Below are 112421 nucleotides of genomic sequence, written 5' to 3'. Positions count from 1 at the left end.
ATCGGCATAGCGGCCTGCGCGCTGCATCAGCTCGGGCGATGCGTCGGGAATGGTCTTGAGGTGAATGTAGCCGCGAAAGTCGTGCTCCTCGCGCAGTACGCGGGCCACCTCCACCACCTGCTCCATGGTGTAGTCGGGGCTCTGGATGATGCCGCTGGAGAGGAACAGCCCCTCAATGCAATTGCGGCGGTAAAAGTCCAGCGTGAGCTGCACCACCTCATCGACCGTGAAGCGCGCCCGGGGCACGTTGCTGGTCACGCGGTTCACGCAGTACAGGCAGTCGTACTGGCAGAAGTTGGTGAGCAGAATCTTGAGTAGCGAGATGCAGCGCCCGTCTGGCGCGTAGCTGTGGCAGATGCCCATGCCCTCGGTCGAGCCCATGCCGCGCCCGCCCACCGAGTTGCGTGGCGCAGCGCCGCTCGACGCACACGATGCGTCGTACTTGGCGGCGTCGGCCAGGATGGCGAGTTTGGACTGTAAATTCACTGTATGAATTTACAGTAATTTGAATGCCTGACGCCAGCTTGGGGAAAATTCAGGAGCACTAACTGCTCCTGAATTGATAGCTGCTTGCGCTTATTGGATAAGTGCTAGAAACTAAAAATGCTTGAAATCGCCGAGGTCAGACCGCTTCCAATGCCATCACCGCCGTAGCCGTGTTCGAAATCGGGATGTGGTAGTTGCTGTGCACCCGCCGCACGCCCGCGCTGGCGGTGGCGAGGGTACCGCGCATCGCCAGCCACATCAGCAGCTCCACGCCCTGCGTACCGGTCTTTTCCACCAGCTCGTGCACGCTGAACTGCGTGGCCCATTCGGGGTTGGTGGTCAGGCTTTCGATGAACTGCAGGTCAAACGCCTTGTTGATAAAGCCCGCGCGCTCGCCGTCGAGCTGGTGGCTGAGGCCGCCCGAGGCAATCACCGCCACCTTCTTGTTGCTGTCCCAGCTCTGGATCGCCTGGCCCACGGCCTTGCCCAGCGCGTAGCAACGCTTGGCCGACGGCAACGGGAACTGCACGGTGTTGATGCACACCGGCACCACCGTCACGGGGCAATCGCCCTCGGGCCAGAAGAGCTTGAGCGGCAGCGTGCAGGCGTGGTCCACCAGCATCTCCTGGCAGGTGGTCACGTCAAACTCCTGGTCGATCAACGTGTTGATGAGGTGCCAGGACAAGTCCACCTCGCCCGGGAAGGGCGGCAGCGTGGGGATGCCCCACCCTTCATCGGCGTTGTTGTATTCGGCCGCCGCGCCCACGGCAAAGGTGGGCATCTTGTCGAGGAAGAAGTTCAGGCCGTGGTCGTTGTAGAACATCACCACCACGTCTGGCTTCTTCTCGCCCAGCCACTGGCGGATGGGCGGAAAGCCGTCAAAGAAGGGCTTCCAGTAAGGCTCGTTCTGCAGGCCCTTGTGGATGGCGTTGCCGATGGCTGGGATGTGCGAGGTGCCGAGGCCGCCGATGAGTTGTGCCATGTCATTTTCCTGATGAAGGTTGTTTTGGCGTGCGTTGTTCAGGCGGCGCCGGGCCGCCCCAAGCCGCCTGAGGCCCCCCTGGGGGGGCAGCGAACCACACGCAGTGGGGAGCGTGGGGGCTTAGTCTTTTCCTGCTGCGACCAGCATCGCCTTGAATTCGTCCTTGGTCATGCCCGTCTGCTGCGCGCCGATGTCCTGCATGTCCAGCTTGAAGATGCCCGCAAACTTGGCCAGGTAATAGGCGTTGCCGCCCGCAGCAATCAGCTGCAGCACGTTCTTGGCACGGATGGCGGCGGCCTGCTGTTCGTTCAGGCCGTACTTGCGCATGTACGCCTCTTCGTCGGCCACAAAGGCCTTGCGGTTGGCCTCGTCGTTGAACGAGAAGCACATCTTGTTCAGCGCATAGCCCTTGCGGGCCTGGTCGCCATCGAACGGCGTGGTGCCGGGGATCGGGGGCAGCTTGGAAGGCATGAAAGTCTCCGGGTCTTGATGTAAGTCAGCCCCGAGTGTCGTGACGCCATTGCCAAAGATGAAGGGGGTAAAGATCATCGAATGCATGAGCAAATTCGATGGATCAGGCCTGGACGGACACCTGCTCAAGCTGCTGCTGGCGGTGCTGGAAACAGGCAGCATCACGGCGGCTGCCGACCGCCTGGGCGTCACCCAATCGGCCGTGAGCCACTTGCTCGACAAACTGCGCGCCATCACCGGCGACCCGCTGTTTGTGAAGCGCGGGCGCGGCATCGTGCCCACCGCACGGGCCGAGGCGCTGGCCCAGCCCGCGCGCGACATGCTGCACCAGATGCAGCTGTTTGCCCAAGGGGCCGCGTTTGACCCAGCCGCCTGGCAGACCGAGCTGACGATTGCAGCCAACGACTTCCAGCGTGACTTGCTGCTGCCCGCGCTGGCAGCCCGCCTGCGCGACGCGGCGCCAGGCGTCACGCTGCGCATCGTGCCCAGCGGGGCGCCCAGCGCTGAATTGCTGCGGTCCGATGCATGCCAGCTCGTCATCAGCCCCCGCCCGCCGGACGGTACCGACATCGTGCAAAAGCGTTTGTTTGAAGACCAGTACCGCGTCTTCTACGACGCCAGCGTGCGCAGTGCTCCGGTTACCGAGGCTGACTACCTGGCCGCGGACCACGCCACCGTGGCCTACGAAGCGCACCGGGGGCTAGACCTGGACCGCCAGCTGCTGGCCCGTGGCGTGCGCCGCCGTTTTGCCGTGCGCGTGCCGGGCTTTGCGGCGCTACCGGCGTTTGTGCGCGGCACGGCGCTGCTCACCACCGCGCCTTCTTTGCTGGCCCGCACGGCGCTGGCAGGCTTGGCCAGTGCGCCTGTACCGGTGGTGTGCCCGGCCATGCCGATGTACCTGATCTGGCATGCGCGCTACCAGCAGGATGCGGCGCATCGGTGGCTGAGGGCGGAGGTGGAAGGTGTGGTCAGCCCCGTGCTTTCAAGGGATACCGCAAGGGGGCCGTAGCCGACTATGCGGCGCCCATCTTGTCGGCCAGCACGGCGGCAAGATGTTGCTTGGCTTCTTCTAGCTGGGCCTTGTCGGCGTCATGCACGTTGCGGAAGAACGCGGCGCAATCGGCCGATCCCGCTGCTTCCGCGTCTTTGATGTACTGGTCGTAGGCCATCAAAGCCTGTGCCTTGTTCTGTACCAGCGTGACCCAGTCGTAAGCCAGGTTGCTCAGTGGGTGTGCATCGGTTGAGTTTTCTTGCATCAGGATTCTCCGGGTAGATAGTCGTTGCACGTTAAAACCCGCGCTAGCTGACTGTTTGCAGACTGAACCGATACGCGCCGCAGGACTGCACCTACGTGCTGCCGGACAGGGCGCCCGTGTCTATCCGGATCGAGCCCTGTCCCTGCGCAGCGCCCCCTTCAACAACCGCGTCGCCCGGTCCCTCAGCCCCACAGGCTTGCCCGGCCGCACCGGGTTCTTTCGTGCCTCCACGCACGCTGCCAGAAAATCATTCAGGATCGCCGTGTCGTCCAGCGTGTCCGAGCCCTTTTTGTGGAACTCCGGGTGCCACTGGGTGGCCGCGATGTAGCCGCGCCCCGGTGCGGGCTTGAGGCGGATGGCCTCGGGCACGCCGTCGGGTTCGCTCAGGGCTTCCACCTCAAACTCCGGTGCCACGCGTTTGATGCCCTGGTGGTGGATGCTGTTGACCCGTGCACGCGGCAGGTCGGGGTAGAGCTGGGAAAGGCGCGAACCCGGCACGATCTGGATGTCGTGAAAGTGCTGGTCGTAGGTGGTGGCGTTGCGGTGCTGCAATGCGCCGGGGTGCTGGGTTTCAATGTCCTGGTACAGCGCGCCGCCAAAGGCCACGTTGATGAGCTGCAGACCCCGGCATACGCCAAAGATGGGCTTGCCCACTTCGGCAAAGGCCTTGACCAGCGCCAGGTCGTAGATGTCGCGCACGCGGTCGCCAATCCATTCCTCGCGCAGGGGCTCTTCGCCATAGTTGCCGGGCCATACATCTGCGCCGCCGTGCATCACCACGGCATCCAGCCACTCGGCGTAGTGCTGCAGCGTCACGTCGCCACGCGCCGTCTCGCCGGTGGGGCAGGGCACCATCACCACGATGGCGCCGGACGACATGATCCAGTGCGCGATGGATTGCTCTACGTACTGCAGCGTCTTGTTGGTGAAGAGGGGGCGGGTCGGGTCAGCGTGTTGAAAGCAGGCGGACAGGCCGATCTTGAGGCGGGGAGAGTCGGGCATGGGCAGCGAGGGGGTGCGCTGGCGGTGGGTGCGCACAGGCCAGTGCTTTTTGTAGCACTGCGCTGCCCGGCTGTCTGTAGGAGAGTATCTGCAGTGCGGGGCTTCTGCGCACTGTGGCTGAGAGCGGCTCACAAAACTCTTCTGGCGTCGTTGCCGCGTCTTGTCGTACTACGCGTACTGCCTGCGACGCAGCGCCTAGCCAGAACCGCTACGCTGAGTTTTGTGAGCCGCTCTTAGTGATGTCAGGCAAAAGTGCCTGCAGAGCTCATCCATAAAGCGCAGCAAGCTATCAAAAGCAGAGCATTTCTCAGGCGGTGGTCATCTCGGGCCGCAGTGCTGATGCCGGTTGTGGTGCCGATGCAGGTTGCGCTTCCGGCGCCGCAGCCGCGCGCGCCACAGGTGTCTGTGCGCAGAGCACGCCATGCAGTTGCACCACCTGCCCCACCATGATGAGGGCAGGGGGTTGGACCTTCTCAGCCACGGCCAGGGCGGGTAGCGTGGCCAGGGTGGCGGCCAGGCAGCGTTCGTGGGGCAGGGTGGCGTTTTCCACCACGGCGGCAGGTGTATCGGCAGGCAGCCCGTGGGCGATGAGCTGGCTGCAGATGGCGGGCAGGGCGCCTACGCCCATGTAAATCACCACCGTCTGGCGCGGGCGGGCCAGCAGTTCCCAGTCCAGGCCCACGGTGCGGTCTTCGCGCAGATGGCCGGTGGCAAACACCAGGGTGCAGGCGTGGTCGCGGTGCGTCAGCGGTATGCCCATCGAGGCCCCGGCGCCCTGCGCCGCAGTGATGCCGGGCACCACGTCAAACGGAATCCCGGCCTGGGCCAGGGCCTGCACCTCTTCGCCGCCGCGCCCAAAGATGTAGCCGTCGCCCCCCTTGAGCCGCACCAGGCTGCGGCCACTGCGGGCCAGCCGCACCATCAGCGCAATGATTTCCTCCTGCGGCAGCGTGTGGCGGGACGATTCCTTGCCCACGTAAATGCGCTCGGCGCTGGGGGCAATGCAGTCCAGCACCGCCGGGCCAACCAGGTGGTCGTACAGCACCAGACTGGCGTTTTGCAGCATGCGGTGCGCCTTGCGGGTGAGCAGGTCCGGATCGCCCGGGCCTGCGCCCACCAGCGTGACATGGCCCGGTGGCAGGCTGGGGCGGGGTGCCGTGCAGGCCGCAGGGGCGGCGGTGCCGGTCGCATCGTTCATCGGGCTCATCGTGGTTCTCGTTGTGGGATGGGAACAGGCCACATGTTTAAACGCAATGCCCGGCCCGACCTTGACTTAGTGCAAGGACGGCGCTTCCAACCCGCGACACGATGCACCCATGCCTCCTGTGCTGTTCCCTGTGTTGCGCTGGCTTTCCCCTGTCCGATCCGGCTTTCAGCCGCAGGTGGATGAGGCTGTGCGCTCCGTGGGCACGGGTGCCGCTTCGGCCGTGCGGGCGGTGTGCGCCATCGCGCTGGCTGCCGTGGCATGTGCCGCTGCAGCGCAAGGCGCGAGCGCACCTTTTACCGTTCCGTCTCTGCAACGCCAGAGCGCGCTGGTGCGCATGGTGCGGCAGGACTGTGGCTCGTGCCACGGCATGCGGCTGACGGGCGGGCTGGGGCCCGCGCTTACGCCGCAGGCGCTGGAGGGCAAGCCGCTGCTGTCCATGGCGTCCACCATTTACGGTGGCCGCCCGGGCACGCCCATGCCGGGCTGGAGCGCCATGCTCACGTTGGATGAGGCGCACTGGGTAGCCCGGCAGCTGGCCACGGGCTTTCCTGAAGAACCTGCAAGAACTGCCCCATGAAGTCCCTGTTTAATCCCCTGTTCGATCGCTCCAGCCGTTCGGCTGCTTCCGCTGCTACTGCTCATCCAGACTTGACTGGCACCCGACGCGGCTGGCTGGCGTTGATGGCCGCATCTCCGCTGTGGGCCAGCGGCTGCGCTGCAGTGGCGCAGCAGGCCGACACCCATGGCGGAGCCGCCGGCGACATGCGGGGCACGGGCGATCTGGGCGTGGTGATTCAGCGGGCGCGGGGAGCCATCACCGTCGTCAACACCAGCCACCGCGCCCTGCTGGGCGAAGTGGCGGGGCTGGGGGATTTGTCGCATGCCTCGGTGGTGTTCTCGCGGGATGGACGCGATGCCTATGTGTTCGGGCGTGACGGCGGTTTGACGCAGGTGGACTTGCTGCGCGAGCGCATCGTGCGGCGGGTGATGCAGGCGGGCAATTCCATCGGGGGTGCCATCAGTGCCGATGGCACCATGGTGGCCGCGCAAAACTACGTGCCCGGCGGGGTGAAGGTGTTTGATGCCAAAACGCTGGACCTGCTGGCCGACCTGCCCGCCACCTACGGAAACGGGCGGCGCTCGCGGGTGGTGGGCCTGGTAGACCTGCCCCAGCGCCGCTTTGCCTACAGCCTGTTTGACGCCGGGGCCATCTGCATTGCCGACTGTGCCGACCCGGCAAACCCCCGCGTGCACACGCTGGAAGGCATAGGCCGCCAGCCCTACGACGCGCTGGTCACCCCCGACGGGCGCTACTACATTGCAGGCCTGTTTGGCGAGGATGGGCTCGCCATGGTGGACCTGTGGGAGCCCCAACCCGTGGCGCGTCGCATTCTGGCGGGCTATGGCCGGGGGCAGCAACCGCTGCCCGTGTACAAGATGCCCCACTTGCGCGGCTGGGCCGTGGCAGGGCGGCATGCCTACCTGCCCGCCATAGGCCGCCACGAGGTGCTGGTGGTAGACACCGCCACCTGGCAGGAGGTGGGCCGCATCCCGGTGGCAGGCCAGCCCGTGTTTGTGATGGCCCGGCCGGATGGCCGTCAGGTGTGGGTGAACTTTGCCGTGCCCGACTATGACCAGGTGCAGGTCATCGACACCCCCAGCCAGCGCGTAGTGGACACGCTGCGCCCCGGCAGGGCCGTGCTGCACATGGAGTTCACCCCACGCGGCGAAGCGGTGTGGATCAGCTGCCGTGACGACCACCTTGTGCGCATCATCGACACCGCCACACGCCAGACGCTGGCAACCCTGGCCGTGGATGCGCCCAGCGGCATCTTCTTCACGGCGCGGGCGCAGCGCATGGGGTTCTGACCATGGCCCCCCACACTGCCACAGCGGGTGAATGCAGGGCGGCCGATGGCGATGATGCAGGCCTGAGCGCGGCCCAGCGCCTGGCCCTGCTCAACGTCTGGCAACGCGGGTTTCCGCTGTGCGATGAGCCGTTTGCTGCCGTGGGTGCCACCCTGGGCCTGTCGGGCTTGCAGGTGCTGCAGGCCTACCGCCAATGTGCCCGTGACGGCGTGCTCAGCCGCATTGGGGCCGTGTTTGCGCCCGGCAGCGGCGGTGCGTCCACCCTGGCTGCCATGGCTGTGCCCACCGACCGGCTGGAGGCCGTGGCCGCCATCGTGTCTGCCCACCCGGGCGTCAACCACAACTACGAGCGCGAGAACGCCCGCAACCTCTGGTTTGTGATGACGGGAGCGAGCACCGTACAGGTGGAACAGTCGATTGCCTTGCTGGAGGCCGACACCGGCCTGCCCGTGCTGCGCCTGCCCATGCTGCGGCCCTATCGCATTGATCTGGCATTCGATCTGGCCTTTGACCGGGCCACCGGTCCGGCGCAGGGGCTTACCCCGCAGATGCGCCACGGCATGGCCTCTGCCAGTGTGTGTACCACGCCCATGCTGGCAGCGGAAGACTGGCCGCTGGCCGCACTGGCCGAGCAGGGCCTGCCCCTGGTGAAGCAACCCTATGCCCACTGGGCGCGGCGGCTGGCCTGCACCCCTGCGCAAGTGCAGACCACCCTGGAGCAATGGCTGCACCAAGGCGTGCTCAAACGCTTTGGCGTGGTGGTGCGCCACCACGAGCTGGGCATTGCCGCCAATGCCATGACGGTGCTGGATGTGCCGGATGCCGATGTGGACGCCGCAGGCCGCGCCCTGGCGGCGCAGCCCGGGGTCACGCTCGCCTATCGCCGTGCTCGCGCCACGGGTTGGCCTTACAACCTGTACTGCATGGTGCACGGTGCCCATCGCTCTGCCGTGCTGCAGGTGCTGCAACGCGCGCTGGAGCACAGCGGCCTGGCGGGCGTGCCGCGTGAGGTGCTGTTCTCGCGCCGCCGCTTCAAGCAGACCGGTGCGCGGCGCTTTGCGGCTGCTGCGCCACAGGCCCAGGACGAAGGGGTGGCCGATGCCATCGGTTGAAGACCTGCGGCTCATGGCCTATCTGCACGGCGGCTTTCCGCTGGTGGATGAACCCTATGCCGCAGTAGCCCAGGCGCTGGGCACGACCGAGCAGGACGTGCTGCAGCGCCTGCAGCGCTTACTGAATGAGGGCTACCTCACCCGTTTTGGCCCGCTGTTCCAGATCGAACGCGCAGGCGGGCAGTTTGTGCTGGCGGCGCTGTCCGCCCCCGAGGCGCAGTGGGATGGCGTGGCCGCGCAGGTGAACGCCCTGCCCGAGGTGGCCCACAACTACCGGCGTGAGCACGCGCTGAACATGTGGTTTGTGGTGGCTGCCGAGTCGCCCGCGCTGGCCCGCCAGGTGCTGCAGCGCATTGAAGACACCACGGGCCTGAAGGTGCACGCCTTTCCCAAGGAGCGCGAATACCGCGTGGAGCTGCGCCTGCCGCTGCTGCCACCGGGCGTGACACTGCCCCCGCCGCTGGAGGTGCCCCATGGCGCTGGATGCGTTTGACCGGGCGCTGATCGCCGCCACGCAGGCGGGCCTACCCCTCGTGGCCCGGCCGTACGACGCAGTGGGCGCAGCCCTGGGCGTGAGCGGCGAGCGCGTGCGCCAGCGCCTGGGCGAGATGCTGGAGACGGGGCTGATCCGCCGCGTGGGCGCGGTGCCTCACCACTACAAGCTGGGCTTTACCGCCAACGGCATGAGCGTGTGGGATGTTGCGGATGCCGAGGTGGACGCCCTGGCACGCCAGGTGGCCCTGCTGCCGGGGGTGAGCCACTGCTACCTGCGCCCGCGCAGCCTACCTGTGTGGCCTTACAACCTGTTTGCCATGCTGCATGGGCGCAGCCGCGACGAGGTGAGCGAGCAGGCCACCCACATTGCCCAATTGCTGGGGGCGCATTGCCGTCAGCACGACATCCTCTATTCCAGCGCAGTGCTCAAGAAGACAGGCCTGCGCCTGAAGGAAGACTGAAGGACGACTGAACATGTTTCGCATCAGCCAATACATGCGCGAGCTGGCCCGCGCCGAGGCCGAAGGGCAGTACCCCAGCGTGCGCGAGCGCAGGGCTGCGGGCCCCGTAGTCATCTGGAATCTGATTCGCCGCTGCAACCTCACCTGCAAACACTGCTATGCCTTGTCGGCCGACCACGACTACGCGGGCGAACTGAGCACCCACGAGGTGTTCACGGTGATGGACGACCTGCGCGGCTATGGCGTGCCGGTGCTGATCCTCTCGGGCGGTGAGCCGCTGATGCGCCCGGACCTGTTCGACATTGCGGCGCGTGCGCGGGCCATGGGCTTTTATGTGGGCCTGTCGACCAACGGCACGCTCATTGACGAGCCCATGGCCGACCGGGTGGCCGCCGCAGGCTTTGACTACGTGGGCATCAGCCTCGATGGCCTCAAGCCCACGCACGACAAGTTCCGCCGTCTGGACGGTGCGTTTGACCGCAGCCTGGCCGCCGTGCGCCACCTGGGCGAGCGGGGCGTGAAGGTGGGCCTGCGCTTCACGATGACCTCGATGAACGCGCACGACCTGCCCGCCTTGCTGGCCCTGATGCGCGAAGAGGGCGCGCAGAAGTTCTACTTCTCGCACCTCAACTACGCCGGGCGGGGCAACATCCACCGGGGCAAGGACGCGCACTTCACGGCCACGCGCGAGGCGCTGGATTTGCTGTTTGAGCGCGCCTGGCAGGCTGCGCGGGACGAGCGAGGTGAGGACTACGTGACCGGCAACAACGATGCCGATGGTGCCTACCTGTTGCAGTGGGTGCAGCAGCGCATGCCGCGCTGGCACGCCGATCTGCGTGCGCGCCTGCAGGCCTGGGGCGGCAACGCCAGCGGTGTGAATGTGGCCAACATCGACAACCTGGGCCATGTACACCCCGACACCATGTGGTGGCACCACGACCTGGGCAGCGTGCGCGAGCGGCCTTTTTCTGCCATCTGGGCTGACACCAGTGACCCGCTGATGGCAGGCCTCAAGGCCCAGCCCCGGCCGGTGCAAGGGCGCTGCGCTGCGTGCCAGTATTTCAGCCTGTGCGGCGGCAACACGCGGGTGCGTGCGCAGCAGCTCACGGGCAATGCCTGGGCGCCTGACCCCGGCTGCTACCTGACGGACGAGGAAACAGGCACCGAGTATCTGGCCGTGGCCGAACCGGTGACCCAGCATCCAGTGCACTTCATGGAGGTGAGCCATGCGCAGTGATCACGGCCTGACCCTCACCGTGCACGGGCTGGCTGTGCTGTCCTTGTGCGCCGCAGGCCTGCTGGCTGCCTCGGGCGCAGCACTTGCGGAGACTTCTGCACCTGCCACGGCAGCAGCGGCCGCCGTACCCGCACCTGTACCCGCGCCTTTACTCGCACCCGTACCCGCTGCCCCGGCCTTGTACCAGCAGCACTGCGCCGTGTGCCACGCACCGCAGCGCACGGGCGCCATGGGCCCGGCGCTGCTGCCAGAGAGCCTGGAACGCGTGCGCCCGGCGGAGGTGTTGCGCGTCATCAGCCAGGGCCGCCCCGCTACGCAGATGCCTGCGTTTGCCGCCACGCTGAGCAGTGCGGAAATCCAGGCGCTGGCGCAGTGGGTGCGCAGCCCCGCGCCCGTCGCGCCCACCTGGGGCGATGAGGACATCCGCACATCCCGCGTGGTCACTCCCGTGCCTGCCGATGAGCCCGCCAAGCCGGTGTGGTCTGCCGACCCCATGAACCTGTTCGTGGTGGTGGAAGGGGGCGACCACCATGTGTCGGTGCTCGATGGTGACAAGCTGGAAGTCATCACCCGCTTTGCCAGCCGCTACGCGCTGCACGGTGGCCCCAAGTTCACGCCCGATGGGCGCTATGTGTTCTTTGGCTCGCGCGATGGCTGGATCACCAAGTACGACCTGTGGCGCCTGCGCGTGGTGGCCGAGGTGCGTGCGGGCTTGAATATGCGCAACGTGGCCGTGAGCGGCGACGGCCGCTGGGTGATGGCCGCCAACTACCTGCCGCGTAACGTGGTGCTGTTCGATGCCGACCTGAACCTGGTGCGCAACTACCCCGCCACCACGCTCGACGGCAAGCAGGCATCGCGCGTGTCGGCGGTGTATGACGCCACGCCGCGCCGCAGCTTTGTGGTGGCCCTCAAGGACGTGCCCGAGCTGTGGGAGATTTCGTACGACCCAGCCGCTGCCCCCATCCACGACGGCTATGTGCACGACTACCGCATGGGCGAATCCATTGCCAAGCCGGGCTTTCAGGGCGTGCGGCGCACTGCGCTGGAGGAGCCGTTGGACGACTTCTTCTTTGACCAGACCTATACCTACGTGCTGGGTGCCACGCGCCCACGGCAGGCCGATGGCGCTGTCGCATCCGGCAAAGCCGATGCCCCCGCACCCGCTGCGGTGGCCCCGGGTGCCACCGCCCAGGTGGTGAACCTGGACATCCGTCGCAAGGTGGCCGACCTGCCCATTGCCGGTATGCCGCACCTGGGCTCGGGCATCACCTTTGGCTGGAACGGCACCACGGTACTGGCCAGCCCCAACTTGCAAGGCGGCGCCATCGACGTGGTGGACATGAAGACCTGGAAGCCGGTGCGCACCATTGCCACGCCAGGGCCGGGCTTCTTCATGCGCAGCCACGAAAAGACACCCTACGCCTGGACCGACTCGATGATGAGCCCGGCCGCCAAGGACACGCTCACCATCATCGACAAGCGCACGCTGGAGGTGGTGACCCAGGTGCGCGAGCCGGGCAAGACGCTGGCGCACATCGAGTTCACCAAGGACGGCCGCTACGCCCTGGCCAGCGTGTGGGAGATGGACGGCGCCGTGGTGGTGTACGACGCGCAGACCTTCAAGGAAGTCAAGCGCCTGCCCATGAGCAAGCCCGTGGGCAAGTACAACGTGTGGAACAAGATTTCGCGCAGCGAAGGGACGTCGCACTGAAGCGGCGAACAACACTCGGCGAAGTGTTCCTTGCCAACAAAGTCAGATACAGCCAAGCGGGTGAGTTAGAGCGGTGGTGATCTGTCGCTGAGAGAGTCTGAGGCAGCGCGAAGGTTCGCTTCAGGCTCATGTGCAACGCGTTCGCGAATGGGTACTATCGGCTAGAAGCCCACATTCAGAATGCCTCCTTGTACAAAGCAGTACGGGACAATCGTTAACTGGAAACTACTATGAGATTTCTTCGCAGTTTCACGTTGCTCGCGATGTTTACGCTCGCCAGTTCTGCGTGCGTTGCTCAGATGGTCGGCGTAGTCATCACCCCTGATGGCTATGAAGTCGGAGGCGTCAAGTGGAAGCTTGCGACACCTGCAGTGGATGAGGTCGTGCGCCAAGGCCCGACGCGGGTTTTGATCTTGGTCTGCACCCATACACCGCCTGCCAAAATCATTCAGTTCCAAACAGAGCTGGAAGCTCGGTACAAAGCCCCAGTGCAACTCGCCAGCTGGGAAAAAGCATGCCCCGACAAAGGCTCGCAAGTACGCCATTGGGATAACCGGGAGCGCTCCCAGGCGGGTTAGCCAAAGACTACTTCCATAGGTTTTTTTGCCCGCGGTGCTGTAGGTAAACGCCCGATATTCAAAGATACCTACTTCCGCTTTGGACCCTTAACCGCCGTTCAGAAGAGCCACCCGGAAGCTGCCTTTGATTTGCTGCACGTTGTTGTTGGAAATCCCGATGTCTGCCTACGACAAGCTATAGTTTGCCGAGCTGACGCGTGCCGGGTTTCACAGAATTTTTATATGGGGACGTTTGATCAGGTCGTCCCTTGCAAACCTATGCTGCAAGCAATCCCAAGGAGAAATCAGTGTCCAGAAGATCCCGCACCGTCCGGTTTATCCTGCAGGTTTTGCGGGATTCATCACGTTAGGCTGCTGAGATGAGTATCGGAGCCAGGATCGACGAGTGCATGAACAAGCTCTCAATCGGCGATGCCGAGAACGCATTCATACAGCTGGCGATTGCTATTGATGGCACTGCGAAGCGTCTGTACCCAAGCAAGAGAACAACAGACCGATGTAAAAGCTTTCTAAGGGACAACTTGCCATTTGTCCTTTGGTCTTTGACCAATGGCACACCGTCTCAAAGCAAGGATCTGACATTCGAGTTCAGCGGATCTAGTCATCCCAACCAAAGCACGAAATTTGAAGATCTGGTTTACAGCATCATCCGGTGTGCCTTGCTGCATGAAGGCGAGATGCCGAAGAAGGTCGAATTCGTCTCTGAGCCTTACATCGGGATGCTCGGCGGCCGAATGCAATTTCCAATCGCCTTAATTGGATCGCTACTACTCGCAGTCATCGCAAGTCCCGTCAATGCACGAGAAAATGTCTCAGCATCAACGTCTTTCACGTTTGGAAAGACAAGGGTCTACCTCTCTGAGTTCATCGGAGATCTGGAGAGAACAAAAGCCTCGATTCGCCTTGGCTTTCAATACGATGTCGAAAAGCTGCTTTCAGACTTCAATACACAGAGGGGTCATTCGCCAGCAGCCTAACCCTTCCATCGAGTGGACTCGCCCCGGCAAGCCGGGTCGATACTCTCATATCAAATGTTGAGCGTCCGCTTTAATCTGCTGCCACAGACTGCTCCTGACCGATAGTGCGCGTTCGCCGTAGATTCGTGGATGACGGTAACCGCTGCAGAGTGTTTCTACCACCGAGCCATGTGCCTCGGACGCTATTGCCCGTGAACACGAAGCGGTGATGGCTGGGCGCTGCGTCGCAGGCAGTACGCGCCGTACGACCAAACGCAGCAACGACGCCTGAAGCGTTTTGTTAGCCGCTTTAAAGCGGCCTACACCGCCTCTCTGGCGCCGCCGTTCCCTCTTGGCGCACTTGCCGATGCGGCCCGGGCCGGCTCACAAATCCAGCACCAGCACCTTGCTGCGCGCGCGCGAGCAGCAGGGCAGGAACTGCTCGTTGCAGGCGCGTTCTTCTTCGGTCAGGTACATGTCGCGGTGGTCCACCTCGCCTTCGAGCACGCGGGTGATGCAGGTGCCGCACACGCCTTGCTCGCAGGCGGTCATGATGTCCACGCCGTGCTCGCGCAGGGCGTGCACCACCGAGGTGTCTGCCGCAATGGTGTAGGTCTTGCCCGTGCTGGCCAGGCGCACTTCAAAGGGCTGGTCGCCCGAGGTGTCCTGTGCGGGCGCACCGAAGTATTCCAGGTGGATGTGGTCCTCAGGCCAAGCCAGGTTTTTGGCGGTGTTGACCACGTATTCAATGAAACCCGCCGGGCCGCACACATACAGGCGCGTGCCTGCGGGCGCATCGGCCAGCAGGGCCAGGGCGTCCAGCTTGTGGCCTTCGCTGTCGGTGTAGAAGTGCACATTCGCCGCCATGGGCGATGCGGCCAGCTCATTGGCAAAGGCCGTGCGCTCGGGCGAGCGGGTGCAGTAGTGCAGTGCATAGCTGGCCCCGGTGCGTTGCAGCCGGTCGGCCATGCACATCAGGGGCGTGACGCCAATGCCACCCGCCACCAGCAGGGTGTGTGGCGCGGGGTGCAGGGCAAACAGGTTGCGCGGTGTGCTGATGGTGATGAGGTCGCCCTCGTGCACGGCATCGTGCATGCCCACCGATCCGCCGCGCGATGCGGCGTCGCGCAGCACGGCAATGCGGTAGCGGTGCTGTTCGTGTGATGCGTTGCACAGCGAGTACTGCCGCACCATGCCGCCCGCACTGGCAGGCAGGTGCACGTCGATGTGCGAGCCTGCGCTGAAGGGCGGCAGCTGCTCGCCCTCGGGCCGCGCCAGTTCAAAGCTGGCAATGCCTTCGGCTTCTGTCTGTTTGCGCACCACGCGCACTTGCAGGGTTTCCTGGGCGGTCATGCAGCTTCCTTGTGGGCAGGGGCGGGGGCTTTTTCAGCGGCCAGCAGCCGGTCGATGATGCGGCGCGACTGTACACCGCCTGAGTCGATGTTGAGCATGAGCAGTTTGCGGTCGGGGTAGCGCAGCAGGTTTTCTTGCTGCAACTCCAGCATCTCCTGGTCTTCGGCAAAGATCTTGCCCTGGCCGTCGCGGATCTGGGCGGTGAGCGAAGGGTCTTGCGGCTTGAAGTTGCGCGCCATGCCCCAGAAGTAGTGGATGGATGTTTCGGTTTCGGGTGTGATGAAGTCCACCACGATGCTGGAGGCCTTCTTGTCCGGCGGGGCGTTGTAGCCGCCGTTGCCTGCCAGGGCCACGCCCACCTCGATCAGCACGTGGCTGGGGGGTGTGAAGTGGCAGATCTGCCAGCGGTCCACCGGCTGGTCGTCGGGCAGGCCGTTCATGCGCAGGGCCATCTTCCAGAAGGGTGGGGCCTCGATGCCTTCCATGAAGCGGCTGGTGATGACCTCGTCGCCTTCCACGCGGGTCTTGCAGGGCACCTCGTCAATTTCCTTTTGGCCGATGCTGGTGGAGTGCACATAAGTCTCATGCGTCAGGTCCATCAGGTTGTCGATCATCAGGCGGTAGTCGCAGGCAATGTGGTACAGCCCGCCGCCGTAGGCCCACTCGGGGTTGTCGGCCCATTCCAGGTGGTGGATTTGGGCGGGGTCGGCCAGTGCGGCATCACCCGTCCATACCCAGATGAAGCCATAGCGCTCCACCACCGGAAAGCTGCGCGCACGCGGAAACGCCTGCACCCGCTGGCCGGGCATGGAGACCGACTTGCCCTCGCAATCCACCCGCAGGCCGTGGTAGCCGCATTGCAGGTGCCCGTCGCACACCTTGCCCAGCGACAGCGGTGCGCCCCGGTGGGGGCAGAAGTCATCCAGCGCCGCGACCTGGCCGGGCGCGGGCCGGTAGAACACGATTTTTTCGCCGCAGATGGTGCGGCCCAGGGGCTTGTCGGCAATCTCGTCGGGCGTGCAGGCCACGTACCAGGCGTTCTTGGGGAACATGGGTTTGTCTCCTTGTGGGTGTTTGTTGTGATGTCTCTGGGGATGCAATGCCCCAGCGAGCCGGTGGAGCCATTGTGCAAATACAGGCTGCGTTTGTATACATAAAACGGCTGTCTGACTGGTATCTCGTTTTGTTATCGCACATAACTACTTGTTTTTATTATGGTTTGCAAACTATAGATGGCTGATGGGGTGAATCCTGTATACAGTGGCGGGTGGTAGGCTGTATACAGCGCAGCGTCCTCCGTGTTGCCTTCTTTTTTGTATGACCGTTCCAGAACTCGCCCCTTCGTCCTCGGCCTCCCCTGCAGACCCCGGTGCCTCGCAGGCGGTGCGGGCGCAGTTGCGCCTGCGTGAAATGATCCTGGCGGGTGATTTGCCCGGCGGCGCGCGCATTGCCGAGCTGGCGCTGGTGGACCTGCTGGGCGTGTCGCGCACCCCCATACGCGAAGCGCTGCTGCGGCTGGAGCAGGAAGGCCTGTTGACCTGCCTGCCCAGCGGCGGCTACGCGGTGCGCACGTTTTCAGAGGCTGATGTGGCCGATGCCATTGAGCTGCGCGGCACCATGGAGGGCCTGTGCGCCCGGCTGGCCGCCGAGCGAGGGGTGGATGCCGCCCTGCTGGACCAGGCCCATGCCTGCCTGGACGACATTGACCAGGTGCTGCAGCCCCCCGCGCTGGACGACGAGGGCTTTGCCCGCTACGTGGAGCTGAATGCCCGCTTTCACCACCTGCTGGCGCGCATGGCGGGCGATGGCCTGATGGCGCGTGAGCTGGAGCGCATCAAAAGCCTGCCCTTTGCCTCGCCCTCGGCCTTTGTGGTGGTGCAGACCCATTCCAGCGCGGCGCGCGACATGCTGGTGGTGGCGCAAGACCAGCACCGCCAGGTGATCGACGCCACCACCCGCCGCGAAGGCGCGCGCGCCGAGGCGCTGATGCGCGAGCACTCCCGCATCACCCGCCGCAACCTGCTGGCCGCCGTGCAGAACCCGCAGCTGGAAGGGCTGCCTGGCGTGGGGTTGATCCGTGGGCGGGTTGTCAGCGCTGGTAGTTGAGGCGGTATTTGCTATTGAATCAATAGCTGCCTGCGCAATGACTACGGGTGCTGCGCGCTGAAAAGCCGCTGATTTTTGTGCGGCTACCCCTTCATGGCTTTCTGCCGCAGCGGTCACGTTCAGGCTACACGGCTCCAGTTTTATGACACGAAATGCGGTCTAGCGCCCGCTCAATAAGCGCAGACAGCTATCAAAATGTGAGTGAATTGGAGAGCGGCTGGCGTGAGCTTGCGCTGACTTCTCCAGCCCGCCCCCAGCCCACCCTCGTCGGATATTGCATTTGGCGATAACTCAAAGTGGGCGGGGCGGCTTGTGGGCTCCGGGCAGCTCGGGCCACACTGTCAACTATTCATTGCCCAACGAAAAACACCATGGAGACACGCTATTCCGGGCCATCCGTGCCCGCTTCCGTTGCCCCAATTTCCGGCATCCAGCTTTCCCCCATCTCCCGGCGCGCCTGTCTGGGCGGGTTGGCGGGTGCCGTTGCCGGGGCTCTGGCCAGCGGGCAGCCCGCATGGGCGCAGGCAGCGTTTCCGGCCCGGCCCCTGCGCATCGTGGTGCCCAATGCAGCGGGCGGCGCGGCCGACATCACGGCCCGCACGGTGGCGCAGCAGATGGCGGGCCCGCTGGGCCAGAGCATCGTCATCGAGAACAAACCCAGCGCAGGGGGCGTGGTGGCGGGCGACCTGGTGGCACGCGCCGAGCCCGATGGCCACACCCTGCTGCTGGTGAGCAGCGGTACCGCCGTGAGTGCCGCGCTGTTCCAGTCCCTGCCGTTTGACACCCTCAAGGCCTTCACCCCCGTGTCGCTGCTGGCCACGTTTGACCTGGCGCTGGTCGTGCGCGAGGGCGGGCGCTTCAAGACGCTGGCCGATCTGCTGGCCTACGGCAAAGCCAACCCCGGCAAGCTCAACCTGGGCACCCCCCAGCTGGGCACAACCCAGCACCTGGCGGCAGAGCTGTTCAAGGTGACGGCGGGGCTCGATGCGCAGACCGTGCCCTTCAACGGCACCCCGGCTGTCATCACGGCCCTGCGCGGCGGCGAGGTGGATGCGATGGTGGACATCCTGGGCGGGCTCATGCCGCAGATCAGCTCCAAGGCATTGCGTCCCCTGGCCGTGCTGGGCGCGCAGCGCGCACCCCAGCTGCCCGATGTGCCCGCCGTGCGCGAAAGCGGCGGGGTGTTCACGGGCTTCAACGTCACATCCTGGAACGGCCTGGCCGTGCCCGCCCGCACACCGACGGCGGTGGTCGATCGCCTCTCGCGCGAGGTGAATGCTGCCCTGGCGCAGCCAGAGGTGAAAAGGCGCCTGCAAGACCTCAACCTCAACCCCCAGGGCAGCACACCGGCCCAGGCGGCAGAGCATCTGGCGGCGGATATCCGGCGCTGGAGCGACGTCATCACCCGCGCCCGCATTCCGCGCCAGTAACCCATCGCCCTCGGCCACCGTGCCGCCTCATCCCGTTGCGCCCGTCTCGCCCCGTCCTGCCTCTCCGGATTCACTGAATGCTCCACATCCTGGCCATCACCGGGCCGCTATACCTGATCATTGCCCTGGGCTACACCGTCACCCGCGCAGGGCTGTTTGCCCGCGCCGACATGCGGGTGTTTGGCAAATTCGTCATGCATCTGGCGCTGCCCGCCATGCTGTTCAATGCCCTGTCGCAGCGCCCGGTGCGCGAGGTGCTCAACCTGCACTACATGGGCGCCTATGCGCTGGCCAGCGGCATGGTGCTGGCTCTGGGCTTTGCCTGGACGCGCTGGGTGGCGCGCCGCAGCATGAGCTTCAGCAGCATGGTGGCGATGGGCATGGGCTGCCCCAACAGTGGCTTCGTCGGCTACCCGGTGCTGCTATTGGTGCTGGGCGCACCCGTGGCCAGCGTGAGTCTGGCGCTGAACATGGTGGTGGAGAACCTGCTGCTCATCCCGGTGTTGCTGGCGCTGGCCGACCTGGGCGAGCCCGGTGAACAAGGCCGCAACGCCTGGCACCGCGTGGTGTGGCAAAGCCTGCAGGGCCTGGCGCGCAACCCCATGCTGTGGGGTGTGGTGGCGGGCCTGGCGGCGTCGTGGCTGGGGCTGAGCGTGCCCGAGCCTGTGTCGCGCACGCTGCAGCTGGTGGCGCAGGCCAGCGGCGCGCTGTCGTTGCTGGTCATTGGCGGCAGCCTGGTGGGGCTGCACACGCAGGGCACCTTGCGCACGGTGGCGCAGATCAGTGTGGGCAAGCTGGTGCTGCACCCGCTTGCCATGCTGCTGGTGTTGACCTGGCTGGTGCCGGTGCCCGACCCGGCGTTGCACCGCGCAGCCCTGCTGAGCTGCGCCATGCCCATGCTGGGCATCTACGCCATCCTGTCGCAGCGCCACGGGCACGAGGGCGTCAGCTCTGCCGCCCTGCTGGTGACCACGGTGGCGTCTTTCTTCACGCTGAGCACCTTGCTGTGGCTGTTGAACCCGGTGTGAGCTGTGGGGCGGTGTGCCGCTCAGCGCGGCTGGAACACGCTGACAGCCGTCTGCCGTATCAGGTCCAGCGCCGCCTTTTGCACCTGGGTGGAGGGGCGCTGCAGGCTGGTGGCCAGCGATACCGGAATGCGCAGTGGGGGCGTGCCGATGGCCTGCGCGGTGTAGGCCGACGGCCGGGGTGAGTTCAGCAGGGCATTGCGCGACAGCACGGCGCAGCCCGCGCCATCGGCCACCAGGTCCAGAATGGCCGAGACGCCGTCGATCTCCAGCGCCACCTCCGGGTGGCAGCCAATCTGGGCCATTTCAGACTCCACATGCATGCGGATGGCGTTGGGCCGCGAGGGGATGACCAGCGGCAGCCGGGCCACTTCGCTCAGCGGGATCGGGCCTGGGGGCGGGTCTTCTTGCAGGCCGGGCGGGCGGGCGCGCACCAACACCAAGTCTTCGTCCAGCAGGTGGGCCACGTCCATGTCGCGCGAGGCCTGGGCGTTGTACAGCACCACAATATCCAGGTGGCCGCTGTGCAGCCCCTCCAGCAGGGCCCCCGACAGCCCTTCGCTGATGGACAGGCGGGCCTCGGGCAACTGCTGGCGGAAGGCCCGGGTCAGGGGCACGGTCATCACCCGGGCCACGCTGTTGGGCAGGCCAATGGCGACGCGCCCGGCCAGCGCACCGCGCACCCGGCCCAGCTCTTCACGCGCGCGCTCCACCTGGTGCAGGATGCCGCGGCCATGCTCCAGCAGCACCTTGCCCGCCTCGGTGGGGGTGGCCCCCCGGCCGTTGCGCACCAGCAGGTTCTGGCGCAGCTCCACTTCCAGCAAGCGCACCTGCCGGCTCAGCGCGGGCTGGGCAATGTTGAGCACCACCGACGCCCGCGTGAAGCTGCCCAGCTCTGCCACGCGCACGAAGTATTCGATCTGTTTCAGGTCCATGGGCAAGGTTTTCGATGGAAAGACGTCGAAATTTTGAATAGCTACCGCTGTGCAATCTCACAATGATATATCTGGTAGTGGCGCAGCCCGCTTTTCCCGCCCGGAGGCCTTGACCACAATCAGGTCGTTATCACCCGACCGCAGGTGAGCAGGCAAGTGAGATGAGCCACTGGGGGCACCCCGGGGCGTTGAGAAAGCTGCAGGAGACACATGAGCACCGCACCACAGACCGAAATCAAGGGCATCTCGTCCATGGCCACCCGCCAGGTGCTGGCCGAATTGGTAGAGCTGTACGGCCGCCAATGCGCCGACCGGGTCACCATCGAATCCGTAGGCGGTGTGGACGCCGCCAAGCGCGTGCAGGCGGGTGAAGTGTTTGACGTGGTCATCCTGGCATCGGACGCCATTGGCAAGCTGGCCGCTTCCGGCCATGTGGTGCCAGCCAGCCAGGTGGATCTGGTGCACTCTGGCGTGGCGGTGGCTGTGCGTGCGGGTGCGCCGGTGCCCGACATCAGCTCGGAAGACGCCGTGCGCCGCGCCGTGCTGGCCGCGCGCAGCCTGAGCTATTCCACCGGCCCCAGCGGCGTGGCGCTGGCCAAACTGTTTGAGCGCTGGGGCATTGCGCAAGAGATTGCCCCCCGCATCGTGCAGGCCCCGCCCGGTGTGCCCGTGGGCACGTTGGTGGCCCGGGGCGAGGTGGAGCTGGGCTTTCAGCAGCTCAGCGAGTTGCTCCACGTTTCCGGCATCACCCTGGTGGGCCCGCTGCCGCCCGCCATCCAGATCACCACCACCTTCTCGGGCGCCATTGCCGCCAACGCCCGCCAGCCGGGCGCAGCGCGTGCGCTGCTGGCCTTCATGGCATCGCCCGAAGCGGCTGCCGCCAAGCGCCGCCAAGGTATGGACCCTGCGTAGAGCGCGCTCCTCACCGCGCCTGTGTACGCACCGCATTCACCGAATCACAAAATCCAAGGAGCCAAAACCATGAGCCTCATCATCGACTGCCACGGCCACTACACCACGGCCCCCAAGGCGCTGGAGAACTGGCGCAATGCGCAGATCGCCGGCATCAAAGACCCCGCAGCCATGCCCAAAGTGGCCGACCTGAAGATCAGCGACGACGAGCTGCGCGAGTCCATCGAGACCAACCAGCTCAAGCTGATGAAAGAGCGCGGCAGCGACATCACCCTGTTCAGCCCCCGCGCCAGCTTCATGGCCCACCACATTGGCGACTTCAACGTCTCCAGCACCTGGGCGGCCATCTGCAACGAGCTGTGCTTTCGCGTTTCGCAACTCTTCCCTGACAACTTCGTGCCCGTGGCCATGCTGCCGCAGTCGCCCGGTGTTGATCCCGCCACTTGCATCCCCGAGCTGGAAAAGTGCGTGAAGGAATACGGCGCAGTGGGCATCAACCTGAACCCCGATCCCTCCGGCGGCCACTGGACCAGCCCGCCGCTGACCGACAAGCACTGGTACCCCATCTACGAAAAGATGGTGGAGTACGACCTGCCCGCCATGATCCACGTGAGCACCAGCTGCAACGCGTGCTTCCACACCACCGGCGCGCACTACCTCAATGCCGACACCACGGCCTTCATGCAGCTCATTCAGGGCGATCTGTTCAAGGACTTCCCCACGCTCAAGTTCCTGATTCCGCACGGCGGCGGCGCGGTGCCTTACCACTGGGGCCGTTTCCGGGGTCTCGCGCAAGAGATGAAGAAGCCGCTGCTGGACGAGCACCTGATGAACAACGTGTTCTTTGACACCTGCGTGTACCACCAGCCTGGCATCGATCTGCTCAACACCGTCATCCCGGTGAAGAACGTGCTGTTTGCCAGCGAGATGATTGGCGCGGTGCGCGGCATCGACCCCACCACCGGCCACTACTACGACGACACCAAGCGCTACATCGAGGCCAGCAAGATCCTGAGTGCCGAAGACAAGCACCAGATCTACGAGGGCAACACGCGTCGCGTGTTCTCGCGCCTGGACGCGCACCTGCGCCGCCAGGGCCGCTGATCTCTCCGCCTTTTTTTCAACCCTCCAAGACTTCATAACAACAGGAGACAAAACCATGCCGATTCCCGGCCAGGACATGGACGTCCAGACCTTCTTCAACCGCAACCGCTTCTCGGGCATGCAGTGGCTCACCTTTGCCCTGTGCTTCCTGGTGGTGTTGCTGGACGGCTTTGACACCGCAGCCATCGGGTACATCGCGCCCTCGCTCATCAAGGAGTGGGGCGTGACCAAGCCTGCGCTGGCCCCCGTGCTCAGCGCGGCCCTGTTTGGCCTGGCCGCAGGCGCGCTGCTGGCAGGCCCGCTGGCCGACCGGCTGGGCCGCAAGCGGGTGCTGACGGGTTCGGTGCTGCTGTTTGGCGTGGCCTGCCTGGTCTCCGCCTACAGCCGTGACCTGACGGAGCTGAGCGTGCTGCGCTTCATCACCGGTGTGGGCCTGGGTGCTGCCATGCCCACCGCCGTGACGCTGACCAGCGAGTACTGCCCCGAGCAGCGCCGCTCGCTGCTCACCAATGCCATGTTCTGCGGCTTTCCGCTGGGGGCGGCCTTTGGTGGCTTTCTGGCGTCGTGGATGATTCCCCACTGGGGCTGGCGCAGCGTGCTGGAGCTGGGTGGCTACGTGCCCCTGGCGCTGGGTGTGCTGATGCTGGTGCTGCTGCCTGAATCGGTGCGCTACCTCATTGCCCGCAATGCCCCCGTGGAGCGCGTGCAGTCCATCCTGCGCCGCGTGTCCGCATCGGCCGACCAGGTGCGCCGCTTTGTGCTGAGCGAGACGCGCCCCGACTCCGGCGCGCGCAGCGGCCTGGGCGTGGTGTTCTCGCCCGAGTACCGGGTGGGCACGCTCATGCTGTGGGTGGGTTACTTCATGGGGCTGGTGGTGTTTTATGCCCTCATCAACTGGATGCCGGTGCTGTTTGCCGAAGCGGGCCTGGCACCGCAGAACGCCACGCTGATTTCCGCACTATTCCCGCTGGGCGGTGTTGGCGCAGTCTTCTTTGGCTGGCTGATGGACCGCTTCAACGCCAACCGCATCATCGCGCTGGGCTATGCGCTCACGGCCGTGTCCATCTACGCCATTGGCCAAGCGGCAGGCAATGTGGGCACGCTGGTGGTGGTGGTCTTTGTGGCGGGCACCATCATGAACACGGCGCAGTCGTCCATGCCCGCGCTGGCCGCGGCTTTCTACCCCACCAGTGGCCGTGCCACGGGCGTGTCGTGGATGCTGGGCGTGGGCCGCCTGGGCGGCATTGCTGGCTCGTTCCTGGTGGCGCAGCTGTCGGCCATGCACCTGGGCTTCAGCCAGATTTTTGCCGTGGTGGCCATTCCCGGCCTGATCGCCATGGTGGCACTGCTCGTCAAGCAGGCCTCGCACCCTGACGACGGCGGTGGCCCTTCCATCCGTGGCGGGGTGTCTGCGCACTGAGCGCGTCGCCTTCGCAAACTTTCATTTTCAGGAGCATCTGACATGTACGAACTTGGCGTTGTCTACCGCAACATCACCCGCGCTGACCGCGCAGCCGCAGATGGCTTGGGCGCTTTGGGCTCGGCCACCGTGCACGAGGCCATGGGCCGCGTGGGCTTGCTCAAGCCCTACATGCGCCCCATCCAGACGGGCGTGCAGGTCAGCGGCACGGCCGTCACGGTGCTGCTGCACCCTGGCGACAACTGGATGATGCATGTGGTGGCCGAGCAGATCCAGCCCGGCGACATCGTGGTGGCAGCCATCACCGCAGAGTGCACTGACGGCTACTTTGGCGACCTGCTGGCCACATCGTTCCAGGCACGCGGCGCGCGGGCACTCATCATCGATGCGGGCGTGCGCGATGTGCGCACCCTCAACGAGATGAACTTCCCCGTGTGGAGCAAGTGCATCTCCAGCAAGGGCTGCATCAAGGAAACCCTGGGCTCGGTGAACATTCCCGTGGTGTGCGCAGGCATGCTGGTCACGCCCGGCGATGTGATCGTGGCGGACGATGACGGCGTGGTGTGCGTGCCCGCGGCCCGCGCCGTGCAAACCCTGGAAGCGGCGCAAAAGCGCGAGAGCTTTGAGGGCGAAAAGCGCGCCAAGCTGGCCAGCGGGGTGCTGGGGCTTGATATGTACAAGATGCGCGAGCCGCTGGAGAAAAAGGGCCTGCGCTACATCGACTGAACCGGCTGAATTGACGCAGCCAATGGCATGGAAGGTATCGGGAGTATTGAACGAAGGCCCACAGAGGCTTGATAAAAAGGGGCTTGCAGCGCAATAAAAACAAGCGCAGCAAGCTATCAATTTAATAGTAAACCTTGGACCATTACGGAGACAACCATGGCATCTTTCCACCACATGACACGACGCACCGCCGCCCTGGCACTGGGCCTGGCCGCTACCTTGGGGTTGGCACCCCAGTGGGCGGCTGCGCAGCAGTTCCCGACCAAGCCTGTGCGCATCATCACCCCCTTCCCGGTGGGTGGCGGCCCTGACGGCGTGGCCCGCATCGTGGCCGACAAGCTCTCCAAGTCCTGGGGGCAGTCGGTGGTGGTGGAAAACCGTCCCGGTGGCAATGGCTTCATTGCCATCGATGCCTTCAAGCGGGGCGCCAAGGATGGCCATGACCTGATCGTGCTCGACAACGTGCACCTGGCCGCCTACCCCAGCCTGTTCAAGAAGCTGCCTTACGACCCCGCGAAGGACTTTGACCCGCTGCTGCCGCTGTTCAAGGCCTACTTCTTCTTCACCGTGGGTGCAGACAGCAAGTACAAGACCGTGGGCGACATCATTGCTGACGCCAAGGCCAACCCCGGCAAGCTCAACTACGGCTCGTGGTCCATCGGCAACCCCGTGCACCTGGGCTCTGAGCTGCTGGAGAGTATGACCGGCACCCAGATGGAGCATGTGGTGTTCAAGGAAACGACACAGCTCTACACCTCGGTCTCCACGGGCGACCTGTCTTTTGCGCTGGGCACTGCCGCCACGGCAGGACCGCTGCAGCGCGCGGGCAAGCTGCGCTTCCTGGCCGTGACAGGCCCGCAGCGCGTGGCCTCGTATGCCGATGTGCCCACGGTGGGCGAATCCGGTGGACCCAAGGACTTCGAGGTGACCGGCTGGAACGCCATCGCCGTGCCACCCGGCCTGCCTGCAGCCGTGACCGACAAGATCCGCAAGGACATTGCCGATGCCCTGGCCTCGCCCGAGGTGCTGGAGAAGTACAAGAGCTTTGGCTACGAGCCCTTCCCCATTTCGCGTGACCAGTTTGCCCAGTTCATCCAGAGCGAAAGCCGTCGTTTTGGTGACGTGATCCGCAAAGCCAACGTTTCGCTGGATTGAGCGAACGCCCCGATCACCGACACCACGCCAGGAGCACGCCGCATGACCTCACGCCTTCCTTCTGCCCCCCAGGCCAGCCGCCGCGCTTGGCTGACCACAGCGGCCGCCCTTGCGGCGACTGCTGCTGCACCCCATGCGCTGGCGCAGCCGGCCTACCCGGCACGCCCCATCCGCATCGTGGTGGGCTACGCCGCAGGGGGCGCGGTCGATGCGGTGGCCCGCGCCGTCGGGCAGGCGCTGTCCCAAAGCCTGGGCCAGCCGGTGATCGTGGACAACAAGCCCGGCGCGGGCACCAACATTGCCGTGAAGTCCGTCATCGCTGCCGAGGCAGATGGCTACACCCTGATGATGGCGGCCAATGCGTTGGCGGCCAACATGTCGCTGTACCAGCCCATGCCTTTCGATGCCGAGAAAGACCTGGTTGCCATCTCGCTGGTGGGCCGCGTGCCCGTGGTGCTGGCGGCGGGGGCCAATGCGGGCATCGGGTCGCTGAAAGCCCTGCTGCAGGCGGCCAAGGCCAAGCCCGGCGTGCTGGCCTATGCATCGCCGGGCAACGGCTCCACGCCGCACATGGCCATTGAATTCTTCGAGCGCGAGGCCGGTATCCAGCTGCAGCATGTGCCCTACCGTGGCGGCGCTGCAGCGCTGACGGATGTGATCGGCGGCCAGGTGCCGCTGGTCGCCGTCAATGCGCTGGAGGTGCAGCCGCACGTCAAGAGCGGCAAGCTCAAGGTGCTGGCGGCACTCAGCGCCAACCGGACTTCCATCTTTCCGGACGTTCCGACGATTGCAGAGTCCGGCTTCCCCGGCTTTGAAGCGGCGGTGTGGTACGGCCTGGTGGCCCCTGCAGCCACCCCCAAGGCCATCGTGGCCCGCCTGCATGACGAAGTGCAAAAGGCCCTGCAGACCAAGGAAGTGCGCGAGCGCATGACCGCCGTAGGCGGCGAGGTGCTGCCCGGCAGCGCAGACCAGTTCACGCAGTTGATCCGCAGTGAGCGGCGGCGCTACGAAAAGCTGGTGCGCGAGGCCAACATCAAGCCCGATTGATTGGAGACACCGCATGTTCAGCCATCCTTCCTTTGAATCGCGCAGGCGCACTTTGCTGTCCTGGCTGCTGCCCGCCGCTCTGGCCGGGGCTTGCAGCCTGGCCTGGGGGCAGAACGCCAGCGACTGGCCCACCAAGCCCGTGCGCCTGATTTCGCCTTACCCCACTGGTGGTGCGCCCGACGCCATGGCCCGTGTGCTGGCCGAGAAGCTCTCCAAAAAGTGGGGGAAGCCTGTGGTGGTGGACAACCGCCCTGGCGGCAATGGCTTCATTGCTATCGACGCCTTCAAGCGCGGTGCCAGGGATGGGCATGACCTGATCCAGCTGGACAGCGTGCATATCGCTGCCTACCCCTACATGTTCAAGAAGCTGCCCTATGACCCTGCGAAAGACTTCCAGGTCATTGCGCCCATCTTCAAAAGCTTCATGTACTTCGTGGTGCCCACGAGCAGCAAGTACCAGACCATTGCCGACGTGATTGCCGATGCAAAGGCCAACCCCGGCAAGCTGGACTACGGCTCGTGGTCCATCGGTAACCCGGTGCACCTGGGCATGGAAGAGCTGGCGCAGATTGCAGGCCTGAAGCTGCAGCATGTGCTTTTCAAGGAGACCACCCAGCTCTACACCTCGGTGGCCAATGGGGATCTGCCCTTCACCATGGGCACGGCAGGCACGGCGGGGCCCTTGATCAAGGCGGGCAAGCTCAGGCCCATTGCGGTGGCGGCACCGTACCGCCTGCCCGCGTTTCCGGATGTGCCCACCGTGGCCGAGTCGGGCGGCCCCAAGGCTCCGTATGAGGTCAGCGGCTGGAACGTGGTGGCGGGCCCCAAGGAGCTGAACGCCGCCATCAGCGAAAAGATCCGCGCCGACGTGGCCGAGGCCATGGCCGGTGCCGATGTGAAAGAGCGCTTCATCAACTTTGGCTACGAGTCGCTGGTGCTGAACAAGGCCCAGCTGGCGGACTTCATCAAGTCAGAGTCGGCGCGCCATGAAAACATCATCCGGCGCGCCCGGATTGAACTGGAATAACTTTTCTTGAGAGTGATGCATGTCCAAACCCACTTCAGGTGACTTCACCAAAACCCCCGGCTGGCTGGATTGGTACACCGGCCCCACCAAGCCCCGCTTTCAGCTGCCCGCAGGCGCGGTGGATGCCCACTGCCATGTGTTTGGCCCCGGCGCGGAGTTTCCGTACGCACCTGAGCGCAAGTACACGCCCTGCGATGCCAGCAAGCACGAGCTGTTTGCGCTGCGCGACCACCTGGGCTTTGCCCGCAATGTGATCGTGCAGGCCACCTGCCACGGCGCAGACAACCGCGCCATGGTGGATGCGTGCCTGGCAAGCGGCGGCAAGGCGCGTGGCGTGGCCACGGTCAAGCGCACCGTGACCGACGAAGAACTGCAGGCCCTGCACGCTGCGGGCGTGCGCGGTGTGCGCTTCAACTTCGTCAAGCGCCTGGTGGACTTCACGCCCAAGGACGAGCTGATGGAGATTGCCGGTCGCATCGCCAAGCTGGGCTGGCATGTGGTGATCTACTTTGAGGCGGTAGACCTGCCCGAGCTGTGGGACTTCTTCACCAGCCTGCCCACCACCGTGGTGGTGGACCACATGGGCCGCCCGGACGTGAGCAAGGGCGTGGACAGTGATGAGTTCGCGCTGTTCCTCAAGTTCATGCGCGAGCACAAGAACGTGTGGAGCAAGGTGAGCTGCCCCGAGCGCCTCTCCGTGACCGGCCCCAAGGCCCTGAACGGCGAACAGGCTGCGTACCAGGACGTGGTGCCCTTTGCGCGCCGCGTGGTGCAGGAGTTTCCTGACCGCGTGCTGTGGGGCACCGACTGGCCGCACCCCAACCTCAAGGACCACATGCCCGACGACGGTTTGTTGGTGGACTTCATCCCGCACATTGCGCCCACGGCAGAACTGCAGCAGAAGCTGCTCGTCACCAACCCCATGAAGCTTTACTGGCCCGAGGAGGTCTGAGATGGCACTCGACAAACCCTACCAGGACGTGCCCGGCACCATCATCTTTGATGCCGAGCAAAGCCGCAAAGGCTACTGGCTCAACCAGTTCTGCATGAGCCTGATGAAGGCCGAGAACCGCGAACGCTTCAAGGCCAATGAGCGTGCCTATCTGGACGAGTGGGCGATGACCGAAGAGCAGAAGCAGGCCGTGCTGGCCCGCGACCTGAACTGGTGCATGCGCACTGGCGGCAACATCTACTTTTTGGCCAAGATCGGTGCGACCGATGGCAAGAGCTTCCAGCAAATGGCGGGCTCCATGACCGGCATGACCGAAGAGGAATACCGCGCCATGATGATCTCCGGCGGACGCAGTGCCGAAGGCAACCGCTACATCGGCGAAGACGGCGATGCGCAGGCGCACCGCCAGCCGCAAGGCAAGGCCGGGCAGGCCAAGAAAGACTGAACACCATGGCACGCATTACCGCATCCGTTTACACATCGCATGTCCCCGCCATTGGCGCGGCCATGGACCTGGGCAAGACACAGGAAGACTACTGGAAGCCGCTGTTCGCGGGCTACGACTTTTCCAAACAATGGATGAAGGACAACAAGCCCGATGTCATCTTCCTCGTCTACAACGACCACGCCACGGCCTTCAGCCTGGACTTGATTCCCACCTTTGCCATCGGCACCGCAGCGCAGTACCAGCCCGCCGACGAAGGCTGGGGCCCCCGCCCTGTGCCCGTGGTGCAAGGCCACCCCGAGCTGGCCAGCCACATCGCACAAAGCGTGATCCAGCAGGACTTTGACCTCACCATCGTCAACAAGATGGATGTGGACCACGGCCTGACGGTGCCGCTGTCGCTGATGTGCGGCGAGCAGCATCCGCAGACCGGTGCCTGGCCCTGTCCGGTGATTCCGTTTGCGGTGAACGTGGTGCAGTACCCCGTGCCCAGTGGCCGCCGCTGCTTCCAGCTCGGCCAGGCCATCCGCCGCGCGGTGGAGAGCTTTGACGAAGACCTGAACGTGCACATCTGGGGCACCGGGGGCATGAGCCACCAGCTGCAGGGCGCACGCGCAGGCCTCATCAACCGCGAATGGGACAACGCCTGGCTCGACAAGCTCATCGCCGACCCCGCAGGCTGCGCCGACACCCCGCATATCGACTACGTGCGCGAAGCAGGCAGCGAGGGCATCGAGCTGGTGATGTGGCTCATCGCCCGGGGTGCCATGGCCGATGTGGCCGGTGGCCCCGCCCCCAAGGTGGCGCACCGCTTCTACCATGTGCCCGCGTCGAACACCGCCGTGGGCCATCTGATTCTTGAGAACACGTAAAAGGAAATAGACCATGACCATCAAAGTCGCACTCGCAGGCGCAGGTGCCTTCGGCATCAAGCACCTGGACGGCATCAAGAACATTCCCGATGTGGAAGTCGTCTCCCTCATCAGCCGTGACCTGGCCAAGACCCAGGAAGTGGCCGACAAATACGGCATCAAGCATGTCACTACCGACTTGGCCGACAGCCTGGCCATCAAGGAAGTGGACGCCGTAATCCTGTGCACGCCCACGCAGATGCACGCCAGCCAGTCCATCGCCTGCATGGAAGCGGGCAAGCACGTGCAGGTGGAAATCCCGCTGTGCGACATCCTGAGCGAAGGCCAGGCCGTGGTGAACCTGCAAAAGCAGACGGGCCTGGTGGCCATGTGCGGCCACACGCGCCGCTTCAACCCCAGCCACCAGTTCGTGCACAAGAAAATCAAGGCGGGCGAGTTCAACATCCAGCAGATGGATGTGCAGACCTACTTCTTCCGCCGCACCAATATGAACGCGCTGGGCCAGCCCCGCAGCTGGACGGACCACCTGCTGTGGCACCACGCCGCCCACACGGTGGACCTGTTCGCCTACCAGGCCGGTAGCCCCATCGTCAAAGCCAACGCCATCCAGGGCCCCATCCACAAGGATCTGGGCATTGCCATGGACATGAGCATCCAGCTCAAGGCTGCCAACGGAGCGATCTGCACACTGAGCCTGAGCTTCAACAACGACGGCCCGCTGGGCACGTTCTTCCGCTACATCGGCGACACCGCCACCTACATCGCCCGCTACGACGATCTGGTGAACGGCAAGGAAGAGAAGATCGATGTGAGCAAGGTCGATGTGTCGATGAACGGCATCGAGCTGCAAGACCGCGAGTTCTTCGCCGCCATCCGCGAAGGCCGCGAGCCCAACGCCAGCGTGGCGCAGGTGCTGCCTTGCTACCAGGTGCTGCACGATCTGGAGCTGCAGCTCAACGCTGGTTGATTCCAGGCTTCAAGCCAACTAGGCTGCTAGCGCTTATTCCATAAGCGCTAGCAGCTATTCTTTTTGTAGTGTGCGCTGGCGGTGTTCAATCCGCCAGCAAAGCTGCGAATGTGACTCTCAAGCACCCGCCACGCGCTGCCCCGGCGCAATGGTGGGTGGTGCGGCATTCAGCGTCTCGATGGCAAAGCCCGCCGCCGCTTTGTAGCGGGCCATGAAGCCCTCACGTTCCTCACGTGGCAACACGTCGTCGATGTGGTCGAACACACCGCCGCAGCGCTCGTCCACCAGCCCCAGCAGGCCAAACGGGCCAGATCCCCGGTTGCGCAGCACCAGCGCGGATATGTCCTTGCACAGCTTGTCGTCGTAGGCGCGCAGCGCCTGCGGGCCCACGCCGTGCGCCACCAGTTGTGCCCCCAGCACGCGGGCATCCACAATGGCCTGGCTGGCTCCGTTGGAGCCCACGGGGTACATCACATGCGCTGCATCGCCCAGCAGCGCCACGCGTCCGTCCACCCAGGTGGGCACGGGGTCGCGGTCGATCATGGGGTACTCAAACACATCCTTGGCACCGCGCAGCATGGCGGGCACGTCCATCCAGCTGTAGTTCCAGCCTTCAAAGTGGTGGATGAAATCTTCCAGCGCCACGCGCCGGTTCCAGTCGCCGTGTTGCCAGCCGCCCTGGTTGTCTACCGTGATTTCGGCAATCCAGTTGATGGTGGCCAGGCCGGTGGACGGGTCGGGTGGCGTGATGGGATAAAACACCACGCGGTGTCGCAGCGAGCCCAGGCCCACAAACGATGCCCCCGTGCGCACCGGCACCCCCGGCGTAGTGCCCCGCCACATGATGGCCCCGCCCCACTGGATGGGTGGCTGCGTGGGGTGCATCTGCGCCCGCACGGCCGAGTGCAGGCCATCGGCGGCAATCAGCAGCGAACCCGCCACCTCGCGCCGCTCACCATCGCGTGTCTCGACGATGGCAGTGACACCATCGGCATCCTGCCGGTAGCCCACCACGCGCTGTCCCAGCTGCACAGCGCTATCGCCCAGCCGCTCTTTCACGGCGTGGTACAGCATCATCTGCAGCTGCCCCCGGTGCACGGCGTACTGCGGCCAGCGGTAGCCCGCATCCAGCCCGCGCGGCTCGGCATACACCTCGTTGCCGTTGCGGCCCACCAGCGCCCATTCACGCGCCTGCAGGCCAATGGTGTCCAGCACCTCGTTGCCAAAGCCCAGGTCATGCAACTCGCGCACGGCATTGGGCTGCAGGTTGATGCCCACGCCCAGTGGCTGCAGCTCTGGCACTGTTTCAAAAACGATGCAGGGCACACCGATCTGGTGCAGGGTGAGGGCGGTGGCCATGCCACCGATACCGCCACCAGCAATCAGCACGGGGCGGGGGGAGGAGGTGTGGGAGGGGGTGTTGCCAGACATGGGGGGATTGTCCATGCAATGGCGGGTGGGGCTTGGCGCAGCGGTCACGCTAGCGAATGGGGAGTGGCTTAGCGAGGCGGTCTAGAGCTTGGGGATAGCAAGCTTGACCAACTCTGCCGTTCGTTCCACTTCGCTCGCTGTTTTGAGTCGCACTTCGCCAACAGTCCCTTTGAACAGGTTCTTACGCCCAAACCCGACCCACTCCGCAGGCTGCCCACTTGCCGTAAGCTCACACCATGCAACAAAGAAATCTTGGACCATTCTCCGTCTCGGCCATTGGCCTGGGCTGCATGAACCTCTCGCACGCCTACGGCGCGCCTGTGAGCGCCGAGCAGGGCGAGCGTGTGCTGCTGGCAGCGCTGGATGCGGGCGTGACGCTGTTCGATACCGCCACGCTGTATGGCTTTGGGGCCAACGAGACGCTGGTAGGCCGTGTGATGAAGCCGCACCGCCACCGCTTCACGCTGGCCAGCAAGTGCGGCATGCAGGGCGTGGATGTGAATGGCGATGGCAAGCTGGTGCGCGTGATTGACGGCCGCCCGGCCACGTTGCGCCAGACCTGCGAGGACAGCCTGCGCCGCCTGCAGACCGATGTCATTGACCTGTACTACCTGCACCGCTGGGACAAGAGCGTGCCGATTGAAGACAGCGTGGGCGCGCTGGCCGACCTGGTGCGCGCGGGCAAGATTCGCAGCATCGGCTTGTCGGAAGTGTCTGCAGCCACGCTGCGCCGGGCCCATGCCGTGCACCCGATTGCGGCCCTGCAGACGGAGTATTCGCTGTGGACGCGCAACCCCGAGATTGCGGTGCTGCAGGCATGCCGGGAACTGGGTGTGGCGTTTGTGGCATTCAGCCCCGTAGGCCGCGGCTTTTTGTGTGGGGACTTGACGGATGTGAGCACGCTCGATGCCAAGGACATTCGCCGGGCCATGCCCCGGTTTGCGCCCGAAGCGTATGCCGCCAACCTGCGGCTGCTGGATGGCTACCGTGCCATTGCTGCAGAGGTGGGGTGCACGCCCGCTCAGCTGGCGCTGGCCTGGCTGCTGCACAAGGGGCAGGACATCATTCCCATTCCGGGCACGACCAGCGTGGAGCATCTGCACGATGACCTGGGCGCTGTGGATGTGCAGCTCAGCAGTGCTGTGATGCAGCGGCTGGAGGCACTGATCAACGACCGCACGGTGGTGGGCAACCGCTACAACCCCCAAAACGCCAGCGAGGTGGATACCGAGGCGTTTGCACAGGGGAATTGAAAACCTGTTCCGTCCGCGTCTGACCTTGCCTGCGCGGCACCGCGCAGAGTGAGGATCCCGTTCAAAAAACGTTGAGCTTGCCGCGGGTGGGTTCACCCATCCCCATGGTTGCCACTGTCTGAAGACTTGGCGTCAGTTCCCGCTTGCGTGAGGGGATGTCGTTGAGTTCATCGGCAATGCGTGGCCCGCAGACCCACCGCACCGGCGCACGTCCGCTTGAAGTATGGGCGATGTCTTACGGCCCAGCCCCAGTCTCTGTGTCAGAGTCCTAGGGATGACCTGCATAACTCCCTGCGGTCTGTGATAACGCGGTCTCGGGCAGTCCGCTGCGTTGCTTTTCTTGCCAATAGCTCGGCTATTGGCTGCCAAAAGACGCCTTGCGGCCCCTCCCGATCCGCACTACCACCGCCTCGCGAGGGTTATGCAGGACATCCCTGGCACCCGTTGCTCATCCGGCAAGCGGGTTCCTTCGCTGCCTTGGCGGTCTGACTGGCGCGTTGACGCCTTGTCATCGCCCAGCGGTTGAACCTTGCTTACGACCGCAACCTGCAGGCATAGGCCTGTTGTGGCCTACATACCTTCCCCCCTTACGAAGAGGAGCGCTGCTGCATGATCTCATCCCCGTTCATGGACTGGATCCAGGAAACCACCTTCGCTGGCGTGCCGTTGTGGAGTCTTTTGGTTGCGGCGACCGTGGCGGTCGTCACCTTTGTGGCCATCATGACTTTGCTACATCTGCTGACGGGCCGCGCCAGGACATGGGCTACCCAGACCCAAAGCTTGGTGGCACTCGCTGTGGTGGATGTGCTGGAAGGCACCAGCCGCGCGCTGGTACTGGTGCTGGCTGTGCTCGTCGGGCTGGGCATGTTGCAACTGCCCCCTCGCTGGGAGAGCCGCGTGGCGCAGCTGTGGTTTGTGGCGGTAGCGCTGCAGATGGGGCTGTGGGGCATGCGTGCGATTGGCATTGGTGTGCAGCGTTATCTTGCGCGCCACACCTCCAAGGGCATGACGCAGGTGAGTGCGTCGGCCACGCTCATGTCGTGGGGCCTGCGAACGCTGCTGTGGAGCATCATTGCCCTCGCTGTGCTCTCCAACTTGGGTGTAAACATCACGGCCTTTGTGGCGAGCCTGGGTGTGGGTGGCATTGCCGTGGCGCTGGCGGTGCAGAACATTCTGGGTGACCTGTTTGCCTCGCTGGCGATTGCGGTGGACAAGCCTTTTGAGGTGGGCGACTTTGTGGTGGTGGGCAATATCGCGGGCACCGTGCAGATGATCGGGCTCAAGACCACCCGCATCCTCAGCCTGCAAGGTGAGCAGGTGGTGATGTCCAACACCGACATCCTCAAGCAGATCATCAGCAACTACCGCCCCATGCGCGAGCGCCGGATTGTGTTCGGCTTCAAGGTGCGCTACGACACCCCGCCCGAGAAACTGGAGGCGATTCCTGGCATCGTGAAAAGCCTGGTGAGTGCGCAGAAGGCGCTGCGCTTTGACCGCGCCCACTTCAAGGGGTTTGGCGACAGCGCGCTGGAGTTTGAGGTGGTCTACATCGTGCAAGGCCCGGACTATGGCCTTTACATGGACATGCAGCAGGCCATCAACCTTGGGTTGATGCGTGAACTGGCGGCATTGGGGGTGGAGTTTGCCTTCCCCACACGCACGGTGCACGTGGCATCGCTGCCGAGCGCTGATGCCTTGGCGACGGGGGAGTTGCTGCCTGGTGTGGCAGCGCATTGAAAGACCGCCTGGAGCAGCCTGTGGCTGGGCTGCTCATGCTCATCGGTGCGTTGGGCGGAAGTCGCTAATCGCTGCGACCTGGATAAGTGCGACTGTCGATTCCGATCTGTTCTGCAGAGGCGACCATCATCCCAGACGAGAAAGCAGGTACATGCTGACATGCTGGGGCCACTCTGTCAGTCCTGCCTCCCACAAGACCCAGACTAGCGTGGTCAGGAAATAAGCCCCGAAGATGCCCAAAACCAGCGGATGGCTCCGCAGCAGCAGAACACCGGTCAATACCCAGGCAAGTCCTCCGGCCATGTAGTACCAGGAGCCTCCCTGAAGCAGGAACCAGCCCCCAGCCACTGCAAGCCCCATGCCCATAAACACCAAAAAACAGCCAACGGTGCAAGTGGCGCGGGAAGCGAAAAGAGGGTGCACGGGAGCTCCTTGGAATCAATGGGTCGGCGGGCAGTCTCCTGCCTTCGCTTGACTGGCCCTGTGGGGGCTTCAGTACGCACTGGGACGGATCGGGTGCCGTGCTGACGTGACATCGATCAGTCTGAAGCACCCAACTGTCTGGCGGTTGATCCTATGCAGCCTCTCTGTTACATCTTGTAGGAACTGGATGACATCGTCCGTAGGCCGCTTTCCTGATGGGGGAATCCCTGGCTAAGCGAAGGCTTGAGGGCTGAGACCGGGCAAAAAAAAGCCAACCTCCTTGCGGGGGTTGGCTGAACGGGTAGTTGTCTTCCTAGCGCTTCTTCAACTTTTGTATTTCTCTCATCATTCCTGGATGGAATGCGGCAGGGTCACTTGGCAACCACGCGCACCATTTCCAGGCACTTGTTGGAGTAGCCCCATTCGTTGTCGTACCAGCTCACGACCTTGACGAAGGTGCCGTCCAGTGCAATGCCGGCGTCGGCATCGAAAATGGAGGTGCGGGTGTCGCCACGGAAGTCAGTGGCCACTACTTTGTCCTCAGTGTAACCGAGGATGCCCTTGAGCGCGCCTTCGGACTGGGCCTTCATCTCGGCCTTGATTTCGTCGTAGGTTGCAGCCTTCTCCAGCTCGACGGTCAGGTCCACCACGGACACGTCAGAGGTGGGCACGCGGAACGACATGCCGGTCAGCTTCTTGTTCAGGGCAGGAATCACCACGCCCACAGCCTTGGCAGCGCCTGTGGAGCTGGGGATGATGTTTTCCAGAATGCCGCGGCCACCGCGCCAGTCTTTGTTGGATGGGCCGTCCACGGTCTTCTGTGTGGCAGTGGCTGCGTGCACGGTGGTCATCAGGCCGCGCTTGATGCCCCACTTGTCGTGCAGCACCTTGGCCACAGGAGCCAGGCAGTTGGTGGTGCAAGATGCGTTGGAGATGATGGCCTGGCCAGCGTAGGTGTTGTGGTTCACACCAAACACGAACATGGGCGTGTCGTCCTTGGAAGGGGCCGACAGGATGACCTTCTTGGCACCGGCGTCCAGATGCTTCTGGGCCGACACCTTGTCGAGGAACAGACCGGTCGATTCGATGACGATATCGGCACCCACTTCGTTCCACTTCAGGTTGGCGGGATCGCGCTCCTGCGTCAGGCGGATCTTCTTGCCGTTGACGATCAGTGTGTTGCCTTCCACCGCCACGGTGCCATCAAAGCGGCCGTGCACCGAGTCGTACTGCAGCATGTACGCCAGGTAGTCAGGCTCCAGCAGATCGTTGATGCCCACAACTTCGATGTCGCTGAAGTTCTGGATGGCCGAGCGCAGCACGTTGCGGCCGATACGGCCGAAACCGTTGATACCAATCTTGATCGTCATAGCTTGTAGTCTCTCCAAAGTTGATTTCAAAATCCAAAGCAAAAGGGGCTCCGCATTGCTGCGGCGCCCCTTACTGACTCACTTGCGCTTGAGAGCGGTCAGCACGGTGGCTGCCACGTTCTCTTCGGTGAAGCCGAAGTGCTTGAACAGCACGGGCGCGGGGGCCGATTCGCCGTAGGTGTCAATGCCCACCACGGCAGCGCAGCCGTACTTCCACCAGAAGTCGGTCACGCCCATTTCCACCGCAACGCGGGGCAGGCCTGCGGGCAGCACAGCCTTCTTGTACTTCACGTCTTCACGGTCGAACGTGGTGGTGCTGGGCATGGAGACCACGCGCACTGGCACCTTCTTGTCGGCCAGCAGGCGCTGGGCCTTCAGGGCCAGCTGCACTTCGGAGCCGGTGGCGATGATGACGGCCACGGCCTTCTTCTTCAGGCCCACGTCGGCAGGCTCGCTTAGCACGTAGGCGCCGCGCGAGATGTCGCCCAGGTCCCGCTTGGGGGCGTAGGGCAGGTTCTGGCGCGACAGGGCCAGCACCGTGGGCTTATTGCGGTTGGACAGGGCCACGCTCCAGGCCACGGCGGTTTCTGCCGTATCGGCAGGACGCCACACGTCCAGGCCGGGGATCAGGCGCAGGCTCGACACATGCTCGATGGACTGGTGGGTGGGGCCGTCTTCGCCCAGACCGATGGAGTCGTGCGTGAAGACATGGATCACGCGCTGCTTCATCAGCGCAGCCATGCGGATGGCGTTGCGGCTGTAGTCGCTGAAGGTGAGGAAGGTGCCGCCGTAGGGGATGAAACCACCGTGCAGCGCCACTCCGTTCATGATCGCAGCCATGCCGAATTCGCGCACGCCGTAGTTGATGTGGCGGCCACCGATCTTCTTGCCGTCTTCGGCTTCGGTCTGCACCACGGCGCCTTGCTGGTCAAAGCGCAGGTTGGGCGTGCTCTTGGTGTTGGTGAGGTTGGAGCCTGTCAGGTCGGCAGAGCCGCCCAGCAGTTCGGGCAGGGCGGCGGTGAAGGCTTCCAGCGCCAGCTGGCTGGCCTTGCGGCTGGCCACGGTTTCCGCCTTGGTGTGGGCGGCCACCACGGTGTCCACAGCCACCTGGGCAAAGTGCGCAGGCAGGTCGCCCTTCATCCGGCGCGTGAAGTCTGCAGCCAGCTCTGGGAAGGCTTTGGCGTAAGCGGCAAAGCGCTCGTTCCAGGCTGCTTCAGCGCTTTGGCCGCTGACCTTGGCGTCCCAGCCTGCGTACACATCTTCAGGGATGACGAAAGGTTCGCTCGTCCAGCCCAGCACTTCGCGGGTGAGTTTGATCTCGTCGGCACCCAGGGGCTCGCCATGGGCCTTGGAGGTGTTGGCGCGGTTGGGGCTGCCCTTGCCGATGTGCGTCTTGCAGATGATGAGCGATGGGCGCTCGGTCTGGTTCTTGGCCTCGGCAATCGCGGCAGCTACCTTGTCGGCGTCGTGGCCGTCGATGGGGCCAATCACGTTCCAGCCGGCCGAGACAAAGCGCAGGGCGGTGTTGTCGGCAAACCAGGGGGCCACTTGGCCGTCGATGGAGATGCCGTTGTCGTCGTACAGCGCGATCAGCTTGTTCAGCTTCCAGGCGCCTGCCAGCGAAATCGCTTCCTGGCTGATGCCTTCCATCAGGCAACCGTCGCCCAGGAAGGCGTAGGTGTGGTGGTCCACGATGGCATGGCCTTCGCGGTTGAACTCGGCGGCCAGCAGCTTTTCGGCCAGCGCAAAGCCCACGGCGTTGGTGATGCCCTGGCCCAGCGGGCCGGTGGTGGTTTCGACGCCGGGGGTGATGCCCACTTCGGGGTGGCCGGCCGTCTTGCTGTGCAGCTGGCGGAAGTTCTTCAGCTCTGCCATGGGCAGGTCGTAGCCGGTCAGGTGCAGCAGCGCGTAAATCAGCATCGAGCCGTGGCCGTTGGACAGCACAAAGCGGTCACGGTCGAACCACTGGGGGTTGGCGGGGTTGTGCTTGAGGTGACGTGCCCACAGGCCCACGGCCATGTCGGCCATGCCCATGGGGGCACCGGGGTGGCCGGAGTTGGCTTGTTGAACGGCGTCCATGGCCAACGCGCGGATTGCGTTTGCCATCTGTTGGGATTGCTGGGTGTTGGCCATGGGTCAGGAGTTCTGGTGGGGGAGGGGGATCGGGGAAACCGCCTATTTTACCGACGCTGGTGCCGCGGCTTTGTCCTGAACAGGTTCTGAGGCCCGTGGTTACATCAAACAGCCGCAGCGGATGGGGAAACCGTGCGATGCACTACATTGCATGCCCATGCACGGATTGCACCTCACTGCCGATCTCCACGGATGCCGCTGTGCCCCCCACTGGCTGACCGACGCGACCGCACTGGGCCAAGCTTGCCTGGATGCTGTCAGGGCCGCGGGCCTGCAGGCGGTGGGGCAGTTGTTCCATGCTTTTCCTGCCACGGCAAAGGGGCCCGGCGGTGTGACGGCTACGGTGCTGCTGGCCGAATCCCACTTGTGCGTGCACACCTGGCCCGAGCAGGCTGCCGTCACGCTGGATGTGTATGTGTGCAACTTTGGCGCGGACCACAGCGCCAAGGCCCACGCCCTCATGAATGCGCTGCTGGCCTTGCTGGATGCCACCGCTGTGCAGCGGCACGCGCTGCAGCGAGGCGAGATACCGCGCAGCCCCTCATCCACGCTATCCACGCCATCGCCGTCCTGCACGCCATGACATCTTCTGCGGCTTCTTCTCATTCTTCATCTGCCTCGGCCCCGGTTGCCCTCTCTGCACGTTCGGAAGCCCCCGATACCTGCCCGGGCCAGGTTCCGGCCATGCTGCTCGCGGCAGGCCGGGGCGAGCGCATGCGCCCGTTGACGGACACCTGCCCCAAACCCTTGCTGCAGGTGCAGGGCCAGCCTTTGCTGCAGTGGCATTTGCAGGCGCTGGCACAGGCCGGGGTATGCCGGGTGGTAATCAACACCGCTTGGCTGGGGGCTCAGATCAGTGATCATTTTGGAGGTGTTTTTGGCCTCCAGGGCAATGAAATCAGGCGCAGGCAGCTATCAATTTCATACTCGCAAGAAGGGGCCGACTTTGGTGGGGCGCTGGAGACCGCCGGGGGCATTGCCCGGGCTTTGCCCCAACTGGGCCCCGTGTTCTGGCTGGCTGCGGGCGATGTGTTTGCGCCCGACTTTGTGTTCGATGCGGCTGCCGTGCAGGCGTTTGAGGCCAGCCATCTTTTGGCCCATTTGTGGCTGGTGCCCAATCCCCCTCACAACCCGCGAGGCGACTTTGGCCTGTCCGCCCAGGGGCTTGCGCTCAATCTGCCTGCGGACGACCCCATGCACCGCTACACCTACAGCACCATTGCGCTGCTGCGTGCCGAGCTGTTTGCGCTGCCGTGGTGCGACATCCCGCACGGCAACCCGGCCGGGGCTGCTGCCCCGCTGGCACCGCTGCTGCGCCGCGCCATGGACCAGGGGCGCGTGGGTGCGTCGCTCTACACGGGGCGGTGGACGGATGTGGGCACGCCCGAGCGGTTGGCGGAACTCAATCGCTGACAGGACGCACGCGCCTGCCTACTGCGGCTGGGATGCTCCGTTGACAGGGCCTCCGGCATAGGCGGGCTGCACCACAATCGGCGGGCCGTTCTCGCAGCCCTTGAACAGCCATTGCCCCGGCAGGAAGCGTGCATTGGGGCCATCGGGTGGCGGTTTGCCCACTTCGGCCACCACGTCGTACTCGATATGCGGCACCTGGAACAGGGCCACCTGCCCCTTCTTGCAATTGATGGCGGGCAATACCTTGTTCGGCAGCCAGGTCTGGGTGGCCGTGTCATAGCGGTACACGGGCCCGATGCGCTGGTTGTCTGCCAGCTCCACCCGCATGGGCAGGGTGTGCATGGCGATGGCCAAAACGCCAGCCACCTCCATCGGTTGGGGAAAGCGCACGGCGTCCAGCCCATGCAGCGCCAGGGGGCGGCCGGGCTCTCCGCGGTCAAAGGGGTCGGTGCGGTTGATGAGGCTGCCCGCCGGAATCAGCAGTTCTCCGTACTGAAAATCTTCTCGCAGCACGAAGCGTTGGCGTGACTCCCGCAGCGCTGCGCCGTCTTCCCAAGCCTGCTTGGCGTTTTGTGACATGAACATGCGCACGCCCACCCAGGCATTGCAGGCGACCGCCAGGGCAATGAGGGTCAGCAGCGCGGGGCGTGTGAGGACCAGCTTTTGTGACACATCAATCCAGCGGGCATACACGCCATAGATCAGCAGCAAGGTGGTCAGCACCACCCCCAGCGTGGGGATCAGGGTTGTCAGAATGAAGTTGAGCATGGAGCAAGGTCGGCACACAGCAAGGACCCGGAGACCCGGCGATCGCGTGCCGGAGTCTGCATCCTGAGTTCTCCCTGCGCCCCGGTTTTGTGTGTGTGGATCTCGGCAGGCGTCGCGTGGATTCTCTGCGACAAAGCGGGTCTTTGTGCCAGATGGGCTCACAATGCGTACATGAATGCAACGCAATCCATCTACGCCCAGCGCCGCGCACGCCTCGCTTCCATGCTGGGCGCTGGCGGCATCGCCATCATCCCCACTGCGCCCGAACGCCCGCGCAACCGGGACACCGATTTCATCTACCGGCACGACAGCTATTTCTACTACCTGACCGGCTTCACCGAGCCGGGCGCGGTGCTTGTGCTGACGGCCGAAGGCCACAGCACGCTGTTTTGCCAGCCCAAGGATCTGGAGCGTGAAATCTGGGACGGCTATCGCCTGGGCCCTGCCGCAGCGCCTGCGGCCTTGGGTGTGGATGACGCTCAGTCCTCTGCCGTGCTGGATGCCCAACTGCCCCGCCTGCTGGAAAGCCGCAGTTGCGTGTGGTACCCCTTTGCCACGCATGCCGGTCTGGCAGCCCGGGTAGAAGGGTGGCTCAATGCGGTGCGGGCCCGCGTGCGCTACGGTGCCATGTGCCCGGCGCAGCAAAGCGATGCCTGTACGTTGCTGGACGAGATGCGGCTGATCAAGGACGAGCACGAGCTGGACATCATGCGCCGCGCCAGCCAGATCAGCGCGCAGGCCCACATCCGCGCCATGCAGCGCTCGGCCCGCATGCTGCGCGCCGGGCAGGATGTGCGCGAATACCACTTGGATGCCGAGCTGCTGCACGCCTTCCGTGAGGGCGGCTCACAGTACCCTGCCTACGGCTCCATCGTTGCGGCAGGGGCCAACGCCTGTGTGCTGCACTACCGCGCCGACGCCGCCCCGGTGCGCGACGGCGAACTGGTGCTGATTGACGCCGGGTGCGAACTCGATGGCTACGCCAGCGACATCACCCGCACCTTCCCGGCCAACGGCAAGTTCACTGGCCCGCAGCGTGCGCTGTATGACCTGGTGCTGCAAAGCCAGGTGGCCGCCGTGGAGGCCACCAAGGCGGGGAGGCGTTTCAACGCCCCGCACGACGCCACGGTGGCCGTGTTGGCGCAAGGCATGCTCGACCTGGGCCTGCTGGACAAGAACAAGCTGGGTACGGCGCAGGACGTAATCGAAAAGCGCGCCTACTTCCAGTTCTACATGCACCGCACCAGCCACTGGCTGGGCATGGATGTGCACGACTGTGGCAGCTACGTGGAGCCGGGCGAGGTGGGCAACACCAGCGAGCGCAAAGACCCGCTGTCGGGCGAAACCATCACCAACCGCCCCAGCCGTGTGCTGCGACCCGGCATGGTGCTCACCATCGAGCCCGGCATCTATGTGCGCCCCGCCGAAGGAGTGCCAGAGGCATTCTGGAACATTGGAATCCGCATCGAGGACGATGCCGTGGTCACGGAAGGTGGCTGCGAAGTCATCACCCGCGATGTGCCCGTGGATGCCGACGAGATTGAGGCACTGATGCGCAACTGAGCCCCGGGGTTCCCGGTGCGTCTGTCAGGGTTTTCTGGTAACGGGGATGTAACCGGTTTCGTGTGAAAATTGAAACCCGATTACATCCACGCGAAAGAGACACACCATGGCCATTCGCCGCGCCACCAAGATCGTTGCCACCCTGGGCCCCGCTTCGAGCGACCCGCAATTGCTCGAGGCAATGATCCGAGCGGGTGTGAACGTGGTGCGGCTGAACTTCAGCCACGGCAAGGCCCAGGATCACATTGACCGCGCTGCCACGGTGCGCGCGGCCGCCCAGCGCGCCGGGCGTGAAGTGGCCATCATGGCCGACCTGCAGGGCCCCAAGATCCGTGTGGGCAAGTTTGCTGAAGGCAAAGTCTTTCTGGAACCCGGAGCCAAGTTTGTGCTGGATGCCTCCCGCACCGAGCTTGGCGATATCAATGGCGTGGGGCTGGATTACAAGGAATTGCCCCGCGACGTGAAGGCTGGCGATCTGCTGTTGCTGAACGACGGTCTCATCGTGCTGACGGTAGATGCCGTGCGTGGCGAGCAGGTGCACACCACGGTCAAGCTGGGTGGTGAGCTGTCCAACAACAAAGGTATCAACAAGCAAGGCGGCGGCCTCACGGCACCCGCGCTCACCGCCAAGGACATGGAAGACATCCGCACGGCCATGAGCTTCCAAGCCGACTACGTGGCAGTGAGCTTTCCCAAGAACGCCACCGACATGGAAATGGCCCGCCAGCTGTGCAACGTGGCGGCGGCCGAGTTTCGCCACAAGCCCGGTCTGATCGCCAAGATTGAACGTGCCGAGGCGATCCCTCACCTGGAGTCCATCCTGCGTGCCAGCGACGGCATCATGGTGGCGCGTGGCGATCTGGCGGTGGAAGTGGGCAACGCAGCCGTGCCCGCGCTGCAAAAGAAAATGATCCGCATGGCCCGCGACATGGACAAGGTTGTCATCACGGCTACGCAGATGATGGAAAGCATGATCACCAACCCCGTGCCCACCCGTGCCGAGGTGAGTGACGTGGCCAACGCTGTGCTGGATGGCACGGACGCCGTGATGCTGAGTGCTGAAACAGCCGCGGGCAAGTTCCCGCTGGAGACAGTGACCGAGATGGCCACCATCTGCGCTGCCGCCGAGGCCGCAGAAGACCACCCGCAGGATGCCGACTTCACCGGCCAGACTTTTGGTCGCATCGACCAGTCCATTGCCATGGGGGCGTTGTTCACGGCCCACCATCTGGGTGCCAAGGCGATTGTGGCCATGACGGACAGCGGCGCCACGGCGTTGTGGATGAGCCGCCACCGCATCCACATCCCGATCTACGCGCTCACCCCCAAGATTGCAACGCAGCGCAAGATGGCCATGTACCGCAACGTGCGCCCCTTGCTGATGGACACCAGTGCCGACCGTGACACGGCCCTGGAGCAGGCAGAGCGCCACCTCAAGAGCCGCAACATCGTGCAAAAGGGCGATGTCTACGCCATCACCTGCGGCGAGCCCATGGGCGCGCCAGGTGGGACGAATATGCTGAAAATTTGCGTTGCCAGCTGAGGGGGCCGCTCTGCAGTGACTGGCTGGCCCCCAGCCAAGCCCAGTTCACCGCGCCAGCGGCCAGCAGGCCGGTCGTAGCGCCTGCCAGCACGTCCAGAGGAAAGTGGACGCCCAGAAAAACGCGGCTCCAGGCAATGGCGGTCGCTATGGCAAAAGCTGCTGTGGCAATGCGTGGAAGCTGGCCTAGCGCAAGACAGGTGGCCAGAGCAAAAGCCTGGGCGGCATGCATGCTGGGAAAACCTGCCCGCGCCGCGTGATCCAGCCACTGGATTCCAACCCCCAGTTGCGCAGGTCTTGGGGCTGGCACACCCCAGCGCAGCAGGTGTACGCCTATCCAGGTGGCGCCCATGGCCACCAGCGCTTTGCAAATCACCCATCGGTGCTCCTTGCTTCCCAGAACGGCCCACGCCAGCAGAGCGATTCCGGCCCATACCGGCAGGGTGACAGAAATCCAGCGTGCAGCGTCAATCCAGAAAAGGGGAGTAGAGGGGCCTGCGTTGATGGCCTCGAAGAGGCTGCGGTCAAAAGTGAGCACGTTCTTGGGTGGAGTTGAAAGTGGCGGGATTGCTGTCCAGAAAGGCAGCGCGTTGTTTCCAGACCTGGAATGCGATGTCCCACAGCCAGCCAGCGGTCCAGCAGAACCAGCCTGTCCAGAGTGTGTGACTCATGAAATGGGCGCCGCGTACCTGCTGCGCGCCACCGAGCACAAAGCCCGCGATCAGCGCTGCACCGAGCCAGATGCGTGCAGCCAGAGCGTGCTCACGCCGCAGCGCGAAATAGCCACCCAGAAAAGCGAAGCCGGCAGAGGCATGGCCTGCAGGAAAGCAGTGGCCGCCACCGCCATCCAGCACCCCCAGTGCCCAGTGTGAAATGTGGCGAGCCACGCCACCAAACTCGGCAAGGTCCCAAGGGCAGCTGGTGTTGCTCAGGTTCTTCAAGATGCTGATGGTGGCCAAAGCTACCAGCGCACTGCTGGCCAGCTGCATGCGCTCTGCCAGGGCCAGCTGGCGAAGTGCGCCCCGTGGCCACCACACGCCCAGAGCCAGAAGCAGCACCACCACCCACCCGAGCCTGCGCGCGCCTTCATGCATCACCTGCACAAAGAACCACTGCTCGCGCATGGGAAAGCCGGAATCCGTGCCGAACAGTCGGGCCAATGCCATGTCCTGCCCCAAAGCGTCCCACAGGATCAGGGCGCAAAAGCTGGCGATGGTCCAGGCCAGCAGTGTCCGGTTGCCTGCAGAGGGGCGAATAGGGGGGGCGGAGGTCTTCAACATGCCTCGCACTCTAAAAATGCGTTCTTAACGTCTTCTTAAATTGCTAAAAGTTGTAAATAGTTTGCATTTCTGCTGTTTAGAGCGGCTAACACGACCCAGCGAAGCGGCCCTGGCTAGGCGTTCCGTCGCAGGCAGTACAGCAGTACGACAAGACGGAACAACGACGCCAGGGGGGTTGTGTTAGCCGCTCTTAGTGCCGTCCCCGCAGCCATGGAGGCCAGTTGATCGCTCCCGGCGACAATGGACGGCATGCGAATTCTTGTGGTTGAAGACGATACGGGCATCGCTGCTGGCCTGCGCGCCAATTTGCAGCAGCGCGGCTATGCCGTGGATGTGTGTGATGGCGTGAGCAGCAGCTGGAGTGCTTTGAGGGCAGAGCGCTTTGACGCGGTGCTTCTGGACCTTGGTCTGTCCGATGGAGACGGGAGCGAGCTGCTCAAACGCATTCGGCACCGACCGGTGGCAACGCCGCTCAAGCCCGGATTGCCCGACCCGTCCATCCCGGTGCTGATCGTGACGGCGCGCGATCAGGTCAGCCAGCGGATTTCCGGTCTGGACCAGGGGGCCGACGACTATCTTGTCAAACCGTTTGACATAGATGAGCTGGACGCCCGCTTGCGCGCCCTACTGCGGCGGGCCGCCGGGCGGGCATCGCCCACCATCGTTCATGGCGATATGGAGCTGGACCCGGCTGCCCACACCGTGCGCCTGAAGGGGCAATTGGTCGAGATGTCGCCCCGGGAATACTCCGTGTTGCTGGTGTTGCTGGAGTCCCGTGGAAGGGTGCTTTCACGCCAGCAGATTGAAGAGCGCCTCTATGGCTGGGACAGTGCTGTCGAGAGCAATGCCGTGGAAGTACATATCCACCACCTGCGCCGCAAGCTGGGCAGCGGCAGCATCCAGACGATGCGGGGCGTGGGTTACTTCATCCCGCAGGAGCCAGCATGAGCAAGCCAGAGCTTGCCGCCGACCCGCAGTCTGCTCCGCGCCGATCCTCGCTGACCCGCCAGCTGTTGCTGTGGTCGCTGGGGGCCTTGATGCTGGTATGGATCAGCTTTGTGGTGATTGGCTACAAGACAGGGGTTCACGAAGCCGACGAGCTGACCGACGGGCACTTGGCCAGTGTGGCGGCATTGTTGCTGAATGTGCGTGCTACCGAAGCTGTGGATGCCAGTCGTCAAACCCAGCGCGCGCCCATGCCCTGGCTCAAGGCGCATGACTATCAGCAGTCCCTCAGCGTGGTGCAGTGGGATGCTGAAGGCAAGCTGTTGTCCATCAGTGGCGATGTGCCGGTCCCCCCGTTCTCGCCGGACGAAGGATTCAAGAACATTCATCTGGGGCCGGATGCCAAGCCCTGGCGCAGCTTTTCGCAATGGGATGCCGAACACCTTCGCAAGATCATGGTGCTGGTGCAGCTGCAGGAGCGGGACGATCTGGCGGAAGACATCGCCGAGCAGATGATCGAGCCGGGCCTGTGGCTGCTGCCTGTGGTGGCCCTGGCCCTGGGGCTTGCCTTGCGCCGGGGCTTGAGGCCGCTGTACGACCTTTCTGCCGATGTGGCTGCGCTGGACGTCTCTTCACAGCAACGGCTGGCGCAGCGCCATGCGTGGAGTGAATTTGCCTCGGTGGTGGCATCCATCAATACGCTGCTGGAGAGGCAGCAGGAGGCGCTGGTGCGCGAGCGCCGCCTGGCCAACGAAGTGGCCCACGAGTTGCGGACTCCGCTGTCGTCCATCGCCCTGCAGGCCAGTGCCCTGGATGGCGGGCTGGATGAGCATGCCCAGCGGGAAGCGCTGGACCGCATCCGGCAAGATGCCCTGCGCGCAGGGCATGTGCTCAACCAGTTGCTGGCGCTGGCGCGCACCAGCCGCGCTGAGATGTATGAAGCCAAGACCCCGGTGGATCTGGTGGCGCTGGCCCGTGCGGTGTGCGCCGAATATGCGCAGGCCGCATGGCAGCGGGGCGACGAACTGGAGGTGATGGCACCGGACAGCGTGACCGTGCAGGGCCACCCTGTGCTGCTGGAGTTGGTGCTGCGCAACCTCATCGAGAACGCTCTCAAGCACACGCCCTCCGGGACACGCATCGCCGTACAGGTGGTGATGGCCCCGGAGGGCGGAGAGGTGGCTGAGGAGGGCGTTGCAAGCCCGCTGCAGCGCGGCATCTGGCTGCAGGTGTGTGACGACGGCCAGAGGGCGCGGGCACACCCTGCCGACGGTGAAGGAATGCAGACCAGGCCCGTCCCGGTGGACAGCCTGCATCTGGGCCATGAGATCGTGTCCCGGGTAGCCTGGGTACATCAGGCGGAGTTTGGGCGTGCCGCAGCCCCTGCACCGTTTACCACCTGCTTTCGGCTGACTTTTCCTACAGAGGCGGCAAGCCCACGCGGGTAAAATGGCCGAGTTACCAGGCGGTTACCAAAGCCGCTTGAATAAATTGCCTGGCCGCCGCGGCCTACGGTGCCCTCTTCACTTACCCACAGGACTCCTCGACCATGCCTCTCGTTTCCATGCGCGAACTGCTTGACCATGCCGCTATCCACGGCTATGGCATCCCCGCCTTCAACGTGAACAACCTGGAACAGGTGCAGGCCGTGATGGCTGCTGCCGACGAGGTGGGCGCCCCCGTGATCCTGCAGGCCAGCGCAGGTGCCCGCAAATACGCTGGCGAGCCCTTCATCAAGCACCTGATCCAGGCCGCCGTCGAGTCCTTCCCCCACATCCCGCTGGTGATGCACCAGGACCACGGCACATCGCCCAAGGTCTGCCAGGGCGCCATCGAGTTGGGCTTTGGCTCGGTCATGATGGACGGCTCGCTGATGGAAGACGGCAAGACGCCTTCGTCCTTTGACTACAACGTGGACGTGACCCGCAAGGTCGTTGAAATGGCGCACAAGGTAGGCGTCACGGTGGAGGGTGAACTCGGCTGCCTGGGCAACCTGGAAACCGGCGATGCAGGCGAGGAAGACGGCATTGGCGCTGAAGGCAAGCTGGACCACAGCCAGATGCTGACCGACCCTGAGGAAGCCGCCCAGTTCGTCAAGGCCACCCAGCTGGATGCGCTGGCGATTGCCATTGGTACCAGCCACGGCGCCTACAAGTTCAGCCGTCCGCCCACAGGCGACATCCTGGCCATCAGCCGCGTCAAGGAAATCCACGCACGCATCCCCAACACCCATCTGGTGATGCACGGCTCGTCTTCTGTGCCCCAGGAGCTGCTGGCCATCATCAACCAGTACGGCGGCAAGATGAAAGAAACCTACGGCGTGCCCGTGGCCGAGATCCAGGAAGCCATCAAGCACGGCGTTCGCAAGATCAACATCGACACCGACATCCGCTTGGCCATGACCGGCGCGGTGCGCAAGTTCCTGGCCGAGAACCCCGACAAGTTTGACGCCCGCGAATGGCTCAAGCCCGCCCGCGAGGCCGCCAAGCAGGTGTGCAAGCAACGTTATCTGGAGTTCGGCTGCGAAGGCCAGGGCTCCAAGATCAAGGGCCTGAGCCTGCAGCAGATTGCCGCGCAGTACGCCTCGGGTGCCCTGGCACAGGTCGTGAACTGACATCTGATCGCATTGGGTGGCCACCCCATGCGCTGCATGAGGTGGCCGCCATTCCATTTGAAAAGCCCGGAGTCACTTGGTGGCTACCGGGCTTTTTTGTGGCTGCGCGCAGGTGCGTGTTCTCTGTGTTCAGCGCCTGACATAACGCAGCAAAGTGGGGATCGACCCCCATCTCGCCTTAGGGAAGTTCATGTAAGCTCCCGTTCAGAAATCTGAACGTTCACCGGGTTCCCCAACGCGAGGAGATGACATGTTCATAGGCGTGCCAGCGGAGACAGTGGCCGGAGAAACCCGGGTTGCAGCCACTCCGGAAACCGTCAAGAAGCTCCAGGCCATGGGGCATCAGGTGCGAGTGGAGGCGGGCGCAGGCCTGGCCGCGAGCGCCCCGGACGCCGCCTACGAAGCCGCAGGGGCGGAAATCACCGACGCCGCTGGCGCTTGGGGTGCCCAACTGGTGCTCAAGGTGCGCTGCCCCACAGAATCTGAAGCACCTCGCTTGCGTGCGGGCACGACCTTGGTGGGCATGCTCAACCCTTTTGATGCGGCAGGCCTGCAGCGCCTGGCTGCGGCAGGTGTCACGGCCTATGCCCTGGAGGCCGCCCCGCGCACCACCCGGGCGCAGAGCATGGATGTGCTGTCTTCCCAGGCCAACATTGCGGGCTACAAGGCAGTGATGATGGCCGCAGACCGGTATCAGCGCTTCTTTCCCATGCTGATGACCGCCGCAGGCACCGTGAAGGCGGCACGCGTCGTGGTGCTGGGCGTGGGGGTGGCTGGCTTGCAGGCGATTGCCACGGCCAAGCGGCTGGGCGCAGTGATCGAGGCCTCGGACGTGCGCCCCAGCGTCAAGGAACAGGTGGAGTCGCTGGGTGCCAAATTCATTGACGTTCCCTACGAAACCGCCGAAGAAAAAGAGGCCGCAGAAGGCGTGGGCGGCTATGCCCGCCCCATGCCTGCCAGCTGGCTGGACCGCCAGAAGCTGGAGGTCGCCAAGCGGGTGGCCCAAGCCGATGTGGTCATCACCACAGCCCTCATTCCCGGCCGCCAGGCACCCGTGCTGGTCACCCCCGAGATGGTGCAGTCCATGAAGGCAGGCTCCGTCATCGTGGACCTCGCCGCCCCCCAGGGCGGTAATTGCCCGTTGACCGAGCCCGGACGCACCGTGGTCAAGCATGGCGTGACCTTGGTGGGCGAGACCAATGTGCCAGCGCTGGTGGCCGCAGATGCGTCGTCGCTGTACGCTCGCAATGTTCTGGATTTTCTGAAACTCATCATCAACAAGGAAGGTGCCCTGCATATCGACCTGCAGGACGACATCGTGGCCGCCTGCCTCATGGCCCACGAAGGCACCCTGAAACGCGCATGAACCTTTTGACTCGCTTGAACCCTCTTAACTCTCTCAATCGTTTGACTCGCCGGACTCCTTTGAACTTGACGACTTCCCTCCCCTCTGTGCCGCACTTGCCGACCATCCATGCTGCAGGCGCTTCCCGTCGCCTTGGCGCACTCGTTTTGACCTGTGCTGCCGCGCTGGGCATGGTGGCCTGCGCCCCTGTCAAGACAGCCGGTGCGCCAGAGTACCCCGTGGGTCGCGCCCGCCTGGCACTGCCCGATGGCGCCTGGGAAAGCCTGGGCGAAAGCACTCAGGATCTGCCCGTCGTGCGCTCGGGCCCACCCACCGTCATTCCTCTGCAGACGCGGGCGGTGGGGCTGCGGGGTGCCAACAAGGAATTGCTGGCGGTGGCTTTGGTGCAGACCAACAGCACCAACTACCCCCGTGAGCAGACCCTCTGGACGGGCGCCTGTCCCCAGCAAGAAGGTGTGTGGGTGGAGGACGTTGCGCAGGGCAACCCGACCCGCGTGGACTGCCTGCGTTTCAAGCGCTGGGCCAACAACCGTGATTGGCTAGAGAAGAACCAGCCCGCCCTGGTCCGCTGGATGGCGGACCACAAGCTGTCTTTTCAGCAGCCGATGTCCCATCTCAACTACCGCTACACCACCGATGGCGGTGCCTATGTGGAAGTGAACATCCTGGCCGACCAGCGACTGGTGCGCCCCAAGACGCACAACAACGAAGAGTTTTTGCGTGCGGGCTACCCCGCGCAGGAATGGGCACAGAAGGTGGCCCAGGCCGCGCGGCAAAGCGCCAGCATGATGGATGGCTACCTGGCGCTGCCCGCATTTCCGATACCCGAATCGAAGTGGTGACCACGCAAGAGCCTGTGCTTTGAGCTTTGTGGGCAGGCGCATGCCTGCTTCTTCCCGGTAAACCTTTGAACTGCAGGAGAACCCCATGGATGCCGTCTCGCCCACGCTGATCAACCTCATCATCTTTGTGCTGGCCATCTATGTGGGCTACCACGTGGTGTGGACGGTCACCCCCGCGCTGCACACCCCGCTCATGGCGGTGACCAACGCCATCTCGGCCATCGTCATCGTCGGGGCCATGCTGGCGGCGGCGCTTACCGAGACCCCGCTGGGCAAAACCATGGGTGTGTTGGCCGTGGCGCTGGCGGCAGTGAACGTGTTCGGTGGTTTTCTTGTCACCCGGCGTATGCTGGAGATGTTCAAGAAAAAAGAGCGCAAAGCGCACGCGGAATCAGCGCAGGCAGCTACCAAATAAGGAGCAGACAGCATGAGCATGAACCTCGTCACGCTGTTGTACCTGGTCGCCAGCGTCTGCTTTATTCAGGCCCTCAAGGGGCTCTCGCACCCCACCACGTCCATCCGGGGCAATGTGTTTGGCATGGCGGGCATGGCCATTGCCATCCTCACCACGGCGGCGCTGATCGTCGAGCTGTCGGGCGGCAAGGCCGAGGGCATGGTGTATGTACTGGGGGCGCTGCTGGTGGGCGGCGCGGCGGGATCGGTGATGGCCAACCGGGTCGAGATGACCAAGATGCCCGAGCTGGTGGCCTTTATGCACAGCATGATCGGTCTGGCGGCAGTGTTCATTGCCGTGGCGGCGGTGGCCGAGCCCTGGGCCTTTCAGATCGTGGCCAAGGGCCAGCCCATTCCGGTGGGCAACCGGCTGGAGCTGTTCCTGGGGGCGGCCATCGGGGCCATCACCTTCAGCGGTTCGGTCATCGCGTTTGGCAAGCTCTCGGGCAAGTACAAGTTCCGCCTGTTTCAAGGCGCCCCCGTGCAGTTTGCCGGGCAGCACTTGCTGAATCTGGTGCTTGGGCTGGCCACTGTGGGGCTGGGGCTGCTGTTCATGGCCACCGAGAGCTGGACGGCCTTCTTCGCCATGCTGGCGCTGTCGTTCGTGCTGGGTGTGCTCATCATCATCCCGATTGGCGGGGCGGACATGCCGGTGGTGGTGTCCATGCTCAACAGCTACTCGGGCTGGGCGGCTGCGGGCATTGGCTTCTCGCTCAACAACTCCATGCTGATCATTGCGGGCTCGCTGGTGGGCAGCTCGGGCGCGATCCTGAGCTACATCATGTGCAAGGCCATGAACCGCTCGTTCTTCAATGTCATTTTGGGCGGCTTTGGCGGCGACACCGCCACGGCGGCCGCAGGCGCGCAGGTGCAGCGCAGTGTCAAGACGGGCAGTGCCGACGACGTGGCCTTTGTACTGGGCAACGCCGAAACCGTGGTCATCGTGCCCGGCTACGGCCTGGCGGTGGCGCGGGCGCAGCACGCCGTCAAAGGGCTGGCGGCCAAGCTCACCGAAAAGGGCATCACCGTGAAGTACGCCATCCACCCCGTGGCGGGGCGCATGCCGGGCCACATGAATGTGCTGCTGGCCGAAGCCGAAGTGCCCTACGACCAGGTGTTCGAAATGGAGGACATCAATGGCGAATTCGGGCAGGCAGACGTGGCTATCATTCTGGGCGCCAACGACGTGGTGAACCCTGCGGCCCACACCAAGGGCAGCCCGATTTACGGCATGCCCATTCTGGAAGCCTACAAGGCCAAGACGGTGATCGTGAACAAGCGCTCCATGGCCGCAGGCTATGCGGGGCTGGACAACGAACTGTTCTACATGGACAAGACCATGATGGTCTTCGGCGATGCCAAGAAGGTGGTCGAAGACATTGGAAAGGCCTTGGAGTAAGCCCCTTTCCCGAGAACACCGCCCGCTGGGATGGTCTTCGGGCGACATCACAGAGTTTTTTAGCAACCACGGAGCACCACCGGCCACCACAAGACCGGGCTCCACCGACCGAGAGTTTGGAGAGACACGCATGATCGACCGCCCCTGGCTGGCCGCCTATCCGCAAGGCGTACCTGCTGACATTGACCCCACCCAATACGCCTCCCTGGTGGCGTTGATGGACGAAGCCTTTGGCCGCTACGCAGACCGTGTGGCCTACAGCTTCATGGGCAAGGACATCACCTACCGCCAGACCGACGCGCTCAGCCGCGCTTTTGCGGCTTACCTGCAGGGCCTGGGCCTGGTCAAGGGTGACCGCGTGGCCATCATGATGCCCAACGTGCCCCAGTACCCTGTGGTGGTGGCCGCCGTGCTGCGCGCAGGCTTTGTGGTGGTCAACGTGAACCCGCTATACACCCCGCGCGAGCTGGAGCACCAGCTCAAGGACTCGGGTGCCAAGGCCATCGTCATCATCGAGAACTTTGCCGCCACGCTGCAGCAGTGCATTGCCCACACCCCCGTCAAGCACGTGGTGCTGTGCGCCATGGGCGACCAACTGGGCTTCCTCAAGGGCATGCTGGTCAACTACGTGGTGCGCAACGTCAAGAAGCTGGTGCCCGAGTACAGCCTGCCCGGTGCGGTGCGCTTCAACGACGCCATTGCCCAAGGCGAGCGTGGCACGTTCAAGCCCGCAGACATCAAGCCCGACGACATTGCCCTGCTGCAGTACACCGGCGGTACCACCGGCGTGAGCAAGGGCGCTGTGCTGCTGCACCGCAACGTGATTGCCAACGTGCTGCAGGCCGAGGCCTGGAACGAGCCGGTGATGAAGTCGCTGCCCGCGGGCGAGCAACCCACCAGCATCTGCGCCCTGCCGCTGTACCACATCTTCGCCTTCACGGTGAACATGATGCTGGGCATGCGCACGGGTGGCAAAGTCATCCTCATCCCCAACCCGCGCGACCTGCCTGCCGTGCTCAAGGAGCTGTCCAAGCACACCTTCCACAGCTTCCCGGCGGTGAACACGCTGTTCAACGGCCTGGCCAATCACCCCGACTTCAACACCGTCAACTGGAAGAGCCTGCGGGTTTCGGTGGGCGGCGGCATGGCGGTGCAAGGCGCGGTGGCCAAGCTGTGGCTGGAGAAGACCGGCTGCCCCATCTGCGAAGGCTATGGCCTGTCGGAGACCTCGCCCATCGTCAGCTGCAACCCCGTCACCGCCAAGGAATTCACCGGCACTATCGGCGCGCCCCTGCCCAGCACGCTCATCAAGCTGCTGGACGACGAGGGCCGTGAAGTGACCACCCTGGGCCAGTCGGGCGAAATCGCCATCAAGGGCCCGCAGGTCATGGCGGGCTACTGGCAGCGCCCCGACGAAACCGCCAAGGTCATGACCGAGGACGGCTACTTCAAATCGGGCGACGTGGGCGTGATGGACGAGCGCGGCTACTTCAAGATCGTGGACCGCAAGAAGGACATGGTGCTGGTCAGCGGCTTCAACGTCTACCCCAACGAGGTCGAAGAAGTGGTGGCAGCCCTGCCCGGTGTGCTCGAATGTGCCGTGGTGGGTGTGCCCGACGAGAAGACCGGCGAAGCCGTGAAGCTGGTGATCGTGAAGAAAGACCCCGCCCTGACTGAAGCCCAGGTCAAGGAATTCTGCAAGGCCAACCTCACCGGCTACAAGCAGCCCCGCGTGATCGAGTTCCGCACCGAGCTGCCCAAGACGCCGGTGGGCAAGATCTTGCGCAGAGAGTTGCGCGACAAGAAGTGACCCGAAGGGGCACTTCTTGCGGCGAAGGCTCATGTTGCGTAGCAACGTGAAGCGCAGCGGCCGCAGCCACAAGGGATCCTCTGCACATCGTTTGAAAAAGGACACGGCCCCGCTGGGGCCGTTTCCCATGGCGCAGTTTCTTGAAAGGCTTCTGAGCGCCAGCCCATCCCCCACAATCCTCCCCATGACCACCGCCATCCTCAGCGCCCTGCCCGAAGAACAAAGCTCCCTGCTGCAGCACCTGGCGCAGCCCCAGCGCGTCGTGCACGCCGGACGTGCCTTTTGGCGAGGCGACTGGGAGGGACACACCGTGGTGCTGGCGCTGTCGGGCATTGGCAAGGTAGCAGCGGCTACCACGGCCACGGCGCTGGCAGAGCGTTTTGGCGTGGCGCGCATCGTCTTCACCGGCGTGGCCGGGGGCGTGGGCGATGGGGTGCAGGTGGGCGACGTGGTGGTGGCGCAAGACTATGTGCAGCATGACATGGACGCTTCACCGATCTTCCCCCGCTGGGAACTGCCCGGTTACGCCCGCACCCGCCTGGGCTGTGATGAGACACTGACTGCTATGCTTTTGGAAGCTGCCAGCGCTTATGTGGCGGGCGCTAATGGCCAATTTGACTCTAGTCTCGTCACCGGCCAGCCCAGGGTACACCACGGGCTGGTGGCCAGCGGTGACCGTTTTGTCAGCGCCGCCGCCGAGGCCCAGGGCCTGCGCACCGTCCTGCGCGACGCGGGCCACGACGTGCTGGCCGTGGAAATGGAAGGCGCCGCCGTTGCCCAGGTCTGCCACGACTACGGCCTGCCCTTCGCCGCCATGCGCACCATCTCCGACCGCGCCGACGACACCGCGCATGTGGACTTCCCGGCGTTTGTGAACACCGTAGCAACCCGCTACGCCGAGCACATCATGCGGGGTTTTCTGCAAAAGCTATGAAATTAATAGCTGCTGGCGCTTATTTTTCAAGCGCTAGCGGTCATTTGAGTTGTTGCCTTTGCGTTTGAAAGAAGCACAGGCGTTGATACTGGCGCACTCCGATAACAGCGCCACCGTGGATCTGGCTCTGCCAGTCCACCGGAGGCGTCCCCCCTCGGGGGGGAAGGCGCGTAGCGCCACAGGGGGGCTACTTCAACCAGCCGCGCTTGCGGAAGTACCACATCGGCCCCAGCGCACTGGCTACCATCAGCCCCAGCACATAGGGGTAGCCTGCGGCGCCCAGCATCTGCAGCTCCGGGAACTGCAGATTCATGCCGTACACGCTGGCAATCAGCGTAGGTGGCAGCAGCGCCACGCTGGCCACGGAGAAGATCTTGATGATCTTGTTCTGGTTGATGTTGATGAAACCGACCGTGGCGTCCATCAGGAAGTTGATCTTGTCGAACAGGAAGGCCGTGTGGTTGTCCAGCGATTCGATGTCGCGCAGGATCTGGCGCGCTTCCTCAAACTGCTCGGAGTTGAGCATCTTGGAGCGCATCATGAAGCTCACGGCGCGGCGCGTGTCCATCACGTTGCGGCGGATGCGGCCGTTCAAGTCTTCCTGGCGCGCAATGGCGGCCAGCACTTCACCGGCGCGTGCGTCGGTCACATCGCCTGCCAGCACCTGGGTGCTGACTTTCTCCAGCTCGTCGTAGATGTTCTCCAGCGTGTCGGCAGAGTATTCGGCGTCCGCATCGAACAGTTTGAGCAGCACTTCCTTGGCGTCTTCGATCAGGCCGGGCGCGCGGCGGGCGCGCATGCGCAGCAGCCGAAACACGGGCACGTCTTCGTCGTGGATGGAAAACAGCACGCCACGGCTCTTGAGGTTGGCGTTGTGCTGGTTCAGGATGAAGGCCACGCGCACCGAGCGGGGGTCTTCATCGTCGTCGATCAAAAAGTCGCTGCGGATGTGCAGCTCGCCGTTGTCTTCTTCGTAGAAACGGGCGGATTCCTCGATGTCCTCGTCCATCGCATCCTCAGGGATGGACAGGCCGTAGTGCTGCTTGATCCAGCGCTTTTCTTCGAGGGTGGGGGCTTCCAGGTCCACCCAGATGGGCTGGAACTTGGTCAGCTCTTCCAGCGATTCGATCTCTTCCTGAAACAGCCGGCCGTTGGCGAGCGTGAAGATGTTGAGCATAGGCTCACTCCCTTGTTTGGTGGCATCTGCGGTGTGGGGGTATAGGGTTGCTTTCAACCCCACGCGGCGTGCCGGGGGAGCTGAAAGCTACCAACTCGGGTAGGTTTCCAAGGAGCTGTCTCCGTTTGTTGATTGAGCCCGCGATTATGGCACCCGACCATGGCGCTGGCGGGTGGCCTGCGGTGCGTGCGTGCCAAAAAAGTGAGGGGTATAAGGGCCTTGCGTTGTTCGAAGGCCCAATGGGGTTTGACCCTTTTATCCCTTGCGCACCAGCGCCAGCGCCCTGCACAGGTCTGCCCAGGTGGCGGCCTTGGCGTCCTGGGAGCGCAGGAGGAAGGCCGGGTCGTAGGTCACCACCGCGTGGCGGCCCACCACCGTGTGCGGGGCGGCGCGCAGGCGGCCCAGGGGCTCGGTGCGGCCCAGCACTGCGCGTGCTGCCACATGGCCCAGCACCAGCACCATGGTGGGCTGCAGCGTGTGCACTGCATGTTCTAACGCACCAGCCACGTCGGTGGATGCCGGGTCCTCGCCCTCGGGTGCCCGCATGCCGGGCGTGGGGCGTGCCAGGGCGGCCAGGTACACACGGGGGTGCAGGTGCAACTGCATGGCGCGCAGCATGTTGTCCAGCAGCTTGCCTGCGTCACCCGCCAGCGGGTCGCTGGCCGAGATGCCCTCGGTCACGATCAGCCAGCCAGCACCCAGCGCCGTGGGCGTTTTGGCCGGATCGGCCTGGGGATACAGCGCAACGGGGGCGTGCAGCCGGAGTAGGGGCGCGGCGCTGGGGGAGGCGCTGGCTCCCGCAGCGGTGACGGGCGCGGCAGGAGCTGCCGAAGCAGCAATGGTTCGGGGCGCTTGTGCAGGTGCCGCTGGTGGATCGGAACGCACTGGCGGGGCGGACTCGGCCACAGGCGGGCGGTGCACTGGCGCAGCGGCTGGCGCTGCAGGCGAATGGATTGCGGTGGCCGTGCTGGCTGCAGGGGCCTCTGCTGTGGTGGCAGATGCAGCGGGGGCAGCGGCCTCCGGGCGGGCCCACACGGTGATTCCCATCTCTTGCAGCATGGCGCGCTGGCGCGCATCAAGGTTCAGGCTCATAGGGGCAGGCTCATGACAATGGCATCTTCCCGCTGGCCATGGGCCGCAGGGTAGTAGCGTTTGCGTTCTCCCACGCGCCGGAAGCCGTGGGTTTCGTAGACGTGCTGTGCGCGCAGATTGCTGGCCCGCACTTCCAGCCACAGCCACTGTGCATTGCGCCCCCGCGCCCACAGGGCCAGTGCGTCCAGCAGCACCCGCGCCCAGCCCTGGTGCTGAAAGGCAGGCGCCACGGTGATGTTGAGCAGGTGCACTTCGTCCACCCCCAGCATGGCCACAAAGTAGCCCAGCATCTGCTCGCCCGCCATCAGCAACTGGCATTCGTAGCCAGAAGCCAGCGCATCGGTGAAGTTGCCGCGGCTCCAGGGATGGGAATACGCGCTGAACTCGATGTCCAGCAAGGCATCCAGACGCTCCGGGGTCAGCTTTTCAAAGCGCACCTCGGGGGCGTTGTCATCCGGCTGGCGCAAGGGTTGGGGTACGGCGCTCATGGTGTGGACTGGGGTGTTGCCGTAGCTGGGGTTTGTGCGCGCAGCGCCTCGCGCTCGGCCGTGGTTTGTGCCACCTTGTCGCGGATGTAGCGCGGCAGCGCTTCGCTGGCGGGCACGGCCTGGCCAGCGGCCAGCAAGGCGGGGGCCAGGCGCAGCAAGGCGGCGGCAGTGGGCAGCACCTGTGCATGGTGCGCGCCGGGCAGCAGCCGCTCGCCATAGGGGCCTTGGGCATTGCCTGCCACTGTCCATGGTCTGGCGTCTGCAGCCTCCCCATCGGGGCCTGCGGCGGGCAACACCAGGGCTTCGGGCGCGCACAGGCCAAAGTCTGCATCCGCCTGCCAGCTTTGCGTGACGGCCTGCCACTGGCAGCGGGCGCTGTACACCTCGTTCATGCGGGCATCCAGCACCGCCAGCACCTGGGTGCAGCCGTGCTGGTGGCGGGCTTCCTCGGCCACGGCCAGCAGGGTGTCCACCGGCAGCACCGGCACCCCCTGGCCCTTGCGTGCCCCAAAGGCCAGCCCCTGGGCGACGGCGCAGGCGGTACGCAAGCCGGTGAACGAGCCGGGGCCACGCCCAAACACAATGGCATCCAACGTGTCAAAACCGAGGGCGGCCTCGGCCAGCAGACGCTGTATGGCGGGGATCAGGCTGGCCGACGCCTGGGCACCGCCAGGACCGGTGTGCTGCCACACTGCCTCGCCCCGCTGCACGGCGATAGAGAGGGTGTCGGTGCTGGTGTCAAAGGCAAGCAGGTTCATGGGGCCGGGGCTAAAAGGCAGCAAAAGTGGGCAGTAAAAAGGGGGCAATCCATGACAAAAGGTCCAGGACGCTATGCCTGGGCCATTCTCCCGGCTGGGCCACAGGCAGGAGGCGTCAGGGGTGCAATTTTGCCCCCTGCGGCGCCTTGTCTGCGGCAGCGGGCCGCAGGCCGGGGCGCAGCACCCCCAGGAGGATACCCGTGGTGACCAGCAGCAGGCCCGCCACCAGGTTCCAGTGCAGCGGCTCACCCAGCAGCCAGACGGCGCCAATGGCCGAGAGACCGGGCACCAGTGCGGTGATCATGGTCGAGCGCACGGGGCCGTAGTGCTGGATCATGCGTGTGAAGGTGATGCCTGAGATGGCCACGGCTCCGATGCCTTGGAAGCCCATCTGGAACAGGATTTCACCCCAGGGTGTCTGGCCCAGATGGCTGCTGAGCAAGCCGCTGCCCACCAGCAGCACATACAGAGGCGCACAGGTCACCAAGGCAAAGGCAGTGACCGCCATGGTTGCCTGCACTGCGTCCACCGCCAGGCGGCGCGCGTGGACGCTGTACATGGCCCAGCTGGCGGCTGCCAGCATGAACATGACATCACCCTTCCACACCGCAGCGCCCGTCCACGCCGCCAGCAGGCTGCTACCGCCCACCAGCAGGTCGCCAGCCACGATCAACGCCAGCCCGGCGGCGCGCAGCGGGGTGATGCGGTCACGCAGCAGCCAGGCCGCCAGAAGCGCCGTCCACAGCGGCAGGCTGCCCGGCAGCAGCACGGAGGCATGGATGGCGGGTGCGTGGAAAAAACCGGCATAGGCCAGCACTGCGTACAGCGCGCCCCCGAAAACACCGAGCAGCGCCGTTGTACGCAAGGGCAGGGGGGACAGGCCGCCCAGACTGGATGTAGCGATGCGGCGCTGCCGCACCATCCACCAGCTCCAGGGCAGGAGCACCAGACTGGCGCCCAGAATGCGCAGCAGGGCAATGTCCAGTGGCAGCAGGGTGCGTTGTGCAGAGGCCCGGGCGATGACGATAAAACCTGTCCAGATGGTGACGGTGATGACCGCAGACAGAAGGCCCACGGTGCGGGGAGAAAAACGCATCGCCGGATTATCTGGCGCGGTCACGGTGCCTGTGCTGCGCTGGCGCATGCCCTGCCTGGCTGCGAGGGCATGGCGCAGGAGCCATCAAGGCCCCCGGGGTATTTCAGCATTCAGGCATTCAAGCGCGGAGAAATGGGCGGACAGATGGGAGGGCAGACTTCCCCGCCTTCAGTCTTTGCCATTCCGAGTGTCCGCAGCGCGGCTCAGAAAGACTCCCATTCGTCATCGTTGCCCTGTTGCGGAGCGCGGCTGGCGGGCTTGGGGGCAGCGGCCAGCGCAGGTGCGGCGGGTTTGGCGGGCTGGGCAGGTCCTGCCTTGGGGGCGGTAGCCTTGGCTGCCAGTTTGGCGGTAGCGGGTTTGGGCGCTGCCGGGGCTTTCAGGCTGGGGGCCGCCGTGTATGCCGCTGGGCGTGGGGCGGGTGCTGCGCTGGCGTGAATGCTGTGGGCGCGGCTTTGGTCGGCAGAGAGCTTGAAGACGGCCACCACCTGCACCAGCTCGTGGGCCTGGTTGCGCAGGCTGCTGGCCGCGGCGGCCATTTCTTCCACCAGGGCCGCGTTTTGCTGGGTGGCCTGGTCCATGGACGTGACAGCCTCTCCCACCTGTGCCACACCTGAGCTTTGTTCGTTGCTGGCCGCGCTGATCTCGCCCATGATGTCCGTCACGCGGCGGATGCTGGTAACCACTTCGTTCATGGTCTCACCGGCCTTGTCCACCAGCATGGTGCCTTGCTCCACGCGTTCCACACTGGCGTTGATGAGGCTCTTGATCTCCTTGGCGGCCTCCGCACTGCGGCTGGCAAGGCTGCGCACCTCGGATGCCACCACTGCAAACCCGCGGCCCTGCTCGCCTGCCCGGGCCGCTTCCACGGCAGCGTTCAGGGCCAGGATGTTGGTCTGGAAGGCAATGGAGTCGATCACGCTGATGATGTCGCTGATCTTGCGGCTGGCTTCGTTGATGCCCTTCATGGTCTCCACGACCTCGCCCACCACGGTGCCGCCCTGCACGGCCACGTTCGATGCCGTCAGCGCCAGCTGGTTGGCCTGACGCGCGTTGTCGGCGTTGTGGCGCACGGTGGAGTTCAGTTCTTCCATGCTTGCAGCGGTCTGCTCCAGCGCGCTGGCCTGGTGCTCGGTGCGGGCGCTCAGGTCGTTGTTGCCCTGGGCGATTTCTGCGCTGGCGTTGGACACCGACTCGGAGCCGCGACGCACATTGCTCACCACATTGGCCAGGTTGTTCTGCATCAGCTCCAGCGAGGACATCAGTTCGCCCACTTCATCCTTGCCGTGGACAGGAACGGGAGCTGTGAGATCGCCTTCGGCCACGCGCTTGGCCAGATGCGAGGCCTGCGCCAGCGGCACAGTGACCGAGCGGGCCAGAATCCAGGAGAACACCGCACCCAGTGCAACGCTCAGAACGCCCAGCACCACCAGCAACTGGCGGCTGGACTGGCGGTTGTCCTGAATGGCCTTGCCCAGCTTGTCCACCTGGTCGCGCTGGTTGCTCAGCAGCTCATCCATCTTGATGGCGTACTTGTTCGCATCGGGGATGAACTGCTTTTCCAGCAAGGCATTGGCTTCATCCACCTTGCCTTCTTTTTTCAGGGCAAAAATCGTGTCGCGGTTCTTGAGGTACAGGGTGCGCAGTTCGCCGATTTCCTTGAACAGCTTCTTTTCAGAATCCAGGAACATCAGCGCTTCCACCGCCTTTTGCAACTCGCCCGAGCTCTTGGAAGAGGCTTTGCTGTCCTCCGCAAAGAAGTCGGCCAGCGCGGGGTCACTGCTGCGGGCCACCGCGGCAGTGCGGGTGATACCGACCCGCAGGTTGCGAGACCAGTCACTCACCAGTCGCTCGGTCTTGATCGGGTTTTGCACCATTTCTTCGGTGGCATCCGCCAGAGCGTTCAACCGCGAAATGCTCAGCCCGATGACGCCCATCGATAGCAACAGCACCAGGGCAAAACCGAGCGCAAGGCGCTTGGCAACGGAAAGGTTGGAGAGGAAATTCATGGGAGTCCCTGTCAGATCATTGAAGCTAGTGGGGCAGGGAGACAGGAAAAGCAGCCCTGTGCTGGGCAGCCTTTTTGTCTCCAGGTCCTGAGGTCACTATTAATTTGTTGCACAGTGTAAAAACCCTAAGCCCACTTGTCTTGGGGTTTTCATGGCCTGTTGCGTTTTCGTTGTTTCGCCCACAGAGGGGGCTGGGAAGGCTCAGTTCGCTCGCCTCTAGACTTGCGGTATGAACACAAGCAAAAAGGCGGTGGGTGGCACTGCATGGAAGTGGACGGCTCTTGCGGGCCTGATGGTGCTTTGGGGTGGCTGGACTGCGCAGGTGTTGGCGCAACCACAGCCGCAGCAAGGGGGCGCAGGTGCGACGACGCTGCCGCCCGAGGTGGATGCTGCCCTGGCGCGCGCCAAGCTGCCTCGCGACGCCATCAGCGTGTGGGTGGCCGATGCGCAAGGTGGGGCACGCACCGCGCCACGGCTGTCCTATCGCGCGCAGGTGCCAGTCAACCCGGCTTCGGTGATGAAGCTGGTGACCACCTATGCCGCGCTGGAGCAGCTCGGCCCGGCCTACACCTGGAACACACCGGTCTACGTGGAAGGCACGGTGGCGGGCGGCAGCCTCAAGGGCAATGTGTATATCCAGGGGCAGGGCGATCCCAAACTGGTGGTGGAGCGGCTGTGGCTGCTCATGCGCAGGCTGCAGACCCAGGGCATCCAGGTCATCGTGGGGGACATCGTGCTCGACCGCACGGCCTTTGATGTGCCCGAGCAGGACCCCGGCCGTTTTGACGGCGAGCCGCTTCGGCCCTACAACGCGTCGCCCGATGCCCTGCTGCTGAACTACAAGTCCAGCGTCATGACCTTTGTGCCGGATGTATCGGCCGGTGTGGCCCGCATCCAGTACGACCCGCCCCTGGCAGGCGTGCAGCGCCCGGCCACGGTGGCGCTGGCAGCAGCGGGCACGGAGTGTGGTGACTGGCGGGGGGCCCTGCGGGCCGAGCTGTCGGACCCGCTCAAGGTGACTTTTCAGGGGGCCTACCCTGCCGCCTGTGGAGAGCGCGTGTGGCCCGTGGCCTACCCCGCACCGCGCGAGTTTGCTGCCCGTGCCGTGGAAGGCATGTGGCGCGAGCTGGGCGGCAAGCTCACCGGCTCGGTGCGCGATGGCAAGGTGCCCGCCGGGCTCAAGCCTGCGTTTGTCAGCACGTCGCCCGCGTTGGCCGAGGTGGTTCGTGACGTGAACAAGTACAGCAACAACGTCATGGCGCAGCACGTCTTTCTGGCGCTGGCCCGCCAGAAGAACGGCGTGGCCACCATGGACGGCGCCCGCGAGGCCCTGCGCCAGTGGTGGCAGGCCCGGTTTGCCGACATGGAGCCACCGGTGCCTGACAACGGCGCGGGCTTGAGCCGGGAGGCCCGCCTCACATCCCAGGGGCTGGGCCGCATGCTGCAGGCGGCCTGGATGTCGCCTGTGATGCCCGAGCTGGTAGCGTCCTTGCCCATTGCCGGGGTGGATGGCACCCTGCGCCGCAGCCAGAGCCGGGGTGCGGCCCACCTCAAGACCGGCAGCCTGCGCGATGTGATGGCGGTGGCGGGCTACGTGCATGCGCAAAGCGGCAAGCGCTACGTACTGGTGGCCATCGTCAACCACCCTGCTGCGAACACGGCCCGGCCTGTGCTGGATGCCATCACGGATTGGGTTGCCAGAGATTGATGCTATGAAAATGATAGCTGCTTGCGCTTTTTCCATGAGCGCTACAGGCCAAAAAGCCTTTGTATCCAGAATCTTTGTCCGTGCCGCATGGCGGTGCGCCACGGGGGCGTCTTCTCCCGCAGAATCTGCGCATGTCCCTCTCTGATCTGATCGGCTACCTGGCCGCCACGCTCACCACCTGCAGCTTTTTGCCGCAGGCGGTGCACACCTTTCGCACGCGCGATGTCAGCGGCATCTCGCTGGGCATGTACAGCGTCTTCACCACCGGGGTGGCGCTGTGGCTGGCCTATGGCTTGGCGCTGCAGGCCTGGCCTATCGTGGTGGCCAACGCCATCACGCTCATGCTGGCGGCCGCGATTCTGGTCATGAAGCTGCGATTTCAAGGGCGCAAGACCGTGTCCTGATAGGTAGGTCGGAAGCCTGCGCTTGAATGCGCGGATTCGTTCGCGCCGATCGCGGGTGGTCCTTTGTCACCTTGGTGTCATGAGTGCGCCTGCAACAGGCGTTTTCAGGCACTTTTGCCGCGTTATCCCCTATGGATTCTGCAGCGCAGGTACGCGCACCATGCGCCCTTCGTCATCCAACCATGAGGGATTTCCCATGAATGCATTGCGTTTGACCTCGTTGGCCGCTGCTGCGGCCTTGCTTGTCGCCTGCGGCGGCTCCGACGACCCGGTTCGGGGTGAGCTCATCGATCCGCCGGCTGTGGTGACCACGCTCACCGCCGCGCAGATTGATGCCACGACGGCGGCAAGCGGCTTGCAGGCGCTCAGCGGCAAGGCCAAGTGCGATGTGAAGGTGGTGGCCCTGAACTACCGCACACCGGGGGCCAAGGCGGGGGAAATGAGCAATGCCTCCGGGGTCATGCTGGTGCCTGCGGGGGCTTGTTCCACCGCTGCGCCCCTGGTGGCAAATGCGCGGGGAACGGAAGTGCTCAAGACCCGCACGCTAGCCAACCCTCAGGATGCGGAAACCTTCCTGCTGGCGGCCATGTACGCGGCCCAGGGCTACGCTGTGGTGGCAACGGACTATCTGGGTTATGCCAAGTCCACCTACAGCTTCCACCCCTATCTGCACGCCGACTCGCAGGCCACCACGGTGATTGACTCCATCCGTGCGGCGCGCAATGCAGCCGATACGGTGGGGGCCAAGCTGTCGGGCAAGGTCATGTTCACCGGCTACTCGCAAGGCGGGCACGCATCCATGTCTGCCCACCGCGCTGCCGAGCGCGACTATGGCACCGAGTTCAACGTGGTGGCGGGCGCACATCTGGCCGGGCCATACAACATGTCGGGTTCGTTCCAGGTGCCTGATGCGGTGGCGGGCTTCCAATACTTCGTGCCCATGATCGTGACCTCCTGGCAAAAGGTGTACGGCGGGCTGTATGCCACGCCATCAGAGGCTTTCAAGGCTCCGTACGCGAGCTACATCGAAAACCTGCTGCCCAACCCCACCCTCACTTACACCACCCTGCTGACCACCGGCACCTTGCCCGGTGGCACGCCCAACCAGGCGCGCGATGCGCTGTTCCAGTCGGCGTACCTGGCCGGTGCGCAGCAAGGGGGCAACAACCCGCTGTTCCAGGCAGCCAAGAAAAACGACCTGCTGGGCTGGACTCCCAAGGCGCGCGTGCTGCTGTGTGGCGGTGCGGGCGACCCCACAGTACCCCCTGCCGTCCACCAGCAGGTGATGAAGGCTGATTTCGACCGGCGTGGCGTGACCAACGTGACATCGGTGGACGTGGATGCCGCCATCCAGGCTGCGTTTGGCCCTGGCGGCAAGGCGCCGACCGATCCCACGTCGGCTGCTTTTGCCGCGTATTACGGCAGCTACCACGGCACGTATGAGCCTCCGCTGTGCCACGCCCAAGCCCGCGGATTGTTTGATCTCGTCAAGTAACTCCGCTGACGCGAACCTGGGGCTTGGCTCCGGGTACGTTGTCTGACGCTTCCTGCGCCTCTGGCGCTGGCGCTTCATCCCATCCAAAGGCCCTCCCAGTGTTTACCCGATGGGGGGCTTTGGCATTCCTGCGTAGAATGGCTCAAAAAATAGAACGGTCGTTCTATTTTTCAACCACTCAGGATCACTCGGATGACATTTCAGCGCAAGGCATTGTGGGCCTCCCTCGCGGCAGCGGCAGTCCTCACGGCGTGCGGAGGTAGCGGGGCGGACACGACGCCCCTGGCCCCCGTGCAGGGTATCAAGGTCGTGGGCGACAGCCTGGCCGACAGCGGCACCTTCGGCTACAAGTTCACGGTCCAGGGCTCAGCGCCCACGGGCACAGGCTCTACCCCCTTGTGGGTGGACCGCGTGGCGGCCAGCTACAGCCAGACGCTGTGCGCACGTTACGCCTCGGCCAACGGCACGACTTTTGACGTCAAGGCAGGTTGCACCAACCACGCGGTGGGTGGCGGTCGCATCAACAACGTGTCTGCACCCACATCGCCTGTGTCGATCACCCAGCAGATCAAGGATGCGGGCGTGGCCGGTTATGCGGCGTCCGACCTGCTTCTGGTCGATGGGGGCTCCAACGATGCTGCCGACCTGATCGGAGCCTACCTGCGGGCAGGCAATGACGGCGCCGCCAGCTACCGCGCTTTGCTCGGCACGGTGCTGGATGCCGCCACCGTCAATGCCGCTTTGGCTGCCGGAGCACCCGGCCTGGCGCAGGCGGGCGGTGCCTACATGCAGGCGCTTGCCACCCAGTTTGCCAACACCCTCAAGACCCATGCGCTGAGCAAGGGCGCCACCCGCGTGGCCGTGTTGAACGTGCCTGACATCCTGCAAACCCCACGCTTCAAGCTGGTGATCTCGTCTGTGACGGCCGCCCAGGGTGCAGCTGCGGGCGCGCAGGCTTCTGCGTTGTTCGACAGCTGGATCCGTGCCTTCAACACCCAGCTCAGCGCCAGCTTTGCGGGCGACAGCCGCGTGGCCATCGTGGACTTTCATGAGTCCTCGAAAGATCAGGCGGAGCATCCCGCCCAGTACGAGCTGACCAACATCACCACGCCAGCCTGCCCTGCCACGGGCCGGGGCAGCGACGGCTTGCCGACCTACAGCTTTCCGACCTGCACCTCTGCGGCATTGCTGGCCACGCCCCCTGCAGGCGTGGCTGCGGGCACTGAATGGTGGAAGTCGTATGCCTTCTCCGACAGCTTCCACCCCTCGCCCTATGTTCATCAGCTGATGGGACAACTCGTCTCGCGCTCGCTCTCACGCGCCGGATGGCTCTGAAATGGCTGCACCCCACGACCAAGGAACTGACATGCACCATTTCTCCAAGATCGCTCTGGGCCTGGCGGCCCTGTGCATCGGCGCAGGCGCCAGCGCGCAGGTGGCGGGCACTTTCAGCGTGCGCGCAGGCGTCACGCACATTGCTCCGCAAGTGACCAGCGGCAACCTTTCCACGCCCAGCTTTCCGGGCACCACGGTGGACGTAGGGTCCGCCAGCGCGCTGACAGGCGGTCTCAACTACATGCTGACCGACCACTGGGCGGTAGACCTGCCCGTGGGCCTGCCCTTCAAGCACAACTTTTATGGCGATGGCGCCATTGCGGGCACCGGCAAGCTGGGCGAGACCAAGGTCGTGCCTGCCACCCTGTTTGCGCAATACCGCTTTGGCGAACCTCAGGCCGCCTTTCGCCCCTATGTGGGTGTGGGGGTGACCTACAGCCGCTTCTTCAAGAACCGCTCCACCGCGGCCCTGACAGCCATCACCGGTGGCAACCCCGCCCGGCCCACCACGGCCTACATCGACAACAAGTGGGGCATCACCCCGCAGGTGGGCTTTGTGTGGAATCTGAATGACCGCTGGTTTGTGGATGCCTCGTACTACAAGAGCTTCATCAAGACCACCACCCATCTGTCTTCAGGTCAGTCCATTAATATCAAGCTCAACCCCAACGTATTTGCGGTGGGTATTGGCTATCGCTTCTGATGGTGGACTGAGCTTCACCCAGGCAACAAAAAACCGACCCGAGGGTCGGTTTTTTGTTGTGCGCCAAGCGCTGATTACCAGCGTGCGCGCAGGCGGTCGTAGGCGTAAGTGCCGAACTGGCGGTGTGCCGAAGGTGTGAGGTACACCGAGTCAGCAAACGCATACTTGTCCTGATTGGCGCCAGACAGCAGGGTCGAGGTGTTGCACAGCGAGGAGTTGACCTTGCCGGTGCCGAGACCGATACCGTTGGAGCTGTCCACCGAGGTGCACACAGGCGTGGTGGCGTTGTCAAAACCGTAGCTGGATGGGCTGCTGGTGTAGAGGTTCACGTAGTAGGCCAGGTCCACGTAGAGCACGTTGGAGCCCAGATCCACGATGCCCACGAGCAGGCCTTCGTTGAAAGCGCTGCTGGCAGAGTTCAGCAGCGTGGCCTGGTTGATGTCCTTGGCCCAGGGCGATTTGCTCAGGTCATAAGTGCCCGTCACCATCACATACTTGGCCCCGGCAGTCACGAGGCGGCGCACCTGGGTGGCCAGGTCGGTACCGGCTTGGCGCGACGCTGCAACCATCTGGTCGTTGGTCATGGTGCCTGCCTGCACGGAAGCCATGTTGGCGATCACGTCGCTGATGCCACCGTTGATCATCACCAGATCTGTCGTAGCAAAGCTGTTGCTGGCCAGGAAGGAGTCGATCTGCTCCTTCACCGTCAGCGTGGTGCTGTTGCCGGCGGCATCGGGCTTGGCCACCACGCGGGCATTGCCCGTGGCGTAGCTCTTGCCGCCTGCGGCAACCGTAGTCACCGTCTTGCCGTAGCCCGATGCGAGCTGACGGGTCCAGTTGTTGATGGAGCCATCGTTGACGGTGTAGAGCGAGCCCTTTTGGCCCACATCGTTCATGGCGTCACCAAAGGCCACGAAGCGTTGCGGGGAGATGGACGATTCGATCGTGCTGGAACCGCAAGCCGCGAGCAACGCGGCCGACGCACATGCGGCGACCATGAAGGTGCGGCGCATCCAATTTGCTGCCATGTATTTCTCCAGAAAAGTGCGGGTAGTTTAACGACGGGAAGGTAAAGCCTTGTAAAGCGGCGGCTGGCAGGCTGTTTCGTGTTCAGCCGGCCGCTGCGGCGCGCTGCAGGCGGTCACGCACGCCCTCCCACTCGGGGGTGGCGGGAGGGGTTTCAATCCAGATCAGCTTGACGCCCTGATCGTCAAAACTGCGCAGTGTGGCAAACAGCTGTTGCGCCGTGGCCTGGGCATCGTCCGGCATGCGGCGCAGGATCAGGCGGGACGACTGACTGCGCAGCGCTGCACGCGCGTACACCGCAATGTGGGCGGCATCCGCCCCCAGCACATCCAGCCCCGTCTGCAGCGCCTTGGCGTCCATCAGGCGCACCTTGGCGGCGGGTGCGTAGTGTGCTTCCAGCGTGCCGGAGGCGCGCGGTGTGTGGTCTGGCAGGTCTTCCTTCGACAGCGGAGCCACGCCGCAGGCAGCGCGGATCTGCTCGCGTGTGACGGCACCAGGGCGCAGCAGCACGGGCACGCCGCGGGTGCAATCCACGATGGTGCTCTCAATGCCCACGCCGCAGGCGCCACCGTCCAGCACCAGCAGGTCGGCGCCCAGCTCGTCCTGCACATGCTGGGCGGTGGTGGGGCTCACGCGGCCAAATCGGTTGGCGCTGGGGGCTGCCACGCCCCACACGGGCTGGCCGCCCAGCGCCGCGTCGGTGCGGGCGCAGGCGCGCAGCAGGGCCTGGGCGACGGGGTGCGAGGGGCAGCGCACGCCCACACTGTTCTGCCCCCCGGTCGCAGCGGTGGCCATGCCGGGCAGGCGCGGCAGGATCAGGGTGAGCGGGCCGGGCCAGTAGGCGTCGATCAAGGCCTGGGCAAAGGGCGGCACCTCGCTGGCGAAATGGCGCACGCCATCGGCGTCGGCCACGTGCACGATGAGCGGGTGATCGCTGGGGCGCCCTTTGGCGGCAAAGATCTGTGCCACAGCGGCATCGTTGCCCGCATCGGCGGCCAGCCCGTACACGGTTTCGGTTGGCAGGCCGATGAGCGCTCCGGTGCGCAGGGCGCGCGCGGCGGCTTCAATGGCGGAAGGGTCGTTGCCGTCGAGGATCATGCGTCAGAAGGGGGCAATGCCCAGAATGGCCGCGGCCTGCAGCGCCGTGGCGCGGGCCGCTTCGGCAGCGGGGGCGGTGATGTTGAGGTGCCCCATCTTGCGCGCGCGCTTGGCATCGCGCTTGCCATACAGGTGCAGGTGGGTGCCGGGCAGGGCCAGCACCTCGGCCCAGGGCGGGGTCTGTGCGGCATCGCCATGGGCAAACCACAAATCGCCCAGCAGGTTGAGCATGACGGCAGCGCTGTGCTGGCGGGGTTGCGTGAGCGGCAGGCGGGCCATGGTGCGCACCTGCAGCTCAAACTGCGACACGTCGCAGGCGTTCTGGCTGTAGTGGCCGCTGTTGTGCGGGCGCGGGGCGATCTCGTTGACCACGAGGCTGCCGTCCTGCAGCACAAAAAATTCCACGCACAGCACGCCCACGTACTGCAGGCCTTCTGCTACAGATTTTGCAGCTGCCACCGCTTGTGCAGCAAGCGCTGGAGGCAGATTTCCTTCATACACCTCGGTCACGGCCAGAATGCCGTCGCGGTGCAGGTTACGCTGCACGGGCAGGTGCACCATGGCGCCGTCATGGCCGCGAGCGATCAGCACGGAGCATTCGAGCTGCAGGGGCAGCATCTTCTCCAGCACGCAGGGCACTTGGCCGACGGAATCCCAGGCGGCGGCCAGCTCGGCGGGCGTCTTCACGCGCACCTGGCCCTTGCCGTCGTAGCCCATGCGGGCGGTTTTCAAAATGCCAGGCAGCAAATCGGCAGACACAGCGGCCAGTTGCTCGGGCGTCTCGATGACGGCATAGGGCGCGCAGGGCACGCCGCAGGCCACAAAGTGCGCCTTCTCACGCGCCCGGTCTTGCGCCACGGAGACGGCGCTGGCAGCGGGCGAGACGGGGCGCTGCGCGGCCAGGGTGGCCAGCGCGGCGGCGGGCACGTTTTCAAATTCGGTGGTCACCGCATCGGCCACGCGGGCCAGCTCGGCCAGGCCCTGCGGGTCTTCATAACCGGTGCGGATGTGCTGGTGGCTCACCAGCCCGGCGGGGCTGTCGGGGTCGGCATCCAGCACCGCCGTGAAGTAACCCATGGCCTGGGCCTGGTGCACGAACATGCGGCCCAGCTGGCCGCCGCCGAGCACGCCCAGGGTTGCTCCGGGCAGCAGGGGTTTCAAGTCGCTGGCAGTCATGCTGCAGGGGGCAAGGTCATGTTGCGGGCCACTTCCGTCTGCTCGGCGCGGAAGGTTTCCAGGCGCTGGCGCAGTTCGGGGTTCTCATTGGCCAGCAGGGCTACGGCAAACAGGGCGGCGTTGGCCGCGCCTGCGGTGCCAATGGCAAATGTCGCCACCGGAATGCCCTTGGGCATCTGCACGATGCTGTGCAGCGAATCCACCCCTTGCAGGTGGCGGCTGGCCACAGGCACGCCCAGCACGGGCACGGTGGTCTTGGCGGCGATCATGCCGGGCAGGTGGGCGGCACCGCCAGCGCCCGCGATGATGGCTTTGAGGCCCCGGCCCGCGGCGGATTCGGCGTAGGCAAACATGTCGTCGGGCATGCGGTGGGCCGAGACCACGCGGGCCTCGTGTTCAATGCCGAACTGCTCAAGGATTTGCACTGCATGCTGCATGGTGTCCCAGTCGCTGCTGGAACCCATGACGACGCCGATCTGGATGGATTTCATGGTGTGTGGGGGTGGCGCTGCGGTGGTGTGAAGCCGCCGCTCGCAATGGATGGAACCCGCGATTTTACTTTTTGCGTCCCCCCACGGCGCATCCGGTCGCAGGCTTGGGCCAAAATAGCGCGAACTTGCCTTTGGCGGGCCCCGTCGGCCTGCGTTCCTCCCATGATCGACATCACCGTAGAGAATTTTGAAACCGAGGTGGTTGCCGCCTCGATGACCGTGCCTGTACTGGTGGACTTCTGGGCCCCCTGGTGCGGCCCCTGCAAGTCGCTGGGCCCGGTGCTGGAAAAGCTGGAAGTGGCCTACGCAGGCCGTTTCAAGCTGGCCAAGATCGATTCCGACCAGCAACAGCAGCTGGCCGCCATGTTCGGTATCCGCAGCATTCCGACCTGCGTGCTGCTCAAGAACGGCCAGCCGGTGGATGGCTTCATGGGGGCTCTGCCCGAAGGCCAGGTGCGCGCCTTCCTCGACAAACACGTGCCCAGCGAGGGCGCGCTGGAGGCCGAGGCCGATGTGGATGAGGCCCATGAGCTGCTGGAATCCGGCGACACCCAGGCGGCCCTGCAGAAGATGGCCGACGCGCTGGAGGCCGACCCCACCAACGACGACGCCCGCTTTGACTACGTGCGCCTGTTGATTGCCACCGCCCACTTTCAGGAAGCAGAAGCCCTGCTGCACGAGCCACTCAAGCGCATTCCGGTGCCGCTGCGGTTTGACGCCCTGTGGCGCTGGCTGGATGCGCTGCAGTTTGTGCAGCGTGACGAGCGCGGCGAATGGCCGCTGGAGCAGTTTGACGCCCTGATCGCCCAGAACAAGCGCGACTTTGACACCCGCTTTGCCAAGGCCCGCGCGCTGATCGCCGAGGGCGAATGGGCGGCCTGCATGGACGAGCTGCTCGAAATCATCATGCGCGACAAGACCTGGGGCGACGAGGCCCCGCGCAAGACCTATGTCGCCATTCTGGAACTGCTGACCCCACCCAAGCCCAAGGCAGACCCCGCCGCGGCAGGCAAGACCGCCGCAGGCATCGAACTGCTGGGCAAGGCCACGGTGGAGCAGGACGAAACCACTGCCATGCTCAACGCGTATCGCCGCAAGCTGAGCATGGCGCTGAACTGAGCGATGCCACCGGCATAAAAAAAAGGAGGCTCAGCCTCCTTTTTTTATGGGCCAGCGGGCCCGTCTTGAGGTGTAGGTGCTATTGATTTCGTAGCTGGTTGCGCTGATTCAATGAGGATTTCAGATCGAAAAGCCTCTGAAATCCTTGCGGAAAGAGCGCAGGCAGCTTCTGTTTTGATAGCGGGCTGCGCCCGGCGGATCAATTTAAATGAACCCAGATCGACCCTAATCAGCCTGTCAGCCGCTCCAGCGCTTCGCGGTACTTGGCCGCGGTCTTGGCGATCACGTCCTGCGGCAGGCGGGGGGCGGGGGCGGTCTTGTCCCAGGGCTTACCGTTCACCTTGGCCTGCTCCAGCCAGTCGCGCACAAACTGCTTGTCGTAGCTGGGCGGGTTGGCACCGGCGGCCAGCGCGGCTTCGTAGCCTTCCACGGGCCAGTAGCGCGAGCTGTCAGGCGTCAGCACCTCGTCCATCAGCACCAGCGTGCCATCAGGGGCTAGGCCAAACTCGAACTTGGTGTCGGCAATGATCATGCCCTTGGTCAGGGCGATTTCGGCAGCCGCCTTGTAGATGGCAATGCTCAGGTCGCGGATGCGCGTGGCCAAATCCAGACCAATCATCTCCACCGTGCGCTCAAAGGTGATGTTCTCGTCATGCTCGCCCACGGCGGCCTTGGCGGCGGGCGTGTAGATGGGCTCGGGCAGCTTGGCGGCATTGGTCAGGCCTTCGGGCAGGGGCACGCCGCACACCGAGCGGCTTTCCTGGTATTCCTTCCAGCCGCTGCCCGCCAGGTAGCCACGCACCACGGCTTCCACAGGGATGGGTTTCAAGCGCTGCACCAGCATCGAGCGGCCCCGTACCTGGGCCACTTCCTCGGGGCTGACCACGCTTTCGGGGGCATCACCGGTGAGGTGGTTGGGGCAGATGTGGCCCAGCTTGTCGAACCAGAACAGCGCCATCTGCGTGAGCAACTCGCCCTTGCCGGGGATGGGTTCGCCCATGATCACGTCAAAGGCCGAAAGGCGGTCGCTGGCGACCATGAGGATGCGGTCATCGCCCACGGCGTAGTTGTCGCGCACCTTGCCGCGTGCCAGCAGGGGCAGCGATGTCAGGGCAGAAGTGTGCAGGGCGGGGTTGCTGGGCTGGGTCATGGTTTCTGTAAAGCAGTGAGCGCGCCTGCAGGGGCGCGGCATACGCAGGCAACGGTGGATCAGGGGCAGAGGCCTGGTGCCCGCAAGCCGAGGGGGCTGGCCCCACGGCGCTTGCTGCACGCAGACGCTCGATTTTACGCGGCACCGCTTCGGCCGCTGCCCATGCAGCGCATTCCACTTGGCCGGGCCCCCGATGGCGCTTCATCATCGCGCCGGTGTGTCTGCTGCCTACACGCTGTCAGTTGGGTCATCCTGTTTGTGGCACATTGGGCGCCCCCGCCGCCAGCCAGTGCGGCCCCCGTCTTGCATTTCCTTGCACGCGTCTATGTCACCACCTTCCCCTGCAGCGGCGCCGCTGTCCCCCCGCCGTGAACTCTGGCTGCTGCTCACCTTGGCCGGTATCCAGTTCACCCATATCCTGGACTTCATGATCATGATGCCGCTGGGCCCGCAGTTCACCCAGCTGTTCGGCATCAGCGATGCGCAGTTTGGCCTGCTGGTGTCTGCCTACACGCTGTCGGCAGGCGCGTCCGGGCTGCTGGCCTCCACCTACATCGATCGTTTTGGCCGCAAGCGTTTGCTGCTGGTGCTGTACGCCCTGTTTGGCCTGGCCACCCTGGCCTGCGGTGTGGCACCCACCTACATCACCCTGATGGTGGCCCGGGTGCTGGCGGGTATCTTTGGCGGTGTGCTGTCGGCCCTGTGCCAGACCATCGTGGCCGATGTGATTCCTTTCGAGCGGCGCGGACGCGCCATGGGCATCGTGATGACGTCGTTCTCGGTGTCCACGGTGGCCGGGGTGCCTCTGGGCTTGCTGCTGGCCCAGCACTGGGGCTGGCACATGCCATTTGTGAGCATTGCCGTCCTGTGCGCGGTGCTGCTGGTCTGCGCGGCGCGCACGCTGCCGGTGATGGACGCCCACCTGGCCGCAGGGCAGGCCCGCAGCGCCTTCGGTGGCATTGCCCAGGTGCTGCGTGACGCCAACCACCGCTGGGCATTTGTGTTTTCGGCGCTGCTCATGTTCACCGGCTTCACGGTCATCCCCTACATCACCATCTACCTGCAGGCCAATGCCGGTGTGCGCGCGGACCAGGTGCCGCTGGTGTATCTGTGCGGTGGCGTTGTCACATTGTTTACCGCCCGTTTCTTCGGGCACATGACCGACCGCCACGGCAAGGTCGAGACCTTCCGCTGGCTGGCGTTTGCGGTGATGCCTGCAGTGCTGGGGATCACGCTGGTGCGGGGTGTTCCGCTATGGGTCGTGCTGACCGTGTCCACCCTCATGTTTGCGTTCATGAGTGGCCGCATGATCCCGGGCATGGCCATGGTGACTTCTGCCGCCCAGCCGCAGTTGCGCGGCACCTTCATGACGCTGAATGCGTCGGTGCAGTCCGCAGCCATGGGGCTGGCTTCACTGGTGGGGGGATTGCTGATCAGCAGGGACGCGCAGGGGCTGGTGCAGAACTACTGGATGGCCGCAGTCGTGGGCATCTTCGCCAGTCTGGGCGCCGTGTGGGTGGCTGGGCGGCTGCATTTGCATGGGGCACCGGGCAAGCCTTGAGGACTTCGAGGATGGGTTCGGCCCGCTGAGTCGACTTCAGCATTGTGAAGGCTTTTTTCGGGTTTGGCACCTTTGTCGGGATAACCCGGCATTGCACATCGGATTGGGATTGCATTTCCTCGGGCCCCGGCGCATAGTGAAGTCACGTCAACGGATGCATCCAGTTCGCCGGGCCGACACTCTGATCCAGTGCGGCATTTGTTTCACCGAGAGCCACAGGAGACTTACCTATGAATTTGACGATCAGCGGTCACCACCTCGAAGTAACCCCTGCCTTGCGCAATTACGTCACCACAAAGCTCGATCGGATCACACGCCATTTTGACCAAGTGGTCGACGTCAAGGTACTGCTGACAGTTGAGAAACAAAAGGAGAAGGAAAAGCGGCAACGAGCGGAGTGCAATATCCACGTGAAGGGCAGCGACCTGTTTGCGGAAAGCTCCCACTCCGACCTGTACGCTGCCGTCGATGAACTGGTAGACAAGATGGACCGCCAGGTAGTGCGCCACAAGGATCGGCTGCAAAATCACCACCACGAAGCAGTCAAGCGCGAACTGCACGCCTGAAGCCCTCTGCTTCTCAGGCGCCAGCGCAGCAACCGCCCCATGGGGGCGGTTTTTTTCTGGGCCACGTTCCGTTACTCAGGGTTTTCGCCAGTGTGTGCATAATTGTTACTGTGACCATGAACCGACTCGCCTCCATCCTCCCCGCCGCCCAAGTTCTCGTGAGCGTGGACGCCACCAGTAAAAAGCGTGCTTTTGAAGAAGCGGGGCTGCTTTTTGAAAGCCAGCACGGCCTCTCGCGGGCGCTCATCACGGACAGCCTGTTTGCCCGTGAGCGCCTGGGATCGACCGGGTTGGGCCATGGCGTAGCCATTCCCCATGGTCGCATCAAGGGCTTGAAGGCACCGATGGCGGCTGTGTTCCAGCTGCTCAATCCCATTGGCTTTGATGCGCCGGACGAGCAGCCCGTGAGCCTGCTGATCTTCCTGCTGGTGCCCGAAGCCGCCACGCAAAAGCACCTGGAAATCCTCTCCGAAATTGCCGAGCTGCTTAGCGACTCAGCCCTTCGCGAACGGCTCAAGTCCTCGACCGATGCGGCAGACCTGCACGGCATGATTGCTGGCTGGCAGTCCACACAAGCAGCCTGATCCCCCGATCCCTCCGGCGCTTCCCGTTCCACCCACCGCTGTTGTTGCCGTGAAACCTAACGTAGTCAGCGCCGACGTCCTGTTTGAAGAATTTCGTGGCTCCCTCAAGTGGGAGTGGGTGGCTGGCCTGGGGGCCTCCGAGCGCCGCTTTGACGAAGTGGCTGTGCGCTCTGCCCGCTCCGGGGCGGATCTGGTGGGTTACCTCAACTACATCCATCCCTACCGCGTGCAGATTCTGGGGGAGCGTGAAATCGCCTACCTCAGCAGCGCGTCTCCCGACGACTGCAAGCGCCGCATTGCCCGCATCGTGACGCTGGAGCCTCCGGTGCTGGTCCTGGCGGACAGCCAGACGGCTCCCGACGCGCTGGTGTCCATGTGCGAGAGGGCGCAGATTCCGATGTTCGCCACGCGCGAGTCGTCGGCGTTTGTCATCGATGTGCTGCGTGCCTACCTGTCCAAGCACTTTGCCGACCGCACCACGATGCATGGTGTGTTCATGGACATCCTGGGCCTGGGCGTGATGATCACGGGTGAGTCCGGCTTGGGCAAAAGCGAGTTGGGACTGGAACTGATCTCGCGCGGCAACGGTCTGGTGGCAGACGATGCCGTAGACCTGTACCGCATCAACCAGACCACCATTGAGGGCAAATGCCCCGAGCTGCTGCAGAACCTGCTGGAAGTGCGCGGCATCGGTCTGCTCGACATTCGCGCCATCTTCGGCGAGACAGCGGTGCGCCGCAAGATGCGCCTCAAGCTCATCGTGCATCTGGTGCGCAAGGAAACGCTGGAACGTGATTACGAGCGCCTGCCGTACGAGCCGCTCACGCAGGATGTGCTGGGCGTGCCTGTACTCAAGGTGGTGATTCAGGTGGTGGCTGGCCGCAACATCGCTGTGCTGGTGGAGGCCGCCGTGCGCAACACCATCTTGCAGTTGCGCGGTATCGACACCTACCAAGAGTTCGTAGACCGCCACCGCCGCGCCATGGAGCGCGACTCAGGCGGTCACTGACAAGCGGAGTTGCCGCACTGCATGCGCGGCTCTCCAGGCCGTGCAGAGGCCTGGGGTTCGGGTAAAGCCAGTTACTTGGCGGCGCAGCTGGCGCACTGCCCGTACAGCGCCATGGTGTGGTCCTGCACCACCCAGCCCTTGTTCTTGGCGATGAGCTGCTGGCGTTTCTCAATTTCCGCGTCGTAAAACTCTTCGACCTTGCCGCAGGATGTGCACACGAAATGATCGTGGTGCTGGCCTTCGTTGAGTTCGTAAACAGCCTTGCCGCTTTCGAAGTTGCTGCGGATCAGGATGCCTGCCTGCTCAAACTGCGTGAGCACGCGGTAGACCGTGGCCAGCCCGATGTCCGAACGCTCTTCCAGCAGAACCCGGAACACATCTTCAGCCGTCATGTGCCGCTGCGCACCCTTCTGGAAGATTTCCATGATCTTCAGGCGCGGCAGTGTGGCCTTCAGGCCGGTGCTCTTGAGTTCGTCGATGTTGGTCATGGCTGCTGGCTCCTTGCGGTTGCGGGAAAAGGGGCCCGCCCGCGCACGGGAAGGCTGCCGCTACAATGGTTTGATCATATCCTTAGCCCTTTTCCCCATGCCAGAAAAAGCCTGTTGCAACGCCCGTCTGGGTCGCATTCTTTTGGTCAGTGCCGCAGTGGCTGCCATGGCTGGGTGTAGCAGTCTGGACGGTGCCAGCCGCCGTGTGGCCAACGCTGTCACCCCCTACAAGATCGACATCGTCCAGGGCAACTTCGTGTCACGCGAGCAGGTCCAGGCCCTGCAGGTGGGCATGAGCCGCCAGCAGGTGCGTGACATCCTTGGCACTCCCTTGGTCACCAGTGTGTTCCACGCAGACCGCTGGGAATACGTCTTCACCATCAAGCGCCCTTCGTCAGAGCGCGAAACCCGCAAGCTGACCGTGTTCTTCCAGGGCGATACGCTGGCGAAATTCGAGGGCGATGAAATGCCCTCCGAGACCGAGTTCGTCGCCACGCTGGGTTCGCACAAAAACAAACCCAAGGTGCCCACGCTGGAGGCCACAGAGGCACAGCTGGCACGCTACCCCGCCCGCAAGGCTGAAGAAGCTCCTGCTGCAGCGAACCCGCCTGCTGCGCCTTCAGCGCCGTCTGAGCCTCTGCCTTCCCGCTATCCGCCGCTGGAGTCCTCCGCCCGCTGATTCTTGGCGGCAGGGGCTGGCAGCCCGGTTGTCTTGTCGCGGCGCCCCGATCTCAATGGCCGCGCTGCTGCAAGGCCAAAGACATCAACCCGTGCGATGGATTGAGCTGCCCGCCCCGATGACTCCCTGCCGCAGCGCCTGCGGCGCATGTGCTGAACCTTTTTCTGCAGGACCAACATGTCTGTGAATACCACTGCTTCCTCTTCTTCCCCTGCCTGCCGCGTGGCGGTGGCCGGGGCTTCCGGCCGCATGGGCCGCATGCTGATTGAGGCCATCCGCGCCTCTGAAGACTTTGTGCTGGCCGGTGCGCTGGATGTGCCTTCCAGCCCTGCCATTGGTTCGGACGCAAGCGCGTTTCTGGGCTATGCCAGTGGTGTGGCCATCACGGCCGATGTGCGTGCAGGCCTGCAAAACGCCGATGTGCTGATCGACTTCACCCGCCCCGAAGGCACGCTGGCCCATCTGGCGGTGTGTGCGGAGCTGGGCGTCAAGGCCGTGGTGGGCACCACCGGCTTCACTGAAGAGCAGAAGGACCAGCTCCAGGCCCTGGCCCAGCGCACCGCGATCATGTTCTCGCCCAACATGAGCGTGGGGGTCAACGTCACCCTCAAGCTGCTGCAGATGGCTGCCAAGGCCATGCCCACGGGCTACGACATCGAGATCATTGAAGCGCACCACCGCCACAAGGTGGACGCCCCTTCGGGCACGGCCCTCAAGATGGGCGAAGTGATTGCCGAAGCGCTGGGCCGCGACCTCAAGGATTGCGCCGTGTATGCGCGCGAAGGTGTGACGGGCGAGCGCGATCCCTCCACCATCGGCTTTGCTGCAGTGCGCGGTGGCGACATCGTGGGCGACCATACCGTGCTGTTCGCGGGCATTGGCGAGCGCATTGAAATCACGCACAAGTCCTCCAGCCGCGCCACCTATGCGCAGGGTGCCTTGCGCGCAGTGCGTTTTCTGGCGGCCCACAAGACAGGCATGTTCGACATGTTTGACGTGCTGGGGCTCAAGGACTGAAGGCCTCAGCCATGGATGCCCTTCACTGGTGGCGTCAGGGGGATGCCGTCACCCAGGGAGTCGCCCTGGTGCTGCTGGCCATGTCCGTGGCGAGCTGGGTGGTCATGCTCTGGAAGGCTCGCCTCCTGCTGCGGGCGGGCTCCGACTTGGCGCGCTGCACGGCGGCCGTGTGGCAGGCCCCCACGCTGGAAGTGGCTGCGCAGCGCCTGCAGACGCTGGACCGCCTGGCGCTGGTGGCCCCGTTGCTCACCGCCGCCCAGGCGGTAGTGCAGCCCGCGCAGGGGAGTGCATTGCAGGGGCAGACGCTGGCTTCTGCGGGCAGTTTGTCCCAGCAGCTCACCCGCGTGCTGCGCAATGCCCTGCACGATGTGCTTGCGCGGCTGCAGTACGGTCAGGTGCTGCTTGCGACCGTGGGCGCCACCGCGCCGTTCGTGGGGCTGCTGGGCACGGTGTGGGGCATCTTCCATGCGCTCACGGCGCTTGCCGGGGCGGGGCAGGTCACCATCGACCGCATCTCCGGCCCGGTGGGCGAGGCCCTGGTGATGACCGCCGCAGGTCTGGCCGTGGCGATTCCGGCGGTGCTGGCCTACAACGTGTTCGGTCGCCTCATTGGCCGCATGGAGGCCGATCTGGAAGGCTTTGCGCTGGACCTGCGCGAGTTGCTGGCAGGTGCTACAGGTGCTACAGGTGCTGCCAGCGCTGATGGAAAGGTGCAGTCAACCGCAGAAGGTGCCCTGGCATGAGCTTTGGCAGGCTGGAGCGCACGCAGGGCAGCCAGCCCATGAGCGACATCAACATGACACCCCTGGTGGATGTGATGCTGGTGCTGGTGGTGATCTTCATCCTCACCGCGCCCCTGCTGGCCAGTTCCATCCAGCTGGATTTGCCCAAGGCCGAGGGAGCCAGCCCCGCATCCCAGGTGCCCCGCTTTGTCACGGTGGTGGTGGACGCCACCGGGCAGGCGTATCTGAACGACCAGCCCCTGTCGCAAGAAGCCCTGGCCACCCGGCTGCAGCGCATAGGCGCTGAGCAGCCCGATACCGAGGTCCAGCTGCGCGCCGATGCCAGCGTGCCCTATGGGCGTGTGGTGGAGGTCATGGGGGCGGCGCAGCAGGCAGGGCTTGCACGCATCGGTTTTGTGGCCGAGCCGGTACCGCCCCGCGCACGCTGACGGTACGCCGCAAGACAAGTAGTTTGCTATATTTTTAATAGCTTGCTGCGCTTATTTATCAAGCGCTGATGGTCATTTTTGCAAAGAGCGCAGAGGCTGGTCCAGTCGATTCGACCCCGGTAGTTCGGTCGCCCCCAGGACTGACTTTGCTCGCCAAAGTGTTGCCCCGGGCCTGCCATGCGCGCCTGGGGGCCAGTCACCGCCTAAAATCCCCCGAACGCAGCCCAGTGCGGGGTTGCACCGTCCTCTCACCTTCAAGCTCCCATGCAAGACAAATATTCTCACCAAGAGGTTGAGCGCGCCGCGCATGACCACTGGACTGCCCGCGACGCCTACCGCGTGACGGAAGACGCGAACAAGAAGAAGTTCTACGCCTGCTCCATGCTGCCCTACCCCAGCGGCAAGCTGCACATGGGCCACGTGCGCAACTACACCATCAACGACATGCTCACGCGCTATCTGCGCATGAACGGCTACAACGTGTTGATGCCCATGGGCTGGGACGCCTTCGGCCTGCCCGCCGAAAACGCGGCGCTCAAGAACGGTGTGCCCCCGGCCAAGTGGACGTACGAAAACATCGCGTACATGAAAAAGCAGATGCAGGCCATGGGTCTGGCCATCGACTGGAGCCGCGAAGTCGCCACCTGCGACCCTGAGTACTACAAGTGGAACCAGTGGCTGTTCCTGAAGATGCTGGAAAAGGGCATTGCCTACCGCAAGACCCAGGTCGTGAACTGGGACCCGGTGGACCAGACCGTGCTGGCCAACGAGCAGGTGATCGACGGCAAGGGCTGGCGCACCGGTGCGGTGGTCGAAAAGCGCGAGATTCCCGGCTACTACCTCAAGATCACCGATTACGCCGAAGAGCTGCTGGGCTTTGTGACCGGCGACAAGCTGCCCGGCTGGCCCGAGCGCGTGAAGCTGATGCAGGAAAACTGGATCGGCAAGAGCGAAGGCGTGCGTTTTGCCTTCACCCACGACATCCAAGGTGATGACGGTGCACTGATCGGCGACGGCAAGATGTACGTGTTCACCACGCGTGCCGACACCATCATGGGCGTGACCTTCTGCGCCGTGGCACCCGAGCACCCGCTGGCCGCCCACGCCGCCAAGAGCAACCCGGCGCTTGCTGCGTTCATCGAAGAATGCAAGACCGGCGGCACCACTGAGGCCGAGCTGGCCACGCAAGAGAAGAAGGGCGTGCCCACGGGCCTGTACGTCACGCACCCGCTCACCGATGAAAAGGTGCAGGTGTGGGTCGGCAATTACGTGCTGATGGGCTATGGTGACGGCGCCGTGATGGGTGTGCCTGCGCACGACGAGCGCGACTTTGCGTTCGCCCTCAAGTACGGTATCGAGATCAAGCAGGTGGTGCTGGTGGACGGCGAAACGTTCAACTACCACCAGTGGCAGGACTGGTACGGCGACAAGCAGCGCGGCGTGACCATCAACTCCGACAGCTTCAGCGGCCTCTCTTACAAGGAAGCCGTGAACGCCGTGGCCCATGCGCTGGAGCAAAAGGGCTTGGGCGAGAAGAAGACCACCTGGCGTCTGCGCGACTGGGGCATCAGCCGCCAGCGCTACTGGGGCACTCCGATCCCGATCATCCATTGCGAAGAACACGGCGCCGTGCCGGTCCCTGAAAAAGACCTGCCCGTGGTGCTGCCGCAAGACTGCATCCCCGACGGTTCGGGCAACCCGCTGCACAAGCACGAGGGCTTCCACGCGGGCGTGACCTGCCCCGTGTGCGGCAAGCCCGCCCGCCGCGAGACGGACACCATGGACACGTTCGTGGACAGCTCGTGGTACTTCATGCGGTATTGCGACCCCAAGAACGCTGACGCCATGGTGGCCGGTGGTGCGGACTACTGGATGCCGATGGATCAATACATCGGCGGCATCGAGCACGCCATCCTGCACTTGCTGTACGCCCGCTTCTGGACCAAGGTCATGCGCGACCTGGGGCTGGTCAAGGTCGATGAGCCCTTCACCAAGCTGCTCACGCAGGGCATGGTGCTCAACCACATCTACAGCCGCCGCACCGCCAAGGGCGGCAAGGACTACTTCTGGCCGCACGACGTGGAGCATGTGCTGGACGAAGGCGGCAAGATCATCGGCGCCAAGCTGAAGAACGAAGCCACCAGCGGCGATGGTTTGCTGCCGGTGGGCACGCCCATCGACTACGAGGGCGTGGGCACCATGTCCAAGTCCAAGAACAACGGCGTGGACCCGCAGGACCTGATCGAGAAGTACGGCGCCGATACCGCCCGCCTGTACACCATGTTCACCGCCCCGCCCGAAGCCACACTGGAGTGGAACGACGCCGCCGTGGAAGGCAGCTACCGCTTCCTGCGCCGGGTGTGGAACTTCGGCGTGAAGCTCGCGGGGATTGACCGCGAGGCTGCCATCGCCAGCGTGGTGGGTGCCAAGAGCCTGCAGGATGTGCAGTTTGGCAAGGAAGCCAAGGCGCTGCGCCTGGAGATCCACAACGTGCTCAAGCAGGTGGATTACGACTACCAGCGCATGCAGTACAACACCGTGGTGTCGGGCGCGATGAAGATGATCAATGCGCTGGAAGACTTCAAGGCCATGGACTCCGCCGGTGCCCAGGTGGCACTGATCGAAGGCTTTGGCATCCTGCTGCGCTGCCTGTACCCCGCCACGCCCCACATCGCCCACAGCCTGTGGGAAAGCCTGGGCTACGCGGGCGCACTGGGCGATCTGCTGGACACCCCCTGGCCCAAGGTGGATGCCAATGCGCTGGTGCAGGACGAGATCGAGCTGATGCTGCAGGTCAACGGCAAGCTGCGTGGCTCCATCCACGTGCCAGCCCAGGCCGACAAGGCAGAGATCGAGCGCCTGGCCCTGGCCAGCGAGGCTTTTGCCGCCCACAGCGGTGGTGCGGCACCCAAGCGCGTCATCGTGGTGCCCGGACGCCTGGTGAACGTGGTGGTGTGACCCGGCTGGTTGCATCCCTCATGCCCCATGCCCCAGCAGTACAGCTTCTGTACCCAGGCTGGGGTACGGGCCGCACAACGTACGACGGATCGGACGACTGATATGCATCGACGCTTCTTGCTGACCCTTGCCCCCGCTGCCTTGCTGGCGGGATGCGGCTTTCGCCTGCGGGGCGTGCCAGAGTTTTCCTTCTCCTCGCTTTATATCGGGGCGGGCATGGGGTCTGCACTGGGGCGTGAACTGCAGCGCACGCTGGAAGGCTCGGGAAGCCAGCTCAAGGTGTTGCGCAATCCCGCAGACCTTCCCACCGCCGAGGCCGTGATCGACATCCTGGCCGAGCAGCGAGAACGTGTGGTGGTCGGGCAGACCGCGTCTGGCCAAGTGCGTGAAATGCAGTTGCGCCTGCGCGTCAAATTCCGCATACGCACCCCTGGCGGTGTGGAGATGGTGCCCGAGACGGAAATCCTGCAGCAGCGCGACTTCACTTACAACGAAAGCCTGGCTCTCTCCAAGGAGGCTGAAGAGGCGCTGCTGTTCCGCAACATGCAGTCAGATATCGTGCAGCAGTTGCTGAGGCGGCTGTCGGCGGCCAAGTTGCCGCAGTAGGGTTTTGGGGCTTTTTCAGTTCTGGCCCCTACCAATCAGCGCAGCCAGCTAGCGTTTTGATAGCTGGCTTTGTTTTTTGAGAGTCTTCTCTCAGAGGGGGTTGCTGGCAGACCGTCGCACAAACCGCCCGGCCCTTGCCCCGGTGGCGCGCTGCGTGGCGGTGTAGCTCAGTACACCGTTCACCCACACCTGCTCAATGCCTTCGCTGAACTGCTGGGGGTGTTCGAACGTGGCCAGGTCGCGTACCCGTGCCGGGTCAAACACCACCACATCGGCCATGTGGCCTGCCTGCAGCAGGCCGCGCCCGCCCAGGCGAAAACGCTGGGCCGACAGGCCCGTCATCTTGTGCACCGCCTCTTCCAGCTGCAGTAGGCCCTTGTCGCGCCAGTAGCAGGCCAGCACGCGCGGAAACGCGCCCCACAGGCGCGGGTGCGGACGCTCGTCGTGCGGCAGCCCGTCCGATCCGATCATGGACAGCGGGTGCGCAATCACGCGCTCCACATCGTCCTCGCGCATCTGAAAGTAGCAGGCTCCGCCGGGCTTGAGGCGCACGGCGGCCTCCTGCTGGGGCACGCCCCACTCGCGCGCAATGTCGGCGAGGTAGCGCCCAGCCATCTCAGGGTGCGGCTGGCTGCCGGTGATGAGGATGTCGATGATGCCGTCCACCAGGTCTTCGCGCAGCACCGTGGAGCCTGCGGTGTACGGGTACACGTCCATCGCAATCTCTTGCTGCTGGGCCAGCTGGTCGATCAGCGGTAGCGTCTCGCGCGTGCGGCCCCAGTTGGCGGGGCCAGCGCATTTGTGATGCGAGATCACCAGCGGCAGGCCCGACTGGCGCGCGGTGAGCGCCGCTTCCTGCAGCGCTGGCAGGATGCCCGCCAGCTCGTCGCGGATGTGGGTGGCATACACGCCGCCATGGCGCGCCGCCACTGAGGCCACGGCCACCAGCTCCTCGACATCGGCCGCATAGGCCTCGCTGTAGAAGATGCCCGACGACAGGCCCAGCGCCCCGGCGGCCATCGCCTCTTCCATGTCGGCTGCCATGGCGGCGCGCTCGTCGGCGGTGGCTGTCTGGCGCAGGTCGGCCAGGTGGCGCATGCGCAGGGCCGTGTGGCCCATCAGCGCGGCCACGTTGACCGCAGGCTGGGCGGCGTCCACGGCGCGGGCGTAGTCGGCCATGCTGGCATGGCGAAACTGCAGTCGCCCCAGCAGCGAGAGCGGGGCGAGCGGGCTGTCGGTCACCACTGGCGCCAGCGAGATCCCGCAGTTGCCCACAATCACGGTGGTGATGCCCTGCGAGAGCTTGGGCAGCATGGTGGGCGCGTCCAGCACGGCGGCGTCGTCGTGTGTATGCACGTCGATGAAGCCGGGGGCAATCACGCGGCCGGTGCAGTCCACTTCGGTGAAATGTTCGCTGGCCCGCGCGCGGGCCAGGGCGGCGGGGTCGATCTGGCCGTGCGGGGCCAGGGCGGTGATGTGGTCGCCTTCGATCAGCAGATCACCCACCCAGCCGGGGCGGGGGGTGCCGTCCACGATGCGGCCATTGCTCAGCAGCGTTGCGTGCGCCATGTCATTCCTCTGCGGCCAGGCCGCGCGATGGTTCAAAGGGGTGGCTGGCGGCGCTGGAAGGGTTCTGGCCCGCGTGGCTGTCAAAGGCGCCGACGTACTCGGCGCTGTCAAACCCGTGCTTGTGCAGCAGTTGCTTGAATTGCTGCAGCCCACGGGTGGCCACGGGCCCCAGCCTTTGCGCCAGGCGCACGGTCAGGATCTCGATGACCACCAGGTGGGCCAGATAGGCCTCGGTGCCCACGCGCATCACGGCGTCTTGTGGCACCGACACGGCCAGCACCAGGTCGGCCACTTCGGCCAGCGGTGTGCCGGGCTGGGTCAGTGCCACCACGGTGGCGCCTTGCGAGCGGGCAAACCGCGCGGCCTCCAGCGCATAGGGCATGCGCCCCACGTGCGAGATAACGAAGGCCACGCCATCGGGCCCCAGCGTGCTGGCCGACACGAGCTGCTGGTGCGCATCAAAAATCGCGTTGGCCGTGCAGCCCAGGCGGAACAGGCGGCTTTGCAGCTCGCTAGCCATGAAGGTCGATGCCGCACCGACCGAGTAGCAGTCGATGCGCCGCGCCTGCGCCAGCCGCTCGGCCACCTGGTCGAGCACCTCGGCATCGAGGTTGCGCCCCAGCTCGGTCAGCGACGAAACAGCGGCGTGCACGATCTTGCTGGCCACGTCTTGCGCCGTGTCATCGGCCAGCACGCTGCGGTGCAGGTGCGAGCCCGAAACGGCCAGGTCCTGCGCTAGCGCGACCATGAATTCGCGCACCGAGTCGTGGCCAAAGCTGCGGCAGGTGCGCACGATGGTGGGCATGGACACGCCCGCCTGCTGGGCCAGTTGCTCCACGGTGGCGACCACTGCAGCGCGCGGGTCGTCCAGCACCACGCGCACCACGTTGCGCTGCGCCTCGGGCAGGTCGGGCTGGCGCTCGCGCAGTTGTTGCAGCAGGCTGTTAGGGGTAGCTTTGGACATGTTCAAAAACGGGTGCTGATGGCGCGGGTGATGGTGCCTTCGTCGTCCACGACGGGCAGCCAGCGCCATTTGTCGAAAGTGGTGCAGGGGTGCGAAATGCCCAGGGCCACCCGGTCGCCCACGGCGGGGGCGGGGCCTGTTGCGGGGTCGTAGCGCAGGTAGGCGTGGTGGTCGTTGAGCGCGCTCACCGTCCACCCGGTGGGGGTGCTGGCAGCGCGGCGCTCGTGGCGCGGCGCCCAGCGCACGGGCACGGGCATCTCCAGATCGTACGAGACATCACGCCGCCCGCCGCTGAGCAGGGCCAGCCCAGGCTCGGGCACCGATTGCACCAGGGTCCAGACTTCAAGCGCGGGGCGCAGCGAGGCGTCCAGCCCCTCGCGCTGCTCCACATGCTTCAAGAAGCGCTGGTAGTTGCCATGGTCGTGCGTGATGTAGCAGCCCGAGCGCAGTATGCCCAGCACGGGCTTGGACAAGCCCTGGGTGCGCAGCAGCGGGATGACAAGGTCGAACACGGCCGAGCCGCCTGCGGTGAGCAGGATCTCGGCATCGGCAAACAAGCCCTGCGCATCGCACGCGCGGGCCACTTCGGTCACGCGGCGCACCAGCGCCGTGACTTCGCGCGCATCGTGCTCACTGTCGCAGCGGGCCACGCCGCCCTCGTAGCATTCCACGCCGCCCAGCTGCACTGCGGGCGATTGGGCGATGGCCTGGGCCAAAGCCAAAGCCTCTGCTAGCGTGCGGCAGCCGGTGCGCTGGCCGGGCACGCCCATCTCCAGCAGGGTGTCCAGGCGCTTTTCACCGCGCGCGGTGTGGCCGCGCCGCTCGGCCCAGTCTTCAATGCAGCGCAACTGCGTCAGGCTGTCGATGAGGAACCACACGCGCAGGTCGGGGTGGCGCTGCAGCAGTGCGTGCAGGCCGTCCAGGTCGGCATCGCCCAACACCTGGTTGGCGATGATGGCGCGGCGTGCACCGGCCTCCACCCCCACGCTGAGCTGGTACACGGTGGCAAAGGTCAGGCCCCAGGCGCCTGCCTGCAGCTGCTCGGCAAACAGCTCGGGCGACAGCGTGGTCTTGCCGTGCGGCGCCAGGGCCACGCCCTTGCGCTCGGCATAGGCCTGCATCCATGCCAGGTTGTGGGCCAGGGCGCTTTCGCGGATGACGGCAATGGGCAAGGGCAAATCGCCCGCCAGCACGTTCCAGCCGCGCTGGCCCAGGTCGGCAGGGCGGCAGGGCGCGGCGTGCAGCGGGTAGCCCTTGCAGCGGTGGTCGAGCAGGAATTCGTCGGTCATGGTGCGGGGTTTGTCGGTGCGGTTTTCCAGCAGGCGTGCAGGTGGCCGGGGGCCACTTCGCGCAATTGCATGTCGGCGCTGGCGCAGCGCGCCTCGGCCTGTGGGCAGCGGGTACGGAACACGCAGCCTGAGGGCGGATTGGCCGGACTGGGCAGGTCGCCTTGCAGCAGCGCAATGCTGCGGCGCTGGGCGGGGTCTGGGATGGGCGCGGCGGCCAGCAGGGCCTGGGTGTAAGGGTGCTGGGGCGTGGCGTACAGCGCTTCGGTCGGGGCAATCTCCATCACCCGGCCCAGGTACAGCACCACCACGCGGTCGCACAGGTACTCCACCACATCCAGGTCGTGCGAGATGAACAGCAGCGTCAGGCCCAGCTGCTCCTTCAGCTCGCCCAGCAGGTTCACGACCTGCGCCTGGATGGAAACGTCCAGCGCCGACAGGGGCTCGTCGGCCACGATGAATTGTGGCTCCACCGCCAGCGCACGCGCAATGCCAATGCGCTGGCGCTGCCCACCCGAGAACTCGTGCGGAAAACGCTCGGCATGTTCGGGCCGCAGGCCCACCTGCTCCAGCAACTGGTGGATGCGCGGCAGGCGCGCAGCGCCCTGGGCCAGACCGTGCGTATCCAGCGCCTCGGCCAGCACTTCGCGGATGCGCATGCGGGGGTTCAGGCTGGCATACGGGTCCTGAAAAATGATCTGGATCTGTGATCGCAGCGGGCGGTATTGCGACTGCGAGAGCTGGGCCAGGTCTTGCGGCGCAGCACCGCCGTGGTAGCGCATGGCGCCGCTCGTAGGGTCTACCAGGCGCGTGAGCAGGCGGCCAATGGTGCTCTTGCCCGAGCCCGATTCGCCCACCAGGCCCAGGGTCTCGCCCCGGTGGATGGTGAAGCTCACGTCGTCCACCGCGCGCACGGGGTGTGGGCCGCTACCAAAGTGCTTGCGCAGGTGGGCAATTTCCAAAAGCGGTGCAGCGGTATCGGTCGGGGCCATGGTGGGGTGTGGGTTCAGGACGGCGTTCATGCGCTCACCTCGGCGGGTTCGGTGTGTTCCTCGCGGTGCAGGCAGCGCACCATGCGGCGGGGGCCTGCCGCCTCCAGCGCGGGCATGGCGTGGGTGCAGTCGGGTTGCTGGCGGGCGCAGCGCGGCGCAAAGGCACAGCCGGGCGGTGGCGCCAGCGGGCTGGACACCTGGCCCGGTATGGCCACCAGTTGCCGCCGGCCGTGGGTGGGCGTGCCTGCGGCCAGGGCTTGCCGCCGGGCCACGCCGGGCAGGCAGGCCAGCAGGCCGCGCGTGTAGGGGTGCTCGGGCCGTGCAAACAGGTCGTGCACAGGTGCGGACTCAACGATGCGCCCGGCGTACATCACGGCCACGGCGTCGGCGTATTGCGCCACCACGCCCAGGTTGTGCGTGATGAACAGCATGCTCATGCCGGTCTCTTTCTGCAGCCGCCCCATCAACGACAGGATCTGCGCCTGGATGGTCACGTCCAGCGCAGTGGTGGGTTCGTCGGCAATCAGCAGCGTGGGGTTGCAGGCCATGGCCAGCGCAATCATCACGCGCTGGCGCATGCCGCCCGAGAGCTGGTGCGGGTACTCGTGCACGCGCTGCGCAGCGGCGGGGATCTCGACCAGCTCCAGCATGCGGCGGGCGTGGGCCAGCGCGGCGCTGCGGTCCATCTTCAGGTGCAGGCGGGCCGATTCGGCAATCTGCTCGCCCACCGTCAGCACCGGGTTCAGGCTGGTCATGGGCTCCTGGAAGATCATGGCCAGCTCGTTGCCGCGCAGCGTGCGCTTCTCGGCTTCGGGCATCGCCAGCAAATCGACCTTGCGGCCGTCGCGCTGCACAAACCAGGCCTGGCCCGTGACCTGCGCCTGCGAGGTGCGGGCGTGCAGGCCCATGAGGGTGAGGCTGGTCACCGACTTGCCCGAGCCCGATTCGCCCACCAGCGCCAGCGTCTGGCCGGGGTGGATGGCAAAGGACACATCGGCCACGCTCTGGATGCGGCCCGCATCGGTGGCAAACGAGGTGGACAGGCCGCTGACTTCGAGCCGGGGCGCGGCGCTCATCGTGGGGGATGTCATACGGTCTTCTTCAGTTTGGGGTCGAGCAGGTCGCGCACGCCGTCGCCCAGCATCTGCAGCGACAGGGCCGTGAGCACGATGGCCACGCCGGGGGCAAAAATGGTCCAGAACGCCTTGTCGGCATAGTCCAGGCTGCCCGCAATCATGGTGCCCCAGGTGGGGATGTCGGGCGGCACGCCCACGCCCAGAAAGGACAGGCCTGCCTCGGCCAGGATGGCGTAGGCAAAGATGAAGGTCACCTGCACCAGGATGGGCGACATCAGGTTGGGCAGGATGTGGCGCCACAGGATGAGGTGCGTGCGCACGCCCAGGGCGCGGGCTGCGTCCACAAACAGCAGCTCGCGCAGCACCAGCGTGGTGGCGCGCACCACGCGGGCCACACGCGGGGTGTAGACGATGACCAGCGCCAGCATCACGTTCCACAGCGACACGCCCAGGATGGACACGAGTGCGATGCCCAGCAGGATGTCGGGGAAGGACATCATCGCGTCCACCAGGCGCATCAGCGGGGCGTCGAGCTTGCGGAAGAACCCCGCCAGCATGCCCAGCAGCGTGCCCAGCAGCACGGCGCCTGCGGCGGTGACCAGACCGATCAGCAGCGAGTAGCGCGCGCCGTGCACGATGCGCAGCAACACATCGCGGCCCAGCTCGTCGGTGCCTGCCCAATGCGCGCCCGAAGGCGCATGCAGGCGCTCGCTGATGGACAAGGCGTTGGGGTCGGCGTCAGACACCCAGGGGAAGACGATGGCGACGGTTGCCACCATTGCAATCACGATGGCAGCGGCCAGCACCACCTTGCGGGCGAACAGGCGGCGCAGCACAGCCCGCAGGCGGTGCCAGAAAGAAGGGCTCGGGTTCATGGGGCTTCCAGGCGGATACGGGGGTCCACCAGCGTGTACAGAAAGTCGATGGCCAGATTGATGAAGACGTAGATGGCGGCAATCATCAAGAGCGTGCCTTGGATCACGGGGTAGTCGCGCCGTAGTACGGCCCGCACCACCAGGTTGCCCACGCCGGGCAGGTTGAAGACGGTCTCGGTCACCACCGTGCCGCCAATCATCAGCGCCATGGTCAGGCCCAGCACGGTGACGATGGGCACCAGCGCGTTGCGCAGCACATGCTTGACCATGATGGTGCCTTCGGGCAGGCCCTTGGCGCGGGCGGTGCGCACGTAGTCTTCGCCCAGGATGTCGAGCATGGATGCGCGCGTAAAGCGGATGATGAGCGCCGAATTGAGCAGCCCCAGCACGAGCGCAGGCAGCATGAGGTGCGACAGCCGCTCGCCCAGCGTGGCCGTGGGGTCGCCATAGCCCGAGGCCGGAAACCACCCCAACTTGACCGCAAACAGCTGGATGAGGATGAGGCCGAGCCAGAAGCTGGGCACACTCGCGCCCAGCATGGCCACGCCGCTCACGGCCTGGTCGGTGGCGCTACCGCGCCAGACGGCGGCGGCCATGCCGCAGGGCACGCCCACCAGCGCGGCAATGCCCACGGCAAACAGGGCGAGGAACAGCGTGGGCTCGGCCCGCTCCAGCAGGGCCTGGGCCACGGGGCGCTGCAGGAACAGCGACTGCCCCAGGTTGCCCTGCAGCAGCTCACCCACCCACAGCGCAAACTGCACCGGCAGGGGCTTGTCCAGCCCATACTGCGCGCGGGCCTGGGCAATGTCGGCAGCGGTGGCTTGGTCGCCCAGCAGCAGCGCCACCGGGTCGCCCGAGGCCAGCCGCGTGAGGCAGAACACCAGCACTGCCACCAGGGCCAGCACCACCACGGCGCCGCCCAGGCGCTTTAATAAAAATCGCATCATGGTGCTGTCTGCCCCTGCTTACTTGGCCAGTCCCGTGTTCCAGAAGAACGGCCAGATGGCCGGTGTGTAGCCTTGCAGCTTGGCCGAGCGTGCCGACAAGCCGTTGAACTTGCCCACCTCGATGAACGGCACTTCGTCGTACACCACCTGCTGCACCTTGCCCCACAGCGCTCCGCGCTTGGCCGGGTCGGTCTCCTGGTTGAAGGCGGCCAGGGTGGACTTCTTGGCGTCAGATTCCCACCAGCCCGGCGCACCGTCGCCCAGCTGTGGTGGCGAGAGCATGGGCTCGGGGAACAGACCCGAGTGGGTGAAGTACACGTCCCACAGCTTGGGGTCGTTGCGGCGCTGCACCAGCGTGGCCCAGTCCACCACCTGCAGCTCGGTCTTGAAGCCCGCCTTCTTGAGCTGCTCGGACATCACCAGCGCCATGTTGTAGTGGAACTCGTACTGGCGGCTGGCCATGATGCGCACGGGCTGGCCGTTGTAGCTGGCCTTGGCCGCCTGGTCCTTGGCGGCTTGCGGGTTGCGCTCGTTGTAGAGCTTGCTGCCCGCGTTCGAGTAGTACGGCGTGCCCTTGGGGAAGAAGTTGGGCTCCACCACAAAGAAGCGGTTGTCGCCAAAGCCTGCGGCCAGCAGCTCGCCCGTGCCCACGGCCGTCTGCACTGCCCGGCGCAGGGGCTGCGAGGCCAGCACGCCTTCCTTGGTGTTGAACACGATGTACGGAAAACCAAAGTTCTTGGTCACGATGGGCACCACGGCGGGGGCGCCTTTTTCGACGCGGCCAATGGCCTCCACGGGCAGCAGGTCGGCGTACTGGAACTGGCCCGAGAGCGCGCCTTCGACGCGCGTATTGGCGCTTGGCACGGGCACAAAGCGCAGCTCATCGAGCAGCGCCTCGCGCTTGCCGGCGTAGCCGCTGGCGGCTTCCTTGCGGCTGGCGTAGCCGTCAAAACGCACCAGCACGGTGAATTGGTCGGGGCGGCGTTCCTTGAACTGGTAAGGGCCGGTGCCTATGAAGTCCTTGAGCTGGGGCGCAATGCTCTCCTTGGCCATGATGGCGGCCATGCCACTGGGCAAAGCCAGCTGGGCCAGCAGCGGGGCGTAAGGATTTTTCAGCTTCAGCTCGACGGCCAGTGCGCCCTTGGCGGTGAGCGAGGCCACTTCCTTGCCCACGGCCTTGCCACGGGGGTTCAGCTCCATCCAGCGCTGCAGCGATGCCACCACGTCGTCGGCTGTCATCTCGCGGCCGTTGTGGAACTTCACGCCCTTGCGCAGGGGAATGGTGTAGGTCAGACCATCCTTGGAAACGGTGGGCAGGCTTTCGGCCAGCATGGGGGCGATGGCCCAGTTGCCATCAAAGGTGTACAGCGGCTCGTACACGTGCTGCATGATGGTGCCCACGAGGTCGGCAGTGCTCACCATGGGGTCCAGGCCCTGGGGCTCGCCCACCATGGCAAGGTTGGCGGCGCCGCCTTTGGCGGGGGCTGCCGTGGCGCTGCCCGTCTGGGCCGAACTGGCCCCGCTGGTCAGCGCCAGGGCGGCCACCAGAGCGGCAGCGCCCAGCACGCCACGGCGGCCCAGGGATTCACACGTTGGCAGCAGTTGCTGCACCACATTGGTTCCAGACGTTTGCATTGCGCACCTCGAAGTAATAGGATTACATGTAAAAGCACGTTCGATGCCAGAATTACCAATGAGACGGGCATTTCTGGAAGGAAGTGTGTAATATCTTTACTCAAAGGAGTGTTTTCCATGCCAGTAGAAACCCTTGGCCAATCCCCCGTCGCTTCCGACCGCCTGGCCCGTCCCCTCTCGCCCGCCACTCGCGCGGGCGATTTCGTTTTTGTGTCCGGCCAGGTGCCCACCGATGACCAAGGCCAAGTCATCGTGGGAGGCATCGAAGCGCAGACGCGCCAGGTGTTCCAGCGTGTGAAGGACGCGCTGGCCCTGGCCGACTGCACGCTGGCCGATGTGGCCAAAGTCAGCGTCTGGCTGGCCGATGCGCGCGACTTTGGCAGCTTCAACCGCGTGTACATGGAGTGTTTTGGCGACCACCGCCCCGCACGCTCCACCGTCGAATCGCGCCTGATGATCGACGCCAAGGTCGAGATCGACGTGACGGCCTACAAGCCGCGCGGCTGAGCCATGACCACGGCCAAACAACCCGTGTGGGATGTGGTGGCGCTGGGCGAGGCGCTGGTGGAGTTCAACCAGACCCGCCCCGGCGAGCCGCAATACCTGCAGGGCTTTGGGGGCGACACCAGCAACGCCGTGATCGCTGCCGCCCGCGCGGGCGCACGCACGGCGTACCTCACCCGCCTGGGCAGCGATGCCTTTGGCCAGGCCCTGCTGGACCTGTGGGCGCGCGAGGGTGTGGACACCACGGCGGTGGAGCGCGATGCGCAGCACCCCACCGGCATCTACTTTGTGACGCACGGCGCAGCAGGGCACGAGTTCAGCTACCTGCGTGCAGGCTCGGCCGCCAGCCGCATGGCACCCGCGTGGCTGGAACAGACGTCGACGGATGCATCGGCGAATGGGCCCGCCACCGTGCTGCAGCAGTGCCGCATCCTGCATGTGTCGGGCATCTCGCTGGCCGTTTCGGCATCGGCGTGCGACACGGCCTATGAGGCCATGCGCGTGGCCCGGGCCGCCGGTGCGCGCGTGGCGTTTGACCCCAACCTGCGCCTCAAGCTCTGGCCGCTGGCGCGGGCGCGGGCCTGCATCGCGCATGCGGTGTCGCTGTGCGACATCTTCCTGCCGGGGCTCGATGACATGGCCGCGCTGCTGGGCCTGCACGACGCCGATGCGATTGCCGACTGGGGCCATGCGCAGGGCGCAGCCACGGTGGTCGTCAAGCTCGGAGCCGATGGGGTGTTGCTGAGCAGCACCGACCCCGCCGTGCCCCGCCAGCGTGTGCCGGGCCGCAGCGTGGCGCTGGTGGATGCCACGGGGGCGGGCGACTGCTTTGATGGCAACCTGCTGGCGCGGCTGGCGTTGGGTGACGACTTGGCGGCTGCCGTGCGTTATGCCAACGCGGCCGCATCGCTCACCGTGCAGGGCTTTGGTGCGGTGGCCCCCCTGCCCACGGCCGAGCAGGTGCGGGCGGTGATGCCCGGGCCATGACCCGTTTTGCCGTCATGCGGGCTTGAAGGAAAAGCGCTGCCTGCGCTTATACATCCAGCGCAGGCAGCTATCTTTTTAATAGCTAACCGCCATCACACCGGCCGCGTACGCATCAGCGTGCTCTTGCCAAACAGCGACTCCACCAGGTCCACCGCCAGCACGGCGGTCTTGTTGCGCACGTCCAGGGCCGGGTTCAGCTCCACGATGTCGAGCGAGGCCAGGCGGCCACTGTCGGCAATCATCTCCATGCACAGCTGTGCTTCGCGGTAGGTGGGGCCGCCGGGCACGGTGGTGCCTACGCCTGGGGCGATATCGGGGTCCAGAAAATCCACGTCAAAGCTCACATGCAGGTGGGTGTGGGCGTCCATGCCTGCCAGCGCGCGTTCCATCACCTGGCGCATGCCCACCTCGTCGATGGCGCGCATGTCAAACACCTCCAGGCCCTGCTCGTGCACAAAGCGCTTCTCGCCCGCGTCCACACTGCGGATGCCGATTTGCCGGATTTGCGAAGGGTGCAGCGCCGCACTGCCCCCGGGCATGGCCGCCAGCTGTGTCAGCTCTGCCGGGCCAAAGCCGCACAGGCACGCCACGGGCATGCCGTGCACGTTGCCGCTGGGCGTCAGCGCGCTGGTGTTGAAGTCGGCATGCGCATCCAGCCACAGCACACGCAGCTTTTTGCCCACTTCGGCACAGTGCCGGGCCACGGCGCTGATGCTGCCCAGGCCCAGGCTGTGGTCGCCACCCAGCAAGATGGGCAGGTGGCCCAGCTGCAGCTCCGCGTATACCGCTTCGTACACCAGCCGGTTCCACTGCACCACCTCGGGCAGATGGCGGTAGCCCTCCAGCGGCGGCTGCCACGGGTTGGCCGGGCCGCTGAGGTTGCCGCGGTCAAACACCTGCAGGCCGTGCGATTCCAGCGCCGCCTGCAGCCCGGCCACGCGCAGGGCCTCAGGGCCCATCGATGCGCCGCGTGCGCCAGCGCCCACGTCAGTGGGGGCGCCAATCAGGCTGGTGGGGCGGGCGGGCCGCAGCACCTCGGGGTGTTGGGCATGGTGCGGGTGGGGTGCGTGGTTCATGGTGTGTTCAAGACTTCTGCAGCAGGTGGAGTGGTGACGGAGGGAAGGGGCGCTTTTGGCGTGTTGGTTGGTGCAGTGGCGGGGGCAGCGTTTTTTGCCGACTGTGGGCTGAAGTGTGATGCGCCTTGCAGTACGCCAAAGAGATCTTTGGGGTCTTGCATGTCGGGAATCAGGTCCAGTGGAGTTGCCAGGTCGGGGTGCGATCCCAACAGGCTGTGCAGCAACCGCAGGGCCGAGAAATCTTCCAGCGCAAAGCCCACCGAGTCAAACACCGTGACTTCGCCCGCGTGGCTGCGCCCTGGCGCATGCCCTTGCACCACCTGGGCGAACTCGGTGACGGCAAAGCTGGCGGGCAGTTGCTGAATCTCTCCCTCAATGCGCGACTGGGGCTCAAACTCCACCACCACGCGCGCGTCGGGCCGCTGCAGGATGGCGGGGTGCAGTTCGGTCTTGCCGGGGCAGTCACCGCCCACGGCATTGAGGTGCATGCCAGGCTCGATCATCTCCGGCAGCAGGATGGTGGCATTGCGTTTGTCGGCCGTCACCGTGGTCACAATGTCGCAGCCACGCACCGCATCGGCTACGCTGGCGGAGCGCTGCACCTCCAGCCCCGGCAGACCCAGGCTGTGCAGGTGGCGCGCCAGTTTGGCAGTGGCCCCGGCATCCACGTCAAACAACTGCAAACGGCGAATGCCCAGCAGGTGGTAGAAGGCCAGCGCCTGGAACTCGCTTTGCGCACCGTTGCCAATCAGCGCCATGCTGCGGCTGTCGGGCCGGGCCATGTGGCGTGCCGCCAGGGCCGACATGGCGGCGGTGCGCAGTGCCGTGGTCAAGGTCAGCTCGCTCAGCAGCAGGGGGTAGCCGGTGTCCACATCGGCGAGCACGCCAAAGGCCGTGACGGTGAGCAACCCCTCGGCCGTGTTCTTGGGGTGGCCATTGACGTATTTGAAGCAGTACAGCTGCCCATCGCTGGTCGGCATCAGCTCAATCACCCCGACCGGGGAGTGGATGGCATGCCGGGGTGATTTGTCGAACTGCTCCCAGCGGCGGTAGTCGTGCGCAATGGCTTCGGTCAGCAGTTCCAGAAACTGGCGCAGGCCTGTGCGCTGCACCAGTTGCCGGACACCGCCCACGCCCAGATAGTTCACCATGGTTGTCTCCTCCTGTTGGCTCACGCCCCGGTGAAAAAGGGCTCTGCGTTGACAGGTTCAGCCAGGATGGCTGTTTGAACAGGTTCCTGGAACCTGTTGGCAGAACGATTGGGCGCGTGATGGAAAAATTTTGCTGTCAGCCAATGCCAATGAACAGCGCAGAAAGTGCCCAGTTTGTTTGGTGTATTGAACGTTTTGATCAATGCGAATGCCAAATGTGGCGCGACGCAATCAAGGCAGCAGCCCGCGTGTGCAAGGACCAACTTGTCGTACAAGTGGTGTGGGCAGGGGCGTGCTGAGGGTTTTTCCCTGTGTCAAACCGGTGCATCACAGCGCCGCAGTCGCTTAGGCTTCCAGTGTTTGTAATTGAATGTTTCGGATGGCAAGGTGCATTCGCCGTGCCTTGCCTCCGAATGCATATCTGAACGCTGGAGACACGATGCAGCTCGACAATATTTCTGTTTCACGCAAGCTCTGGTTTGCGTTTCTGGGTTTGATGGTTGCCATGGCCGTGGTGTCGGGCGTGGCCCAAAACCGTGGCAACTCCACCATGGCCCGTGCCATGGACGCTGTGGTGGAGATTGATGCCCGCGTGGTGGCCGCGGTGCGCTGGCGCGGCGCGACGGAAACGGCGGTCAACATGGTGATGGGTGGTGCGGTGACCACCGATGCCGTGCTGGCCCAGCAATACGACGCCCGCGTGAAAGAAATCATTGGCGGCATCAACAAGATTCAGGAAAGCATCGTGGCCAGCGCCACCGAGCCGGAAGAAAAGGCCGCGCTCGACAAGGTGCTGGCCGAGCGCAAACTGGTTCTGGCGGCCACAGCCAAAACCTGGGAGCTCAAGGGCGCAGGCGACGGCGTGGAAACCCAGCGCTACGCCGACGAGCAGCTCACGCCCATGGTGGCGCGCTACCTCAAGACGCAGGACGATTTCATCGCCGTGCTGGAACGCCGCCGTGACGCCGTGCGCGAAGAGGCCACAGCCCAGCGCATCCGTGCCGGGGTGATCAGCGGCTTTACGGCCCTGCTGGTGTTTGCCCTGGGCGCGCTGGCGGCCTGGTGGCTGGTGCGCTCGATCACCGAGCCGCTGCGGCAGGCGGTAGAAACCGCCAACGCCATCGCCGCAGGCGACCTCACCCGCGAGTTGCACTCCAGCCGCAAAGACGAACTCGGCCAGATGCTGCGCGCCCTCTCCGACATGTCCGCCCGCCTGCGCGGCGTGGTCAGCGAAGTGCGCCAGGGCGTGGACTCCGTCTCCTCCGCCTCCATCGAAATCGCCAACGGCAACCACGACCTCTCTGCCCGCACCGAACAAACCGCCGCCAACCTCGAAGAAACCGCATCGAGCATGGAGGAACTCACCGCCACCGTCACCCAGTCTGCCGACACCGCCCGCCAGGCCAACCAGCTTGCAGGCACCGCCGCCCAGGCCGCCGCCCGCGGTGGCGAAGTGGTGGGCCAGGTGGTCACCAGCATGCAGCAGATCACCGAAAGCAGCCGCAAGATCAGCGACATCATCGGCGTCATTGACGGCATTGCCTTCCAGACCAACATCCTGGCGCTGAACGCCGCCGTGGAAGCCGCCCGCGCAGGCGAACAAGGCCGCGGCTTTGCCGTGGTGGCCAGCGAAGTACGCAACCTGGCCGGGCGCAGCGCCGAAGCCGCCAAGGAAATCAAGACCCTCATTGGCAAATCGGTCGAAAACGTTGAAAGCGGCTCCGAACAAGTCGCCCAGGCCGGCAAGACCATGGACGAAATCGTCGCCAGCGTGCGCCGCGTCAGCGACCTCATTGGCGAAATCACCGCATCGTCTACAGAACAACGCGACGGCATTGCCCAGGTCAACCAGGCCGTGGCCAACCTGGACCAGATGACCCAGCAAAACGCCGCGCTGGTGGAAGAATCCACCGCAGCCGCAGCCTCCATGCGCGACCAGGCGCAGCGGCTGGCCGAAGTGGTGGCCGTGTTCAACGTGGGGTCCAGCGGCAGTGCCCGTGCCGCCATCCCGGCTCCGGCGCCTGCACCCCGCCCCACACCGGCCCAGCGCTTTGCCCCCGCTCCCGCCAAGGCTGTGGCGGCCCCCAAGGCAGCGCCAGCGGCCAAGCTCACCAGCAGCGCCAAGGCGCCCGCACCGGCCAAGGCCGCGGCGCCTGCACCTGCAGCGGGCAAGGGGAGTGATGATGAGTGGGAGAGCTTCTGAGGCGGGGGCTCGCCTGTGGAGGCATGCGCGGGTGGGTGCTATTGAGTTGATAGCTGCTTGCGCTTGTCTGTCAAGCGCTGGAGCCCAATAAGGCCATACCCCCGGAGTGTGAGCCGGGGGGCGATAAACTTTGCCCATGCAAGTCGCTTTGGCCCAACTTCACACACATCTCCAAAAGGGCCTGGCGCCGCTGTACGTGCTGCACGGCGACGAGCCCTTGCTGCAGCAGGAAGCCGCAGACGCCATCCGCGCCACCGCCCGCACCCAGGGCTACACCGAGCGCAGCAGCTACACCGTGGCCGGTGCCCACTTTGACTGGAGCGCCGTGCTCGCCGCAGGCGGAAGCTTGAGCCTGTTTGCTGACAAGCAGATCGTCGAAATCCGCATCCCCTCGGGCAAGCCCGGCAAAGATGGCAGTGTGGCGCTGCAGCAGGTGGCCGAATCGGCCCGGGGCAACGACAGCACGCTCACCATGGTCATGCTGCCGCGCCTCGATAAAGCCACCAAGACCGGCGCCTGGTTCGCCGCGCTGGAGGGCAACGGCATCTCCATCCAGATCGACCCCATCGAGCGCGGCCAGTTGCCGCAGTGGATTGCCCAGCGTCTGGCAGCACAGGGTCAGCGCGTGGTGGCGGGCGAGGAAGGCCAGCGCACCCTGCAGTTCTTTGCCGACCGGGTGGAAGGCAACCTGCTGGCTGCGCACCAGGAGATTCAAAAGCTCGCCCTGCTGCACCCGGCGGGTGAATTGACGCAAGCCCAAGTCGAAGCCGCCGTGCTCAACGTGGCGCGCTATGACGTGTTCAAGCTGTCCGAATCGGTGCTGGCCGGGCAGACCGGCCGTGTGCAGCGCATGCTGGACGGCCTGCAGGCCGAGGGCGAGGCCGAAGTGCTGGTGCACTGGGCGCTGGCCGAAGACATCCGTGCCCTGAAGCGCGTGAAAGACGCCATGAACGCAGGCAAGCCCCTGCCCATGGCCCTGCGCGAGAACCGCATCTGGGGCCCCAAGGAGCGGCTGTTTGAACGCATCCTGCCCAAGGCCAGCGATGCTGCCCTGGCGCGCCTGCTGCAATCCGCCCACATCGTGGACGGCATCGTCAAGGGCCTGAAGGTGCCCGACTGGCCGCAGGACGGCTGGCAGGCCCTGCAGCGTCTGGCCTTCCAGCTCTGCCGTCTGACCAGCGCGGCCCGGTGATGGCGCCTGCGGATTTCACCCTGCGGCCCTCGCAGGGTTCCCGGCCTTTGCGTCTGCCCCACGACGACGCCACCAACGGCTGGTCCGCCATCCTGCCCCCGCGCACACCACGCCCCGCGCTGCAGGGCGATGTGCAGGCCGACTGGCTGGTGCTGGGCGCGGGCTTTGCGGGCCTGGCCGCTGCGCGCCGCCTGGCCGAGCTGCGCCCGCACGCCCACATCGTGGTGGTGGATGCAGGCACCGTGGGCAACAACGCCTCGGGCCGCAACTCGGGCTTTGCGATTGATGTGCCGCACAACATTGGCAGCTCGCTTGAAGAGCTGCGCCAGGCCGCGCACTACCAGGCCTTGCTCACGGCGGGCATGAACGACCTGGAGCGGCTGGTGGCGCAGCACCGCATCGACTGCCAGTGGCGCCGCGCAGGCAAGTACCACTGCGCCGTATCGCCCGCCGCGGAGCGCACGCTGCAGCACCATGTGGATGAGCTGCGCGCCCTGGGTGCGCCGCACGAATTGCTGGACCGCAATGCTCTGGCCGCACGCCTGGGCACCCGCTACTTTGCTGCCGGGCTCTACACGCCGGGCACCGTGCTGCTCAACCCCGCCGCGCTGTGCCGGGGCCTGGCCGATGCGCTGCCCGCCAACGTCACCCTGCACGAGCAAACGCCGGTACAGCGGCTGGATCTATCCAGCGGCAAGGTGGTGGCGCATACCCCGCACGGCCGCGTGCGTGCGCCGCAGTTGCTGCTGGCGGCCAATGGCTTTGCGCAGCAGCTGGGCTTGTTTGGCAGTGCCTGGGGGGCGGAGACGTTTCCGCTGGTCACCTTCGGCTCGCTCACCGCGCCGCTCACGCCCGAGCAGCGCAGCCGCTTGGGCGCGCCCGAGGGCTGGGGCGTGACGCCCGCCAGTGCCGTGACAGGCGCCACGCTGCGCTACACGGATGATCACCGCATTCTGGTGCGCCAGGGCTTTGAATATGCGCCGCATTTCCGCGTCAGCCCTGCGGTGCGTGAGCGGGTGCGGCGTGAGCATGCCGCCGTGTTTGCCGCGCGTTTTCCGCAACTGGGCGATGTGGCGCTGGAGCATTTTTGGGAGGGCTCCATCGCCATCACCCGCAACGGCGCGCCGCGCTGGGGGCGGTTGGCCCCGCAGGTGCATGGCGTCGCCGGGTGCAATGGGGCGGGGGTGGTCAAGTTCACGGCCCTGGGGGCGTTGGCGGCGGATTTGGCGCTGGGGCAGGACCATCCGTTGTTGGCGCATGCCTTGGCGTTGGGCGGGCCGACGCGTATGCCGCCGCAGCCGTTCATGGGGTTGGGGGTGCGGGCTTATATTGCGCGGGAGAAGTGGTTGGGGCGGGCGGAGATTTGAGGATTTTTTGGCTACTAGCGCTTGTGGAATAAGCTCAGGCAGCTATGAAATTGGTAGTGATTGCCTGGAGTTTTTGGCCCCCAGTCACGCCGCCGTCCGTTCGGGTTGAGCTTGTCGAAGCCTGGGCGCTCCGCCCTACACGGCTAGGTGATTTGACGCATGGTTTTCAACTTAAAACTCCGATGCGTTCAGGCCAAACTTCTTCCCGATGCCTGCCACCTTGGGAACAAGATCAAACCGTACTGATGATGAATAGCTTATGACCGCACATTGTTCATACAGCTCTAGAACGAACGGACGAGCAACTTCATCTGACCCAAATACCGCCTCAATCTCATTTTTGAAATCATCGATATCTGCATGGCCAATTGCTGGATGGTGGCCGTGCGCCGCAAAACTTGTGGTGATATCACCGAACTTCAATTTCGCTTTCTTTCGCTTCGCTGGCGTATCAAAGGCTTCTGACCAGCGCCACAAGAGTAGGTTATGGCTCATGGTGCAATGACGTCTAACGTGGCTTGGGCTTTTTCCACCCACATCGTCAGGTTTGCTACCAAGTCCTTCTGGCTGAACGAGCAGCTTTCTTCCGAAAACAGCGCGCTGGATTCCAGCCGGTCCAGCAGGTTCAGCAGCACCTCGCTGTAGCGCGGGGGCAGGGCGGCGAGCAGCGTGGTTTGCTGGCGGGCCAGGGTGCTCAGGGCGGCGGCGGTGTGGTCGCCGCGTTCGAAGGCTTGCAGGGCTTGGGCCAGGGTGGTGAGTTGGGTCGAAGCGGTGTCGGTCATGGTCGTGATGTGGTGTGCAACGGGGCAGGCCGCAAGGGTAAGGCCCAATGCGGCAAAATCGTGGGATGAACGCCCTCAATGTCGCTGAATACACGCAATCCCTCGGTCTCCAGGCAAAAACGGCCTCTGCGCTGATGGCGAAAGCGCCGGCAGCTATCAAAAACAAAGCGTTGCTAGCCCTGGCCCGTTTGCTGCGTGAGCAGACCGAAGCGCTGCAGGTGGACAACGCCCGTGATCTGGACCGCGCGCGCGCTGCCGGGCTGGCCGAGCCGATGGTGGACCGTTTGAAGCTCAGCCCCAAGGTGCTGGAGACCTGCGCCCAGGGCTGCGAGCAGCTGGCGGCCATGGCCGATGTGATTGGCGAGATCATTGGCATGAAGCAGCAGCCCAGCGGCATCCGTGTGGGGCAGATGCGGGTGCCGATTGGCGTGTTCGGCATGATTTACGAGAGCCGCCCCAACGTGACCATCGAGGCCGCGTCCTTGAGCATCAAGAGCGGCAATGCCTGCATCTTGCGTGGCGGCTCGGAAGCCATTGATTCCAACCGGGCGCTGGCCAAGCTGGTGCAGCAGGCACTGGCCGAGGCGGGCCTGCCGCAAGATGCGGTGCAGCTGGTGCAGACCACCGACCGCGAGGCCGTGGGCCAGCTCATTGCCATGCCTGAGTTTGTGGATGTGATCATCCCCCGTGGCGGCAAGGGCCTGATCGAGCGCATCAGCCGCGAGGCCAAGGTGCCCGTCATCAAGCACCTGGACGGCAATTGCCACACCTATGTGGACGACCCGTGCGACATCGCCATGGCGGTGAAGGTGGCCGACAACGCCAAGACCAACAAGTACAGCCCCTGCAATGCGAGCGAGGGCCTGCTGGTGGCGCGCGGTGTGGCGGCTGAGTTTTTGCCCAAGATCGGCGCCGTTTATGCCGCCAAGGGCGTGGAGATGCGCGGCTGCCCTGAATCGCTGGCCATCCTGCAATCGGTGGCGGGTGCCAAATTGGTAGCCGCGACGGAGCAGGACTGGAGCGAGGAATACTTGGCTCCGATCATCAGCGTGAAGGTGGTGGCGGGGGTGGATGAAGCCATTGCGCACATCAACCGTTACGGCAGCCACCACACCGATGCGATCCTGACGCGCGACCACATGCACGCCCAGCAGTTTTTGCGCGAGGTGGATTCGGCCAGCGTGATGGTGAACGCCAGCACACGCTTTGCCGATGGCTTCGAGTTTGGCCTGGGGGCGGAAATTGGCATCAGCACCGACAAGTTCCACGCACGCGGGCCAGTGGGCATTGAGGGGCTGACTTCGCTCAAGTACGTGGTGCTGGGCGAGGGCGAAGTGCGCAGCTGATGGTGCTGCATTTTTGATAGCTGCTTGCGCTTGTCAGATAAGCGCTGCAGCCCAAAAAGCCTTGAACCCTCTTACCCACCCATCTCGCTGACCGCATGAAAATCATCATCCTCGGGGCGGGCCGCGTGGGCGAGACGGTGGCCGATTCCCTGGTGTCCGAGCGCAATGACATCACCGTCATCGACACCGATGCCGAGCGCCTGCGCGATCTGGAGTCGCGCTTTGACCTGCGCGGGGTGGTGGGCAACGGCATCGAGCCTGCCGTGCTGGCCGAGGCCGGTGCGCAGGACACCGACATGCTGATCGCCTGCGCCGCGCAGGACGAAACCAATCTGGTGTGCTGCAAGATCGCGCAGCTGCTGTTCCACATTCCCACCCGCATTGCGCGGGTGCGCTCCACCGGGCTGGAGGGCGACGAGCGCCTGCTGGGCGCCGAGGGTTTTGCGGTGGACCGCATCATCTGCCCCGAGGAATCGCTCACGCGCTACATCGGCAAGCTCATCGACTACCCCGAGGCCATGCAGGTGCGCGAGTTTGCGGGTGGCCGCGCCTGTCTGGTGTCGGTGCGCGCGCAGCTGGGCGCACCCATGGTGGGCGGCACCATTGCCGAGCTGCGTGCCAGCGCGCCCGATGTGGCCGTGCGGCTGGTGGCCATCTACCGCCGCTTTCCGGACGAGCCCGACCGCTTTGTGGCTTGCGCGGGCGACACGCGCATCGAACCCGGCGACGAGGTGTTTGTGCTGGCGGCGCAGGAGCACATTGCCCATGTGCTGTCGGCCCTGCACCGGCGCAATGCAGCACCTGCCTCGCCCGTGCACCGCATCATGATTGCCGGGGGCGGGCGCGTGGGGCTGCGTTTGGCCCAGCAACTGGGCCAGCAGGGGCGGTTCCACGTCAAGGTGATCGAGTCTGACCCGCAGCGCTGTGTGGAGCTGGCCTCGGTGCTGCCGCCAGACGTGCTGGTGCTGCAGGGCGATACCACTGATGAGGACCTGCTGGGCGACGAGGGCGTGGAAGAGGTGGACCTGTTCCTGGCGCTCACCGACGATGATGAGGACAACATCATGTCCTGCCTGCTGGCCAAGCGCATGGGCGCGAGCCGCGTGCTGGCGCTCATCAACCGCCGCAGCTATGCTGATTTGATGCACGGCACGCAGATCGACATTGCGCTGTCGCCCGCGCAGGCCATGCTGGGCGAACTGCTGGCCTTTGTGCGCCAGGGCGATGTGCAGGCCGTGCACAGCCTGCGCCGGGGCGTGGCCGAGGCGCTGGAGATTGTGGTGCGCGGCGACCGCAAGACCTCGCGCGTGGTGGGCCGCAAGGTGAGCGACCTGGCCCTGCCGCGCGATGTGCACATGGGGCTCATCGTGCGCGGCCTGCCCGATGGAGCCCAGGCCGTGAGTGAAATCGGTGAACCAGGCGAAGGGCAGGAAGCCGCCCAGGCGGCAGGCCTGCCCGCGCCGCAGGTGATCATTCCGCGCAGCTCCACCGTGCTGGAGAGCAATGACCATGTGGTCTTCTTCCTGCCGCACAAGCGCCTGGTGCGCGAGGTGGAAAAGCTCTTCCGCGTGAGCGCCACGTTTTTCTGACGCAGCGGGGCCGCTATGGTGGACATGTTTCCCGTGCTGCGCGTGCTGGGCATTCTGGTGATGATTTTTGCCTCTGCCCTGGCGCTGCCCCTGGCCGTGTCGTGGTGGACCCAGGACGGCCTGTGGTTTGTGTACCCGCAGTGCATGGCGGCCACGGCCTTTGCCGGGGGCTGGCTGTGGTGGAGCTTTCGCGTCTTTCGCCGTGAGCTGCAGCCGCGCCATGGCGTGATGCTGGTGTCACTGGTATGGCTGCTGCTGCCCCTGTTTGCGGCCGCGCCGCTGATGCTGGCGGGGCACTACATCGGGCAGCCCATGTCCTTCACGCATGCGTACTTCGAGGCCGTCTCGGGCTTGACCACCACCGGATCGACCGTGATGACCGGTCTGGACACACTGCCCGTCTCCGTCAACATCTGGCGCACCTTCTTGCAGTGGCTGGGGGGCATGGGCATTCTCATCCTGGCGGTGGCTGTGCTGCCGCTGCTGGGCGTGGGCGGCAGCCAGCTCTTCAAGGCCGAGGCCGCAGGCCCGGTGAAGGACGCCAAGCTCACCCCCCGCATGACCGGCACGGCCAAGGGGCTGTGGGGGGTGTACGCGCTGTTTTCGTTGACCTGCGCGCTGGCTTACTGGCTGGGCGGCATGGCGCCGCTCGATGCCGTCATGCACATGTTCACCACGGTGAGCCTGGGTGGCCTGTCGCCATATGACGCGAGCTTTGGGCACTTCCAGTCGCCGTTGCTGGAGGCCATTGCCATCGTTTTCATGCTGGTGGCCAGCTGCAACTTTGCGCTGTATTTCGTGGCGTTTCGCAAGGGCGACTGGCGCGGCTTCTGGCGCGACCCGGAGCTGCGCGCCACGCTGGGCACGCTGATCGGCGGCGGGTTGGTGGTATCACTGCTGTTGTGGGCCAAGGGGGTGTATGAGCCGCTGGCTGCCCTGCGGCATGGCATGTTCAATACGGTGTCGCTGGCCACCACCACGGGTTACGCCACGGTGGACTACCTGGGTTGGCCCGTGTTTGCGCCAGTGCTGATGCTGCTGCTGTCGGGCGTGGCCACCAGCGCGGGCTCCACCGGCTGCGGCATCAAGATGGTGCGCATGCTCATCCTCGTCAAGCAGGCGCGGCGGGAGATGACGCGGCTGGTGCACCCACGCGCGGTGCAGCCCGTACGCCTGGGCGATGCGGTGGTGGACAACCGGGTGATCTTCTCGGTGCTGGCCTTCATGCTGGTGTACGGCGGCACGGTGATCGGCCTCTCCATGGTGCTGCTGCTGACCGACCTGGACCCGGTGACGGCGTTTTCTGCCGTGCTGGCCAGCGTGAACTGTGCGGGGCCGGGGCTGGGCAGCGTGGGGCCTGCGTCCAACTTTGCGGTGCTGACGGACTTTCAGGTGTGGGTGTGCACGCTGGCCATGCTGCTCGGGCGGCTGGAGATTTTGAGCTTCATGGCGGTGCTGACCCCTGCTTTCTGGCGGCGCTGAGAGCTGGCATTCCCAAAAGATCACCGGACGGGAAAGTTTTGTGGCCGGGGCACCATTGCGAACCGGGTGCCAGCCCCCATATCCCGAAATTCCCGTTCTCTACAATCGCTTTCCACTGTGTCCCCTGAGGGCTTTTATGGTTCCGCATCTCATCACGGCCCTCACAGGCCCGATCAACGAGCTTGAACAGCGCATTCTGGATTCCATGCCCGCCATCGAGCGGTGGTTTCGCCTGGAATGGATGGAGCACACGCCGCCGTTCTACACCTCGGTGGATATCCGCAATGCCGGCTTCAAGCTGGCACCGGTGGATACCAACCTGTTTCCTGGCGGCTGGAACAACCTGACCAAGGAAATGCTGCCCCTGGCCGTGCAGGCCGCCATGGCCGCCATCGAGAAGATCTGCCCCGAGGCGCGCAACCTCCTGATCATTCCCGAGAACCACACCCGCAACACCTTCTATCTGGCCAACGTGGTGCAGCTGCAGCGCATCTTCAACATGGCGGGCCTGAATGTGCGGGTGGGGTCCATCAGCCCCGAAATCAAGAAACCCACGCTCATCGAGTTGCCCAACGGAGATTCGGTGACGCTGGAGCCCGTGGTGCGCACTAAGGGGCGTCTGGGACTCAAGAACTTTGACCCCTGCACCATCCTGCTCAACAACGACCTGTCTGCGGGTGCCCCCGGCATTCTGGAAGACTTGCACGAGCAGTATTTGCTGCCACCCTTGCATGCGGGCTGGAGCGTGCGGCGCAAAAGCACCCACTTCAAGAACTACGAGGAAGTGGGCAAGCGCTTTGGAAAGATGCTGGGCATCGACCCCTGGCTGATCAACCCCATGTTCAGCCATGTCGGCGGGCTCAACTTTGCCGAGGACACTGGTGTGGAGGCTTTGCAGGCGTCCGCCGATGCCCTGCTGACCAAGGTGCGCCGCAAGTACAAGGAGTACGGCATCAACGAGAAGCCGTTCGTGGTGATCAAGCCGGACAACGGCACCTACGGCATGGGCATCATGACGGTGCGGGATGCCAAGGAGCTGGATGCCCTGAACCGCAAAACCAAGAACAAGATGGCCATCATCAAGGATGGCCAGGCGGTGTCGGACGTCATCATCCAGGAAGGTGTGCTGACCCAGGAGCGTGTGAACGACGCTGTGGCCGAGCCGGTGGTCTACATGATGGACCGCTACGTGGTAGGCGGCTTCTACCGCATGCACGCCGAGCGGGGGGTGGACGAAAACCTGAATTCGCCGGGTGCCAGCTTTGTGCCCCTGGCCTTTGAGCACAGCACCCACATGCCCCAGCCGGGCGCGCGCCCAGGGGTGAGTGCGCCCAACCGCTTCTATATGTATGGTGTGGTGGCTCGACTGGCCATGCTGGCGGCCAGCTACGAGCTGGAGGCTACAGACCCCGACGCCGAGGTGTACGACTGAAGCACGGCGGGGCGGGCGCTATGCTAAGCGCGCCCAGATGTGCAGAGGTGAGTGCGGACTGTCATCTGCATGCCACTGTTTGGCCGGAAACGCCAGAGGTGAGTTGCTGCGCTGCAACATTTGGAAACCTCTCCCCCAGCGGCTTGGGGTGACCGGCGCACAATAGCGCTCTCCCAAATTCTGGAACCCCGACCGGCCCGCGTGCCGCCGGGGCCGCTTCCGTGCAAAGCTCTTCCAAATCCTCGCTTGCAGCGCTCACGCTGGGCGCCATCGGCGTTGTTTATGGCGATATCGGCACCAGTGTGCTGTACGCCGTCAAAGAAGTTTTCGGCTCGGGCCATGTCCCGTTCACCCACGAAAACATCTACGGCATCCTCTCCATCTTCTTCTGGACCCTGACGGTCATCGTCTCCCTGAAGTACGTGGTGTTGGTGCTGCGCGCCGACAACAACGGCGAAGGTGGCTTGATCGCCATGCTGGCGCTGGCGTCACAAGCGGTCAAAGACAAACCCCGCCTGCGCGGAGCACTGCTGGCGGTGGGCATCTTCGGTACCTCGCTCTTTTATGGAGATGGCGTCATCACGCCAGCCATCTCGGTGCTCTCTGCGGTGGAGGGGCTGGAGGTGGTCTCTCCCCATTTCAAGCAGTATGTGATTCCCCTGACCCTGGTGGTGCTGTTTTGCCTGTTTGCTGTGCAAAAGCGCGGCACGGGGGGGATTGGCAAATTTTTTGGGCCGATCACGCTGGTGTGGTTCCTGACGCTGGCGGTACTGGGGCTGGTGCATATCCAGGGACATCCCGAGATTCTCTGGGCCTTGAGTCCGCACCACGCGGTGGGATTCATGTGGCACAACCCGGGCACGAGCTTCATCATCCTGGGCGCCGTGGTGCTCTGCGTGACAGGGGCTGAGGCGCTGTATGCGGATCTGGGCCACTTTGGCAAACGTCCCATCCGGTTGGCATGGTTCGGTGTGGCCATGCCATCGCTCACCCTGAATTACTTTGGACAGGGAGCGCTGCTGCTCGCTGATCCCGAGGCCGTCAAGAATCCCTTCTTCATGATGGCCCCGGACTGGGCGCTGGTGCCTTTGGTGGGACTAGCGACCTTGGCTACGGTGATTGCCTCCCAGGCGCTGATCACGGGGGCCTTCAGTGTCACCAAGCAGGTGATCCAGCTTGGCTATCTGCCGCGCCTCAACATCCAGCACACCAGCGTGCGTGACACGGGGCAGATCTATATGCCGCTGGTGAACTGGGGGCTTTTCGTCGCTATCGTCCTGGCCGTGGTCATGTTCCGCTCGTCCAGCAATCTGGCAGCTGCCTACGGTATTGCCGTGACGCTGGACATGCTCATCACCACCACGCTCACCTTCTTCGTCATCCGCTACGGCTGGGGTTATCCGCTGGCGTTGTGCGTGGCCGCCACCGGCTGTTTCTTTATGGTGGATCTGGCGTTCTTCGCGTCCAACCTGCTCAAGCTGCTGCAAGGCGGCTGGTTCCCTCTGATGATTGGCGGTGCGGTCTTCACCCTCATGATGACCTGGAAGGAAGGTCGCCGTCTGCTCAATGAGAAGCTGCGTGCCGACGCCATCGACCTGAAGGATTTTCTGGAATCCGTGTTCATCAGCCCGCCCACCCGCGTAGAAGGCACAGCGATCTTCCTCACGGCTGAGCCCGGTGCTGTGCCCAATGCCCTGCTGCACAACCTCAAGCACAACAAGGTGCTGCACCAGCAAAACCTGTTTGTTACGGTTCGCAACCATGAGGTTCCGTGGATTGGTCTGGACAAGCGACTGCAGGTGGAGCCTCTGGGCCATGACTGTTGGCAGGTGGTGGTGCATTACGGCTTCAAGAATGATCCTGACCTGCCCCGCGCTCTGGAGCCGCTACGCGGCCGCGGATGTGATGTGGAGGCGATGACCACCAGCTACTTCCTGTCCCGCGACACGGTGATTCCCACCATTGGCAGCGGCATGGCGCACTGGCGTGAAAAGCTGTTTGCCCAGATGCACCACAACGCCAGCGGTGCTGCCGACTTCCTGCATTTGCCCAACAACTCGGTGGTCGAGTTGGGCTCCAAGATCGAAATCTGACATCCATTGCCCTGGTCCCTCCGGCCATTGGCCGGAGAGGCCTCTGGTCTGGCGGGGCAGAATGCGCCCCCATGCAATTTTTCAAAGACATCAGCCTGTCGGCTTTCGTGGCAGGTTTTGTAGCCGTGCTGGTGGGATTCACCAGTTCGGTCGCTATCGTTTTTCAGGCGGCCCAAAGTTTTGGCGCGACGCCTGCCCAGATCACTTCGTGGATATGGGCCTTGGGTCTCGGTATGGGCCTGTGTTCCCTGGTGCCCTCTCTGGTACTGCGCAAGCCTGTGATGGTGGCTTGGTCTACACCGGGAGCGGCAGTGCTTGCCACGGCAGGAGCGGCAG

General features: G+C 64.7%; 106 protein-coding genes (2 of these 106 only partly in view). 66 read left to right on the top strand and 40 right to left on the bottom strand.

From position 1 onward, the window contains the following. The 3 genes from AACH87_RS20485 to AACH87_RS20475 form a co-directional block, all read right to left on the bottom strand. A protein-coding gene (locus AACH87_RS20485) for a putative DNA modification/repair radical SAM protein (RefSeq protein ID WP_338796410.1) crosses the window boundary here: on the bottom strand, window positions 1-486 show its 5' portion. Its footprint begins 807 nt before the window's first position; only the first 486 of its 1293 coding nucleotides appear in the window; the start codon lies at window positions 484-486; its stop codon lies beyond the left edge, outside the window. A gap of 136 nt (window positions 487-622) precedes the next feature. Next, on the bottom strand, window positions 623-1468 hold the full coding sequence (locus AACH87_RS20480) for a class III extradiol dioxygenase family protein (protein ID WP_338796409.1): 846 nt from the start codon (window positions 1466-1468) through the stop codon (window positions 623-625). 120 nt (window positions 1469-1588) lie between these two features. After that, window positions 1589-1939 (bottom strand): protocatechuate 4,5-dioxygenase subunit alpha, encoded by a 351-nt coding sequence (locus tag AACH87_RS20475; RefSeq protein ID WP_338796408.1) that lies wholly within the window; start codon window positions 1937-1939, stop codon window positions 1589-1591. 76 nt (window positions 1940-2015) lie between these two features. Here AACH87_RS20475 and AACH87_RS20470 point away from each other — a divergent pair, with 76 nt between their 5' ends. Continuing rightward, window positions 2016-2948 (top strand): LysR family transcriptional regulator, encoded by a 933-nt coding sequence (locus AACH87_RS20470; protein ID WP_338799036.1) that lies wholly within the window; start codon window positions 2016-2018, stop codon window positions 2946-2948. 4 nt (window positions 2949-2952) lie between these two features. On the opposite strand, the gene AACH87_RS20465 is transcribed toward AACH87_RS20470, so the two are convergent. The 3 genes from AACH87_RS20465 to cobA form a co-directional block, all read right to left on the bottom strand. Beyond that, window positions 2953-3195: a hypothetical protein gene (locus tag AACH87_RS20465; RefSeq protein ID WP_338796407.1), complete on the bottom strand. Its 243-nt coding sequence runs from the start codon at window positions 3193-3195 to the stop codon at window positions 2953-2955. Between the two features lie 120 nt (window positions 3196-3315). Continuing rightward, complete coding sequence (locus tag AACH87_RS20460) at window positions 3316-4197, bottom strand: type 1 glutamine amidotransferase (RefSeq protein ID WP_338799035.1); 882 nt, start codon at window positions 4195-4197, stop codon at window positions 3316-3318. 307 nt (window positions 4198-4504) lie between these two features. After that, a complete protein-coding gene (gene cobA / locus AACH87_RS20455) occupies window positions 4505-5404 on the bottom strand; it encodes a uroporphyrinogen-III C-methyltransferase (RefSeq protein WP_338796406.1) in 900 nt (299 codons plus the stop codon). A gap of 109 nt (window positions 5405-5513) precedes the next feature. Here cobA and AACH87_RS20450 point away from each other — a divergent pair, with 109 nt between their 5' ends. From AACH87_RS20450 to AACH87_RS20410, 9 genes are all read left to right on the top strand, one after another. Beyond that, window positions 5514-5981, top strand: coding sequence for a cytochrome c (locus AACH87_RS20450; RefSeq protein ID WP_338796405.1), 468 nt, complete (start codon window positions 5514-5516; stop codon window positions 5979-5981). Window positions 5982-6085: 104 nt separating this feature from the next. Continuing rightward, window positions 6086-7273 carry a cytochrome D1 domain-containing protein gene (locus AACH87_RS20445; RefSeq protein WP_338799034.1) on the top strand — a complete coding sequence of 396 codons (1188 nt, stop codon included), beginning with the start codon at window positions 6086-6088 and terminating at the stop codon, window positions 7271-7273. Between the two features lie 2 nt (window positions 7274-7275). Next, a complete protein-coding gene (locus AACH87_RS20440; protein ID WP_338796404.1) occupies window positions 7276-8385 on the top strand; it encodes an Lrp/AsnC family transcriptional regulator in 1110 nt (369 codons plus the stop codon). After that, window positions 8372-8878, top strand: coding sequence for an Lrp/AsnC family transcriptional regulator (locus tag AACH87_RS20435; protein ID WP_338796403.1), 507 nt, complete (start codon window positions 8372-8374; stop codon window positions 8876-8878). The genes AACH87_RS20440 and AACH87_RS20435 overlap by 14 nt, the downstream gene beginning before the upstream one ends. After that, a complete protein-coding gene (locus AACH87_RS20430; RefSeq protein ID WP_338796402.1) occupies window positions 8859-9341 on the top strand; it encodes an Lrp/AsnC family transcriptional regulator in 483 nt (160 codons plus the stop codon). Before AACH87_RS20435 ends, AACH87_RS20430 begins: the two co-directional genes overlap by 20 nt. A 13-nt stretch (window positions 9342-9354) precedes the next feature. Then, window positions 9355-10578 (top strand): heme d1 biosynthesis radical SAM protein NirJ, encoded by a 1224-nt coding sequence (gene nirJ / locus AACH87_RS20425; RefSeq protein WP_338796401.1) that lies wholly within the window; start codon window positions 9355-9357, stop codon window positions 10576-10578. Beyond that, on the top strand, window positions 10568-12292 hold the full coding sequence (locus AACH87_RS20420) for a cytochrome D1 domain-containing protein (protein ID WP_338796400.1): 1725 nt from the start codon (window positions 10568-10570) through the stop codon (window positions 12290-12292). The genes nirJ and AACH87_RS20420 overlap by 11 nt, the downstream gene beginning before the upstream one ends. 230 nt (window positions 12293-12522) lie before the next feature. After that, the gene (locus AACH87_RS20415) at window positions 12523-12870 is read left to right on the top strand and encodes a hypothetical protein (RefSeq protein ID WP_338796399.1); all 348 of its coding nucleotides are present in this window, start codon (window positions 12523-12525) and stop codon (window positions 12868-12870) included. Between the two features lie 389 nt (window positions 12871-13259). Continuing rightward, window positions 13260-13847, top strand: a complete 588-nt coding sequence (locus tag AACH87_RS20410) for a hypothetical protein (protein ID WP_338796398.1) — start codon at window positions 13260-13262, stop codon at window positions 13845-13847. 363 nt (window positions 13848-14210) lie between these two features. Here AACH87_RS20410 and AACH87_RS20405 read toward each other — a convergent pair whose 3' ends face one another. Next, the gene (locus AACH87_RS20405) at window positions 14211-15179 is read right to left on the bottom strand and encodes a PDR/VanB family oxidoreductase (protein ID WP_338796397.1); all 969 of its coding nucleotides are present in this window, start codon (window positions 15177-15179) and stop codon (window positions 14211-14213) included. Beyond that, a complete protein-coding gene (locus AACH87_RS20400) occupies window positions 15176-16231 on the bottom strand; it encodes an aromatic ring-hydroxylating dioxygenase subunit alpha (protein WP_338796396.1) in 1056 nt (351 codons plus the stop codon). Before AACH87_RS20400 ends, AACH87_RS20405 begins: the two co-directional genes overlap by 4 nt. 265 nt (window positions 16232-16496) lie before the next feature. Here AACH87_RS20400 and AACH87_RS20395 point away from each other — a divergent pair, with 265 nt between their 5' ends. The 3 genes from AACH87_RS20395 to AACH87_RS20385 all read left to right on the top strand — a co-directional run bounded on the left by AACH87_RS20395 (window position 16497) and on the right by AACH87_RS20385 (window position 19743). After that, window positions 16497-17285 (top strand): GntR family transcriptional regulator, encoded by a 789-nt coding sequence (locus tag AACH87_RS20395; protein WP_338796395.1) that lies wholly within the window; start codon window positions 16497-16499, stop codon window positions 17283-17285. 494 nt (window positions 17286-17779) lie between these two features. Beyond that, window positions 17780-18715, top strand: a complete 936-nt coding sequence (locus AACH87_RS20390) for a tripartite tricarboxylate transporter substrate binding protein (protein WP_338799033.1) — start codon at window positions 17780-17782, stop codon at window positions 18713-18715. Between the two features lie 77 nt (window positions 18716-18792). Then, a complete protein-coding gene (locus tag AACH87_RS20385) occupies window positions 18793-19743 on the top strand; it encodes an AEC family transporter (RefSeq protein WP_338796394.1) in 951 nt (316 codons plus the stop codon). 20 nt (window positions 19744-19763) lie between these two features. Here AACH87_RS20385 and AACH87_RS20380 read toward each other — a convergent pair whose 3' ends face one another. Then, entirely contained in the window at window positions 19764-20675 is a 912-nt protein-coding gene (locus AACH87_RS20380; protein ID WP_338796393.1) for a LysR substrate-binding domain-containing protein, read from the bottom strand. A 210-nt stretch (window positions 20676-20885) separates the two neighbouring features. On the opposite strand from AACH87_RS20380, the gene AACH87_RS20375 reads away from it, so the two are divergent. The 11 genes from AACH87_RS20375 to AACH87_RS20325 all read left to right on the top strand — a co-directional run bounded on the left by AACH87_RS20375 (window position 20886) and on the right by AACH87_RS20325 (window position 31302). Beyond that, window positions 20886-21587 carry a substrate-binding domain-containing protein gene (locus tag AACH87_RS20375; protein ID WP_338796392.1) on the top strand — a complete coding sequence of 234 codons (702 nt, stop codon included), beginning with the start codon at window positions 20886-20888 and terminating at the stop codon, window positions 21585-21587. Window positions 21588-21656: 69 nt separating this feature from the next. Then, window positions 21657-22691, top strand: coding sequence for an amidohydrolase family protein (locus AACH87_RS20370; protein ID WP_338796391.1), 1035 nt, complete (start codon window positions 21657-21659; stop codon window positions 22689-22691). A 55-nt stretch (window positions 22692-22746) separates the two neighbouring features. After that, window positions 22747-24111, top strand: a complete 1365-nt coding sequence (locus AACH87_RS20365; RefSeq protein WP_338796390.1) for an MFS transporter — start codon at window positions 22747-22749, stop codon at window positions 24109-24111. Window positions 24112-24153: 42 nt separating this feature from the next. Further along, window positions 24154-24837, top strand: coding sequence for a 4-carboxy-4-hydroxy-2-oxoadipate aldolase/oxaloacetate decarboxylase (ligK, locus tag AACH87_RS20360; protein WP_338796389.1), 684 nt, complete (start codon window positions 24154-24156; stop codon window positions 24835-24837). 156 nt (window positions 24838-24993) lie between these two features. After that, on the top strand, window positions 24994-25992 hold the full coding sequence (locus tag AACH87_RS20355) for a tripartite tricarboxylate transporter substrate binding protein (RefSeq protein WP_338796388.1): 999 nt from the start codon (window positions 24994-24996) through the stop codon (window positions 25990-25992). Between the two features lie 42 nt (window positions 25993-26034). Then, window positions 26035-27039 (top strand): tripartite tricarboxylate transporter substrate binding protein, encoded by a 1005-nt coding sequence (locus AACH87_RS20350; RefSeq protein ID WP_338796387.1) that lies wholly within the window; start codon window positions 26035-26037, stop codon window positions 27037-27039. A 13-nt stretch (window positions 27040-27052) separates the two neighbouring features. Next, window positions 27053-28066, top strand: coding sequence for a tripartite tricarboxylate transporter substrate binding protein (locus AACH87_RS20345; RefSeq protein ID WP_338796386.1), 1014 nt, complete (start codon window positions 27053-27055; stop codon window positions 28064-28066). Window positions 28067-28085: 19 nt separating this feature from the next. Beyond that, a complete protein-coding gene (locus AACH87_RS20340) occupies window positions 28086-29018 on the top strand; it encodes an amidohydrolase family protein (RefSeq protein WP_338796385.1) in 933 nt (310 codons plus the stop codon). Between the two features lies 1 nt (window position 29019). Then, complete coding sequence (ligA, locus tag AACH87_RS20335) at window positions 29020-29463, top strand: protocatechuate 4,5-dioxygenase subunit alpha (protein WP_312779561.1); 444 nt, start codon at window positions 29020-29022, stop codon at window positions 29461-29463. 5 nt (window positions 29464-29468) lie between these two features. After that, a complete protein-coding gene (locus AACH87_RS20330; protein ID WP_338796384.1) occupies window positions 29469-30335 on the top strand; it encodes a class III extradiol dioxygenase subunit beta in 867 nt (288 codons plus the stop codon). A 13-nt stretch (window positions 30336-30348) separates the two neighbouring features. Then, window positions 30349-31302: a Gfo/Idh/MocA family oxidoreductase gene (locus AACH87_RS20325; protein ID WP_338796383.1), complete on the top strand. Its 954-nt coding sequence runs from the start codon at window positions 30349-30351 to the stop codon at window positions 31300-31302. Between the two features lie 117 nt (window positions 31303-31419). Here the strand turns inward: AACH87_RS20325 and AACH87_RS20320 are convergent, their stop codons facing one another. Next, a complete protein-coding gene (locus AACH87_RS20320; RefSeq protein ID WP_338796382.1) occupies window positions 31420-32748 on the bottom strand; it encodes a flavin-dependent oxidoreductase in 1329 nt (442 codons plus the stop codon). Between the two features lie 221 nt (window positions 32749-32969). Between AACH87_RS20320 and AACH87_RS20315 the strand changes: the two genes are divergently transcribed. Both AACH87_RS20315 and AACH87_RS20310 read left to right on the top strand, forming a co-directional pair. After that, window positions 32970-33986, top strand: coding sequence for an aldo/keto reductase (locus AACH87_RS20315; protein ID WP_338796381.1), 1017 nt, complete (start codon window positions 32970-32972; stop codon window positions 33984-33986). Window positions 33987-34595: 609 nt separating this feature from the next. After that, entirely contained in the window at window positions 34596-35723 is a 1128-nt protein-coding gene (locus AACH87_RS20310) for a mechanosensitive ion channel family protein (RefSeq protein WP_338796380.1), read from the top strand. A gap of 126 nt (window positions 35724-35849) precedes the next feature. On the opposite strand, the gene AACH87_RS20305 is transcribed toward AACH87_RS20310, so the two are convergent. From AACH87_RS20305 to tkt, 3 genes are all read right to left on the bottom strand, one after another. After that, the gene (locus AACH87_RS20305; protein WP_338796379.1) at window positions 35850-36146 is read right to left on the bottom strand and encodes a hypothetical protein; all 297 of its coding nucleotides are present in this window, start codon (window positions 36144-36146) and stop codon (window positions 35850-35852) included. 371 nt (window positions 36147-36517) lie between these two features. Continuing rightward, a complete protein-coding gene (gap, locus tag AACH87_RS20300; RefSeq protein ID WP_338796378.1) occupies window positions 36518-37516 on the bottom strand; it encodes a type I glyceraldehyde-3-phosphate dehydrogenase in 999 nt (332 codons plus the stop codon). Window positions 37517-37594: 78 nt separating this feature from the next. Further along, window positions 37595-39649 (bottom strand): transketolase, encoded by a 2055-nt coding sequence (tkt, locus tag AACH87_RS20295; RefSeq protein WP_338796377.1) that lies wholly within the window; start codon window positions 39647-39649, stop codon window positions 37595-37597. A 157-nt stretch (window positions 39650-39806) separates the two neighbouring features. Between tkt and speD the strand changes: the two genes are divergently transcribed. Beyond that, window positions 39807-40232, top strand: coding sequence for an adenosylmethionine decarboxylase (gene speD, locus AACH87_RS20290; protein WP_338796376.1), 426 nt, complete (start codon window positions 39807-39809; stop codon window positions 40230-40232). 101 nt (window positions 40233-40333) lie between these two features. Beyond that, a complete protein-coding gene (locus AACH87_RS20285; protein WP_338799032.1) occupies window positions 40334-41062 on the top strand; it encodes a nucleotidyltransferase family protein in 729 nt (242 codons plus the stop codon). An 18-nt stretch (window positions 41063-41080) separates the two neighbouring features. Here AACH87_RS20285 and AACH87_RS20280 read toward each other — a convergent pair whose 3' ends face one another. Beyond that, entirely contained in the window at window positions 41081-41830 is a 750-nt protein-coding gene (locus AACH87_RS20280) for a hypothetical protein (protein ID WP_338796375.1), read from the bottom strand. Between the two features lie 171 nt (window positions 41831-42001). Here AACH87_RS20280 and AACH87_RS20275 point away from each other — a divergent pair, with 171 nt between their 5' ends. Both AACH87_RS20275 and pyk read left to right on the top strand, forming a co-directional pair. After that, entirely contained in the window at window positions 42002-43393 is a 1392-nt protein-coding gene (locus AACH87_RS20275; protein ID WP_338796374.1) for an aminopeptidase P N-terminal domain-containing protein, read from the top strand. Window positions 43394-43499: 106 nt separating this feature from the next. Continuing rightward, window positions 43500-44936, top strand: coding sequence for a pyruvate kinase (pyk, locus tag AACH87_RS20270; protein ID WP_338796373.1), 1437 nt, complete (start codon window positions 43500-43502; stop codon window positions 44934-44936). On the opposite strand, the gene AACH87_RS20265 is transcribed toward pyk, so the two are convergent. Beyond that, window positions 44869-45471 carry a phosphatase PAP2 family protein gene (locus AACH87_RS20265; protein WP_338796372.1) on the bottom strand — a complete coding sequence of 201 codons (603 nt, stop codon included), beginning with the start codon at window positions 45469-45471 and terminating at the stop codon, window positions 44869-44871. The two genes, pyk and AACH87_RS20265, sit on opposite strands and share 68 nt — an antisense overlap. Next, on the bottom strand, window positions 45458-46213 hold the full coding sequence (locus AACH87_RS20260; RefSeq protein WP_338796371.1) for a phosphatase PAP2 family protein: 756 nt from the start codon (window positions 46211-46213) through the stop codon (window positions 45458-45460). The genes AACH87_RS20265 and AACH87_RS20260 overlap by 14 nt, the downstream gene beginning before the upstream one ends. Window positions 46214-46462: 249 nt before the next feature. On the opposite strand from AACH87_RS20260, the gene AACH87_RS20255 reads away from it, so the two are divergent. From AACH87_RS20255 to AACH87_RS20215, 9 genes are all read left to right on the top strand, one after another. Further along, window positions 46463-47161 (top strand): response regulator transcription factor, encoded by a 699-nt coding sequence (locus AACH87_RS20255; RefSeq protein WP_338796370.1) that lies wholly within the window; start codon window positions 46463-46465, stop codon window positions 47159-47161. Next, a complete protein-coding gene (locus AACH87_RS20250; protein WP_338796369.1) occupies window positions 47158-48606 on the top strand; it encodes a histidine kinase dimerization/phospho-acceptor domain-containing protein in 1449 nt (482 codons plus the stop codon). Before AACH87_RS20255 ends, AACH87_RS20250 begins: the two co-directional genes overlap by 4 nt. Before the next feature lie 101 nt (window positions 48607-48707). After that, window positions 48708-49772, top strand: a complete 1065-nt coding sequence (gene fba / locus AACH87_RS20245; RefSeq protein ID WP_338796368.1) for a class II fructose-bisphosphate aldolase — start codon at window positions 48708-48710, stop codon at window positions 49770-49772. A 250-nt stretch (window positions 49773-50022) separates the two neighbouring features. Continuing rightward, a complete protein-coding gene (locus AACH87_RS20240; protein WP_338796367.1) occupies window positions 50023-51138 on the top strand; it encodes a Re/Si-specific NAD(P)(+) transhydrogenase subunit alpha in 1116 nt (371 codons plus the stop codon). A gap of 65 nt (window positions 51139-51203) precedes the next feature. Beyond that, complete coding sequence (locus AACH87_RS20235) at window positions 51204-51980, top strand: hypothetical protein (RefSeq protein ID WP_338796366.1); 777 nt, start codon at window positions 51204-51206, stop codon at window positions 51978-51980. A gap of 85 nt (window positions 51981-52065) precedes the next feature. Beyond that, the gene (locus AACH87_RS20230) at window positions 52066-52395 is read left to right on the top strand and encodes an NAD(P) transhydrogenase subunit alpha (RefSeq protein WP_338796365.1); all 330 of its coding nucleotides are present in this window, start codon (window positions 52066-52068) and stop codon (window positions 52393-52395) included. 12 nt (window positions 52396-52407) lie between these two features. Further along, window positions 52408-53832, top strand: a complete 1425-nt coding sequence (locus AACH87_RS20225; protein WP_338796364.1) for an NAD(P)(+) transhydrogenase (Re/Si-specific) subunit beta — start codon at window positions 52408-52410, stop codon at window positions 53830-53832. A 130-nt stretch (window positions 53833-53962) separates the two neighbouring features. Continuing rightward, window positions 53963-55642, top strand: coding sequence for a long-chain-fatty-acid--CoA ligase (locus tag AACH87_RS20220; RefSeq protein ID WP_338796363.1), 1680 nt, complete (start codon window positions 53963-53965; stop codon window positions 55640-55642). 184 nt (window positions 55643-55826) lie between these two features. After that, window positions 55827-56576 (top strand): 5'-methylthioadenosine/adenosylhomocysteine nucleosidase, encoded by a 750-nt coding sequence (locus AACH87_RS20215; protein ID WP_338796362.1) that lies wholly within the window; start codon window positions 55827-55829, stop codon window positions 56574-56576. 187 nt (window positions 56577-56763) lie between these two features. Here the strand turns inward: AACH87_RS20215 and corA are convergent, their stop codons facing one another. From corA to AACH87_RS20185, 6 genes are all read right to left on the bottom strand, one after another. Continuing rightward, window positions 56764-57753 (bottom strand): magnesium/cobalt transporter CorA, encoded by a 990-nt coding sequence (gene corA, locus AACH87_RS20210; protein WP_338796361.1) that lies wholly within the window; start codon window positions 57751-57753, stop codon window positions 56764-56766. A 255-nt stretch (window positions 57754-58008) separates the two neighbouring features. Beyond that, complete coding sequence (locus AACH87_RS20205; protein ID WP_338796360.1) at window positions 58009-58845, bottom strand: uracil-DNA glycosylase family protein; 837 nt, start codon at window positions 58843-58845, stop codon at window positions 58009-58011. Further along, window positions 58842-59333, bottom strand: coding sequence for a ribosomal protein S18-alanine N-acetyltransferase (gene rimI, locus AACH87_RS20200; protein ID WP_338796359.1), 492 nt, complete (start codon window positions 59331-59333; stop codon window positions 58842-58844). The genes AACH87_RS20205 and rimI overlap by 4 nt, the downstream gene beginning before the upstream one ends. Next, window positions 59330-60091: a tRNA (adenosine(37)-N6)-threonylcarbamoyltransferase complex dimerization subunit type 1 TsaB gene (tsaB, locus tag AACH87_RS20195; RefSeq protein ID WP_338796358.1), complete on the bottom strand. Its 762-nt coding sequence runs from the start codon at window positions 60089-60091 to the stop codon at window positions 59330-59332. The genes rimI and tsaB overlap by 4 nt, the downstream gene beginning before the upstream one ends. Before the next feature lie 115 nt (window positions 60092-60206). Then, complete coding sequence (locus tag AACH87_RS20190; protein WP_338796357.1) at window positions 60207-61187, bottom strand: DMT family transporter; 981 nt, start codon at window positions 61185-61187, stop codon at window positions 60207-60209. A 203-nt stretch (window positions 61188-61390) separates the two neighbouring features. Next, the gene (locus AACH87_RS20185; RefSeq protein WP_338796356.1) at window positions 61391-63193 is read right to left on the bottom strand and encodes a methyl-accepting chemotaxis protein; all 1803 of its coding nucleotides are present in this window, start codon (window positions 63191-63193) and stop codon (window positions 61391-61393) included. A 229-nt stretch (window positions 63194-63422) separates the two neighbouring features. Between AACH87_RS20185 and dacB the strand changes: the two genes are divergently transcribed. The 5 genes from dacB (at window position 63423) to AACH87_RS20160 (ending at window position 68838) form a co-directional block, all read left to right on the top strand. Beyond that, the gene (gene dacB, locus AACH87_RS20180; protein ID WP_338796355.1) at window positions 63423-64901 is read left to right on the top strand and encodes a D-alanyl-D-alanine carboxypeptidase/D-alanyl-D-alanine-endopeptidase; all 1479 of its coding nucleotides are present in this window, start codon (window positions 63423-63425) and stop codon (window positions 64899-64901) included. Between the two features lie 131 nt (window positions 64902-65032). Beyond that, entirely contained in the window at window positions 65033-65305 is a 273-nt protein-coding gene (locus AACH87_RS20175; RefSeq protein WP_338796354.1) for a SemiSWEET transporter, read from the top strand. 196 nt (window positions 65306-65501) lie between these two features. After that, on the top strand, window positions 65502-66800 hold the full coding sequence (locus AACH87_RS20170) for a lipase family protein (RefSeq protein ID WP_338796353.1): 1299 nt from the start codon (window positions 65502-65504) through the stop codon (window positions 66798-66800). Window positions 66801-66992: 192 nt separating this feature from the next. Further along, window positions 66993-68135 carry an SGNH/GDSL hydrolase family protein gene (locus AACH87_RS20165; RefSeq protein WP_338796352.1) on the top strand — a complete coding sequence of 381 codons (1143 nt, stop codon included), beginning with the start codon at window positions 66993-66995 and terminating at the stop codon, window positions 68133-68135. Window positions 68136-68166: 31 nt separating this feature from the next. Beyond that, window positions 68167-68838, top strand: coding sequence for an OmpW family outer membrane protein (locus tag AACH87_RS20160; protein ID WP_338796351.1), 672 nt, complete (start codon window positions 68167-68169; stop codon window positions 68836-68838). Between the two features lie 74 nt (window positions 68839-68912). Here the strand turns inward: AACH87_RS20160 and AACH87_RS20155 are convergent, their stop codons facing one another. From AACH87_RS20155 to purE, 4 genes are all read right to left on the bottom strand, one after another. Continuing rightward, entirely contained in the window at window positions 68913-69866 is a 954-nt protein-coding gene (locus AACH87_RS20155; RefSeq protein ID WP_338796350.1) for an SGNH/GDSL hydrolase family protein, read from the bottom strand. 82 nt (window positions 69867-69948) lie between these two features. Further along, window positions 69949-70962 (bottom strand): L-threonylcarbamoyladenylate synthase, encoded by a 1014-nt coding sequence (locus AACH87_RS20150; RefSeq protein ID WP_338796349.1) that lies wholly within the window; start codon window positions 70960-70962, stop codon window positions 69949-69951. 3 nt (window positions 70963-70965) lie between these two features. Further along, complete coding sequence (locus tag AACH87_RS20145; RefSeq protein WP_338796348.1) at window positions 70966-72138, bottom strand: 5-(carboxyamino)imidazole ribonucleotide synthase; 1173 nt, start codon at window positions 72136-72138, stop codon at window positions 70966-70968. Continuing rightward, window positions 72135-72629 (bottom strand): 5-(carboxyamino)imidazole ribonucleotide mutase, encoded by a 495-nt coding sequence (gene purE / locus AACH87_RS20140; RefSeq protein WP_338796347.1) that lies wholly within the window; start codon window positions 72627-72629, stop codon window positions 72135-72137. The genes AACH87_RS20145 and purE overlap by 4 nt, the downstream gene beginning before the upstream one ends. 162 nt (window positions 72630-72791) lie before the next feature. Between purE and trxA the strand changes: the two genes are divergently transcribed. Continuing rightward, on the top strand, window positions 72792-73748 hold the full coding sequence (gene trxA / locus AACH87_RS20135; RefSeq protein ID WP_338796346.1) for a thioredoxin: 957 nt from the start codon (window positions 72792-72794) through the stop codon (window positions 73746-73748). A gap of 229 nt (window positions 73749-73977) precedes the next feature. Here trxA and AACH87_RS20130 read toward each other — a convergent pair whose 3' ends face one another. Then, window positions 73978-74898 (bottom strand): phosphoribosylaminoimidazolesuccinocarboxamide synthase, encoded by a 921-nt coding sequence (locus AACH87_RS20130; protein WP_338796345.1) that lies wholly within the window; start codon window positions 74896-74898, stop codon window positions 73978-73980. A 325-nt stretch (window positions 74899-75223) separates the two neighbouring features. Here AACH87_RS20130 and AACH87_RS20125 point away from each other — a divergent pair, with 325 nt between their 5' ends. From AACH87_RS20125 to hprK, 4 genes are all read left to right on the top strand, one after another. Next, window positions 75224-76459: an MFS transporter gene (locus AACH87_RS20125; protein WP_338796344.1), complete on the top strand. Its 1236-nt coding sequence runs from the start codon at window positions 75224-75226 to the stop codon at window positions 76457-76459. A gap of 230 nt (window positions 76460-76689) precedes the next feature. Continuing rightward, window positions 76690-77025 (top strand): ribosome-associated translation inhibitor RaiA, encoded by a 336-nt coding sequence (raiA, locus tag AACH87_RS20120; protein WP_338796343.1) that lies wholly within the window; start codon window positions 76690-76692, stop codon window positions 77023-77025. 116 nt (window positions 77026-77141) lie between these two features. Then, window positions 77142-77609 (top strand): PTS sugar transporter subunit IIA, encoded by a 468-nt coding sequence (locus tag AACH87_RS20115; protein ID WP_338796342.1) that lies wholly within the window; start codon window positions 77142-77144, stop codon window positions 77607-77609. A 49-nt stretch (window positions 77610-77658) separates the two neighbouring features. Further along, window positions 77659-78618 (top strand): HPr(Ser) kinase/phosphatase, encoded by a 960-nt coding sequence (hprK, locus tag AACH87_RS20110; protein WP_338796341.1) that lies wholly within the window; start codon window positions 77659-77661, stop codon window positions 78616-78618. A 71-nt stretch (window positions 78619-78689) separates the two neighbouring features. Here the strand turns inward: hprK and fur are convergent, their stop codons facing one another. Then, complete coding sequence (fur, locus tag AACH87_RS20105) at window positions 78690-79106, bottom strand: ferric iron uptake transcriptional regulator (protein WP_338796340.1); 417 nt, start codon at window positions 79104-79106, stop codon at window positions 78690-78692. A 97-nt stretch (window positions 79107-79203) separates the two neighbouring features. Here fur and AACH87_RS20100 point away from each other — a divergent pair, with 97 nt between their 5' ends. From AACH87_RS20100 to lptE, 6 genes are all read left to right on the top strand, one after another. Further along, a complete protein-coding gene (locus AACH87_RS20100) occupies window positions 79204-79785 on the top strand; it encodes an outer membrane protein assembly factor BamE (RefSeq protein WP_338796339.1) in 582 nt (193 codons plus the stop codon). Between the two features lie 177 nt (window positions 79786-79962). Next, window positions 79963-80802 carry a 4-hydroxy-tetrahydrodipicolinate reductase gene (gene dapB, locus AACH87_RS20095; protein ID WP_338796338.1) on the top strand — a complete coding sequence of 280 codons (840 nt, stop codon included), beginning with the start codon at window positions 79963-79965 and terminating at the stop codon, window positions 80800-80802. Window positions 80803-80813: 11 nt separating this feature from the next. Continuing rightward, entirely contained in the window at window positions 80814-81545 is a 732-nt protein-coding gene (locus tag AACH87_RS20090; RefSeq protein WP_338796337.1) for a MotA/TolQ/ExbB proton channel family protein, read from the top strand. Beyond that, on the top strand, window positions 81542-81973 hold the full coding sequence (locus AACH87_RS20085; protein ID WP_338796336.1) for a biopolymer transporter ExbD: 432 nt from the start codon (window positions 81542-81544) through the stop codon (window positions 81971-81973). The genes AACH87_RS20090 and AACH87_RS20085 overlap by 4 nt, the downstream gene beginning before the upstream one ends. Before the next feature lie 264 nt (window positions 81974-82237). Beyond that, on the top strand, window positions 82238-84931 hold the full coding sequence (gene leuS, locus AACH87_RS20080) for a leucine--tRNA ligase (RefSeq protein ID WP_338796335.1): 2694 nt from the start codon (window positions 82238-82240) through the stop codon (window positions 84929-84931). A gap of 102 nt (window positions 84932-85033) precedes the next feature. Further along, window positions 85034-85537, top strand: a complete 504-nt coding sequence (gene lptE, locus AACH87_RS20075) for an LPS assembly lipoprotein LptE (RefSeq protein WP_338796334.1) — start codon at window positions 85034-85036, stop codon at window positions 85535-85537. A 90-nt stretch (window positions 85538-85627) separates the two neighbouring features. Here the strand turns inward: lptE and AACH87_RS20070 are convergent, their stop codons facing one another. The 8 genes from AACH87_RS20070 to AACH87_RS20035 are packed head-to-tail and all read right to left on the bottom strand — an operon-like array spanning window position 85628 to window position 94881. Next, the gene (locus AACH87_RS20070; RefSeq protein WP_338796333.1) at window positions 85628-87106 is read right to left on the bottom strand and encodes a D-aminoacylase; all 1479 of its coding nucleotides are present in this window, start codon (window positions 87104-87106) and stop codon (window positions 85628-85630) included. A gap of 1 nt (window position 87107) precedes the next feature. Continuing rightward, window positions 87108-88070 carry a MurR/RpiR family transcriptional regulator gene (locus AACH87_RS20065; protein WP_338796332.1) on the bottom strand — a complete coding sequence of 321 codons (963 nt, stop codon included), beginning with the start codon at window positions 88068-88070 and terminating at the stop codon, window positions 87108-87110. Between the two features lie 2 nt (window positions 88071-88072). Continuing rightward, entirely contained in the window at window positions 88073-89359 is a 1287-nt protein-coding gene (locus AACH87_RS20060) for an amino acid deaminase (protein WP_338796331.1), read from the bottom strand. Further along, window positions 89356-90378 carry an oligopeptide/dipeptide ABC transporter ATP-binding protein gene (locus tag AACH87_RS20055; protein ID WP_338796330.1) on the bottom strand — a complete coding sequence of 341 codons (1023 nt, stop codon included), beginning with the start codon at window positions 90376-90378 and terminating at the stop codon, window positions 89356-89358. The genes AACH87_RS20060 and AACH87_RS20055 overlap by 4 nt, the downstream gene beginning before the upstream one ends. Continuing rightward, the gene (locus AACH87_RS20050) at window positions 90375-91439 is read right to left on the bottom strand and encodes an ABC transporter ATP-binding protein (protein ID WP_338796329.1); all 1065 of its coding nucleotides are present in this window, start codon (window positions 91437-91439) and stop codon (window positions 90375-90377) included. Before AACH87_RS20050 ends, AACH87_RS20055 begins: the two co-directional genes overlap by 4 nt. Continuing rightward, complete coding sequence (locus AACH87_RS20045) at window positions 91436-92299, bottom strand: ABC transporter permease (RefSeq protein WP_338796328.1); 864 nt, start codon at window positions 92297-92299, stop codon at window positions 91436-91438. The genes AACH87_RS20050 and AACH87_RS20045 overlap by 4 nt, the downstream gene beginning before the upstream one ends. Continuing rightward, window positions 92296-93246 (bottom strand): ABC transporter permease, encoded by a 951-nt coding sequence (locus AACH87_RS20040; protein ID WP_338796327.1) that lies wholly within the window; start codon window positions 93244-93246, stop codon window positions 92296-92298. Before AACH87_RS20040 ends, AACH87_RS20045 begins: the two co-directional genes overlap by 4 nt. Before the next feature lie 18 nt (window positions 93247-93264). Next, complete coding sequence (locus tag AACH87_RS20035; RefSeq protein ID WP_338796326.1) at window positions 93265-94881, bottom strand: ABC transporter substrate-binding protein; 1617 nt, start codon at window positions 94879-94881, stop codon at window positions 93265-93267. A 117-nt stretch (window positions 94882-94998) separates the two neighbouring features. On the opposite strand from AACH87_RS20035, the gene AACH87_RS20030 reads away from it, so the two are divergent. Beyond that, entirely contained in the window at window positions 94999-95388 is a 390-nt protein-coding gene (locus AACH87_RS20030) for a RidA family protein (RefSeq protein WP_338796325.1), read from the top strand. Between the two features lie 3 nt (window positions 95389-95391). After that, window positions 95392-96372 (top strand): sugar kinase, encoded by a 981-nt coding sequence (locus tag AACH87_RS20025; RefSeq protein WP_338796324.1) that lies wholly within the window; start codon window positions 95392-95394, stop codon window positions 96370-96372. A gap of 92 nt (window positions 96373-96464) precedes the next feature. Here AACH87_RS20025 and rocF read toward each other — a convergent pair whose 3' ends face one another. Both rocF and AACH87_RS20015 read right to left on the bottom strand, forming a co-directional pair. After that, a complete protein-coding gene (gene rocF / locus AACH87_RS20020; protein ID WP_338796323.1) occupies window positions 96465-97448 on the bottom strand; it encodes an arginase in 984 nt (327 codons plus the stop codon). Beyond that, window positions 97445-98599: an ornithine cyclodeaminase gene (locus AACH87_RS20015; protein ID WP_338796322.1), complete on the bottom strand. Its 1155-nt coding sequence runs from the start codon at window positions 98597-98599 to the stop codon at window positions 97445-97447. Before AACH87_RS20015 ends, rocF begins: the two co-directional genes overlap by 4 nt. A 439-nt stretch (window positions 98600-99038) precedes the next feature. Here AACH87_RS20015 and AACH87_RS20010 point away from each other — a divergent pair, with 439 nt between their 5' ends. The 3 genes from AACH87_RS20010 to AACH87_RS20000 all read left to right on the top strand — a co-directional run bounded on the left by AACH87_RS20010 (window position 99039) and on the right by AACH87_RS20000 (window position 103361). Then, on the top strand, window positions 99039-100802 hold the full coding sequence (locus AACH87_RS20010) for a methyl-accepting chemotaxis protein (RefSeq protein WP_338796321.1): 1764 nt from the start codon (window positions 99039-99041) through the stop codon (window positions 100800-100802). Window positions 100803-100938: 136 nt separating this feature from the next. After that, window positions 100939-101994, top strand: a complete 1056-nt coding sequence (gene holA / locus AACH87_RS20005; protein ID WP_338796320.1) for a DNA polymerase III subunit delta — start codon at window positions 100939-100941, stop codon at window positions 101992-101994. After that, window positions 101994-103361 carry an FAD-binding oxidoreductase gene (locus tag AACH87_RS20000; protein WP_338796319.1) on the top strand — a complete coding sequence of 456 codons (1368 nt, stop codon included), beginning with the start codon at window positions 101994-101996 and terminating at the stop codon, window positions 103359-103361. The genes holA and AACH87_RS20000 overlap by 1 nt, the downstream gene beginning before the upstream one ends. Before the next feature lie 171 nt (window positions 103362-103532). Here the strand turns inward: AACH87_RS20000 and AACH87_RS19995 are convergent, their stop codons facing one another. Next, entirely contained in the window at window positions 103533-103856 is a 324-nt protein-coding gene (locus tag AACH87_RS19995) for a hypothetical protein (protein WP_338796318.1), read from the bottom strand. After that, complete coding sequence (locus tag AACH87_RS19990; RefSeq protein WP_338796317.1) at window positions 103853-104143, bottom strand: hypothetical protein; 291 nt, start codon at window positions 104141-104143, stop codon at window positions 103853-103855. The genes AACH87_RS19995 and AACH87_RS19990 overlap by 4 nt, the downstream gene beginning before the upstream one ends. Before the next feature lie 65 nt (window positions 104144-104208). Between AACH87_RS19990 and AACH87_RS19985 the strand changes: the two genes are divergently transcribed. From AACH87_RS19985 to AACH87_RS19960, 6 genes are all read left to right on the top strand, one after another. Continuing rightward, window positions 104209-105489, top strand: a complete 1281-nt coding sequence (locus tag AACH87_RS19985) for a glutamate-5-semialdehyde dehydrogenase (RefSeq protein WP_338796316.1) — start codon at window positions 104209-104211, stop codon at window positions 105487-105489. Window positions 105490-105584: 95 nt separating this feature from the next. Further along, entirely contained in the window at window positions 105585-107078 is a 1494-nt protein-coding gene (gene trkA / locus AACH87_RS19980) for a Trk system potassium transporter TrkA (protein ID WP_338796315.1), read from the top strand. Between the two features lie 15 nt (window positions 107079-107093). Continuing rightward, the gene (locus tag AACH87_RS19975; RefSeq protein WP_338796314.1) at window positions 107094-108560 is read left to right on the top strand and encodes a potassium transporter TrkG; all 1467 of its coding nucleotides are present in this window, start codon (window positions 107094-107096) and stop codon (window positions 108558-108560) included. A gap of 136 nt (window positions 108561-108696) precedes the next feature. Further along, on the top strand, window positions 108697-109992 hold the full coding sequence (gene gshA, locus AACH87_RS19970; protein WP_338796313.1) for a glutamate--cysteine ligase: 1296 nt from the start codon (window positions 108697-108699) through the stop codon (window positions 109990-109992). 221 nt (window positions 109993-110213) lie between these two features. Beyond that, window positions 110214-112085, top strand: a complete 1872-nt coding sequence (locus tag AACH87_RS19965) for a potassium transporter Kup (protein ID WP_338796312.1) — start codon at window positions 110214-110216, stop codon at window positions 112083-112085. Between the two features lie 71 nt (window positions 112086-112156). Next, window positions 112157-112421, top strand: the 5' portion of a protein-coding gene (locus tag AACH87_RS19960; RefSeq protein WP_338796311.1) for a benzoate/H(+) symporter BenE family transporter. It continues 926 nt past the right edge of the window; 265 of the gene's 1191 nt are visible here — the first part of the coding sequence; it begins with the start codon at window positions 112157-112159; the stop codon falls past the right edge of the window.

This window comes from Acidovorax sp. DW039 (genome assembly GCF_037101375.1).
In the GTDB taxonomy this organism is placed as follows: domain Bacteria; phylum Pseudomonadota; class Gammaproteobacteria; order Burkholderiales; family Burkholderiaceae_C; genus Acidovorax.
The sequence above is the reverse complement of the archived record's forward strand: the minus strand, read 5'-3'. Positions and strand labels throughout refer to the sequence as shown.

Excerpts from the sequence above, each read along its gene's own strand:
- AACH87_RS20060 (WP_338796331.1), bottom strand. The coding sequence starts at position 89,359 with ATGACCGACGAATTCCTGCTCGACCACCGCTGCAAGGGCTACCCGCTG.
- AACH87_RS20380 (WP_338796393.1), bottom strand. The coding sequence starts at position 20,675 with ATGGACCTGAAACAGATCGAATACTTCGTGCGCGTGGCAGAGCTGGGC.
- nirJ (WP_338796401.1), top strand. The coding sequence starts at position 9,355 with ATGTTTCGCATCAGCCAATACATGCGCGAGCTGGCCCGCGCCGAGGCC.
- corA (WP_338796361.1), bottom strand. The coding sequence starts at position 57,753 with ATGCTCAACATCTTCACGCTCGCCAACGGCCGGCTGTTTCAGGAAGAG.
- AACH87_RS20155 (WP_338796350.1), bottom strand. The coding sequence starts at position 69,866 with ATGGCAGCAAATTGGATGCGCCGCACCTTCATGGTCGCCGCATGTGCG.
- AACH87_RS20320 (WP_338796382.1), bottom strand. The coding sequence starts at position 32,748 with ATGGACAATCCCCCCATGTCTGGCAACACCCCCTCCCACACCTCCTCC.
- AACH87_RS20250 (WP_338796369.1), top strand. The coding sequence starts at position 47,158 with ATGAGCAAGCCAGAGCTTGCCGCCGACCCGCAGTCTGCTCCGCGCCGA.
- trxA (WP_338796346.1), top strand. The coding sequence starts at position 72,792 with ATGATCGACATCACCGTAGAGAATTTTGAAACCGAGGTGGTTGCCGCC.
- AACH87_RS19985 (WP_338796316.1), top strand. The coding sequence starts at position 104,209 with ATGAACGCCCTCAATGTCGCTGAATACACGCAATCCCTCGGTCTCCAG.
- AACH87_RS20050 (WP_338796329.1), bottom strand. The coding sequence starts at position 91,439 with ATGACATCCCCCACGATGAGCGCCGCGCCCCGGCTCGAAGTCAGCGGC.
- AACH87_RS20355 (WP_338796388.1), top strand. The coding sequence starts at position 24,994 with ATGGCATCTTTCCACCACATGACACGACGCACCGCCGCCCTGGCACTG.
- AACH87_RS20205 (WP_338796360.1), bottom strand. The coding sequence starts at position 58,845 with ATGAGCCTGAACCTTGATGCGCGCCAGCGCGCCATGCTGCAAGAGATG.
- holA (WP_338796320.1), top strand. The coding sequence starts at position 100,939 with ATGCAAGTCGCTTTGGCCCAACTTCACACACATCTCCAAAAGGGCCTG.
- AACH87_RS20350 (WP_338796387.1), top strand. The coding sequence starts at position 26,035 with ATGACCTCACGCCTTCCTTCTGCCCCCCAGGCCAGCCGCCGCGCTTGG.
- dacB (WP_338796355.1), top strand. The coding sequence starts at position 63,423 with ATGAACACAAGCAAAAAGGCGGTGGGTGGCACTGCATGGAAGTGGACG.
- AACH87_RS20190 (WP_338796357.1), bottom strand. The coding sequence starts at position 61,187 with ATGCGTTTTTCTCCCCGCACCGTGGGCCTTCTGTCTGCGGTCATCACC.
- AACH87_RS20375 (WP_338796392.1), top strand. The coding sequence starts at position 20,886 with ATGAGCACCGCACCACAGACCGAAATCAAGGGCATCTCGTCCATGGCC.
- AACH87_RS19995 (WP_338796318.1), bottom strand. The coding sequence starts at position 103,856 with ATGAGCCATAACCTACTCTTGTGGCGCTGGTCAGAAGCCTTTGATACG.
- AACH87_RS20315 (WP_338796381.1), top strand. The coding sequence starts at position 32,970 with ATGCAACAAAGAAATCTTGGACCATTCTCCGTCTCGGCCATTGGCCTG.
- AACH87_RS20365 (WP_338796390.1), top strand. The coding sequence starts at position 22,747 with ATGCCGATTCCCGGCCAGGACATGGACGTCCAGACCTTCTTCAACCGC.
- gshA (WP_338796313.1), top strand. The coding sequence starts at position 108,697 with ATGGTTCCGCATCTCATCACGGCCCTCACAGGCCCGATCAACGAGCTT.
- AACH87_RS20100 (WP_338796339.1), top strand. The coding sequence starts at position 79,204 with ATGCCAGAAAAAGCCTGTTGCAACGCCCGTCTGGGTCGCATTCTTTTG.
- tkt (WP_338796377.1), bottom strand. The coding sequence starts at position 39,649 with ATGGCCAACACCCAGCAATCCCAACAGATGGCAAACGCAATCCGCGCG.
- AACH87_RS20055 (WP_338796330.1), bottom strand. The coding sequence starts at position 90,378 with ATGAACGCCGTCCTGAACCCACACCCCACCATGGCCCCGACCGATACC.
- AACH87_RS20015 (WP_338796322.1), bottom strand. The coding sequence starts at position 98,599 with ATGGTGAACTATCTGGGCGTGGGCGGTGTCCGGCAACTGGTGCAGCGC.
- gap (WP_338796378.1), bottom strand. The coding sequence starts at position 37,516 with ATGACGATCAAGATTGGTATCAACGGTTTCGGCCGTATCGGCCGCAAC.
- AACH87_RS20175 (WP_338796354.1), top strand. The coding sequence starts at position 65,033 with ATGTCCCTCTCTGATCTGATCGGCTACCTGGCCGCCACGCTCACCACC.
- AACH87_RS20370 (WP_338796391.1), top strand. The coding sequence starts at position 21,657 with ATGAGCCTCATCATCGACTGCCACGGCCACTACACCACGGCCCCCAAG.
- AACH87_RS20065 (WP_338796332.1), bottom strand. The coding sequence starts at position 88,070 with ATGTCCAAAGCTACCCCTAACAGCCTGCTGCAACAACTGCGCGAGCGC.
- AACH87_RS20185 (WP_338796356.1), bottom strand. The coding sequence starts at position 63,193 with ATGAATTTCCTCTCCAACCTTTCCGTTGCCAAGCGCCTTGCGCTCGGT.
- AACH87_RS20030 (WP_338796325.1), top strand. The coding sequence starts at position 94,999 with ATGCCAGTAGAAACCCTTGGCCAATCCCCCGTCGCTTCCGACCGCCTG.
- AACH87_RS20045 (WP_338796328.1), bottom strand. The coding sequence starts at position 92,299 with ATGAACCCGAGCCCTTCTTTCTGGCACCGCCTGCGGGCTGTGCTGCGC.
- AACH87_RS20340 (WP_338796385.1), top strand. The coding sequence starts at position 28,086 with ATGTCCAAACCCACTTCAGGTGACTTCACCAAAACCCCCGGCTGGCTG.
- AACH87_RS20445 (WP_338799034.1), top strand. The coding sequence starts at position 6,086 with ATGGCCGCATCTCCGCTGTGGGCCAGCGGCTGCGCTGCAGTGGCGCAG.
- AACH87_RS20385 (WP_338796394.1), top strand. The coding sequence starts at position 18,793 with ATGCTCCACATCCTGGCCATCACCGGGCCGCTATACCTGATCATTGCC.
- AACH87_RS20150 (WP_338796349.1), bottom strand. The coding sequence starts at position 70,962 with ATGATCCTCGACGGCAACGACCCTTCCGCCATTGAAGCCGCCGCGCGC.
- AACH87_RS20435 (WP_338796403.1), top strand. The coding sequence starts at position 8,372 with ATGCCATCGGTTGAAGACCTGCGGCTCATGGCCTATCTGCACGGCGGC.
- cobA (WP_338796406.1), bottom strand. The coding sequence starts at position 5,404 with ATGAGCCCGATGAACGATGCGACCGGCACCGCCGCCCCTGCGGCCTGC.
- AACH87_RS20410 (WP_338796398.1), top strand. The coding sequence starts at position 13,260 with ATGAACAAGCTCTCAATCGGCGATGCCGAGAACGCATTCATACAGCTG.
- AACH87_RS20285 (WP_338799032.1), top strand. The coding sequence starts at position 40,334 with ATGCTGCTCGCGGCAGGCCGGGGCGAGCGCATGCGCCCGTTGACGGAC.
- tsaB (WP_338796358.1), bottom strand. The coding sequence starts at position 60,091 with ATGAACCTGCTTGCCTTTGACACCAGCACCGACACCCTCTCTATCGCC.
- AACH87_RS20040 (WP_338796327.1), bottom strand. The coding sequence starts at position 93,246 with ATGATGCGATTTTTATTAAAGCGCCTGGGCGGCGCCGTGGTGGTGCTG.
- AACH87_RS19990 (WP_338796317.1), bottom strand. The coding sequence starts at position 104,143 with ATGACCGACACCGCTTCGACCCAACTCACCACCCTGGCCCAAGCCCTG.
- AACH87_RS20460 (WP_338799035.1), bottom strand. The coding sequence starts at position 4,197 with ATGCCCGACTCTCCCCGCCTCAAGATCGGCCTGTCCGCCTGCTTTCAA.
- AACH87_RS20395 (WP_338796395.1), top strand. The coding sequence starts at position 16,497 with ATGACCGTTCCAGAACTCGCCCCTTCGTCCTCGGCCTCCCCTGCAGAC.
- AACH87_RS20465 (WP_338796407.1), bottom strand. The coding sequence starts at position 3,195 with ATGCAAGAAAACTCAACCGATGCACACCCACTGAGCAACCTGGCTTAC.
- AACH87_RS20130 (WP_338796345.1), bottom strand. The coding sequence starts at position 74,898 with ATGACCCAGCCCAGCAACCCCGCCCTGCACACTTCTGCCCTGACATCG.
- AACH87_RS20090 (WP_338796337.1), top strand. The coding sequence starts at position 80,814 with ATGGATGCCCTTCACTGGTGGCGTCAGGGGGATGCCGTCACCCAGGGA.
- AACH87_RS20345 (WP_338796386.1), top strand. The coding sequence starts at position 27,053 with ATGTTCAGCCATCCTTCCTTTGAATCGCGCAGGCGCACTTTGCTGTCC.
- AACH87_RS20025 (WP_338796324.1), top strand. The coding sequence starts at position 95,392 with ATGACCACGGCCAAACAACCCGTGTGGGATGTGGTGGCGCTGGGCGAG.
- rimI (WP_338796359.1), bottom strand. The coding sequence starts at position 59,333 with ATGAGCGCCGTACCCCAACCCTTGCGCCAGCCGGATGACAACGCCCCC.
- AACH87_RS20280 (WP_338796375.1), bottom strand. The coding sequence starts at position 41,830 with ATGCTCAACTTCATTCTGACAACCCTGATCCCCACGCTGGGGGTGGTG.
- AACH87_RS20225 (WP_338796364.1), top strand. The coding sequence starts at position 52,408 with ATGAGCATGAACCTCGTCACGCTGTTGTACCTGGTCGCCAGCGTCTGC.
- AACH87_RS20400 (WP_338796396.1), bottom strand. The coding sequence starts at position 16,231 with ATGTTCCCCAAGAACGCCTGGTACGTGGCCTGCACGCCCGACGAGATT.
- AACH87_RS20010 (WP_338796321.1), top strand. The coding sequence starts at position 99,039 with ATGCAGCTCGACAATATTTCTGTTTCACGCAAGCTCTGGTTTGCGTTT.
- AACH87_RS20330 (WP_338796384.1), top strand. The coding sequence starts at position 29,469 with ATGGCACGCATTACCGCATCCGTTTACACATCGCATGTCCCCGCCATT.
- AACH87_RS20430 (WP_338796402.1), top strand. The coding sequence starts at position 8,859 with ATGGCGCTGGATGCGTTTGACCGGGCGCTGATCGCCGCCACGCAGGCG.
- leuS (WP_338796335.1), top strand. The coding sequence starts at position 82,238 with ATGCAAGACAAATATTCTCACCAAGAGGTTGAGCGCGCCGCGCATGAC.
- AACH87_RS20000 (WP_338796319.1), top strand. The coding sequence starts at position 101,994 with ATGGCGCCTGCGGATTTCACCCTGCGGCCCTCGCAGGGTTCCCGGCCT.
- lptE (WP_338796334.1), top strand. The coding sequence starts at position 85,034 with ATGCATCGACGCTTCTTGCTGACCCTTGCCCCCGCTGCCTTGCTGGCG.
- AACH87_RS19975 (WP_338796314.1), top strand. The coding sequence starts at position 107,094 with ATGGTGGACATGTTTCCCGTGCTGCGCGTGCTGGGCATTCTGGTGATG.
- AACH87_RS20255 (WP_338796370.1), top strand. The coding sequence starts at position 46,463 with ATGCGAATTCTTGTGGTTGAAGACGATACGGGCATCGCTGCTGGCCTG.
- AACH87_RS20310 (WP_338796380.1), top strand. The coding sequence starts at position 34,596 with ATGATCTCATCCCCGTTCATGGACTGGATCCAGGAAACCACCTTCGCT.
- AACH87_RS20230 (WP_338796365.1), top strand. The coding sequence starts at position 52,066 with ATGGATGCCGTCTCGCCCACGCTGATCAACCTCATCATCTTTGTGCTG.
- AACH87_RS20035 (WP_338796326.1), bottom strand. The coding sequence starts at position 94,881 with ATGCAAACGTCTGGAACCAATGTGGTGCAGCAACTGCTGCCAACGTGT.
- AACH87_RS20260 (WP_338796371.1), bottom strand. The coding sequence starts at position 46,213 with ATGTTGAAGACCTCCGCCCCCCCTATTCGCCCCTCTGCAGGCAACCGG.
- AACH87_RS20085 (WP_338796336.1), top strand. The coding sequence starts at position 81,542 with ATGAGCTTTGGCAGGCTGGAGCGCACGCAGGGCAGCCAGCCCATGAGC.
- speD (WP_338796376.1), top strand. The coding sequence starts at position 39,807 with ATGCACGGATTGCACCTCACTGCCGATCTCCACGGATGCCGCTGTGCC.
- AACH87_RS20165 (WP_338796352.1), top strand. The coding sequence starts at position 66,993 with ATGACATTTCAGCGCAAGGCATTGTGGGCCTCCCTCGCGGCAGCGGCA.
- AACH87_RS20405 (WP_338796397.1), bottom strand. The coding sequence starts at position 15,179 with ATGACCGCCCAGGAAACCCTGCAAGTGCGCGTGGTGCGCAAACAGACA.
- dapB (WP_338796338.1), top strand. The coding sequence starts at position 79,963 with ATGTCTGTGAATACCACTGCTTCCTCTTCTTCCCCTGCCTGCCGCGTG.
- purE (WP_338796347.1), bottom strand. The coding sequence starts at position 72,629 with ATGAAATCCATCCAGATCGGCGTCGTCATGGGTTCCAGCAGCGACTGG.
- AACH87_RS20125 (WP_338796344.1), top strand. The coding sequence starts at position 75,224 with ATGTCACCACCTTCCCCTGCAGCGGCGCCGCTGTCCCCCCGCCGTGAA.
- AACH87_RS20220 (WP_338796363.1), top strand. The coding sequence starts at position 53,963 with ATGATCGACCGCCCCTGGCTGGCCGCCTATCCGCAAGGCGTACCTGCT.
- AACH87_RS20070 (WP_338796333.1), bottom strand. The coding sequence starts at position 87,106 with ATGGCGCACGCAACGCTGCTGAGCAATGGCCGCATCGTGGACGGCACC.
- AACH87_RS20115 (WP_338796342.1), top strand. The coding sequence starts at position 77,142 with ATGAACCGACTCGCCTCCATCCTCCCCGCCGCCCAAGTTCTCGTGAGC.
- pyk (WP_338796373.1), top strand. The coding sequence starts at position 43,500 with ATGGCCATTCGCCGCGCCACCAAGATCGTTGCCACCCTGGGCCCCGCT.
- trkA (WP_338796315.1), top strand. The coding sequence starts at position 105,585 with ATGAAAATCATCATCCTCGGGGCGGGCCGCGTGGGCGAGACGGTGGCC.
- AACH87_RS20450 (WP_338796405.1), top strand. The coding sequence starts at position 5,514 with ATGCCTCCTGTGCTGTTCCCTGTGTTGCGCTGGCTTTCCCCTGTCCGA.
- AACH87_RS20275 (WP_338796374.1), top strand. The coding sequence starts at position 42,002 with ATGAATGCAACGCAATCCATCTACGCCCAGCGCCGCGCACGCCTCGCT.
- raiA (WP_338796343.1), top strand. The coding sequence starts at position 76,690 with ATGAATTTGACGATCAGCGGTCACCACCTCGAAGTAACCCCTGCCTTG.
- AACH87_RS20415 (WP_338796399.1), top strand. The coding sequence starts at position 12,523 with ATGAGATTTCTTCGCAGTTTCACGTTGCTCGCGATGTTTACGCTCGCC.
- ligA (WP_312779561.1), top strand. The coding sequence starts at position 29,020 with ATGGCACTCGACAAACCCTACCAGGACGTGCCCGGCACCATCATCTTT.
- AACH87_RS20160 (WP_338796351.1), top strand. The coding sequence starts at position 68,167 with ATGCACCATTTCTCCAAGATCGCTCTGGGCCTGGCGGCCCTGTGCATC.
- AACH87_RS20170 (WP_338796353.1), top strand. The coding sequence starts at position 65,502 with ATGAATGCATTGCGTTTGACCTCGTTGGCCGCTGCTGCGGCCTTGCTT.
- AACH87_RS20240 (WP_338796367.1), top strand. The coding sequence starts at position 50,023 with ATGTTCATAGGCGTGCCAGCGGAGACAGTGGCCGGAGAAACCCGGGTT.
- AACH87_RS20325 (WP_338796383.1), top strand. The coding sequence starts at position 30,349 with ATGACCATCAAAGTCGCACTCGCAGGCGCAGGTGCCTTCGGCATCAAG.
- AACH87_RS20480 (WP_338796409.1), bottom strand. The coding sequence starts at position 1,468 with ATGGCACAACTCATCGGCGGCCTCGGCACCTCGCACATCCCAGCCATC.
- ligK (WP_338796389.1), top strand. The coding sequence starts at position 24,154 with ATGTACGAACTTGGCGTTGTCTACCGCAACATCACCCGCGCTGACCGC.
- AACH87_RS20440 (WP_338796404.1), top strand. The coding sequence starts at position 7,276 with ATGGCCCCCCACACTGCCACAGCGGGTGAATGCAGGGCGGCCGATGGC.
- AACH87_RS20145 (WP_338796348.1), bottom strand. The coding sequence starts at position 72,138 with ATGACTGCCAGCGACTTGAAACCCCTGCTGCCCGGAGCAACCCTGGGC.
- AACH87_RS20215 (WP_338796362.1), top strand. The coding sequence starts at position 55,827 with ATGACCACCGCCATCCTCAGCGCCCTGCCCGAAGAACAAAGCTCCCTG.
- fur (WP_338796340.1), bottom strand. The coding sequence starts at position 79,106 with ATGACCAACATCGACGAACTCAAGAGCACCGGCCTGAAGGCCACACTG.
- AACH87_RS20475 (WP_338796408.1), bottom strand. The coding sequence starts at position 1,939 with ATGCCTTCCAAGCTGCCCCCGATCCCCGGCACCACGCCGTTCGATGGC.
- AACH87_RS20420 (WP_338796400.1), top strand. The coding sequence starts at position 10,568 with ATGCGCAGTGATCACGGCCTGACCCTCACCGTGCACGGGCTGGCTGTG.
- fba (WP_338796368.1), top strand. The coding sequence starts at position 48,708 with ATGCCTCTCGTTTCCATGCGCGAACTGCTTGACCATGCCGCTATCCAC.
- rocF (WP_338796323.1), bottom strand. The coding sequence starts at position 97,448 with ATGAACCACGCACCCCACCCGCACCATGCCCAACACCCCGAGGTGCTG.